At 71.3% G+C, this 109,517-nt stretch carries 111 protein-coding genes, 1 tRNA gene, 1 pseudogene and 1 riboswitch (2 of these 114 only partly in view); of the genes and pseudogenes, 65 read left to right on the plus strand and 48 right to left on the minus strand.

Features of this window, described 5'->3' with window-relative positions:
- A protein-coding gene (locus ACFQ7Q_RS04375) for a YgfZ/GcvT domain-containing protein (RefSeq protein ID WP_383549711.1) crosses the window boundary here: on the plus strand, nt 1-538 show its 3' portion. Its footprint begins 428 nt before the window's first position; only the last 538 of its 966 coding nucleotides appear in the window; its start codon lies beyond the left edge, outside the window; it ends in the stop codon at nt 536-538.
- A gap of 58 nt (nt 539-596) precedes the next feature.
- Here the strand turns inward: ACFQ7Q_RS04375 and dtd are convergent, their stop codons facing one another.
- Nucleotides 597-1,022 (minus strand): D-aminoacyl-tRNA deacylase, encoded by a 426-nt coding sequence (dtd, locus tag ACFQ7Q_RS04380; protein ID WP_383549714.1) that lies wholly within the window; start codon nt 1,020-1,022, stop codon nt 597-599.
- Between the two features lie 127 nt (nt 1,023-1,149).
- On the opposite strand from dtd, the gene ACFQ7Q_RS04385 reads away from it, so the two are divergent.
- Both ACFQ7Q_RS04385 and ACFQ7Q_RS04390 read left to right on the plus strand, forming a co-directional pair.
- Nucleotides 1,150-1,743, plus strand: a complete 594-nt coding sequence (locus ACFQ7Q_RS04385) for an ABC transporter substrate-binding protein (RefSeq protein ID WP_383549718.1) — start codon at nt 1,150-1,152, stop codon at nt 1,741-1,743.
- 204 nt (nt 1,744-1,947) lie between these two features.
- Nucleotides 1,948-3,192: a GNAT family N-acetyltransferase gene (locus ACFQ7Q_RS04390; protein WP_383549721.1), complete on the plus strand. Its 1,245-nt coding sequence runs from the start codon at nt 1,948-1,950 to the stop codon at nt 3,190-3,192.
- 24 nt (nt 3,193-3,216) lie between these two features.
- Here ACFQ7Q_RS04390 and ACFQ7Q_RS04395 read toward each other — a convergent pair whose 3' ends face one another.
- Both ACFQ7Q_RS04395 and ACFQ7Q_RS04400 read right to left on the minus strand, forming a co-directional pair.
- A complete protein-coding gene (locus tag ACFQ7Q_RS04395) occupies nt 3,217-3,972 on the minus strand; it encodes an ABC transporter permease (protein WP_383549723.1) in 756 nt (251 codons plus the stop codon).
- On the minus strand, nt 3,965-4,930 hold the full coding sequence (locus ACFQ7Q_RS04400) for an ATP-binding cassette domain-containing protein (protein ID WP_383549726.1): 966 nt from the start codon (nt 4,928-4,930) through the stop codon (nt 3,965-3,967). The genes ACFQ7Q_RS04395 and ACFQ7Q_RS04400 overlap by 8 nt, the downstream gene beginning before the upstream one ends.
- 101 nt (nt 4,931-5,031) lie before the next feature.
- Here ACFQ7Q_RS04400 and ACFQ7Q_RS04405 point away from each other — a divergent pair, with 101 nt between their 5' ends.
- The 3 genes from ACFQ7Q_RS04405 (at nt 5,032) to ACFQ7Q_RS04415 (ending at nt 8,513) form a co-directional block, all read left to right on the plus strand.
- Entirely contained in the window at nt 5,032-5,799 is a 768-nt protein-coding gene (locus tag ACFQ7Q_RS04405) for a TetR/AcrR family transcriptional regulator (protein WP_383549729.1), read from the plus strand.
- A complete protein-coding gene (locus tag ACFQ7Q_RS04410; protein ID WP_383549732.1) occupies nt 5,796-6,410 on the plus strand; it encodes a TetR/AcrR family transcriptional regulator in 615 nt (204 codons plus the stop codon). The genes ACFQ7Q_RS04405 and ACFQ7Q_RS04410 overlap by 4 nt, the downstream gene beginning before the upstream one ends.
- 102 nt (nt 6,411-6,512) lie before the next feature.
- Entirely contained in the window at nt 6,513-8,513 is a 2,001-nt protein-coding gene (locus ACFQ7Q_RS04415; protein WP_383549735.1) for a HelD family protein, read from the plus strand.
- A gap of 102 nt (nt 8,514-8,615) precedes the next feature.
- Here the strand turns inward: ACFQ7Q_RS04415 and ACFQ7Q_RS04420 are convergent, their stop codons facing one another.
- Nucleotides 8,616-9,500: a LysR family transcriptional regulator gene (locus ACFQ7Q_RS04420; protein WP_383549738.1), complete on the minus strand. Its 885-nt coding sequence runs from the start codon at nt 9,498-9,500 to the stop codon at nt 8,616-8,618.
- A gap of 72 nt (nt 9,501-9,572) precedes the next feature.
- Here ACFQ7Q_RS04420 and ACFQ7Q_RS04425 point away from each other — a divergent pair.
- Nucleotides 9,573-10,496: pseudogene (locus ACFQ7Q_RS04425) on the plus strand (DMT family transporter); the annotation flags it as partial.
- On the opposite strand, the gene ACFQ7Q_RS04430 reads toward ACFQ7Q_RS04425, so the two are convergent.
- The 7 genes from ACFQ7Q_RS04430 to ACFQ7Q_RS04460 all read right to left on the minus strand — a co-directional run bounded on the left by ACFQ7Q_RS04430 (nt 10,414) and on the right by ACFQ7Q_RS04460 (nt 17,212).
- A complete protein-coding gene (locus ACFQ7Q_RS04430; RefSeq protein ID WP_383549741.1) occupies nt 10,414-11,997 on the minus strand; it encodes an MFS transporter in 1,584 nt (527 codons plus the stop codon). The pseudogene ACFQ7Q_RS04425 and the gene ACFQ7Q_RS04430 overlap by 83 nt on opposite strands.
- Nucleotides 11,998-12,110: 113 nt before the next feature.
- A complete protein-coding gene (locus ACFQ7Q_RS04435; protein WP_383549744.1) occupies nt 12,111-12,596 on the minus strand; it encodes a MarR family winged helix-turn-helix transcriptional regulator in 486 nt (161 codons plus the stop codon).
- A gap of 130 nt (nt 12,597-12,726) precedes the next feature.
- Nucleotides 12,727-13,272 carry a hypothetical protein gene (locus ACFQ7Q_RS04440; RefSeq protein WP_383549746.1) on the minus strand — a complete coding sequence of 182 codons (546 nt, stop codon included), beginning with the start codon at nt 13,270-13,272 and terminating at the stop codon, nt 12,727-12,729.
- Nucleotides 13,269-14,729 carry a hypothetical protein gene (locus ACFQ7Q_RS04445; RefSeq protein ID WP_383549749.1) on the minus strand — a complete coding sequence of 487 codons (1,461 nt, stop codon included), beginning with the start codon at nt 14,727-14,729 and terminating at the stop codon, nt 13,269-13,271. Before ACFQ7Q_RS04445 ends, ACFQ7Q_RS04440 begins: the two co-directional genes overlap by 4 nt.
- A 16-nt stretch (nt 14,730-14,745) precedes the next feature.
- Nucleotides 14,746-15,225 carry a hypothetical protein gene (locus ACFQ7Q_RS04450; protein ID WP_383549752.1) on the minus strand — a complete coding sequence of 160 codons (480 nt, stop codon included), beginning with the start codon at nt 15,223-15,225 and terminating at the stop codon, nt 14,746-14,748.
- A 236-nt stretch (nt 15,226-15,461) separates the two neighbouring features.
- On the minus strand, nt 15,462-16,070 hold the full coding sequence (locus ACFQ7Q_RS04455; protein WP_383549756.1) for an isochorismatase family protein: 609 nt from the start codon (nt 16,068-16,070) through the stop codon (nt 15,462-15,464).
- Between the two features lie 158 nt (nt 16,071-16,228).
- The gene (locus tag ACFQ7Q_RS04460; RefSeq protein ID WP_383549758.1) at nt 16,229-17,212 is read right to left on the minus strand and encodes a GlxA family transcriptional regulator; all 984 of its coding nucleotides are present in this window, start codon (nt 17,210-17,212) and stop codon (nt 16,229-16,231) included.
- A 346-nt stretch (nt 17,213-17,558) separates the two neighbouring features.
- On the opposite strand from ACFQ7Q_RS04460, the gene ACFQ7Q_RS04465 reads away from it, so the two are divergent.
- The 4 genes from ACFQ7Q_RS04465 to ACFQ7Q_RS04480 all read left to right on the plus strand — a co-directional run bounded on the left by ACFQ7Q_RS04465 (nt 17,559) and on the right by ACFQ7Q_RS04480 (nt 19,923).
- Nucleotides 17,559-18,353: an SDR family NAD(P)-dependent oxidoreductase gene (locus ACFQ7Q_RS04465; RefSeq protein WP_383549761.1), complete on the plus strand. Its 795-nt coding sequence runs from the start codon at nt 17,559-17,561 to the stop codon at nt 18,351-18,353.
- 117 nt (nt 18,354-18,470) lie between these two features.
- Nucleotides 18,471-18,893 (plus strand): helix-turn-helix domain-containing protein, encoded by a 423-nt coding sequence (locus tag ACFQ7Q_RS04470; protein WP_383549763.1) that lies wholly within the window; start codon nt 18,471-18,473, stop codon nt 18,891-18,893.
- A 28-nt stretch (nt 18,894-18,921) separates the two neighbouring features.
- Nucleotides 18,922-19,488: a hypothetical protein gene (locus tag ACFQ7Q_RS04475; protein WP_383549765.1), complete on the plus strand. Its 567-nt coding sequence runs from the start codon at nt 18,922-18,924 to the stop codon at nt 19,486-19,488.
- A 96-nt stretch (nt 19,489-19,584) separates the two neighbouring features.
- Nucleotides 19,585-19,923, plus strand: coding sequence for a DUF2516 family protein (locus tag ACFQ7Q_RS04480; protein ID WP_383549767.1), 339 nt, complete (start codon nt 19,585-19,587; stop codon nt 19,921-19,923).
- Nucleotides 19,924-19,975: 52 nt separating this feature from the next.
- On the opposite strand, the gene ACFQ7Q_RS04485 is transcribed toward ACFQ7Q_RS04480, so the two are convergent.
- The 3 genes from ACFQ7Q_RS04485 to ACFQ7Q_RS04495 form a co-directional block, all read right to left on the minus strand.
- Nucleotides 19,976-21,247, minus strand: coding sequence for a PP2C family protein-serine/threonine phosphatase (locus ACFQ7Q_RS04485; protein WP_383549770.1), 1,272 nt, complete (start codon nt 21,245-21,247; stop codon nt 19,976-19,978).
- 430 nt (nt 21,248-21,677) lie between these two features.
- Nucleotides 21,678-22,754 carry a C40 family peptidase gene (locus tag ACFQ7Q_RS04490; protein ID WP_383549773.1) on the minus strand — a complete coding sequence of 359 codons (1,077 nt, stop codon included), beginning with the start codon at nt 22,752-22,754 and terminating at the stop codon, nt 21,678-21,680.
- A 260-nt stretch (nt 22,755-23,014) separates the two neighbouring features.
- Nucleotides 23,015-23,821 carry a class I SAM-dependent methyltransferase gene (locus ACFQ7Q_RS04495; RefSeq protein ID WP_383549776.1) on the minus strand — a complete coding sequence of 269 codons (807 nt, stop codon included), beginning with the start codon at nt 23,819-23,821 and terminating at the stop codon, nt 23,015-23,017.
- Between the two features lie 200 nt (nt 23,822-24,021).
- Here ACFQ7Q_RS04495 and mshA point away from each other — a divergent pair, with 200 nt between their 5' ends.
- The 3 genes from mshA to ACFQ7Q_RS04510 all read left to right on the plus strand — a co-directional run bounded on the left by mshA (nt 24,022) and on the right by ACFQ7Q_RS04510 (nt 27,611).
- Nucleotides 24,022-25,365, plus strand: a complete 1,344-nt coding sequence (gene mshA / locus ACFQ7Q_RS04500; RefSeq protein WP_383549779.1) for a D-inositol-3-phosphate glycosyltransferase — start codon at nt 24,022-24,024, stop codon at nt 25,363-25,365.
- Nucleotides 25,358-25,852: a YbjN domain-containing protein gene (locus tag ACFQ7Q_RS04505; RefSeq protein WP_383549782.1), complete on the plus strand. Its 495-nt coding sequence runs from the start codon at nt 25,358-25,360 to the stop codon at nt 25,850-25,852. Before mshA ends, ACFQ7Q_RS04505 begins: the two co-directional genes overlap by 8 nt.
- A gap of 121 nt (nt 25,853-25,973) precedes the next feature.
- The gene (locus ACFQ7Q_RS04510) at nt 25,974-27,611 is read left to right on the plus strand and encodes a glycosyl hydrolase family 28-related protein (protein WP_383549784.1); all 1,638 of its coding nucleotides are present in this window, start codon (nt 25,974-25,976) and stop codon (nt 27,609-27,611) included.
- Here the strand turns inward: ACFQ7Q_RS04510 and ACFQ7Q_RS04515 are convergent.
- The gene (locus ACFQ7Q_RS04515; protein WP_383549787.1) at nt 27,601-28,938 is read right to left on the minus strand and encodes an MDR family MFS transporter; all 1,338 of its coding nucleotides are present in this window, start codon (nt 28,936-28,938) and stop codon (nt 27,601-27,603) included. The two genes, ACFQ7Q_RS04510 and ACFQ7Q_RS04515, sit on opposite strands and share 11 nt — an antisense overlap.
- A 124-nt stretch (nt 28,939-29,062) precedes the next feature.
- Between ACFQ7Q_RS04515 and ACFQ7Q_RS04520 the strand changes: the two genes are divergently transcribed.
- Entirely contained in the window at nt 29,063-29,821 is a 759-nt protein-coding gene (locus ACFQ7Q_RS04520; protein ID WP_383549790.1) for a phosphoglyceromutase, read from the plus strand.
- 115 nt (nt 29,822-29,936) lie between these two features.
- Here the strand turns inward: ACFQ7Q_RS04520 and ACFQ7Q_RS04525 are convergent, their stop codons facing one another.
- Nucleotides 29,937-30,389, minus strand: coding sequence for an Lrp/AsnC family transcriptional regulator (locus ACFQ7Q_RS04525; RefSeq protein ID WP_383549793.1), 453 nt, complete (start codon nt 30,387-30,389; stop codon nt 29,937-29,939).
- Between the two features lie 106 nt (nt 30,390-30,495).
- On the opposite strand from ACFQ7Q_RS04525, the gene ACFQ7Q_RS04530 reads away from it, so the two are divergent.
- Nucleotides 30,496-31,440, plus strand: coding sequence for an SMP-30/gluconolactonase/LRE family protein (locus ACFQ7Q_RS04530; RefSeq protein ID WP_383549796.1), 945 nt, complete (start codon nt 30,496-30,498; stop codon nt 31,438-31,440).
- Between the two features lie 63 nt (nt 31,441-31,503).
- Nucleotides 31,504-31,671 (plus strand): hypothetical protein, encoded by a 168-nt coding sequence (locus tag ACFQ7Q_RS04535; RefSeq protein WP_383549798.1) that lies wholly within the window; start codon nt 31,504-31,506, stop codon nt 31,669-31,671.
- Between the two features lie 82 nt (nt 31,672-31,753).
- Here the strand turns inward: ACFQ7Q_RS04535 and ACFQ7Q_RS04540 are convergent, their stop codons facing one another.
- Complete coding sequence (locus ACFQ7Q_RS04540) at nt 31,754-32,263, minus strand: hypothetical protein (RefSeq protein WP_383549801.1); 510 nt, start codon at nt 32,261-32,263, stop codon at nt 31,754-31,756.
- 92 nt (nt 32,264-32,355) lie between these two features.
- Here ACFQ7Q_RS04540 and ACFQ7Q_RS04545 point away from each other — a divergent pair, with 92 nt between their 5' ends.
- Nucleotides 32,356-32,823 carry a GNAT family N-acetyltransferase gene (locus ACFQ7Q_RS04545; RefSeq protein WP_383549804.1) on the plus strand — a complete coding sequence of 156 codons (468 nt, stop codon included), beginning with the start codon at nt 32,356-32,358 and terminating at the stop codon, nt 32,821-32,823.
- 57 nt (nt 32,824-32,880) lie between these two features.
- Here ACFQ7Q_RS04545 and ACFQ7Q_RS04550 read toward each other — a convergent pair whose 3' ends face one another.
- Together ACFQ7Q_RS04550 and phoU are read right to left on the minus strand one after the other, a co-directional pair.
- Nucleotides 32,881-33,030: a hypothetical protein gene (locus ACFQ7Q_RS04550; protein WP_362366540.1), complete on the minus strand. Its 150-nt coding sequence runs from the start codon at nt 33,028-33,030 to the stop codon at nt 32,881-32,883.
- Nucleotides 33,031-33,653: 623 nt separating this feature from the next.
- Nucleotides 33,654-34,334: a phosphate signaling complex protein PhoU gene (gene phoU / locus ACFQ7Q_RS04555; protein WP_383549807.1), complete on the minus strand. Its 681-nt coding sequence runs from the start codon at nt 34,332-34,334 to the stop codon at nt 33,654-33,656.
- Nucleotides 34,335-34,598: 264 nt separating this feature from the next.
- Between phoU and ACFQ7Q_RS04560 the strand changes: the two genes are divergently transcribed.
- Both ACFQ7Q_RS04560 and ACFQ7Q_RS04565 read left to right on the plus strand, forming a co-directional pair.
- Nucleotides 34,599-35,828: a sensor histidine kinase gene (locus tag ACFQ7Q_RS04560; protein ID WP_383549811.1), complete on the plus strand. Its 1,230-nt coding sequence runs from the start codon at nt 34,599-34,601 to the stop codon at nt 35,826-35,828.
- On the plus strand, nt 35,825-36,505 hold the full coding sequence (locus tag ACFQ7Q_RS04565) for a response regulator transcription factor (protein ID WP_017242433.1): 681 nt from the start codon (nt 35,825-35,827) through the stop codon (nt 36,503-36,505). Before ACFQ7Q_RS04560 ends, ACFQ7Q_RS04565 begins: the two co-directional genes overlap by 4 nt.
- Before the next feature lie 178 nt (nt 36,506-36,683).
- Here the strand turns inward: ACFQ7Q_RS04565 and ACFQ7Q_RS04570 are convergent, their stop codons facing one another.
- Nucleotides 36,684-37,343: a DUF461 domain-containing protein gene (locus ACFQ7Q_RS04570; RefSeq protein ID WP_383549814.1), complete on the minus strand. Its 660-nt coding sequence runs from the start codon at nt 37,341-37,343 to the stop codon at nt 36,684-36,686.
- Nucleotides 37,344-37,982: 639 nt separating this feature from the next.
- On the opposite strand from ACFQ7Q_RS04570, the gene ACFQ7Q_RS04575 reads away from it, so the two are divergent.
- The 5 genes from ACFQ7Q_RS04575 (at nt 37,983) to rlmB (ending at nt 42,904) form a co-directional block, all read left to right on the plus strand.
- Entirely contained in the window at nt 37,983-38,465 is a 483-nt protein-coding gene (locus ACFQ7Q_RS04575) for a CarD family transcriptional regulator (protein WP_003953493.1), read from the plus strand.
- A 319-nt stretch (nt 38,466-38,784) separates the two neighbouring features.
- Entirely contained in the window at nt 38,785-39,534 is a 750-nt protein-coding gene (gene ispD, locus ACFQ7Q_RS04580) for a 2-C-methyl-D-erythritol 4-phosphate cytidylyltransferase (protein ID WP_329117905.1), read from the plus strand.
- Entirely contained in the window at nt 39,524-40,039 is a 516-nt protein-coding gene (gene ispF / locus ACFQ7Q_RS04585; RefSeq protein ID WP_383549818.1) for a 2-C-methyl-D-erythritol 2,4-cyclodiphosphate synthase, read from the plus strand. The genes ispD and ispF overlap by 11 nt, the downstream gene beginning before the upstream one ends.
- A gap of 428 nt (nt 40,040-40,467) precedes the next feature.
- Entirely contained in the window at nt 40,468-41,868 is a 1,401-nt protein-coding gene (gene cysS / locus ACFQ7Q_RS04590; RefSeq protein WP_383549821.1) for a cysteine--tRNA ligase, read from the plus strand.
- Nucleotides 41,869-41,944: 76 nt separating this feature from the next.
- A complete protein-coding gene (rlmB, locus tag ACFQ7Q_RS04595; RefSeq protein ID WP_362366517.1) occupies nt 41,945-42,904 on the plus strand; it encodes a 23S rRNA (guanosine(2251)-2'-O)-methyltransferase RlmB in 960 nt (319 codons plus the stop codon).
- Nucleotides 42,905-42,938: 34 nt separating this feature from the next.
- Here rlmB and ACFQ7Q_RS04600 read toward each other — a convergent pair whose 3' ends face one another.
- Both ACFQ7Q_RS04600 and ACFQ7Q_RS04605 read right to left on the minus strand, forming a co-directional pair.
- The gene (locus tag ACFQ7Q_RS04600) at nt 42,939-43,571 is read right to left on the minus strand and encodes an NUDIX hydrolase (RefSeq protein ID WP_383549824.1); all 633 of its coding nucleotides are present in this window, start codon (nt 43,569-43,571) and stop codon (nt 42,939-42,941) included.
- Nucleotides 43,572-43,611: 40 nt separating this feature from the next.
- Nucleotides 43,612-45,249 carry a hypothetical protein gene (locus tag ACFQ7Q_RS04605; RefSeq protein WP_383549827.1) on the minus strand — a complete coding sequence of 546 codons (1,638 nt, stop codon included), beginning with the start codon at nt 45,247-45,249 and terminating at the stop codon, nt 43,612-43,614.
- Nucleotides 45,250-45,414: 165 nt separating this feature from the next.
- Between ACFQ7Q_RS04605 and ACFQ7Q_RS04610 the strand changes: the two genes are divergently transcribed.
- Nucleotides 45,415-46,974, plus strand: a complete 1,560-nt coding sequence (locus tag ACFQ7Q_RS04610; RefSeq protein WP_383549829.1) for a DoxX family protein — start codon at nt 45,415-45,417, stop codon at nt 46,972-46,974.
- An 86-nt stretch (nt 46,975-47,060) separates the two neighbouring features.
- Here ACFQ7Q_RS04610 and ACFQ7Q_RS04615 read toward each other — a convergent pair whose 3' ends face one another.
- From ACFQ7Q_RS04615 to ACFQ7Q_RS04625, 3 genes are all read right to left on the minus strand, one after another.
- Complete coding sequence (locus ACFQ7Q_RS04615) at nt 47,061-47,777, minus strand: NDP-sugar synthase (protein ID WP_383549832.1); 717 nt, start codon at nt 47,775-47,777, stop codon at nt 47,061-47,063.
- 62 nt (nt 47,778-47,839) lie between these two features.
- Entirely contained in the window at nt 47,840-48,253 is a 414-nt protein-coding gene (locus tag ACFQ7Q_RS04620) for a hypothetical protein (RefSeq protein WP_329117893.1), read from the minus strand.
- 202 nt (nt 48,254-48,455) lie between these two features.
- Nucleotides 48,456-49,553 carry an ABC transporter ATP-binding protein gene (locus tag ACFQ7Q_RS04625; RefSeq protein WP_383549836.1) on the minus strand — a complete coding sequence of 366 codons (1,098 nt, stop codon included), beginning with the start codon at nt 49,551-49,553 and terminating at the stop codon, nt 48,456-48,458.
- 182 nt (nt 49,554-49,735) lie between these two features.
- On the opposite strand from ACFQ7Q_RS04625, the gene ACFQ7Q_RS04630 reads away from it, so the two are divergent.
- The 4 genes from ACFQ7Q_RS04630 to ACFQ7Q_RS04645 all read left to right on the plus strand — a co-directional run bounded on the left by ACFQ7Q_RS04630 (nt 49,736) and on the right by ACFQ7Q_RS04645 (nt 51,569).
- Nucleotides 49,736-49,812: transfer RNA gene (locus tag ACFQ7Q_RS04630), tRNA-Thr, on the plus strand.
- Nucleotides 49,813-50,031: 219 nt separating this feature from the next.
- Complete coding sequence (locus ACFQ7Q_RS04635) at nt 50,032-50,286, plus strand: hypothetical protein (RefSeq protein WP_383549839.1); 255 nt, start codon at nt 50,032-50,034, stop codon at nt 50,284-50,286.
- Complete coding sequence (locus tag ACFQ7Q_RS04640; protein WP_383549842.1) at nt 50,283-50,975, plus strand: HAD family hydrolase; 693 nt, start codon at nt 50,283-50,285, stop codon at nt 50,973-50,975. The genes ACFQ7Q_RS04635 and ACFQ7Q_RS04640 overlap by 4 nt, the downstream gene beginning before the upstream one ends.
- Before the next feature lie 402 nt (nt 50,976-51,377).
- The gene (locus tag ACFQ7Q_RS04645; RefSeq protein WP_383549845.1) at nt 51,378-51,569 is read left to right on the plus strand and encodes a hypothetical protein; all 192 of its coding nucleotides are present in this window, start codon (nt 51,378-51,380) and stop codon (nt 51,567-51,569) included.
- Nucleotides 51,570-51,647: 78 nt separating this feature from the next.
- Here ACFQ7Q_RS04645 and ACFQ7Q_RS04650 read toward each other — a convergent pair whose 3' ends face one another.
- The 3 genes from ACFQ7Q_RS04650 to ACFQ7Q_RS04660 form a co-directional block, all read right to left on the minus strand.
- Nucleotides 51,648-52,040: an STAS domain-containing protein gene (locus tag ACFQ7Q_RS04650; RefSeq protein WP_383549847.1), complete on the minus strand. Its 393-nt coding sequence runs from the start codon at nt 52,038-52,040 to the stop codon at nt 51,648-51,650.
- Nucleotides 52,041-53,079: 1,039 nt separating this feature from the next.
- The gene (locus ACFQ7Q_RS04655) at nt 53,080-53,628 is read right to left on the minus strand and encodes an SMI1/KNR4 family protein (RefSeq protein WP_383549850.1); all 549 of its coding nucleotides are present in this window, start codon (nt 53,626-53,628) and stop codon (nt 53,080-53,082) included.
- A gap of 266 nt (nt 53,629-53,894) precedes the next feature.
- Nucleotides 53,895-54,341 carry a hypothetical protein gene (locus ACFQ7Q_RS04660; RefSeq protein ID WP_383549852.1) on the minus strand — a complete coding sequence of 149 codons (447 nt, stop codon included), beginning with the start codon at nt 54,339-54,341 and terminating at the stop codon, nt 53,895-53,897.
- 165 nt (nt 54,342-54,506) lie between these two features.
- On the opposite strand from ACFQ7Q_RS04660, the gene ACFQ7Q_RS04665 reads away from it, so the two are divergent.
- A complete protein-coding gene (locus tag ACFQ7Q_RS04665) occupies nt 54,507-54,803 on the plus strand; it encodes a hypothetical protein (protein WP_383549855.1) in 297 nt (98 codons plus the stop codon).
- Nucleotides 54,804-55,108: 305 nt separating this feature from the next.
- Here the strand turns inward: ACFQ7Q_RS04665 and ACFQ7Q_RS04670 are convergent, their stop codons facing one another.
- On the minus strand, nt 55,109-56,509 hold the full coding sequence (locus ACFQ7Q_RS04670; protein WP_383549858.1) for an NAD(P)/FAD-dependent oxidoreductase: 1,401 nt from the start codon (nt 56,507-56,509) through the stop codon (nt 55,109-55,111).
- 368 nt (nt 56,510-56,877) lie between these two features.
- On the opposite strand from ACFQ7Q_RS04670, the gene ACFQ7Q_RS04675 reads away from it, so the two are divergent.
- From ACFQ7Q_RS04675 to ACFQ7Q_RS04685, 3 genes are all read left to right on the plus strand, one after another.
- Nucleotides 56,878-57,774 carry an aminoglycoside phosphotransferase family protein gene (locus ACFQ7Q_RS04675; RefSeq protein ID WP_383549861.1) on the plus strand — a complete coding sequence of 299 codons (897 nt, stop codon included), beginning with the start codon at nt 56,878-56,880 and terminating at the stop codon, nt 57,772-57,774.
- Between the two features lie 19 nt (nt 57,775-57,793).
- Complete coding sequence (locus ACFQ7Q_RS04680; RefSeq protein ID WP_383549863.1) at nt 57,794-58,270, plus strand: GNAT family N-acetyltransferase; 477 nt, start codon at nt 57,794-57,796, stop codon at nt 58,268-58,270.
- A gap of 118 nt (nt 58,271-58,388) precedes the next feature.
- A complete protein-coding gene (locus ACFQ7Q_RS04685; protein ID WP_383549866.1) occupies nt 58,389-58,799 on the plus strand; it encodes a RidA family protein in 411 nt (136 codons plus the stop codon).
- A 14-nt stretch (nt 58,800-58,813) separates the two neighbouring features.
- Here the strand turns inward: ACFQ7Q_RS04685 and ACFQ7Q_RS04690 are convergent, their stop codons facing one another.
- Nucleotides 58,814-59,812 carry a zinc-binding dehydrogenase gene (locus tag ACFQ7Q_RS04690; RefSeq protein ID WP_383549869.1) on the minus strand — a complete coding sequence of 333 codons (999 nt, stop codon included), beginning with the start codon at nt 59,810-59,812 and terminating at the stop codon, nt 58,814-58,816.
- 51 nt (nt 59,813-59,863) lie between these two features.
- Entirely contained in the window at nt 59,864-61,039 is a 1,176-nt protein-coding gene (locus ACFQ7Q_RS04695; RefSeq protein WP_383549872.1) for an NAD(P)-binding protein, read from the minus strand.
- A 98-nt stretch (nt 61,040-61,137) separates the two neighbouring features.
- On the opposite strand from ACFQ7Q_RS04695, the gene ACFQ7Q_RS04700 reads away from it, so the two are divergent.
- Nucleotides 61,138-61,803, plus strand: a complete 666-nt coding sequence (locus ACFQ7Q_RS04700; RefSeq protein ID WP_383549875.1) for a pentapeptide repeat-containing protein — start codon at nt 61,138-61,140, stop codon at nt 61,801-61,803.
- A gap of 14 nt (nt 61,804-61,817) precedes the next feature.
- Here the strand turns inward: ACFQ7Q_RS04700 and ACFQ7Q_RS04705 are convergent, their stop codons facing one another.
- From ACFQ7Q_RS04705 to ACFQ7Q_RS04720, 4 genes are all read right to left on the minus strand, one after another.
- Nucleotides 61,818-62,318, minus strand: a complete 501-nt coding sequence (locus ACFQ7Q_RS04705; RefSeq protein WP_376433270.1) for a hypothetical protein — start codon at nt 62,316-62,318, stop codon at nt 61,818-61,820.
- Nucleotides 62,319-62,584: 266 nt separating this feature from the next.
- Nucleotides 62,585-63,799: an FAD-dependent monooxygenase gene (locus ACFQ7Q_RS04710; RefSeq protein ID WP_383550016.1), complete on the minus strand. Its 1,215-nt coding sequence runs from the start codon at nt 63,797-63,799 to the stop codon at nt 62,585-62,587.
- A 68-nt stretch (nt 63,800-63,867) separates the two neighbouring features.
- Nucleotides 63,868-64,494, minus strand: a complete 627-nt coding sequence (locus tag ACFQ7Q_RS04715) for a response regulator (protein WP_383549879.1) — start codon at nt 64,492-64,494, stop codon at nt 63,868-63,870.
- Entirely contained in the window at nt 64,491-65,693 is a 1,203-nt protein-coding gene (locus ACFQ7Q_RS04720; protein ID WP_383550019.1) for a sensor histidine kinase, read from the minus strand. The genes ACFQ7Q_RS04715 and ACFQ7Q_RS04720 overlap by 4 nt, the downstream gene beginning before the upstream one ends.
- A gap of 234 nt (nt 65,694-65,927) precedes the next feature.
- Between ACFQ7Q_RS04720 and ACFQ7Q_RS04725 the strand changes: the two genes are divergently transcribed.
- Together ACFQ7Q_RS04725 and ACFQ7Q_RS04730 are read left to right on the plus strand one after the other, a co-directional pair.
- The gene (locus tag ACFQ7Q_RS04725) at nt 65,928-66,470 is read left to right on the plus strand and encodes a heme-binding protein (protein WP_383549882.1); all 543 of its coding nucleotides are present in this window, start codon (nt 65,928-65,930) and stop codon (nt 66,468-66,470) included.
- Nucleotides 66,471-66,626: 156 nt separating this feature from the next.
- Nucleotides 66,627-68,042 carry a M1 family metallopeptidase gene (locus ACFQ7Q_RS04730; RefSeq protein WP_383549885.1) on the plus strand — a complete coding sequence of 472 codons (1,416 nt, stop codon included), beginning with the start codon at nt 66,627-66,629 and terminating at the stop codon, nt 68,040-68,042.
- Nucleotides 68,043-68,229: 187 nt separating this feature from the next.
- Here ACFQ7Q_RS04730 and ACFQ7Q_RS04735 read toward each other — a convergent pair whose 3' ends face one another.
- A complete protein-coding gene (locus tag ACFQ7Q_RS04735; RefSeq protein WP_383549888.1) occupies nt 68,230-68,805 on the minus strand; it encodes a TerD family protein in 576 nt (191 codons plus the stop codon).
- A gap of 127 nt (nt 68,806-68,932) precedes the next feature.
- Here ACFQ7Q_RS04735 and arfB point away from each other — a divergent pair, with 127 nt between their 5' ends.
- Nucleotides 68,933-69,370: an alternative ribosome rescue aminoacyl-tRNA hydrolase ArfB gene (gene arfB, locus ACFQ7Q_RS04740; protein WP_329117857.1), complete on the plus strand. Its 438-nt coding sequence runs from the start codon at nt 68,933-68,935 to the stop codon at nt 69,368-69,370.
- Nucleotides 69,371-69,395: 25 nt separating this feature from the next.
- Here the strand turns inward: arfB and ACFQ7Q_RS04745 are convergent, their stop codons facing one another.
- On the minus strand, nt 69,396-69,995 hold the full coding sequence (locus ACFQ7Q_RS04745) for a flavin reductase family protein (RefSeq protein WP_383549891.1): 600 nt from the start codon (nt 69,993-69,995) through the stop codon (nt 69,396-69,398).
- 314 nt (nt 69,996-70,309) lie between these two features.
- Between ACFQ7Q_RS04745 and cdgB the strand changes: the two genes are divergently transcribed.
- Together cdgB and ACFQ7Q_RS04755 are read left to right on the plus strand one after the other, a co-directional pair.
- Nucleotides 70,310-71,932 (plus strand): diguanylate cyclase CdgB, encoded by a 1,623-nt coding sequence (gene cdgB / locus ACFQ7Q_RS04750; protein ID WP_383549895.1) that lies wholly within the window; start codon nt 70,310-70,312, stop codon nt 71,930-71,932.
- A gap of 153 nt (nt 71,933-72,085) precedes the next feature.
- A complete protein-coding gene (locus ACFQ7Q_RS04755; RefSeq protein WP_383549898.1) occupies nt 72,086-73,045 on the plus strand; it encodes a CBM35 domain-containing protein in 960 nt (319 codons plus the stop codon).
- A 65-nt stretch (nt 73,046-73,110) separates the two neighbouring features.
- Here the strand turns inward: ACFQ7Q_RS04755 and ACFQ7Q_RS04760 are convergent, their stop codons facing one another.
- The 3 genes from ACFQ7Q_RS04760 to ACFQ7Q_RS04770 form a co-directional block, all read right to left on the minus strand.
- Entirely contained in the window at nt 73,111-74,037 is a 927-nt protein-coding gene (locus ACFQ7Q_RS04760) for a 1-phosphofructokinase family hexose kinase (protein ID WP_383549901.1), read from the minus strand.
- Nucleotides 74,038-74,180: 143 nt separating this feature from the next.
- Nucleotides 74,181-75,326, minus strand: a complete 1,146-nt coding sequence (gene nagA / locus ACFQ7Q_RS04765) for an N-acetylglucosamine-6-phosphate deacetylase (protein WP_383549904.1) — start codon at nt 75,324-75,326, stop codon at nt 74,181-74,183.
- The gene (locus ACFQ7Q_RS04770) at nt 75,326-76,264 is read right to left on the minus strand and encodes an ROK family protein (protein ID WP_383549907.1); all 939 of its coding nucleotides are present in this window, start codon (nt 76,262-76,264) and stop codon (nt 75,326-75,328) included. The genes nagA and ACFQ7Q_RS04770 overlap by 1 nt, the downstream gene beginning before the upstream one ends.
- Nucleotides 76,265-76,505: 241 nt before the next feature.
- On the opposite strand from ACFQ7Q_RS04770, the gene ACFQ7Q_RS04775 reads away from it, so the two are divergent.
- Genes ACFQ7Q_RS04775 through otsB form a run of 3 tightly spaced genes read left to right on the plus strand, consistent with a single transcriptional unit; the run spans nt 76,506 to nt 78,908 of the window.
- Entirely contained in the window at nt 76,506-77,735 is a 1,230-nt protein-coding gene (locus ACFQ7Q_RS04775) for an ABC transporter substrate-binding protein (RefSeq protein ID WP_383549910.1), read from the plus strand.
- A 10-nt stretch (nt 77,736-77,745) separates the two neighbouring features.
- Nucleotides 77,746-78,000 carry a DUF3263 domain-containing protein gene (locus ACFQ7Q_RS04780; protein WP_383549913.1) on the plus strand — a complete coding sequence of 85 codons (255 nt, stop codon included), beginning with the start codon at nt 77,746-77,748 and terminating at the stop codon, nt 77,998-78,000.
- Nucleotides 78,001-78,023: 23 nt separating this feature from the next.
- The gene (otsB, locus tag ACFQ7Q_RS04785) at nt 78,024-78,908 is read left to right on the plus strand and encodes a trehalose-phosphatase (RefSeq protein WP_383549916.1); all 885 of its coding nucleotides are present in this window, start codon (nt 78,024-78,026) and stop codon (nt 78,906-78,908) included.
- An 81-nt stretch (nt 78,909-78,989) separates the two neighbouring features.
- Here the strand turns inward: otsB and ACFQ7Q_RS04790 are convergent, their stop codons facing one another.
- The 3 genes from ACFQ7Q_RS04790 to ACFQ7Q_RS04800 form a co-directional block, all read right to left on the minus strand.
- Complete coding sequence (locus ACFQ7Q_RS04790) at nt 78,990-80,429, minus strand: trehalose-6-phosphate synthase (protein ID WP_383549919.1); 1,440 nt, start codon at nt 80,427-80,429, stop codon at nt 78,990-78,992.
- 99 nt (nt 80,430-80,528) lie between these two features.
- A complete protein-coding gene (locus ACFQ7Q_RS04795) occupies nt 80,529-81,998 on the minus strand; it encodes a hypothetical protein (RefSeq protein WP_383549921.1) in 1,470 nt (489 codons plus the stop codon).
- A gap of 38 nt (nt 81,999-82,036) precedes the next feature.
- Complete coding sequence (locus ACFQ7Q_RS04800) at nt 82,037-82,990, minus strand: glucosyl-3-phosphoglycerate synthase (RefSeq protein WP_383549923.1); 954 nt, start codon at nt 82,988-82,990, stop codon at nt 82,037-82,039.
- Between the two features lie 121 nt (nt 82,991-83,111).
- Nucleotides 83,112-83,269, plus strand: a riboswitch (SAM riboswitch).
- Here ACFQ7Q_RS04800 and thrC point away from each other — a divergent pair.
- From thrC to ACFQ7Q_RS04840, 8 genes are all read left to right on the plus strand, one after another.
- Nucleotides 83,263-84,576, plus strand: a complete 1,314-nt coding sequence (thrC, locus tag ACFQ7Q_RS04805) for a threonine synthase (RefSeq protein WP_383550022.1) — start codon at nt 83,263-83,265, stop codon at nt 84,574-84,576. It overlaps the preceding riboswitch by 7 nt.
- A gap of 113 nt (nt 84,577-84,689) precedes the next feature.
- Entirely contained in the window at nt 84,690-84,968 is a 279-nt protein-coding gene (locus ACFQ7Q_RS04810; RefSeq protein WP_383549926.1) for a MoaD/ThiS family protein, read from the plus strand.
- Between the two features lie 455 nt (nt 84,969-85,423).
- A complete protein-coding gene (locus tag ACFQ7Q_RS04815) occupies nt 85,424-85,627 on the plus strand; it encodes a cold-shock protein (protein ID WP_005315736.1) in 204 nt (67 codons plus the stop codon).
- 335 nt (nt 85,628-85,962) lie between these two features.
- Complete coding sequence (groL, locus tag ACFQ7Q_RS04820; RefSeq protein ID WP_383549929.1) at nt 85,963-87,591, plus strand: chaperonin GroEL; 1,629 nt, start codon at nt 85,963-85,965, stop codon at nt 87,589-87,591.
- 145 nt (nt 87,592-87,736) lie between these two features.
- A complete protein-coding gene (locus tag ACFQ7Q_RS04825; protein ID WP_383549932.1) occupies nt 87,737-88,204 on the plus strand; it encodes an SRPBCC family protein in 468 nt (155 codons plus the stop codon).
- Nucleotides 88,201-88,743, plus strand: coding sequence for a GNAT family N-acetyltransferase (locus tag ACFQ7Q_RS04830; RefSeq protein WP_383549935.1), 543 nt, complete (start codon nt 88,201-88,203; stop codon nt 88,741-88,743). The genes ACFQ7Q_RS04825 and ACFQ7Q_RS04830 overlap by 4 nt, the downstream gene beginning before the upstream one ends.
- Before the next feature lie 140 nt (nt 88,744-88,883).
- The gene (locus ACFQ7Q_RS04835) at nt 88,884-90,383 is read left to right on the plus strand and encodes an alpha/beta hydrolase (protein WP_383549938.1); all 1,500 of its coding nucleotides are present in this window, start codon (nt 88,884-88,886) and stop codon (nt 90,381-90,383) included.
- Between the two features lie 177 nt (nt 90,384-90,560).
- Nucleotides 90,561-91,661 (plus strand): calcium-binding protein, encoded by a 1,101-nt coding sequence (locus tag ACFQ7Q_RS04840; RefSeq protein WP_383549941.1) that lies wholly within the window; start codon nt 90,561-90,563, stop codon nt 91,659-91,661.
- 109 nt (nt 91,662-91,770) lie between these two features.
- Here ACFQ7Q_RS04840 and murQ read toward each other — a convergent pair whose 3' ends face one another.
- Together murQ and ACFQ7Q_RS04850 are read right to left on the minus strand one after the other, a co-directional pair.
- Nucleotides 91,771-92,697 carry an N-acetylmuramic acid 6-phosphate etherase gene (murQ, locus tag ACFQ7Q_RS04845; RefSeq protein WP_383549944.1) on the minus strand — a complete coding sequence of 309 codons (927 nt, stop codon included), beginning with the start codon at nt 92,695-92,697 and terminating at the stop codon, nt 91,771-91,773.
- Between the two features lie 38 nt (nt 92,698-92,735).
- Nucleotides 92,736-93,701, minus strand: a complete 966-nt coding sequence (locus ACFQ7Q_RS04850; protein WP_383549947.1) for a MurR/RpiR family transcriptional regulator — start codon at nt 93,699-93,701, stop codon at nt 92,736-92,738.
- A 111-nt stretch (nt 93,702-93,812) separates the two neighbouring features.
- Here ACFQ7Q_RS04850 and ACFQ7Q_RS04855 point away from each other — a divergent pair, with 111 nt between their 5' ends.
- Both ACFQ7Q_RS04855 and ACFQ7Q_RS04860 read left to right on the plus strand, forming a co-directional pair.
- On the plus strand, nt 93,813-94,169 hold the full coding sequence (locus ACFQ7Q_RS04855; RefSeq protein ID WP_383549950.1) for a hypothetical protein: 357 nt from the start codon (nt 93,813-93,815) through the stop codon (nt 94,167-94,169).
- Nucleotides 94,170-94,182: 13 nt separating this feature from the next.
- Nucleotides 94,183-94,470, plus strand: coding sequence for a DUF4031 domain-containing protein (locus ACFQ7Q_RS04860; RefSeq protein WP_383549953.1), 288 nt, complete (start codon nt 94,183-94,185; stop codon nt 94,468-94,470).
- Nucleotides 94,471-94,537: 67 nt separating this feature from the next.
- Here ACFQ7Q_RS04860 and ACFQ7Q_RS04865 read toward each other — a convergent pair whose 3' ends face one another.
- The 3 genes from ACFQ7Q_RS04865 to ACFQ7Q_RS04875 form a co-directional block, all read right to left on the minus strand.
- Entirely contained in the window at nt 94,538-95,740 is a 1,203-nt protein-coding gene (locus ACFQ7Q_RS04865; RefSeq protein ID WP_383550025.1) for a Cmx/CmrA family chloramphenicol efflux MFS transporter, read from the minus strand.
- Nucleotides 95,741-95,895: 155 nt separating this feature from the next.
- Entirely contained in the window at nt 95,896-98,094 is a 2,199-nt protein-coding gene (locus ACFQ7Q_RS04870) for an FG-GAP repeat domain-containing protein (protein WP_383549955.1), read from the minus strand.
- A 106-nt stretch (nt 98,095-98,200) separates the two neighbouring features.
- Nucleotides 98,201-98,860, minus strand: coding sequence for a hypothetical protein (locus ACFQ7Q_RS04875; protein ID WP_383549958.1), 660 nt, complete (start codon nt 98,858-98,860; stop codon nt 98,201-98,203).
- Nucleotides 98,861-99,002: 142 nt separating this feature from the next.
- Here ACFQ7Q_RS04875 and ACFQ7Q_RS04880 point away from each other — a divergent pair, with 142 nt between their 5' ends.
- The 12 genes from ACFQ7Q_RS04880 to metH form a co-directional block, all read left to right on the plus strand.
- On the plus strand, nt 99,003-100,436 hold the full coding sequence (locus ACFQ7Q_RS04880; RefSeq protein WP_383549960.1) for an MFS transporter: 1,434 nt from the start codon (nt 99,003-99,005) through the stop codon (nt 100,434-100,436).
- A gap of 91 nt (nt 100,437-100,527) precedes the next feature.
- Nucleotides 100,528-101,742 carry a trans-sulfuration enzyme family protein gene (locus ACFQ7Q_RS04885; RefSeq protein WP_383549964.1) on the plus strand — a complete coding sequence of 405 codons (1,215 nt, stop codon included), beginning with the start codon at nt 100,528-100,530 and terminating at the stop codon, nt 101,740-101,742.
- Between the two features lie 83 nt (nt 101,743-101,825).
- On the plus strand, nt 101,826-102,341 hold the full coding sequence (locus tag ACFQ7Q_RS04890) for a MaoC family dehydratase (protein ID WP_383549967.1): 516 nt from the start codon (nt 101,826-101,828) through the stop codon (nt 102,339-102,341).
- A 44-nt stretch (nt 102,342-102,385) separates the two neighbouring features.
- Nucleotides 102,386-103,237, plus strand: coding sequence for a class I SAM-dependent methyltransferase (locus tag ACFQ7Q_RS04895; protein ID WP_383549970.1), 852 nt, complete (start codon nt 102,386-102,388; stop codon nt 103,235-103,237).
- A 91-nt stretch (nt 103,238-103,328) separates the two neighbouring features.
- Nucleotides 103,329-104,372 (plus strand): class I SAM-dependent methyltransferase, encoded by a 1,044-nt coding sequence (locus ACFQ7Q_RS04900; RefSeq protein WP_383549972.1) that lies wholly within the window; start codon nt 103,329-103,331, stop codon nt 104,370-104,372.
- Nucleotides 104,373-104,399: 27 nt separating this feature from the next.
- On the plus strand, nt 104,400-105,293 hold the full coding sequence (locus ACFQ7Q_RS04905) for a diiron oxygenase (RefSeq protein ID WP_383549976.1): 894 nt from the start codon (nt 104,400-104,402) through the stop codon (nt 105,291-105,293).
- A gap of 38 nt (nt 105,294-105,331) precedes the next feature.
- Nucleotides 105,332-106,237, plus strand: a complete 906-nt coding sequence (locus tag ACFQ7Q_RS04910; protein ID WP_383549979.1) for a hypothetical protein — start codon at nt 105,332-105,334, stop codon at nt 106,235-106,237.
- Nucleotide 106,238: 1 nt separating this feature from the next.
- The gene (acpS, locus tag ACFQ7Q_RS04915; protein ID WP_383549982.1) at nt 106,239-106,688 is read left to right on the plus strand and encodes a holo-ACP synthase; all 450 of its coding nucleotides are present in this window, start codon (nt 106,239-106,241) and stop codon (nt 106,686-106,688) included.
- Between the two features lie 13 nt (nt 106,689-106,701).
- The gene (locus ACFQ7Q_RS04920; RefSeq protein WP_383549985.1) at nt 106,702-106,959 is read left to right on the plus strand and encodes a phosphopantetheine-binding protein; all 258 of its coding nucleotides are present in this window, start codon (nt 106,702-106,704) and stop codon (nt 106,957-106,959) included.
- The gene (gene metK, locus ACFQ7Q_RS04925; protein ID WP_383549988.1) at nt 106,956-108,197 is read left to right on the plus strand and encodes a methionine adenosyltransferase; all 1,242 of its coding nucleotides are present in this window, start codon (nt 106,956-106,958) and stop codon (nt 108,195-108,197) included. Before ACFQ7Q_RS04920 ends, metK begins: the two co-directional genes overlap by 4 nt.
- Before the next feature lie 4 nt (nt 108,198-108,201).
- Nucleotides 108,202-109,185 (plus strand): carbohydrate kinase family protein, encoded by a 984-nt coding sequence (locus ACFQ7Q_RS04930; protein WP_383549990.1) that lies wholly within the window; start codon nt 108,202-108,204, stop codon nt 109,183-109,185.
- A protein-coding gene (gene metH / locus ACFQ7Q_RS04935; RefSeq protein ID WP_383549993.1) for a methionine synthase crosses the window boundary here: on the plus strand, nt 109,182-109,517 show its beginning. The gene runs 3,120 nt beyond the window's last position; the window shows 336 of its 3,456 coding nt (coding positions 1-336); it begins with the start codon at nt 109,182-109,184; the stop codon falls past the right edge of the window. Before ACFQ7Q_RS04930 ends, metH begins: the two co-directional genes overlap by 4 nt.

The raw sequence follows: 109,517 nt of genomic DNA on the forward strand, positions 1-109,517 counted from the left end.
CGGCTCCATCGCCGAGGTGCCTGCGGGCGCCGTCGTACAGGAGACCCCGCACGGCCGCGATCTGTTCCTGCCCCGCGCCGACCTGGAGTCCTTCGCGGCCTCCCACGGACCGGCCGCCGGGATCCTCGGGTACGAGGCGCTGCGGATCGAGGCGCACCGGCCGCGGCTCGGCTTCGAGACCGACCACCGGACGATTCCGCACGAGCTGGGCTGGATCGGCAGCGCGGTGCACCTGCAGAAGGGCTGCTACCGCGGTCAGGAGACCGTCGCCCGTGTCCACAACCTGGGGAAGCCGCCGCGGCGGCTGGTCTTCCTGCACCTGGACGGCAGCGAGGTCCATCTGCCGGGCCACGGCACCCCCATCCGGCTCGCGGCGGACGGCGGCGAGGGGCGGCAGCTCGGCTTCATCACCACCTCCGCCCGCCACCACGAGCTGGGGCCGATCGCGCTGGCGATGGTCAAGCGGAACGTGCCGGTGGACGCGGAGCTGATCGCCGGCGACACCGCCGCCGCGCAGGAGACCGTCGTCGAGCCGTAGCCCCACCGCACCACCTCGTAGCCGCCACACCTACGGGCCCGCTGCACCCACGGGCCCGCTACACCTCGACGAGCACCGTGAACGGGCCGTGATTCGTGAGCGAGACGCGCATGGCCGCTCCGAACCGGCCCGTTTCCACGCGCGCGCCCAGCGCGCGCAGCTGCGCCACCACCTCGTCGACGAGCGGTTCGGCGACGGGCCCGGGCGCCGCGGCGTTCCAGGTGGGCCGACGGCCCTTGCGGGCGTCCCCGTAGAGGGTGAACTGAGAAATCACCAACAAGGGCGCATTCACGTCCGAACAGGATTTCTCTCCCTCCAGCATCCGGACGGACCACAGCTTTCTGGCGAGCTGGGCCGCCTTCTCCGGGGTGTCGTCATGGGTGACTCCCACCAGCACACACAGTCCTTCGCCGACGATCTCGCCGACCGTCTCCCCTGCGACGACGACGCTCGCGCCGTCGACCCTCTGTACCACTGCTCGCATACGGACCAACCTACAGACCGACGCATCTGGGGCTGAACGGGTGCAGAGCGCCTGCACACACACGTGCGGGAGTGGCACCATGCGTGTCAGGCGGTGCGGCTCCGCACCGGTCGAGGGGACGATTCACATGAGTGCACCTGGCGCCGGGCAGACGCCTTCCGGTCCCGTACAACTGACCAGGGTCGGCGCGGCCGTACGACCACCCGTGCAGCGGACGGCCGAGCCCGCCCTGCCGGAACGGCCGACACCCGATCTCACCGCCCTGCGGCTGCCGGAGCTGCGCACCCTGCGCCGTGACGCCCAGGGGGACGAGGCCGATCTCAGCTACGTACGGAGGATGCTGCAGGGCCGGATCGACATCCTGCGGGCCGAGCTGGCCCGGCGTACGGATCCGGAGGCGCCGATCCTGGACCGGCTCTCGGAGATCCTCGCGGACGCGCCGTCGCGGCTGCGGACCTCGGCGCGTCACGTGACGCTGTCGACGCCCCGCAGCGAGGAGTACCGGCGGCTCGCGGCGGAGATGCTCTCGGAGGTCGAGCTGTCGGATCTCGGTGCGCGGACGGACGACGAACTGCACACGGCGATGGGGCGGCTCGCGGGGTACGAACAGCAGGTCTCGAGGCAGCGGCAGCAGCTGCAGCGGACGGCCGACGACTGCAGCGCCGAGATCGCCCGCCGCTACCGCGAGGGCGAGGCGCAGGTGGACGACCTCCTCATCTGAGGCACTCCAGCCGGACGAGGGCCGCGGGCGCGTGTGCGGTGGCGAGCGGGAGCCGGTGCGCGGGTGCGCGGTGGCTCGGCGGTTGTCGGGAGCGCTGGGTAAGGACGACGGTTGCGGGCGCTCGCGTCGGTCGGGGGTGCGCGGGGGCGGTGGCGGTGGAAAACCCGGGTGCGGGTGGCGGCGGGGGCGGCATAGCCTCGGAGGATGACTCTTGAGGTGCGCGCTGTCGGCGAGTCCGAGTACCGCGACTGGCTTCGGGCCGTCAACGCCGGGTTCCTCCGGCCGCCGGTGGTGACGGACGAGGAGGTCGCCGACCGGCTGCCGCACACCGACCTCGCCCGTGTGCTCGGTGTCTTCGACGGTGGCCGCGTGGTCGCCACCTTCCGTTCGTTCACGCAGGAGTTGAGCGCGGTCGGCGGCGGCTCCCTCGTCGCCGACGCCGTCAGTGGCGTCACCGTCTCCGCGACGCATCGCCGGCAGGGGCTGCTCAGCCGGATGATGGCGCGCGATCTCGCCGCCGCGAAGGAGCGGGGCGACGCGGTCGCCACGCTCATCGCCGCCGAGTACCCGATCTACGGCCGGTACGGCTTCGGCCCCGCGACCTGGACGGCCGAGTGGACCGTGGACGTCCGCCGCGCCGGTCTCGACCCCCGGCGCACCGGGCGGCCCGAGGACGGCGGACGGATCGAGTTCGCCGACGGCGAGGAGATCCGCAAGATCGGCCCCGGCCTGCACCGCAGGCTCGCCGGCGTCCGGGCCGGGATGGTCGAGCGGGACAGTCGCCGCTGGGACGTCGAGACCGGGCTCGCCTTCCACAACTCCCCGTGGACCGAGCCCTTCTACGTCATCTTCCGCGACGAGGACGGCGAGCCCCAGGGCTTCGCCGCCTACACCTGCGACGACACCTGGGGCGACGCCAAGCAGCCCCTCAACACGGCCAAGGTCAAGGACCTGATCGCCGTCACGCCGACGGCCGAGCGGGCGCTGTGGCGCTATCTGTGCTCGATCGACTGGGTCACCACGGTCAAGTCCGGCAACCGCGCCCCCGACGACCTCCTCCCGCTGCTGCTGCCCGACCCGCGGGCCGCCCACATCACCACGCAGGCCGACATGCTGTGGGTCCGGGTGCTGGATGTCGCCAGGGTCCTGGAGGGCCGTACGTACGGGGCCTCCGGCAGCCTGGTCCTCGACCTGCGGGACGCCGCCGGCCTGGCGGGCGGCCGCTACCGTCTGGACGCCTCCCCGGAGGGCGCCACATGTGCGCCGTCCACGGCCTCGGCCGATCTCGCCCTCGACATCGCCGAGTTGGGCACGCTCTCGCTCGGTGACGAGTCGGTGGTGCGGCTCGCGGCCCTCGGCCGGGTCGAGGAGGTCACCCCGGGGGCCGCGGCCCGCGCGGACGCCCTGCTGCGGACCTCCCGTCGGCCCTGGTGCCCGGACATCTTCTGACCGTCGGGTTCCGCCGAATGGCCGTCACGCCGTCCGGCGGCGGAAGAGCGCTCCGGACGCGGTGACCGCGAGGGCGAGCAGAGCGGCGCACCAACCCAGCGCGATCCACGGGGTGTTGCCGACCGGTTGGTCGAGGAGCAGCCCGCGCAGCGACTCGATGACCGGGGTCACCGGCTGGTGTTCGGCGAAGCCGTGCAGCCAGCCGGGCATGGTCTCGATGGGGACGAACGCGCTGCTCGGGTAGGGCAGGAACATCATGAAGAAGGTGACTCCGCCCGCCGCCTCGGGGGTGCGGGTGAGCAGTCCGACGGCCGCGGACAGCCAGGAGATCGCCGTGATGAAGGCGACGAGCAGGCCGATCGCGGCCAGCCAGCCCAGTGGTGTGGCCGAGGGGCGGAAGCCGATGGCGAAGGCGGCACCGAGGACGAGCGCGGTGGAGATGAGATTGCGGGCCACGCTGGCGCCGACATGGCCGGCGAGGATCGGCGTACCGCCGATGTCGAGCGAGCGGAACCGGTCGATGATGCCGCCCTTCATGTCCTCGCTGACGGCCACGGCGGTGCCGGCCGAGCCGAAGCCGGAGCAGAGGATGAGGACGCCGGGCACGACGTACGTCACGTACCGCGTTCCGGTGTCGATGGCTCCGCCGAAGAAGTAGACGAAGATCAGCATCAGCATGATCGGCAGCATCATCGAGGTGATGACGGCGTCGATGTTGCGGCGGCTGATGCGGATGCCCCGGCCGGTCAGGGTGCCGGTCACGGCGAGGACGTCAGACATGGGCGGTCTCCTTGTCGGTCAGGGCGAGGAAGACGTCGTCGAGGGTCGCGGTGTGGAGCGAGAAGCGGACGATGTCCGTGCGGTCCGGGTCGAGCGCGTCGAGGAGGCCCCGTACCTGGGCGGCGCTGCCGTCGGTCGGCAGGCCCAGGGTGAGGGTGTCGGGGGAGTGGTGGCTCGGGGCGGGTGTGTCGGGTGAGTGCGCGTTCGTCAGGTCCGCGAGCCGGAGGTAGGTGTCGTGGTCGCGCAGGACGAGGTCGAGGCGGTGGCCGGCGACGCGTGACTTGAGCGCGTCGGCGCTGCCCTCGGCGACGATCCGGCCGGAGTCCATGACGGCGATGCGGTCGGCGAGCCGGTCGGCCTCCTCCAGGTACTGGGTGGTGAGGAAGACGGTGGTGCCGCTGTCGGAGAGGTCGCGGACCACCTGCCAGAGCTCCATGCGGCTGCGCGGGTCGAGGCCGGTGGTCGGTTCGTCGAGGAAGATCACCGCGGTGTCCTCGGGGTCGCGGACGAGTCCGGCCGCGAGGTCGAGGCGGCGCCTCATTCCTCCCGAGTACGTCCGGGCGAGGCGTCCGCCGGCGGCGGTGAGGCCGAAGCGCTCCAGGAGTTCGGCGGCGCGCCGGTCGGCGGCCGCGCGGGAGAGGCCCGAGAGGCGGGCCATCATGCGCAGGTTCTCGGTGCCGGTCTGGGTCTCGTCGACGGCGGCGAACTGGCCGGTGAGGCTGATGGCGCGGCGGACCCGGGAGCGCTCGGTGGCGATGTCGTGCCCGGCCACGCGCGCGTGGCCGGCGTCGGGTGCGGTGAGGGTGGCGAGGATGCGGACGGTGGTGGTCTTGCCTGCGCCGTTGGGGCCGAGGAGGGCGAAGACGGTGCCCTGCTCGACGCGGAGGTCGAGGGAGTCGAGGACGGTGAGCTCTCCGTAGCCCTTGCGCAGCCCGGTGGCTTCGATGGCGGATGGCATGGCGGTTCCCCCTGGGATCACTACTGCGTATGCCTTACGCGTTACTGTGTAAGGGTTACGCATTACTAGGATGGTCGTCAAGCGGATGAAGGGCGGCTGTGGTGGCGGACGACAAGAGCGAGGGCGGCGGAGGCTTCCTGCCCGCGAGCATCGAGGCCGCCTGGGGGCTGCGCGAGCGCCCCTCCAAGGGCCCCAAGCCCGGGCTCACGCTCGACCGGATCGTGGCGGCGGCCATCGGCATCGCCTCGGCGGAGGGGCTCGACGCGGTCTCCATGGGGCGGATCGCCAAGGAGCTCGGTGTCTCGCCCATGTCCCTCTACCGGTACGTCGGCGCCAAGAGCGAGCTGTATGTCCTCATGCAGGACGTGGCCACGGGCGCCCCGCCCGCGCCGCTCCCGGCCGGCACCGGCTGGCGTGAGGGGATCGAGCACTGGTCCTGGGCGATCCGCGAGGTCTATCACCGCAACCTCTGGATGCTCCGCGTCCCGCTCTCCGGCCCGCCCGCCACGCCGAACACGGTCGCCTGGTGGGAGCGGGCGATGGAGGCCCTGGAGGGCACCGGCCTCGACGAGGGCGCCAAGATCTCGGTGATCATGCTGGTCGGCGGTTTCGTGCGCAACGAGGCGCTGATGATGGCCGACCTCGCCGCCGTCATCAGCGCGAGCGGGCAGGGCCCCGAGGAGGTGCTCGCCCGTTACGGCCAGACCCTGCGGCGCCTGGCCGATCCGGCCCGCTATCCGGCGGTGGCGCGGATGCTCGACTCGGGCGTGATGGACGAGCCGGACGAGCCGGACTACGAGTTCCGGTTCGGTCTGGAACGGATCCTCGACGGGGTCGCGCTGCTGGTGGAGCGGGAGGGCGGGAAGTGACCGGGCTTCGGGAGCGGAAGAAGGAGCGGACCCGGCAGGCCATCTCGGAGGCCGCGATCACGCTCTTCCTGGAGAAGGGCTTCGACGCGGTTCCGGTCGCCGAGGTCGCGGCCGCCGCCGAGGTCTCCAAGCCGACCCTCTTCAGATACTTCCCGACCAAGGAGGACCTGGCGCTCTACCGCTTCGCGGACCACGAGGACGAGGCCGCCCGGGTGGTGGCCGGGCGCGGCGAGGGTGTCGCGCCGCTCGACGCCCTGCGAGCGCACGTCCTCGCCGGTCTGGAGCGGCGCGAGCCGGTGACCGGGCTCTGTGATCACCCGGCCGTCCTCGCCTTCCAGCGCCTGCTGTACGGCACTCCGGCACTGGTCGCGCGGCTCCACGCGTACCAGAGCCGGTCGGAGGCCGCCCTCGCGGAAGCGCTCGACGGCGGTGGCGCCGGCCTGGACGCGCGGCTCGCGGCCGGTCAGATCGTGGCCGTCCTGCGGATCCTGGCGGAGGAGAACGTGCGCCGGATCGCGGCCGGGGAGAGCGCGGACGCGGTGTATCCGGACGCGGCGGCGGCTGCCGAAGGGGCGTTCCGCGCGCTGCGGGACGGTCTCGCGTACGGGTGACCATCTGTCCGTGGACTCGTATCCGCGACTCGCATCCGCGACTCACATCTGTGACTCGATAAGAAATTTAACTCGGTAACGTTATTCGCCTAGGCTGGGCTCATGACGTCTCTCGACCATGAACTCCTCCGGGAACGGACCCACCACGACGCCTGCCACGCCGCCCTGGCCCGGATGGCCGAGGACGTGGCCGAGCAGGTCGTCATCGGCGAGAACGCCGCCGCCTCCGGTGCCGACGCGGAGGCGCTCGGCTACCACCTGCGCACCCAGGCCAAGGAGTTCGGCGAGCAGCCACCCGGCCCCCTCTTCTTCGGCCGCCTCGACCGCGAGGACGGCCAGACCCACCACATCGGCCGCCGCCGGATCGCCGAACACCCGGCCGCCCCGCCGCTCGTCGTCGACTGGCGCGCCCCCGTCTCCCGCGCCTACTACCAGGCCGGATCCCACGACCCGCAGGGCCTGGTCCGGCGGCGCCGGTTCGGATGGGCCCCGTACAGCCCGGGCGACTCGGCCGATCTGACCGGCCTGGAGGACGAGTACCTCACCGCCGGCGAGGAGCCGGGACTCAGCCCGCTGGTGTCCGGGGAGATCGAGCGGCCCCGGGTCGGCCCGATGCGGGACATCGCCGCCACCATCCAGCCCGAACAGGACGATCTCGTACGGTCCGAGCCCACCGCCTCCGTGTGCGTGCAGGGTGCGCCCGGCACCGGCAAGACCGCCGTCGGCCTGCACCGGGCCGCGTACCTCCTCTACACCCACCCGCAGCGCGTCCGCCGCTCCGGCCTCCTCGTCCTCGGCCCCAACCGCACCTTCCTCTCCTACATCTCCGAGGTGCTGCCCGCCCTCGGCGAGACGGGGATCCGGCAGTCGACCGTCGACGAGGAGATCGCCCTCCACGAGGTCCGCGCGGTGGACGGCGAGGCCGCGGCGCGGGTCAAGCACGACGTGCGGATGGCGGAGGTGCTGCGCCGGGCCCTGTACGCGCGGGTGACCGTCCCCGAAGGGGAACTGGCCCTCGCCGACGGCCCGCTCCGGCTGCGCGTCGGGTCGGAGAAGCTCGCGGAGATCGTCACGGCGGTACGGGAGGAGGCCCCGCCCTACGCGACCGGTCGCGAACGCGTCCGCGCCCGCGTCGTCCGCGTCGTCCGCGTCCTCCGGCTCGCGGCGGAACGGCGGGCCGGGCCCCTCGGCAACGCCTGGGTGAGGAGGACCGAACGGGCCCGGCCGGTCTCGGCGTTCGTGGACGCCTGCTGGCCGAGGACGACACCCCAGGAGGTGCTCGCCGAGGTGCTGACCGATCCGCGCGACGAGGCCCTGTCGGAGGCCGAACGGGACGCGATCCGCTGGGCGAGGCCGCCCCGCTCCCACCGCTCGGCGAAGTGGAGCGCCGCCGACCTCGTCCTGCTCGACGAACTGGCCGGGCTGATCGCCCGCCCCGAGGGCTACGGCCATGTCGTCGTCGACGAGGCCCAGGACCTGTCCCCGATGCAGTGCCGGGCGATCGCCCGCCGCGCGGTCTTCGGTTCGCTGACCGTGCTCGGCGACCTGGCCCAGGGCACCACCCCGTGGGCGGCGCGCGACTGGCGCGAGCAACTGGCCCATCTGGGCAAGCCGGAGGCCGAGGTCGTGCCGCTGACCACCGGCTACCGGGTGCCGGCCGCGATCGTCGAACTCGCCAACCGGCTGCTGCCGGAGCTGGGGACGGACGTGCCGGCCGGGCGGTCGCTGCGCGCGGACGGGGAGGTCGGGGTCGCCCGGGTCGCGGAGGTGGCCGAGGGCGTCGTCGGCGCGGTCCGCGCGGCGCTGGCGAAGGAGGGCTCGGTGGGCGTGATCGCGGCGGAGGACCAGGTCGGGCCACTGACGCGGGCGTTGGAGGGGGTGCTGGAGGGGCCCGGGGGCGCGCGGCTGAGCGTGCTGCCGGCGACGGCGGCGAAGGGGCTGGAGTACGACCATGTCGTCGTCGCCGAGCCCGCCGCCATCGCGGCGGCCGAGGAGCGGGGGCTGCACCGGCTCTACGTCGTGCTCACCCGGGCCGTGTCCCGGCTGGACATCGTCCACAGCGAGCCGCTACCGGCCTGCCTGGCAGGCCCGCAGGCTTCCTGAAGCGCCGGCGCCTGGTGGGGGGCGGTCGTTCTGGGGCGCGGGCGCTGGGGTCTGGGGCGTGGGCGCCGGCGCCTGGGGCCGGTCGGTCGTTCCGAGGTGCCGTCACTGTTCTGGTCGGTCGTTCTGAAGTGCCGACAGCAGGCCGCGTACGGCGGGCAGGGCCAGGGAGGACTCCCGTACCGCCGCGTGGATCGAGCGGACCGGCTCCGGGCCGCGCACCCGGCGGACGGCCACCTGAGGATGGCGGCTGCCCAGGCCCAGCAAAGGCACCAGGCTGATGCCGAGACCGGCCGCGACGAAGCCCTGCGCGGTGGCGTACTCCTCGCACTCCACCGCGATGTCCGGGGTGAACCCGGCCGCCGCGCACGCCTCCAGGACCGCGTCGAGGCACGGGCCCGGGCGCTCGCTGCCGACCCAGGGCTCGTCGGCGAGCTCCGCCAGGTCGACGGCCCGGCGGTCCGCGAGCGGGTGACCCTTGGGCAGCACGACACGGTAGGGGTCGTCGAGGAGATGGACGAGCCGGACCCCCTCGCCGGTCGCGCCCCGGGGCCGTACGACGAGGGTGAGGTCCGCCTGCTCCTCGTCGGCCGCCGCGGACTCGCCCACCAGCCGTAGATCGACCCGTACCCCCGGGTGCTCGGCCCGGAACCGGGCCAGGGCCGGGGCGACGAGATCGGCGCCCGCCGTGGCGAAGTAGCGGACCACGATCTGCCCCGTGCGGCCCGCCCGCAGATCGGCGAGGGCCGTCTCGGCCTCCGCGACCTGACGGCCGATCACGGCCGCGTGCTCGGTGAGCAGCCGACCCGCGGCGGTCGGGCGGACGCCCCGGCCGAAGCGTTCGAGCAGGGCGATGCCGGCCTCCTTCTCCAGGACGGCGATCTGCTGGCTCACGGCGGAGGGGGTGTAGCCGAGATTCGCCGCGGCGGCGGTGACGGAGCCGCTGGTGACGACGGCCCGGAGCACCTGCATACGTCTCACATCCAGCATGTAGCACAGCTTAACGCTGGATGCATGATTCTTCGCTTGTCCTGTCGAGTCGTGGCGAGGACCGTGGAGGCCATGACATCGGCGATACGGATGGGAGTCCTGGCCCTGCTCTGGGGCTCCGGCTTCCTGTGGATCAAACTGGCCCTCGACCACGGCCTCACCCCGGGGTGGATCACCTTCGTCCGGTGCCTGCTGGGCGCCGGCGTGCTCCTCGCCCTCGCGTACGCGGCGCGGCAGCGGCTGCCCCGGGACCGGGGGACCTGGGGGCGCCTCGTCGTCGCGGCCTTCTTCTGCAACGCCCTGCCGTTCTTCCTGTTCGGTGTGGGCGAGCAGACCGTGGACAGCGGCACCGCGGGCGTCCTGAACGCCACCACTCCGCTCTGGTCCCTGCTCATCGGCCTGGCTCTCGGCACGGAGCGTCCTCTGTCGGCGGCCCGGCTCGTCGGTCTGGTCCTCGGCTTCGCCGGTGTCCTGCTGATCTTCGCCCCGTGGAGCGGGGACGGCGGTCTGATGAGTCTCGGCGCGGCGGCCCTGCTGGCGGCCTCTGCGAGTTACGCGGTGGCCTTCGCGTACATGGCCCGCCGGCTCACCGACCGGGGGACCGCGCCGCTGGCGCTCTCCGCCGCGCAGCTGCTGACGGCGACGGTCCTGAGCGTGCCCGCCCTGGCCTCCGGCGGCGAGGCCCGGCCGACGTGGACGGGGGTGCTCGCGGTCGTGGTCCTCGGGATCTTCGCGACCGGTCTCACCTTCCACCTCAACTACCGGATGATCGCGGAAGAGGGCCCGACGAGCGCCGCGACCGTCGGCTATCTGCTGCCGGTGGTGTCGGTGACGCTCGGGGCCCTCGTGCTCGGCGAAACGCTGACGGTACGGGTGGTGGCCGGGATGGCGGTCGTACTGGCGGGGGTGGCCCTCACACGGTGGAGGCTGCGACCCGGTCCCGCTGTTCCCGCGCCCCCGGCTTCGTCGTCTCCTGCCTCTCCGTCTCCTGCCCCTTCGTCGCCTGGCTCTGCGTCCCCTGCTGCTTCGCCCCCTGGCTCTGCGTCCCCTGCCCCGTCGTCTCTCCCCGGTTCGGCTGCCGCAGGACGGTGAGCGCGACCGCGAAGGCGGCGAGGATGAGGGCGGCGCCGACCGCGAAGGCCAGGCGGTAGCCGCCGGCCAGGGCCTCGGCGGCGGGGCGGCCCGCCGCGGTGAGGGACTCGGTGCGGGAGGCGGCCAGGGTGGAGAGGACCGCGATGCCGAGTGCCATGCCGATCTGCTGGGTGGTGTTGAAGAGGCCGGAGGCGAGTCCCGCGTCCTCGTCCTTCGCACCCGACATGCCGAGCGAGGTGAGGGCGGGGAGCGCGAGGCCGAAGCCGGCGGCCAGCAGCATCACGGGCAGCAGGTCGGTGACGTACGAGGCGTTCACGGGGACCCGGGTGAGCAGTCCGAGGACGCCGAAGAGGAGGACGAGGCCGGTGAGCAGGACGTTGCGCTCGCCGTAGCGGGTGATCAGCCGGGTCGAGACGCCCAGGGACACCGCGCCGATGACGGCCGCGGCCGGCAGCATCGCGAGACCGGTCTTGGCGGCGCCGTAACCGAGGACCTTCTGCATGTAGAGCGCGACGAGGATCTGGAAGGAGAAGAGCGCGGCGACCATCAGCATCTGGACGAGGTTGGCGCCCGAGACGCTGCGCGAGCGGAGGATCCGCAGCGGCATCAGGGGGTTCGCGGCCCTGGCCTGGCGGACGAGGAAGCCGGCGAGGAGGGCGAGGGAGAGCGTGGCCAGGCCGACGGTGTGGGCCGAAGTGGCGCCGTACTCCTCGATCTTGACGACGGCGTAGATCCCGACCATCAGTCCGCCGGTGACGAGCAGCGCGCCGATGACGTCCGCCCCGCCTCCGGCCTTCAGGCCGGGGCCCCTGTCGCCCGGCAGCGCGGGGAGGGCGACGAGAAGCGCCGCGATGCCGATCGGGAGGTTGATGAAGAAGATCCAGTTCCAGGTGAGCGCCTCGGTGAGGACCCCGCCGAGGACCTGACCGATCGAGGCTCCCGCCGCGCCGGTGAAGCTGAACACGGCGATGGCCTTGGCCCGTTCGCGCGGTGCGGTGAAGAGCGTGACGAGGATGCCGAGGCTCACGGCGGAGGCCATCGCGCTGCCGACGCCCTGCAGGAAGCGGGCCGCGATCAGGACGCCGGGGGAGGCGGCGACGCCGGCGAGCAGCGAGGCGGCGGTGAACACTCCCGTACCCGCGAGGAACATCCGCTTGCGGCCGATCAGGTCGCCGAGGCGGCCGGCGAGGAGGAGCAGCGAGCCGAAGGCGATGAGGTACGCGTTGACGACCCAGCTGAGTCCGACGGGGGTGAAGCCGAGGTCGCTCTGGATGGCCGGCATGGCGACCGTGACGATGCTGCCGTCGAGGATCGTCATCAGCATCCCCGTGGCCAGGACGCCGAGGGCGACCCAGCGGGAACGCGTGGGGGCGGCTGTCGCCGCGGGGGTGGAGGTGGCGGGCATGGCGGTCTCTCCTGTCGTCGGGAGCCAACAGGAAAGACCGTAGCAGATAGTTTTGTTGCAGACTATCTTTTACGGATCGAGCGCTTGGGGGTCGCGGTTCGGGCTGGTGCGGGCTATCCCTTCTGGCGTGCCCGACGGGCCGGCCTGGGGCTCTCCGCGGGCGTTTCCAGATGTCCTGTGACCAGGCGATTCAGTGCGCGCAGCAGCACCTCGCGCTCGTCGTCGGGCAGGGAGGTCAGGGCGCTCTCATGGACCCCGTCGACGATCTTCTGACTCTTGGCGGCGACCTTGGCCCCCTCCTCGGTCACCGCGATGATCCGCGCCCGCCGGTCGGTGCCGGACGGCCTGCGCTCGGCCAGCCCGGCCTTCTCCAGCGCGTCGACGGTCACCACCATCGTGGTCTTGTCCATGTCTCCGATCTCGGCGAGCTGCGCCTGAGTCCGCTCCTCCTCGAGGGCGTGGACGAGGACGCAGTGCATCCGGGGGGTGAGCCCGATCTCCCCGAGCTCGGCGCTCATCTGCGTACGCAGGACGTGGCTGGTGTGGTCGAGGAGGAAGGAGAGGTCGGGTTCGGTACGGGTGGGTGCCATGGAGGTCATGCCTGCCAGGGTAACGAAAGTCGATCCGTAGCGGATTATCGAAAAACAGACGACACGGGGCAGCGGAAGGGTGGGCGCGCGCCGCTCCTGGGCCGCGTCGGAGCCCGCTCGCCCGCGCCGCTCACCCCGGTCAGTCGACCGCGCGCAGGTACACCAGGCTGGAGTCGCCACCGTCGAGCCGGTGCACGGCGACGGTCAGCGCGTTGAGTTCGCCGCCGCACGGTGCGCAAACCTGGCCCTCGCGGACGTCACCCAGGGTCTCCGGCTCCGGCAGCCCCAAGCGGGAGAACGGCGTCGTGGGCGTAGCGACCTTCTTGCGCGGGGCGGCGCGGGCGAAGAGCTCCTCCTCGGGGTGCAGGGTCGCGACGAAGGCGTCGACGTCCGCCGTGGGCAGGTTGAAGGTCAGCAGTAGTCCGTCGTCCTGGAACCCGTGCCGGTACGCCGCGCGGGAGTCGGTGGCCCCGGCGGGGATCGCGACGCCCATCTGCTTGCTCACGCTCGCGGGTGTCGCCTTCTCGTCCCAGGACGACTCCTGCCCGCGCCCGAGATCCCGGCCGCTCCTCTCACCGCCCGAGCCACCGTCGCTGACTGAGGAGCACCCGGCCATCGCACCGCCGAGCAGAACTACCCCCAGCGCTGCCCCGACGACCGTGCGCACCACCCGCTTCGCCCTCATCGCGCGTCTCCGTTCCGCCCCAGGTCGGTGCGGGTGCCGTCCCGTCCCGGTTCGACGGGGCCGGGTGGGCCGCCGGCCGCGCCGAGATCGTGACGCTGAACCGTACCGCTGCCTCGCATGTCGAACTCCTGGGCCAGTCCCGTGGTGTGGAGGCGGGCCATGGCCGCGTCGGTCACGGTGGTCGGACCGATCGGGGTGTTCTTGCCGGGGTCCCAGTTGTACCGGTCCCAGACGTTCACCTGGTACTCGAGGCTGACCTTGGGCTTTCCGTCAGCCCCGGGCTCGACGCTGACGACACCCGTCGTGTTGGTCATGCCGCTGCCGATCGCGAGGTACCAGTTGCGGTCGGAGTGCTCGTAGCTCCGAGGCGGTGTCTCGACTGGGATGCTGACCGGCTTTCCGCCCGACTTCTCGAACGCCTCCAGAGCGTCCCGGCGCCACTTCTCCTGCCGGTCCTCGATGGCGTAGTCCGCCGTGGTCCGCAGAACCTCGTCGTCCCTCAACATGCGGTCCACGTCCAGGTCGATCGGAGTGCCCAGGCCTCGGAGGTAGTGGTCCATGTGGCGTGCGGCATCAGTGTGGCCGATGAAATCACCTGTGTTGGATATGCCGTTCGCCTGGAGCTGGATCCAGAGGTCGCGCGCGCCCGGGGACTCGACGTCGTAGCGACCCGCGCCACGGTCCGCCGAGACCTGCTTCGACTGCGGACCGAAGAGCCCGGCGGCGAGGAGGTCGTCCCGCTGCTTCGCCCACATCTGTGCGCGGGCCTCAGGGCTGAGCGATGCCCACAGCCGTCGCAGTTCGTCCCGCTGCTTTTCATTCGCGTCCTCTCCGAGGGCAGCGAGCTTCATGGTGCGGGGCAGCTGGTCCTCGTCGAGTGAGGTGTACGCGGCATGCCCGGCGTTGTGGGGGTCGCCCCCGTGACTCCGGCGCAGTGCCCGGGCGGTGGCGGCATCGACCTCGGCGGCGTGCGAGACGAGTCCGCTGAGGGTGTCGGCGTACCACTGCATCATGTCCTTGGTGCGTTGCGACGTGCCCTTCGCGTCGCATTGCAACTCGATCACCTTGACTGTGCCGTTGCCGGCATCGAGGACCAACAGGCCAGGGTCGGGCTCGGGCGTCCGGGTCGCGTTCCCGAGACGGGCATCCTCGGCGAGCTGCTTCGCGCGGCTCTGGATCTGTGCCAGCTCCTCATACGCGTCGGCCAGGACGTTGTGGATGCTGAGAGCTTCCGTGTGCAGATCGCCGAACTCTTTGGCGGTGCTGTTCACGAAGGCCTTGGTGACGCTGGCGTTGACGCCCTCCCAGCGCGCCTTGTCGGACTTGCGGACCAAGGTGTCGCCGACGTCCGCCCTGAGCCGTGCGAGGTTGCCGACTACGGACTTCCAGCTCGCGACCGCGCTGTTCAGCTTGGAGAGGTCGAGTTCGACGAGATCGGTGTAGGTAAAGGTCCCCATGGTTGTCGACCTCCCGTCATTTCACGTACGACGAGATCTCGGACACCGAGACCGCACTGCCGTCCCGGTGGCGCAGTCTGGCGGCAATGGCCGCGTCCTCCGCTGCATGGGACTTCTTCGAATAGTCCAGGTGGTTGGAGATGTGGGCACACATCTGAAGAACGGTGTCGACCTGAGAGCTCCACACCGTGAGCGTGGTGAACAGCTCTGCGCCGGTGGCCAGATTGCGGTCCGACAGCGCCTTCGCGGCTTGTGCCGTTGCGCCAGCCCCCTGCTTGTCGCTGCCGGACCCGGCTATGTCGGCGCCCTTGCGGAGTTCGTCGTGGAGCCGGAATGCCTCGTGTCCGACCGCGCCGAGGTCGTCCTGGGTGACGACGAGATCGTGGTTCGATCCGCTGCCGGCCCCCGGTGCCACCTGGTTGAGCCGCATTCCGACCGCCGCCTGGCGTCCGGCGGCCTCCGATGTGAGACGTGCCCACTCGTCGTTGAATGTCATCCTTGCCCCCTGTGTGGATGATCCGACTTGTGCAGTCAAAAGATCACATTAGCAAAGCAGTTGACGCACCATCGGTTGCACGACCCGGGGGCCCACGGCCCCCGGGTCGCCATCTCCGTTCGGCTCTGCCCTCGCTCAGCAAGGCTTGGGCTAGGCTCGGGTTCCCCATAGCGACACTCTCGTCCTCGCTCCGGCGTCAACGGAGACGTCCGAGGTCGCTCGGAGTTCATCCCGCGTCACACGGTGCCGGTGAGGTGTTCGACGGTCGGGGCCACGAGGCCGAAGAGGTCGCCGATCGTGGTCAGGCTGCCCTGCTGGAGCGTGGCGGCGGGGACCGTGACGCCGTCGGGTGCGGGCAGGGAGCGGGTGGCGGTCGCCTCGGCGACGACGGTGGGCCGGTAGCCGAGGTGGAAGGCGCCCTGGGCGGTGAAGGTGACGCACATGTGGGTCATGAACCCGGCGAGGACCAGATCGGGTCCGGCGCCCAGGTCGCGCAGGGTCTTCTCCAGGTCGGTGGCGTGGAAGGCGTTGGGGACCTGCTTGACGACGACCGGCTCGCCCTCGATCGGCGCCACCTCAAGGCTGATCGCGCCGATCTCGGCGCGGATGTCGTACGGGGTGCCCTCTCCGCCGTCGTTGACGACGTGGACCACGGGCGTGCCCGCCGCACGGGCGGCGGCGAGCAGTCGGGCCCCGGCGGCCAGGGCGGGCTCGGCGCCTTCGAGGGCCATGACGCCGGTGCGGTAGGTGTTCTGGAAGTCGATCATGATCAGGGTGGTGTCGCCGAGGCGGGGCAGCGTGTCGTCGAGGCCGATCACGCTGCGGAGGGTCGCGGAGGCGTTCATGGAGGAGACGTTCCTTTCGGGAGGGAAATCAGGCAGGCGGGGAGGAAGGCAGGGAAGCATGGCGAAGCCGCGGTCGCGGCGGCTCGCCGGGTCGGAAGAGGTGTGGGTCGGGAAGTGGTGTGGGTCAGGTAGTGGTCTGGGTCAGGCAGTGGTGCGGGTCAGGCAGTGGTGCGGAAGCGTCGGCGGTAGGAGGCCGGGGTCGTGCTGATCTGCTTGCGGAACGCGCGGTGGAGCGTCTCCACCGAGCCCATCCCGACCGCCGACGCGATCCGCTCCAGCGGCTGGTCGGTGGTCTCCAGCAGGCGCCGGGCCGCCTCGACCCGGGCCGCCTCCACGTAGGAGGCCGGGCTGGTGCCCGTCTCCTGGCGGAAGACCCGGGCGAAGTGACGCTCGCTCAGACACATGCGCTCGGCCAGCACGGGCGCCGACAGATCGGCGTCGAGGTGCTCCGTGATGAACACGCGCAGCTCGTCGATCTCCCTACGGGCCGCCACCGGCCGGCTCAGCGGCACGCTGAACTGGCTCTGGCCGCCCTGCCGTCTGAGGTACATCACCAACTGTCGGGCCACGGCCAGCGCCAACTCCTCGCCGTGGTCCTCGGCCACCAGCGCGAGCGCCAGGTCCATGCAGGTGCTGATGCCCGCCCCGGTCCACACCCGGCCGGAGCGGACGAAGATCGGGTCGGCGTCGACCCTCACCTCCGGGTGCTCGGCGGCGAGTTGCGCCGCGGTCGACCAGTGCGTGGTCGCCCGCCGTCCGTCGAGCAGTCCGGCGGCCGCGAGCAGATGCGCGCCCACGCACACCGAGGCGATGCGCCGTGCGTGCGGAGCGGTGGCCTTCACCCATTCCACGACGGTGTCGTCGACCCGGGCCACCGGACCCTCCGGACCCAGGTCCACCGCGCCGGGCACCAGCAGCGTGTCCACCGCGGCCCCCACCTCGGCGAAGGTCAGGTCCGGCACCAGGCGCACCCCGGCCGAGGTGACGACCGGTTCGGCGCCGGGACCCGCCAGCCGGACCGCGTAGCCCGCCCGGCCGCCGGTCTCCCGGTTGGCGAGGGCGAAGACCTCGGCCGGGCCGGTGACGTCGAGCAGGTCGACGTCCGGGAAGACCGCGATGACGACACGGTGTGCGGGGGACATGTGTCCATCGTGGCGACGGCGCCCGATGACCGCAATGACGGCTCTCTGTCACATCCGGCCATCGGCGCACGGCCGACCATCGGCACACATCAAGCCATCGCGCACGTCCAGCCATCGGCCGCACATCCGCCATCGGCCGCACATCCGGCCATCTGATTTGTGCCGTGGCGGCAGCCCCCCGCTGCCCCGCGCCTTGAGCGCCGCACGTCTTCGTCCGTTTCAGGGGCCGTCCGAATGCCGGGAGGGGGAACTCCCGTTGCGCCGGGCACGGACCGGGTAGGGGAACTGATCACGACTGATCGCGACTGATCCCACCCGCGAGAGAGCTCTAAGGACAGGTCCGCTCATGCGCATCGATCTGACAGGACGTACCGCGCTGGTCACCGGCTCCACCCAGGGGATCGGCGCCGCCATCGCGACCGGCCTGGCCCGGGCCGGGGCCCGGGTCGGGGTCAACGGCCGGACGGAGGAGCGGGTGGAGCGGGCCGTCGCCGACATCCGCCGCGACGCGCCCGGAGCGGAGCCCGTCGCCGTCGTCGCCGACGTCACCACCGAGGAGGGCGCGCGGCGCGCCGCCGACGTGCTGCCGCAGGTGGACATCCTGGTGAACAGCCTCGGCATCTTCGCTCCCGCCGACCCGCTGGAGATCAGCGACGACGAATGGCGACGCTACTTCGAGGTGAACGTGCTGGCCGCGGTGCGGCTGATCCGCCGGTACCTGCCCGGCATGAGCGAGCGCGGGTGGGGCCGTGTCCAGAACATCGCCAGCGACTCGGCGGTGGTCGTCCCGGCCGAGATGATCCACTACGGCATGTCCAAGACGGCGCTGCTGTCCGTCACGCGCGGGTTCGCCAAGCAGGCGGCCGGCACCGGGGTCACCGTCAACTCGGTGATCGCCGGGCCCACCCGCACCGGCGGCGTGGAGGAGTTCGTGTACGAGTTGGTCGACCGCGCGCTCCCGTGGGACGAGGCGCAGCGCGCCTTCATGCGCGAGTACCGCCCGCAGTCGCTGATCCAGCGCCTCATCGAACCCGAGGAGATCGCCAACATGGTGGTCTACCTCGCCTCCGACCAGGCTTCCGCGACCACCGGTGGCGCGTTGCGGGTGGACGGCGGGTACGTGGACTCGATCCTGCCGTAGGGCGGCTCGTCGAGGAGCCGGCCGGACCTGGCCGGCTGTCCGCGGCCCGTCGGTGAGGCGCGACACTATTGCAAGCAGGTGCTTGCAATAGTTAGCAGCCGATGGCATCGTCGGGGCATGGCATCACTCAACGTCGGCAATCTTGGCGAGTACCTCCGCGAGCAGCGGCGCACCGCGCAGCTCTCCTTGCGGCAGCTCGCGGAGGCCGCCGGGGTGTCCAATCCGTATCTGAGTCAGATCGAGCGGGGGCTGCGCAAGCCCAGCGCCGAGGTGCTCCAACAGGTCGCCAAGGCACTGCGGATCTCCGCCGAGACTCTCTACGTGCGGGCCGGGATTCTCGACGAGAAGGAGCGGGAGGAGCTGGAGACGCGCGCCGTCATCCTCGCCGATCCCTCGATCAACGAGCGGCAGAAGCAGGTGCTGCTCCAGATCTACGACTCCTTCCGCAAGGAGAACGCCGCCGAGAACGCTGCTGAGCGCGCCGCCGAGACCGTCGACGGTGACGACGCCGCTCCCGATGCCGAACGAACCGTGAGCTAGTACGTACACATCCGGGAGGACCACACCCATGGCCATCATCGAAGAACTGCGTACCCCCCTCTACTTCGCCGCCGGCACCGCCGACCTCGCCGTCCAGCAGGCCAAGAAGGTCCCTGGGCTGATCGAGCAGATCGCCGCCGAGGCGCCCGCGCGGATCGACGCCGTGCGCAAGACCGACCCGAAGGCCGTGCAGGACAAGGTGGCGGACCGGGCCAAGGAGGCCCAGGCCACCGTGCAGTCGAAGTTCGCCGAGGTCGTCGGCAACCTCGACACCGACCTGAAGAAGCTCGGCGAGACCGCCCAGGACCTCGCCCTTCGGGGCGTCGGCGTCGCCGCCGAGTACGCGGTCAAGGCGCGCGAGAAGTACGAGGAGGTCGCCGCGCACGGCGAGGAGGCCGTGAAGGCGTGGCGCGGTGAGGTGGCCGAGGAGATCACCGAGATCGCCGTCGTCGTCGAGCCCGAGCCGGTGGCCAAGCCGGCGGCGGCCGAGAGCAAGGCGGAGCAGCCGGCGGCCAAGGCCGAGGCGCCCAAGCCCACCCGCAAGACCACCGCCCGCAAGCCGGTCGCCAAGAAGACCGCCGCCGCCGAGAAGTAAGACGGGGCCGGTCGGGGCACCAATCAGGGTGCCCGGTGCGTTGTACCGGGTACCTTGGCCGCGAGGCGCTCACTACACCGACTAGGCGGTTCAGACATGTTGCGCGACGGATTCGACCTCGGTCTCTCACTGGTGACCGACCTGGTCTTCCTCGGCTTCGCCCTCGTCTCGTTCGTCTTCGCCGCCATGGCACGCGAGGACGCGTATCGCGCGGCCGACAAGCAGACCAAGAAGTTCTGGCTGATCATCCTCAGCATCAACCTCGTCCTGAACCTGGTTCTGGGCATGCTCTTCCTGCAGATCGCCGGCCTCATCGCCGCCATCGTCTTCATGGTCGACGTCCGGCCCGCGATCAAGCAGATCTCCGGCGGCGGCGGCCGACGCGGCGGCTCCAGCAGCGACGGTCCGTACGGCCCCTACAACGGCGGCCGGTAGGGACGCGGACGGTAGAGCGGCAGGACGCGCGAGCGGACCCGAGGGCCCGGGGCTATCCCCGGGCCCTCTCCAGTGCCAGGACCGCGACGTCGTCCGTCAGCTCCCCGCCGTTCAGCGAGCGCACCTCCGTCATCGCCGCCTCCAGGAGCTCCTCGCCCCGCAGGCCCTCCGCCAGCTGCCGGTTGATCATCTCGACCATCCCGTCCTGGCCGAGCCGCGGCGAGCCCGGGCCCGCCGAGCGGCCCTCGATCAGGCCGTCCGTGTACATCAGCAGGCTCCACGACCCGCCCAGCTCCACCTGGCGCCGCGGCCAGCGGGCGCGCGGCAGCAGGCCGAGGGCCGGGCCGCCGTCCTCGTACGGCAGCAGCCGTGCCGCCTTGCCCTGCCGGGCGATCAGCGGGGAGGGGTGCCCGGCCAGGCACAGACCCGCCCGGCGCCCGTCCGGGGCGATGTCGACGGTGCAGAGCGTCGCGAAGATCTCCTCGCTCTCCCGCTCGTGCTCCAGGACCTGCTGCATCGTCGAGAGCAGCTCGTCGCCGCAGAGACCGGCGAAGGTCAGCGCCCGCCACGCGATGCGCAGCTCCACGCCGAGCGCCGCCTCGTCGGGGCCGTGTCCGCAGACGTCGCCGATCATCGCGTGGACCGTGCCGTCGGGGGTGCGGACGGTGTCGTAGAAGTCCCCGCCGAGCAGGGCGCGCGAGCGGCCCGGCCGGTAGCGGGCCGCGAAGCGCAGCTCGGAGCCCTCCAGGAGGGGCGTGGGGAGCAGCCCGCGCTCCAGGCGCGCGTTCTCCTGGGCCCGCAGCCGCGACTCGGTCAGCTTCACCTGGACCGCGTCGGCCCGCTTGCGCTCCACGGCGTACCGGATCGCCCGGCTCAGCAGCCGGCCGTCGAGCTCCTCGCGGAAGAGGTGGTCCTGGGCCCCGACCCGTACGGCCTCCGCCGCCAGCTCCGCGTCGGCCGAGGCCGCGAGGGCCAGGACGGCGTGGCGCGGCGCGAGCCGCAGGACGTGCCGCAGGGGCGCCAGGGGGTCGTCACCGGCCGCGCGGGGGCCGGGCAGGGCCAGGTCGACCAGGACGCAGTGCACGTCGTCGGTGAGCAGCCGCTCGGCCTCGGTGAGGTTGCGGGCGGTGCGGATACGGACGCGGGTCCCGTCGGCGTCGAGCAGTTCGGGTACGGCGAGGGCACCCGCCGGGTCGTCCTCGACGACCAGGAGGGTGAGATCGGTGCCGGTCGCGGCCGTGGCGACCGGGGTGGTCGCGGCAGCGGTGACAGCGCCTGCGGCCGCAGCAGAGTCGTTTCTCTGTCGCGGTACGGGTACGGGCATCGGTCTTTGAATCCTTCCCTCCCCCCGAGGGCGGCAGGACGACGAACGACGTCCCGCCTGAACCGGGACCATAGCGGTACCCCGGCGGGCAACGGAATGGCGATCACGTCACGAGGGCCGACAAGCCCTTGGCATATGCCGCGCATGGGGAGGTTGTTGCCTTCGAGGCCATGATGAACATCACGCCCGATGGGGCCGGGGTGCTGGCCGCCGTGGGTGCGGAACCTCTCACTCCGGGCGGTCTTGGGTCGGAACGGCCGATTCCGTCCGGCCTTCCGTCGAACGCCCCGCTCCGGGCGGCGGCTTCCTTCCGAACGCCTCACCGCGGACGGCCTGCCGCCCGCGGACTCCCCCCGAGCTGAGGCCGCCCGCGGACTCCCTCCGGCCGGCTTCCCGCGCGCTTCGAGCCGAGGCCTCCCGACCGAACGCCTCACTCCGGGCGGACGACTCCCAGGATCTCCATCGAGCCCGCCCCCGCGAGCGTCACGTTCCGCCCCGGCCTCGGGGCGTGCACGATCGCGCCGTTGCCGACGTACATCCCGATGTGGCTCGCGTCCTTGTAGTAGACGATCAGGTCGCCGGGCCGCATGTCCTTGATGTCCACGCGCGGCAGCAGTCGCCACTGCTCCTGCGAGGTCCGCGGGATGGAGCGGCCGGCCACGTCCCAGGCCCGCTGCGTCAGCCCCGAGCAGTCGAAGGAGCCCGGGCCCTCCGCCCCCCATACGTACGGCTTGCCGATCTGCGCCGTGGCGTACTCCACCGCCTGCTTGCCCCGGGGGGTCGCCTTGGCGCTCAGGCCCTTGAGGACGCCGGTGCTCAGCCAGGCGGTCTGCGCCTTGTACTGCTCCTGCTCCTCCAGCCGCAGCAGCCGCGCCCGCTCCTCCGCCGCCAGCTCGGACTCCAACTTCTTGGCCGCGGCGATCTTGTCGTCGATGTCCTTCTTCGCCTCGGCCTGCTTGATGCGGTTGGCCTCGAGCTTGGTCCAGTTGGTGCCCGCCTCCTTGGCGTAGACGTCCAACTGGGCCTGCGTCCTATTCATTTCGCCGAGCAGGTCCTTGGTTGCCTTCTGTCCCTGCTGGAGCCGGCCGGCGTTGTCGAGGAAGAGCTGCGGATCGTCGGTGAGGACGAACTGGGCGCCTTCCGGCAGCCCGCCGTTGCGGTACTGGGCGCGGGCCGCCGCGCCCGCCTGCGCCTTGAGCGCGTCGATCTTCTCGCGGCCGGCCACGATCATCTTGGCCAGTTCCACGATCTCGGCGGACTGCTCCTTGGCCTTCTCCTCGGCGAGGTTGTACGCGTCGGTGGCGGCGGCCGCCTGCCGGTACAGGCCGTCGATCTCCTTGCGTACCTCTTCGAGGGTCTTCTTCGGCGCGGCGGGCGGCAGCGGGGCCGAGGGTGCGGCGGGCGGCCGCGGGGCGGCGGAGGCCTGGAGGGTCAACGCGGGTGAGGCCAGCACCGTCAGGGCACAGACCACGGTGATCGCGGCGGTGACGCAGCGGCGTCGGTTCACAAGCTCCCCCTCGGACGGCCCGTATGAGTCCCGCATCTGATTTACCGTCAGTAACTTCATCGTGACCTTGGCGATGGTGCCATGCGAAACGTGAAAGCAACAGGGGATACCGGCCCCTGTCGGGTCACTGTCCCCCACAGGGGACGAGAGAGAGGGGAGTTGCGTTCCCGACGTACCGTGAATTCACCGGCAGTTGGCGTGCGGATGACCTTCGGGTACGACCCGCCGACGGTCCCGGGCGGCGGCGTGCGGCCGGTGCCTCAGCGGGGCGCCAGGGCCTCCCAGCGCACCGTCACCTCGCCCTGCCGCCACCGTCGATGTCCGTCCGTCAGCGGCCAGTCCGCCGCCAGATCGTGTACGGCCCGGATCCAGCGCTGCCGCGCGCCGAGCGAGGCGAAAGGGGCGGCAGCCGCCCACGCCCGGTCGAAGTCCCGCAGGAACGCGTGGACCGGCTCGCCCGGCACGTTGCGGTGGATCAGCGCTTTGGGCAGCCGCTCGGCGAGGTCGGAGGGCCGCTCCAGCGAGCCGAGCCTGGTCGCGAAAGTGACCGTCCGCGGCCCGCTCCGGTCGAGCGCCACCCACACATGGCGCCGCCCGATCTCGTCGCAGGTCCCCTCCACCAGCAGCCCCCCGGGAGCCAGCCGGGCGCACAGCCGCGCCCACACCGCGGCGACCTCGCCCTCGCCGTACTGGCGCAGCACGTTCGCGGCCCTGATCAGCGCGACCTCGCCCGGCACCGGGACCTCGAAGCCGCCGTGCACGAAGGTGAGGCCCGCGCGCTCGTAGGGTTCGGCGGCGGCGACCCGGGCCGGCTCGATCTCGATGCCGACGACCTCGGTGCGCGGGTCGGCGGTGCGCAGCCGGGTGAGCAGCTCGACGGCGGTCCAGGGGGCCGCCCCGTAGCCCAGGTCGACGGCGACGGGCGGCTCGGCGGACCGGCGCAGGGCGGGCCCGTGGACGGCGGCGATCCAGCGGTCCATGCGGCGCAGGCGGTTGGGGTTGGTGGTCCCGCGGGTCGCCGTGCCGACGGGGCGGGATGCGGCGGGGAGGGTCGTGCGCGGGGCCATGGAACGAGCGTAAGCGGTGCACCACGCCGCACCGACACGGCAATGAATTGGCAAAACGGAAATGGATGGCGTCATTCCGGTGTTGTCCGCCTTGGAGGGCGCTGTGCGCCGTCCGTTTCGCCGTGCCCGCAGTGCCCCGCAGTTCCCGCAGTGCCCCCGCAAGGCCCGCTACGCCCCCACTCAGCGGAAGGACCGTCGACGTGAGCCAGTACGTGTCCCGGCTCGCCGGCTCCCTGGCGACGCCGCCCCGGCTCCGGCTCCCCGGACGCCCCCGGACCCCGCGCCGGGTGGCCATGCTCAGCGTCCACACCTCGCCCCTCCACCAGCCGGGCACCGGCGACGCCGGCGGCATGAACGTCTACATCGTGGAGCTGGCCAAGCGACTGGCCGCGATCAACATCGAGGTCGAGATCTTCACCCGGGCCACCACCGGCGGACTCGCCCCGGTCGTCGAGCTCGCGCCGGGCGTCCTGGTCCGGCACGTGGACGCCGGTCCGTACGAGGGGCTGGCCAAGGAGGAGCTGCCGGCCCAGCTCTGCGCCTTCACGCACGGCGTGATGCAGGCGTGGGCGGGCCACCGCCCCGGCCACTACGACCTCGTCCACTCCCACTACTGGCTCTCCGGCCATGTCGGCTGGCTCGCCGCCGAGCGGTGGGGCGTCCCGCTCGTGCATGCCATGCACACCATGGCCAAGGTCAAGAACGCGGCGCTCGCCGAGGGCGACACCCCCGAGCCCGCGGCCCGGGTGATCGGCGAGACCCAGATCGTCCGCGCCGCCGACCGGCTGATCGCCAACACCGCCGAGGAGGCCGACGAGCTCGTCCGCTTCTACGAGGCGGAGCCCGGCAAGGTCGCCGTCGTCCATCCGGGGGTCAACCTCGACCACTTCCGCCCCGCCGACGGCCGGGCGGCCGCGCGGGCCCGCCTCGGGCTGCCGCCCGACGCGTTCATCCCCGTCTTCGCGGGCCGCATCCAGCCGCTGAAGGCCCCCGACATCCTGCTGCGGGCCGCGGCCCGGCTCCTGGACCAGGACCCGTCGCTGCGTTCGCGGATGCTCGTGCCGGTCGTCGGCGGGCCGAGCGGCAGCGGTCTGGCCAAGCCGGAGGGGCTGCAGAAGCTCGCCGCCCGTCTGGGCATCGCGGACATCGTCCGCTTCCACCCGCCGGTCGGCCAGGACCGCCTCGCGGACTGGTTCCGGGCGGCGTCGGTGCTGGTCATGCCCTCGTACAGCGAGTCCTTCGGGCTCGTCGCCATCGAGGCGCAGGCGGCCGGCACCCCGGTCGTCGCGGCCGCGGTGGGCGGACTTCCGGTCGCGGTAAGGGACGGCCTCACCGGGTTCCTCGTCCCGGGGCACGACCCGGCCGACTACGCCCGCGCGCTCGGGCGGTTCGTCGCCGATCCGGCGCTGTCCGCCCGGATGGGCGCGGCGGCCGCCCGGCACGCCGAGTCCTTCGGCTGGGACACGGCCGCCTCCGGCACGGCGGACGTGTACACGGCGGCGATGCACGATCATCGCCGTCGCGTACGCTCGCACCATGGCTGAGGACGTGCGGCAGGTCATCGAGGACACCTTCAAGGACGCCGAACTGGAGTGGGAGTCACCCGAGCCGGGCTCGTACGTGGTGAAGCTCCCCGGCACGCGCAAGCTGTTCACGACGCTCTCGCTGCGCGTCGGCCGCCACTCCCTCTCGCTCAACGCCTTCGTCATCCGCCACCCCGACGAGAACGAGGCGGGCGTCCACCGCTGGATCCTCGAGCGCAATCTCAAGCTCTACGGCGTGAGTTACGCGATCGACGGCCTCGGTGACATCTATCTGGCCGGCAAGCTGCCGCTCGCCGCCGTCACCCCCGATGAGCTGGACCGGCTCCTCGGCTCCGTCCTCGAAGCGGCGGACGGGTCCTTCAACACCCTTCTGGAGCTGGGCTTCGCGAGCGCGATCCGGCGCGAGTACGAGTGGCGGGTCTCGCGGGGCGAGTCGACCCGGAACCTCGACGCGTTCAGGCATCTGACCCAGAAGCCCGCGAACTGACGGTGGCCCTTCCGGCTCCCACCGGGTAATCGCACGACCTCTTCCGTACCCCGCCCTGGCCGTGCCATGCTCGCCGCCGTCGCACATCTGAATGTCGTTCACATCCATGAAAGGCGGGCTCATGGGAATCAGCAGAAGGCAGTTCGTGGGCGGTGCGGTGGCGGTAGGGGTGGCCGCCACGACCGGCTTCCGGCCGGTGGGGTCCTCCTCGCTCTGGAGGGAGTACACGGACTCCCCGTACACCCACCCCCAGATCCCCTACGTCGGCCGCGCCGGCGCACGCGGCGGCGCCACCAGGCCGCCCCGCCCGCCGGTCGTCGCGAACGTCCTCTCCTACGGCGCCACCCCCGACGGCTCCGCCGACTCCGCGGCGGCCATCAACCGGGCGCTCGCCGAGGCGGGGGAGCGTGGCGGCGGCACCGTGCTCGTCCCGCCCGGCACATACCGCATCGACGACTTCATCCGCGTCGCCCACAGCGGTGTGGTGCTGCGCGGCGCCGGATCAGCCCGTACGAAGCTGCTCGCGACGAAGCACCTCACCGAACTCGTCGGCCCCTACGGCTCGCGCTACGGCGGCGACAAGTCCTCCTGGTCCTGGGCCGGCGGCCTCATCTGGCTCGCCCCGCACGCCCGGCATGCCTCCCTCGTCGCCGCGATCCGCGCCCGGGCCTGGCCCTTCGAGGGCTGGACCGGCGACAAGCGGGACGAATGGCGGACCCTGACCACCGTCCGCCCCGCCCGGCGCGGCGACTGGTCCGTGACCGTCGACGACCCGTCAACCCTGCGCCGGGGGCAGCTGGTTCTGCTCCGTCTGGCCGACGACGCGGACCACACCCTCCTGGAGCACATGGCGGGCGGGGGCCCGGGCCCCGAGGCGTACTTCTGGGACGACAAGACCAAGCTGACCTCGTACGTGCCGTACGAGTGGCCGGTCCGGGTGATGTCCGTACAGGGCCGGAAGGCGACCCTGGAACGTCCCCTCCCGCTGGACGTCCGCCCGGAGTGGGACCCGCGGCTGACGACCCTCGCCGAGCCGCTCACCGACGCGGGCGTCGAGGGACTGACCCTGGAAGCGGTCGAGACCCCGCAGTCCCCGCACCTCCTCGACAAGGGCTACAACGGCGTCACCTTCCAGTGCGCGTACGACTGCTGGGCCGAGGACGTCGTCGTACGCCACGTCGACAACGGCTTCGGACTCGTCGCCGCCTCCGCCTGCACGCTGCGGCGCACCCGGGTCGAGGGGCGCGGCTCCCACCACCCGTACTTCTGTCGCGAGGGCGCGCACGACAACCTCGTCGAGGACTTCCGCATCGCGGCCCGCACGGTCCCCGCCCCGGCGGGCACCCAGCTCCACGGCATCAACGTGGAGGGTCTTTCCAGCTACAACGTCTGGTCGCGCGGGGTGATGGAGATGGGCACCTTCGACACCCACCGGGGGATGCCGTTCGCCAACGTACGGACGGAGATCACGGTCGAGAACAACGGCCGGCACGGCGGAGACGCCTCGGCCGGACCGCTGTACGGCGGCCGCTTCACCCACTGGAACGTGACGGTGACGAACGGCCGGGCGGGCCTCGTCAAGATCGACACGATCGCCCCGTACAGCGCGACGGTCGGCATCAGCGAGGTGCGCGAGTTCGACCAGATCGACGTACCGGACTTCGCGGGCGAGCTCCACGCGCGCGTGGAGGCGTACGGGACTCCGGGGGCGGTCCGCCCCCGGAACCTGTACGAGGCACAGCGGATGCTCAGGCGCTGAGGGCGCCGCTGTCGCTCTTCTGCGCGAGCGGGGCGGTCGCGTCGGTCTTGGTGAGGGCTTCGGACTCATCGGTCCTCGTGGCCGGCTCGGCCTGCACCGGGGCGGGTACGGGTCCGTCGTCCAGGGCCTTGCGGAGCCGCGTGGCGTAGCCGACGGCGGCGATGCAGCCGATGACCCCGCAGGCCACCCAGAGGGTGTCGGTGCCCGGGCCGTCCACGACCCAGCCCGCGAGGATCGGGGCGAGGAAGCCGGACAGGGCCCAGGACATGCCCATGACGCCCTGGTAGCGGCCGCGCGCATGCTCGGGGGCGAGCTTGGCGGTGGCGGCGGCGTTGGTGGGGACGTGGACCATCTCGCCGATGGTCCACACGACCACGGTGGCGGCGAACACCAGCGGCGTGCCGGCCAGCGCGGTCGCGCCCGTGCCGAGCGCGAAGAGCAGCGAGGAGACGGTGAGCAGCATCGCCGGCGAGCGCTTGTCGGTGACCTTGTTGACCAGCAGCTGGAAGCCGACGATCACGACGCCGTTGGTGGCGATGACCAGGCCGTACGCGCCGGGGTTCAGGCCGGCTTCGGCCACCGTGAGGGGGAGGCCGACCCAGGGCGCGGTGAAGACGAGGCAGACGAGGAGGTTGAGGAGGACGAGGGTGCGGAAGGGGGCGTCGCGCAGGACGTCGAGGACGCTGACGCGGTCCTTCTCCACGACCTCGCCGGCGGGGTCGCGGCGCGCCTCGGGGCGGGTCTCGGGCAGCCGAAGGAAGACGATCAGGGCGCACAGGACGGTGGCCACGGCCTCGACGAGGAAGAGGGTGCGGTAGCCGAGGAAGATCGCGGCGCCACCGCCGAAGGCGGCGACGGCGAAGCCGAGGTTGAGGGCCCAGTAGTTGAGGGCGAAGGCCCGGCGGCGGTCGTGCTCGGGGACCATGTCGGCGATCGTGGCCTGGATGGACGGGCGCACGGCCTGCATCGAGACGCCCATCAGCAGCACGACGGCGGCGACGCCCCAGGCGGTGGTGACCAGAGCGAGGGCGGCGGCGCAGGAGGCCGTCGCCAGGTGCATGGTGACCATGGTGGGGCGTCGGCCCCACTTGTCGGCGAGCGTCCCGCCGAGCGGGGAACCGGCGACGCCGCCGAGGCCGTGGAGGGCGAGGACGAGTCCGGCGAACCAGGCCGAGTGCCCGAGCTCCTGGGTCAGGTAGAGGGAGAGGAAGGTGAGGACGAAGGCGCCGGTGCGGTTGACCAGAGTGGAGAGCCAGAGCCACCAGAAGCCGCCGGGGAGACCGGAGACGGTCGCGCGAGCTGATCGTCTGAGCGAGTCGATGGACATGTGTGGCCGGCCCCCGTGTCTGTAAGTCCCTCTAACGGCACCCGTAACTTACGCATCTCATACGTCGGACGCCAGCGAATTGACGGTGCACGTCAATCGTCAGGCGTCGATTAGGCTCGGACGCATGGCCGACGCACCGTACAAGCTGATCCTCCTCCGCCACGGCGAGAGCGAGTGGAACGCGAAGAACCTGTTCACCGGCTGGGTGGACGTCAACCTCACCGAGAAGGGCGAGAAGGAGGCGGTCCGCGGCGGTGAGCTGCTGAAGGACGCCGGCCTGCTGCCCGACGTACTGCACACCTCCCTCCAGAAGCGCGCCATCCGCACGGCGCAGCTGGCGCTGGAGTCCGCCGACCGCCACTGGATCCCGGTCCACCGCTCCTGGCGTCTGAACGAGCGCCACTACGGTGCGCTCCAGGGCAAGGACAAGGCGCAGACCCTCGCGGAGTTCGGCGAGGAGCAGTTCATGCTCTGGCGCCGCTCGTACGACACCCCGCCGCCGCCGCTCGAGGACGGCACGGAGTTCTCGCAGTCCGACGACCCGCGCTACGCGACGATCCCCCCGGAGCTGCGCCCGCAGACCGAGTGCCTGAAGGACGTCGTCGACCGGATGCTGCCGTACTGGTACGACGGCATCGTCCCGGACCTCCTGGACGGCAAGACGGTCCTGATCGCGGCCCACGGCAACAGCCTGCGCGCCCTGGTCAAGCACCTGGACGGCATCTCGGACGAGGCCATCGCGGGCCTGAACATCCCGACGGGCATCCCGCTGGCGTACGAGCTCGACGAGAACTTCAAGCCCCTGAAGCCGGGCGGCACGTACCTGGACCCGGACGCGGCAGCGGCGGCGATCGAGGCCGTGAAGAACCAGGGCAAGAAGTAACCCTTCGCGTGATCATGGCCCCCACCTGCGGTTTCTCCGCGAGTGGGGGCCTTGTTCTGCCTGTGGGCCGTCTGTGGGCCGTCAGAGAGGGCGGAGCGACCGATGAAGTGCTCGATCACGCCTGCTCGGTAGTCCGCGGGGAGACCGGCCGCTCGAAGAAGGTCTCAAGGACCACCGTGGCCTGCGTCCCGCTGACCCCGTCGATGGCGTAGATCCGGCGCAGCACATCCTGCAGTTGCTCGGTGGATGCGGTCCTGACTTTGACCAGCACCGAGGCGGTGCCGGCGATGACGTGTGCCTCCAGGATCTCGGGGAGCGCGGCGAAGTCCTGTGCCGCATCACCCATCCAGGAAGTCGAGTCGACCATCACATAGGCCAGGACGGCGCCGCCCAGTGCAGCCGGGTCCATCTCGACGGTAGTGCGCCGGATGACACCGCGTTCCCGCAACTTGCGCACGCGTTCGTGAGCGGCGCCGGCCGAGAGGCCGACTGCCTGGCCCAGCGCGGCGTAGGACTGAGTGGCGTTCTGCTGGAGCTGTACCAGCAGGGCGCGATCGATGTGATCCACAGCTCTCCGTTCGGAATCTCCTTGTGCTGACCATAGCTTGTCCTGCAGCCTTCGCCTTAGGCCGAATCACGTTCACTAGGCGATGCCGTAGGAAGGGAAGGGCCCCATGACCAGCGAGCGCCCAGGGCTGTACGAGATGCTCGACGACCGGTTCCGTACCGGGCGGTGCATGAACGGTGACGATGCGCTGGAGGTCCTGTACACCGGCTGCCGCTGGGCCGAGGGGCCGATCTACCTGCCTGCCTGGCGGCAAGTGGTCTGGAGCGACATCCCCAACGACCGGATGCTGCGCTGGGACGAAGAGACCGGTGCCGTCAGTGTCTTCCGCCGCTCCGCCGGTCACACCAACGGCAACACCCTCGACTGTCAGGGCCGGTTGATCACGTGCGAGCAGGGCAACCGCCGAGTGACCCGGACCGAACAAGACGGCACGATCACCGTGTTGGCGGACCGATGGAAGGGCAAGCGCCTGAACAGCCCGAACGACGCGGCCGTCAAGTCCGATGGTTCGATCTGGTTCTCCGACCCGGACTTCGGCATCACCAGCGACTACGAGGGCTATCGTGCGCAGAGCGAGATCGGCTCCAACAACGTCTACCGCATCGATCCGGCCACCGGCGACGTGCGGCTGGTCGCCGACTGTTTCGGCGCCCCGAACGGCCTGGTCTTCTCACACGACGAGCGGCAACTGTTCGTCTCCGACACCCGCGCAGGCTTCATCCGGGTCTTCGACGTACACGAGGACGGCACGCTGTCCGAGGGCAAGATCTTCGCCGAAGCGGAGGCCCGCAAGACCGCCCGCTTCGACAACCTCCGCTTCGACGACGCCGGTCGGCTCTGGGCCGCCGCGATGGGCGACGGAGTGCACTGCTACGACCCCGACGGCACGCTGATCGGGCGTCTCAACGTGCCCGAGGCGGTTGCCAACATCTCCTGGGGCGGCGCCAAGCGCAACCGCCTCTTCATCGCCGCAGAGACCAGCCTCTACTCGGTGGTCATGGGCGTCACAGGTACGCACCCGACCGGACCGGGCCGTCGGCCCTGGCTCTAAGTCGGCTCCGGAAGTCCTTCGGGGGTTGATCATGCGGTGAGGCCAGAGCCAGGATTCTTCCTCGTGATCGGTGGTATGCCGGTCGAGCCTGGCCGGCAGATCGTCCAGATCGGAGGTGGTGAACCTCCACTGGTTATCCCGATGTTCAACAACATCAGCACGAACAGCAACATCAACAGCCCCGGAGCGTCCAGCACCAGCCGGCAGACCTTCGGCCTGAACGCACCCTGACCACCCGAGTCTTCGGCGGGGGCTTCTTCGTTGCCGGGGTCGTCGGGGTGGATGTGCCGGGCACGCTCCGGGCCCGGGCGGGTCAGAAGTCGTCGCAGGCCGTCTTCCGGAAGTCCTCGATCGAGCTCGTCGTCACCGTGTCGCCGATCTCGTACCGGACCTGGCCGGGCGTCAGTTCCGCGAGGTCCGCGGGCGTGAAGGAGACCGCCGCCGCGGCCCAGGAGCTGTCGGTCGTCCAGCCGTACATGCGGTACGTCTTCTTCGGGTCCAGCGTGCCCAGGGGCTGCTCGACCGTCCAGCCGTCCGCCGCGCCGTCCGCGTCCCCGGCCAGGGGCCAGGTCGTGAAGTCGGTCAGGGGCTCGACACGACTCCAGCGGCCCGTGGTGTCCCGCGTCTCGGGATCGTCGTCGTCGGTGTGGAGGCTCGCGCCGTCGATGTGGTCGTGGCACATGAGGATCACGCCGAGCGGCTGCCCGTCCGACGTCACCGAGATACCGGTCGCCCCGGCGGAGGGAACGGTACAGCCGGCGACGGCGGGGATCGCGGCGAGAGCGGCGACGATCGCGATCGGCCGGCGGGTCCATGTCAGCACGGACACATCCTGCGGCCGGCGCCCGCGCCGTGACCAGGAGCTGGAACAAATGCGCGGGCGGAACTCACGAACGGGTCGGTAGCCTCCGGTCCATGCCTCCATCGCTCCGCCTCGCGAAGATCACCCCCGACAACGTCGACGCCGCGCTCGCGCTGCGCGTCCACCCGCACCAGGAGAAGAACGTCGCGCCGGTCGCGACCTCGCTCGCGGAGGCGTACGCGTTCGGGGAGACCGCCTGGCCCCGGCTGATCTTCGACGGGGACGAGCTCGTCGGCTTCCTCATGGCCTTCATCGACATCCGCTGGGGCAAGGAGGACGACCCGGACGCCCGCCGCAGCGGCCTGTGGCGGCTGAACATCGCGGGCGACCGGCAGGGCAAGGGGTACGGACGGTTCGCCGTCGACGCCGTCCGCGACGAGATCCGCCGGCGCGGTGCGCGTCAGTTCCACGTGACCTGGGAGCCGGGCGAGCACGGGCCCGAGGAGTTCTACCTGAAGCTGGGCTTCCGCCGGACGGGCGAGGTCAGTGGCGGGCAGATCGTCGGCGTCCTCGACGTGTGATCCGCCTACGACGAAGCCCCGCCCGGGTCTCCGGGCGGGGCCCCTCGTCGTACGCGCCTAGCCGGAGCAGCCCCCGCACTGGCACGGCCCGCCGGACTGGCAGCCGCAGCCGCAGCCCGAGCCGCACCCGCAGGCGCCGAGGACGGGCAGGAAGACCGTGTCGCGCGGCGTCTCCTGCTGGGGGTCGGTGGTGGCGGATTCAGGCATGGCGTCCCTCCTCGAAGGCGTACGTCGCCTCCCCTTCATTCCATGCCCACGTCACCAGGCGCATCAACGGCGCACAGAAGTGCGAACCCCACCCCGCGCGGAGGCACGCCTGGCTCCGCCGGCCTGCCCGGCGAGCGGCGCCCGTCCCCGGCGGGCTGCAGCGGCACAGCGAGCAGCGCCCGCGGCCGATCCGCCGAGGCGCGCGTGGCTCCGCCGGGCTGCCCGGCGAGCAGCACCCGCTGCCGGGCACCCCACTACCGATCCTCCGCCGCGCCGCAGGCGGGTGGTAACCGCCGGCGGCCCGGCGACCGGCGCTCCTCGATGGGCTGTCGCCGCGCACCGAGCAGCGCCCGCCCTCGATCCGCCGAAGCGCGCGCGTGGCTCCGCCGGGCTGCCCGGCGAGCAGCACCCGCCGCCGGGCACCCCACTACCGATCCTCCGCCGCGCCGCAGGCGGGTGGCACCCGCCGGCGACCCGGCTGCCCGGCAAGCGGCGCCCGTCCCCGGCGGGCTGCCGCCGCGCAGCGAGCAGCGCCCGCGGCCAAGCGCCCGCCCGCGATCAGCCGCCCGCGGCCAAGCGCCCGGCCCGGATCCGGCGCCTCCGATCCGCCGCCCGCCCTAGGGCTACGCGCCCTCGACCGGCGCGTCCGCCTGCTGCAGTTCGTCCGCGTGCTCGCCCGTCACCAGGTACACGACGCGCTTCGCCACCGACACCGCGTGGTCCGCGAACCGCTCGTAGTAGCGGCCCAGCAGCGTCACGTCGACCGCCGTCTCGATGCCGTGCTTCCAGCGGTCGTCCATCAGGTGCTGGAACAGCGTCCGGTGCAGCAGGTCCATCTCGTCGTCGTCCTGCTCCAGCTGGAGCGCCAGGTCGACGTCCTTCGTGATGATGACCTCCGCCGCCTTCGCCATCAGGCGCTGCGCCAGCTGACCCATCTCCAGGATCGTCGCGTGCAGGTCACGCGGCACCGCCGTGGCGGGGAAGCGCAGCCGCGCCAGCTTCGCCACGTGCTGCGCCAGGTCGCCGGAGCGCTCCAGGTCCGCGCTCATCCGCAGCGACGTCACCACGATCCGCAGGTCCGTCGCCACCGGCTGCTGCCGCGCGAGCAGCGCGATCGCCCGGGCCTCCAGGTCGTGCTGGAGGTCGTCGACCTTCTGGTCCGCCGCGATCACGCTCTCCGCGAGCTTCAGATCCGCGTCGAGCATCGCCGTCGTGGCGCGCCCGATCGCCGACCCGACAAGGCGGGCCATCTCGACCAGGCCCTCGCCGATCGAGTCAAGTTCCTCGTGGTACGCGTCCCGCATCGATGTCCCTCTCTCACAAGCGTCCGGGGTCCGGGTGGGGCTTCGGACCCCCACGCTCCCACGTTCGGCCCCCGACAAGTCAGGAGCGTCCACCCCAAGTGAATGACCCCTTTCCCCTCGGTGAACTCTGGGCGACACAGGCCACCGTCCTCAACAGTGCAAATGAACCGGCACCGTCCCCACGGTGAACTCTGGGCGACGACTGTTCGAGCAGCCACTCGGACGGCTGGGAGAGTGTCCGCGACCCCGCATAACCTGGATGGCATGGACGTGAACGCGGCGGTCGCCGCATTGGCAGCGATCGCCGGGGTGTGCACCGGCGTGATCGCCATGCTGGCGTTCCGCTGGAGCGAGCGCGACCAGGCGCGACCCACCCGGACCTCCCTGCACACGGACGCCGTGCTTCCGCCCGGCGTCGACACCGTGCTGTCGGTGCTGCGCTCATCCGCGGTCGTTCTCGACGAGAGCGACTCCGTGGTGAAGGCCAGCTCGGCGGCGTACGCCCTCGGCCTGGTCCGCGGCGGAAAGCTGGCCGTCGAGCCCATGCTCAACATGGCCCGCGACACCCGCCGCGACGGGGAGATACGGCAGGTCGAGCTCGACCTGCCCCGGCGCGGCACCGGACGTGGCGAGGCCCTCGCCGTCTCCGCCCGCGTGGCACCGCTCGGCTCCCGCCTGGTGCTGCTCCTGGTCGAGGACCTGACGGAGGCCCGCCGTATCGAAGCGGTACGGCGCGACTTCGTCGCCAACGTGAGTCATGAGCTCAAGACTCCGACAGGCGCGCTCTCCCTGCTCTCCGAGGCCGTCATGGACGCCTCGGACGACCCCGAGGCGGTCACCCGCTTCGCCGGCCGTATGCAGATCGAGGCGACCCGGCTCACCAATCTCGTACAGGAACTCATCGACCTCTCGCGGGTGCAGAACGACGACCCGCTGGAGGACTCCGAGCCCGTACGGGTGGACGAACTGGTGGCCGAGGCCATCGACCGCTCCCGGCACACCGCCTCCACCAAGCAGATCACCATGGTCTCGGGAGGAACCGCCGACCTGCACGTCTGGGGCAGCCGCGGCCAGCTCGCCGCGGCGCTCGGCAATCTCGTCGAGAACGCCGTCAACTACTCACCGGCCCGCACGCGCGTGGGCATCGCGGCCCGCCGCGTGGCCGCCCCCGGCGGCGACCTGATCGAGATAGCCGTGACCGACCAGGGCATCGGCATCTCGGAGAGGGACCGCGAGCGGGTCTTCGAACGCTTCTACCGTGTCGACCCGGCCCGCTCCCGAGCCACCGGAGGCACGGGACTCGGCCTCGCCATCGTCAAGCACGTGGCCGCCTCGCACGGCGGGGAGGTCACGGTCTGGAGCACCGAAGGCCAGGGCTCCACCTTCACCCTGCGGCTGCCCGAGGCGGGCGCCGTACGGGACCGCCGCCGGTCCGCCTCCCCCACCCCCGATCTCATGACCGAACCGCTCCCTGCCCCGGAGGTCCTTCCGTGACCCGAGTGCTCGTCGTCGAGGATGAGGAATCCTTCAGCGACGCCCTGTCGTACATGCTCCGCAAGGAAGGCTTCGAGGTCGCGGTCGCCGCGACCGGGCCCGACGGTCTCGACGAGTTCGAGCGCAACGGAGCGGATCTCGTCCTCCTCGACCTGATGCTGCCGGGGCTGCCCGGCACCGAGGTGTGCCGCCAGCTGCGCGGCCGCTCGAACGTCCCGGTCATCATGGTGACCGCCAAGGACAGCGAGATCGACAAGGTCGTCGGCCTGGAAATAGGAGCCGACGACTACGTGACGAAGCCCTTCTCCTCGCGGGAGCTGGTCGCTCGCATCCGGGCGGTCCTGCGCCGTCGCGGTGAGCCGGAGGAGGTCACCCCCGCGGCCCTGGAGGCCGGTCCGGTCCGCATGGACGTGGACCGCCACGTCGTCACGGTCTCGGGCGGCAAGGTCGACCTCCCGCTGAAGGAGTTCGACCTCCTGGAGATGCTGCTGCGGAACGCGGGCCGTGTCCTGACACGTATGCAGCTCATCGACCGGGTCTGGGGCGCGGACTACGTCGGCGACACCAAGACCCTGGACGTCCACGTCAAGCGGCTGCGGGCGAAGATCGAACCCGACCCGGGCGCCCCGCGCTACCTGGTGACGGTCCGGGGCCTGGGCTACAAGTTCGAGCCGTAAACGGTCAGCGGTCAGCGGTCAGCCGTGGGCGGTGACCTGTAAGCGGTCAGCCGTGGGCGGTGACCTGTAAGCGGGCAGCCGTGGGCGGTGAGCCGTAGGCCGTACGCATACGAAGGGGCGCCCCGCCGGAGTGATCCGGTGGGGCGCCCCTTGCGTGCGTTGCGCTGTGCGCCGTACGTCAGTGGCCCGCGGACGAGTGGCTCGCGTCGCCCGACGGGGTGGCCGTGCCCGACGGGGAGGCCGTGGAGTCGCCCTCCGCGCCGTGGCCCGCCGTCGCGGTCGCGGTCGGGGTCGCCGTCGGCGAGGCGGCCGGCGGCTTCGGGATCTCGGTCGGGCCGAAGTCCTTGAAGTAGCTGGTCGCCGGGACGACGAACGCCTCCAGGCCGACATCGCCGGTCTGGCTCAGCTTGAAGACGACCTCCTGCGCGTCGCCGTTCTTCGCGGCGAGCCGGCCGTCCTCGATCGTGGCGGTGGCGTTGCCCTCGCCGCCGATGACGACCGAGCCGCCCGCGGGGACGGTGATCGGGCCGGAGCCCTCGGCGGGCTTCAGGACCACCGTGGCGCGCGTGCCCGGCAGGGTGATCGCGTCGAGGGTCTGCTGGGTGCTGCCGTTGTTGAAGACCGTGGCCGAGACGACGGCGGGGCCCTGCACGGTGGCGTCGGGCTGGGTGATGACGAGCGCGTTCTGGATCTTGACGTCGTCCACGGTGACGGCGGCGTTGTCCGGCTTCACTCCGAGCGTCTGTGCGTTGTTGCCGGCGCCACAGGCGGACAGCGAGGCGATCGAGATCACGATGGCGGTGGCGGCGAGGGCGCCGCGTCGAAGGCTGCGGCTCACGGCGGCGGCAACTCCTAGGACGTACGGACGGGCTAAGGGCGGCCGGCTGGGGTCGGGCTCAGGACCAACCGGCTAAGGAAGAGCTAAAGGTGCGTCAGCGCGCTTAGGTTACCGAGCCGCACTCTCCGTCCCGCACCCGACCCGCCCCTTCGCGCCCCCGGGCCCTCCGGGTGCGCTCCGTGTGCCCTGCACAAGCCCTCCGTGATGGCCGGAAACACGACCCATTGACGCGCCGTTCACATAACCGCCTTGATCAATTCGTCGAGCGCGCGTGCATTCCTCCGCCCGCGCCGCGGAAAAACCCTGCCGCGATGCTCGGGTGATCAATTCGGGATTCGACGCCGGAAGCATCCGTACGAGTGACCGATCCTCGAACGGAGTACGGTGAGAGAGGCGACGCGAACCGGTCAAAACAGGACATCGTTCCTCTCTTGGAGCCCTCCGGGCGGGTGTAACGTGCGCGTTTCTCTCCGTCCGCGCAGCGGCTCCGACCTGCGAATACCGCCTTCCGCAAGCCCTCCGCAGCACGTTCGCGTCGCTGTTGTCAAGCCCCGAGATATGCCCTGACCTGCGAAAACGCCATTCAGAAGAAGCCGTATCCGTGTTACCCTGGATAGCCACGGAAGGGGTACCTGTCACATGACGTTCAAGGTTGGCGACACCGTGGTCTATCCCCATCACGGGGCCGCGCTGATCGAGGCCATCGAAACTCGCCAGATCAAAGGCGTGGACAAGACCTACTTGGTGCTCAAGGTCGCCCAGGGCGACCTGACGGTTCGTGTGCCGGCGGACAATGCGGAGTTCGTCGGTGTTCGCGATGTGGTCGGTCAGGACGGGCTGGACCGGGTCTTCGAGGTGCTGCGTGCGCCGTACGCCGAAGAGCCGACCAACTGGTCGCGCCGCTACAAGGCAAATCTCGAGAAGCTCGCCTCCGGCGATGTCATCAAGGTCGCCGAAGTAGTTCGCGACCTGTGGCGCCGGGAGCGCGAGCGCGGGCTGTCCGCAGGTGAGAAGCGCATGCTCGCCAAGGCTCGGCAGATCCTGGTCAGCGAGCTGGCCCTCGCGGAGAACACGAACGAGGACAAGGCCGAGGCTCTCCTCGACGAGGTCCTCGCGTCCTGAATGAAGCGATGCCGCGGTGCCCGTTGACGTGCTGTGAGACTCACAGCACCGTCGCCGGGCGCTGCGGCATGTTCGCGTCCTCGCGGACCCGTTCACCGCGTCGATGAATGACCGTCGTTCCGACGTCCGTCGCCTCGCGATCCGGCCGTCCACGGCGCTGCTACAACCGCCCCCCTCGCGTCCTCCTGAGCCACATCCCCTGTGCCGCGCGGTACGCCCCGACCGTCGTCACGGAAAGGGCCCGGTCAAGGCGTCGCGTCCAGCACGGTGAGGCCATACCCATGTCGGCCGAGGAAACAAACCTGCCGGAGTGCAACCGATGACAGACGAAACGCGTCCCGCGCGCACCGCCGCTGTGATCCCCGCGGCGGGCCGGGGCGTACGGCTCGGCCCGGGCGCCCCCAAGGCGCTCCGCGCGCTGAACGGCACCCCCATGCTCATCCACGCCGTCCGGGCGATGGCCGCCTCGCGCGCCGTCTCCCTCGTCGTCGTGGTCGCCCCCTCCGACGGCGCGGCCGAGGTCAAGAACCTCCTCGACGCGCACGCCCTGCCCGAGCGGACCGACTACCTCGTCGTCCCCGGCGGCGACACCCGCCAGGAATCCGTACGCCTGGGCCTCGAAGCGCTGCCCGAGGGCGTCTCCACCGTCCTCGTGCACGACGCGGCCCGCCCGCTCGTCCCCGTCGACACGGTCGACGCCGTCATCGAGGCCGTACGGGACGGGGCCGTCGCCGTCGTTCCCGCGCTCCCGGTCGCCGACACGGTCAAGGAGGTCGAGCCCGCGGAGACGAAGGGCGACCCCGAGAGCGTCGTCGCCACCCCCGAGCGCTCCCGGCTGCGCGCCGTCCAGACCCCGCAGGGCTTCGACTACGAGACCCTCGTCAACGCCCACGCGACCGTCGCCCTCACCGGTGACGGCGCAACCGACGACGCCGGCATGGTCGAGCGGCTCGGCGCGCCCGTCGTGGTCGTCCCCGGCCACGAGGAGGCGTTCAAGGTGACCCGTCCGCTCGATCTCGTACTGGCCGAGGCCGTACTCGCCCGCAGGAGGGCCAACGATGGCTTCTGACACCTCGGCAGAGGGCACCCCCACCCCCCCGATCCCGCGGACCGGTATCGGCACCGACGTCCACGCCTTCGAGAAGGGCCGCGAGCTGTGGTGCGCGGGCCTCCTGTGGGAGGACGAGGAGTACGGGCTCGCCGGGCACTCCGACGGGGACGTCGCGGCGCACGCCGCCTGCGACGCGCTCTTCTCCGCCGCCGGCATCGGCGACCTCGGCGCCCACTTCGGCACCTCCCGGCCCGAGTGGTCGGGCGCCGCCGGCGTCACCCTCCTCGCCGAGGCCGCCCGCATCGTGCGCGCCGAGGGGTACGAGATCGGCAACGTCGCCGTCCAGGTCATCGGCGTCCGCCCGAAGGTCGGCAAGCGCCGCGACGAGGCGCAGAAGGCGCTGAGCGAGGCGGTCGGCGCCCCCGTCTCCGTCTCCGGCACGACGACGGACGGCCTCGGCCTCACCGGCCGCGCGGAGGGCCTGGCCGCCCTGGCGACCGCCCTGGTCTACCGCCGCCCCTGACACCCCGCACCGCGCGGCCCGACGCACCGGGCCGCGCGGCCGGATCCACGGGGCAGCGCCGGTCCACGACAGGCCCGCGCCCGACCCACCGGCCCGGACGCACCACGCATCGCCGCCGGCCCACCGCGCCGCACCGCCGCTGACGCCCCGCACCGCGTCGCCCGACGCAACGCCCCGGACGCACCGGCCCCGCCGCACCCACCACGCCGCCCCACCCACCGACCAGGCCCAGGCCGTGGTCGGGTGTGGCGTGCCGTCGCCACGCCCGGCGCACCCGGCCGCACCGGTCCACGGCCCCGCCCGACCAGGCCGGGTCGCCGCCGGACCACGCCCCCCTACCACCCCACCTGACGCACCACCGGAAAAATCCCGCCCCGCGACCCGCAATCGGTCGCGGGGCACTACCACACGCCCACTACCCTGGAGTGGTGACTATTCGCCTGTACGACACCAGCGCCCGGCAGATCCGTGACTTCACCCCGCTCACACCGGGCTGTGTCTCGATCTACCTCTGTGGCGCCACCGTCCAGGCCGCCCCGCACATCGGCCACATCCGTTCGGGGCTGAACTTCGACATCATGCGCCGCTGGTTCGAGTACCGCGGCTACGACGTCACGTTCATCCGCAACGTCACCGACATCGACGACAAGATCATCGCCAAGGCCGCCGACCAGGGCCGCCCCTGGTGGTCCATCGGCTACGAGAACGAGCGCGCCTTCAACTCCGGTTACGACGCGCTCGGTTGCCTGCCGCCCACGTACGAGCCCCGTGCCACCGGCCATGTCACCGAGATGGTCGAGATGATGCGCGGCCTCATCGAGCGCGGGCACGCCTACGAGGCCGACGGCAGCGTCTACTTCGACGTCCGCTCGTTCCCCGGCTACCTCGCCCTGTCCAACCAGGACATCGACGACCTCCGCCAGCCCGCCGAGGAAGGCATCACCGGCAAGCGCGACCCGCGTGACTTCGCCATGTGGAAGGCCACCAAGCCCGGCGAGCCGGACTGGGAGACCCCGTGGGGCCGCGGCCGCCCCGGCTGGCACCTGGAGTGCTCGGCCATGGCGCACAAGTACCTCGGCTCCGCCTTCGACATCCACGGCGGCGGCCTCGACCTGATCTTCCCGCACCACGAGAACGAGATCGCCCAGGCCAAGGCGTTCGGCGACGACTTCGCCTCGTACTGGGTGCACAACGCCTGGGTCACCATGAGCGGCGAGAAGATGTCGAAGTCGCTCGGCAACTCGGTGCTCGTCTCCGAGATGGTCAAGCACTGGCGCCCCATCGTCCTGCGCTACTACCTCGGCACCCCGCACTACCGCTCGATGATCGAGTACAGCGAGGAGTCGCTGCGCGAGGCCGAGTCCGCGTTCGCGCGGATCGAGGGCTTCGTCCAGCGGGTCACCGAGAAGGCGGGCAAGACCGTACCGCCCGCCCCCGAGGTGCCGCCGGCCTTCGCCGAGGCGATGGACGACGACCTGGGCGTCCCGCAGGCGCTCGCGATCATCCACACCACCGTCCGCCAGGGCAACAGCGCCCTCGCGGCCGACGACAAGGACGAGGCCATCGCCCGCCTCGCCGAGGTCCGGGCCATGCTCGGCGTCCTCGGTCTGGACCCCCTCGACCCGCACTGGGCCGAGGAGACCGACCGCGGCGAGGAGCTCCACGGCGTCGTCGACACCCTCGTACGGCTCGTTCTCCAGCAGCGCGAGTCGGCCCGCGAGCGCAAGGACTGGGCGACCGCGGACGCGATCCGCGACCAGCTCGGCCAGTCCGGCCTCGCCATCGAGGACAGCCCCGACGGCCCCCGCTGGACGCTGGGCAACCGTTGATGATGTGCCGCTCGGGGAGCCGGGCGGCACACTTCACTTACAGACCTATGTACGCAACACCGAGGATTAGGTAGTCATGGCCGGGAACAGCCAGCGCAGAAACCGCCGCACGTCCAACAAGAAGGGCGCGACGGTCGGCAGCGGTGGCCAGCGGCGCAAGGGCCTCGAGGGCAAGGGCCCCACGCCGCCCGCCTCCGCCCGCAAGGGTCACAAGAAGAACCGCATCGCCAACGCCCAGGCCAAGCACGCCGCCGCCCGCCGCCCCGCCCCGCGCCGCGGCGGTCCCAAGGGCACCTCGGAGATGGTCGTCGGCCGCAACCCGGTCTTCGAGGCGCTGCGCGACGGCGTCCCCGCGACCACGCTCTACGTCCAGCAGTTCATCGACAACGACGAGCGCGTCCGTGACGTCCTCAAGCTGGCGGGCGACCGGGGCAACATCAACCTGATGGAGGCCCCGCGCCAGGAGCTCGACCGGATGACGAACGGCCTGAACCACCAGGGCCTCGTCCTCCAGGTCCCGCCCTACGAGTACGCGCACCCCGAGGACCTCACCGCGGCCGCTTACGACGCCCACGAGGACCCGCTGATCGTGGCCCTCGACGGTGTCACCGACCCGCGTAACCTCGGCGCGATCGTCCGTTCCGTCTCCGCCTTCGGCGGCCACGGCGTCGTCGTCCCCGAGCGCCGCGCGGCCGGCATGACCGCCGGCGCCTGGAAGTCCTCGGCCGGCACCGCCGCCCGCACCCCGGTCTCCCGCGTCACCAACCTGACCCGGGCGCTGGAGGGCTTCCAGAAGGAGGGCCTCACGGTCGTCGGCCTCGCCGCGGACGGCGAGCACACGGTGGAGGACCTGGAGGCGCTCGACGGCCCGGTCGTCATCGTCATCGGCAGCGAGGGCAAGGGCCTCGGCCGCCTGGTCGGCGAGACCTGCGACTACCGCGTCCGCATCTCGATGCCGGGCGGCGCCGAATCCCTGAACGCCGGCGTCGCCGCAGGCATCGTCCTCTACGAGGTCGCCCGCCGCCGCCAGGGCTGAACCGCCGGCACCGGCAACCGCACCCGCGCCCGCCTCAGGCCGTCAGGCCTGCCAGGCGGGCGCGCGTCATGGTGGCGATGGTGAAGCCGTCCGTGATCCGCCCGTCGGCGATCATGGCCTCGGCATCCGCGAACGGCAGCGTCAGCGAGCTGCGGATGCCCTCGCCCACCCCCAGCCTTCCCACCGCGCCGATCCGGGCCGCGAACAGCAGCACCCGGTCGCCCGTCACCCCCGAATCGGGATGCAGGGAGCCGAGCGGGATCAGCTCCCGCACCCGCGCCCCGATCTCCTCCCCGAGCTCCTTCGCGGCGTTCGCCTCGCCCGTCAGACCCCGAGTGCCGAACCCGCGCGGAATCTCCCACTGCCAGGACCGCGTCGCGTGCCGATAGTGCTCGATCAGCACCATCCCATCGCCCAGCAGCGGCAGGATCACGCACCCCGGCTCGGCGGCCGCGCTCACCGAGCGGATGTACGTGCCCGTACGGCCGTCGGGGAAGCGCACGGCGTCCCGTACGAGCATCACGTACGGGTCCTGGTACAGCACCCCGCCCGCTGCCTCGACGGCGGTCGGATCCGTGAGGATCTCGATGCCGCCCGGGTCGTTGCGGAACAGCTCCGGCCGCTCGCTGCGCAGCAGCTCGTACCGCCGCACCGGCTCCTTGCTCATGCTCTTCCCCTCCACGCCCGGCCGGGCCACCGGGCACGTCCTAGCCGTGCCGCCCCTGCTGGTCGGCCTGCCCGTTCCCACCGGGCGCCCGCCCGGTCTCGACGACCTGACCGCCGTACGCCCCCAGGATGGCTTCCCAGTCCTTCTTGAGGTTGCCCAGTCGAAGCGTCGGCAATGTGAGCGAGTGCCCCAGGCCCGAGCGGCGGTCCCGGGCACCGCGGTCCCAGAACTCCAGACGGACACTCAGCGCCCCGCCCACCGCCGTCAGCATCTGCAGCGAACCGGCGAGCAGCGACACCTCCTCGCCACTCGCGACCTGCAGTGCCACCCCGCCCGACTCGAGCACCAGCAAGGTGGTGATCTCCCGGGCGAACCCCTCGCGCGAACGGCTGGCCGCACGAGCCGCCTTCAGCATCCGCGCGTGGTTCCGGGCGATCGTCGCGGTCCGCTGCGAGAACTCCTCCGAACTCGGAATCCGCCCGTCCCGGAAGCTGCCGTGGATGAACGCGTCGAGCGACGTCACGTACGCCTGCCACTCACCCGTCTCGCGCAGACCGATGATGTCGGCAAGCGACAGACCGGCGTACGAGTTCGGTCCGTCGACCGCCCGGTGCAGCGAATCGGCGACCAGGTTCCGCACCAGCCGGCCGATCGCCTCCGGATCCTGCGCCTGCGCGTCGGGCGAGACCTCCTCCTGAAGCGTGCGGCGCGGGGGAGAGCCCGGCGGCGTCGCCGCGACCAGCCCGCTCGCGTCCGGCACCCCCAGGTTGTACATGAGGTCGATCAGCTGCTTCGTCGGCACGATCTCGTCGCCGTCCCGCAGCAGGTTCTCGTGCGGGGCCGTGCCGGGGCGGGTGAGGAACTGCTCGTAGAGCGCGCTGCGGCTGATGTTGCTCGTCCGGTCCTGGGAGGCCGCCCACACGAGGATGTCCTTCAGGATCCCCTCGCCCATCGCGTGGGCCAGCTCCTCCGGAATGCCGAGGTCCTTCGCGAGCTGCGGGGCGCGCAGCCACCGCAGCCCCGCCAGCTGCCGGGTGAAGCGCTGGCCTATGCGGTCGGCGCCGGCCCGGTTCGCCTCCTCGTCCCAGTCCAGACGTACGAACGCCGGGTCGGACTCCTCCGAGACCAGCCGCCGCCAGGCGCGGCCGGCGACGGCGTCGTGCGTGAAGGGAAAGTCCTCGGTGCCGTCCCGCTCCTTGTACAGGTACGGGACGATCACCCGGTCGTTCAGCAGCCGCGCGAACGCGTTGCGGTCACCCGCCTCCGCCTGCGGGACGAAGTTCGAGTACAGCGCCTCGTTGTTCACGAAGAAGGCCCGATTGACCACCAGGGTCCCGCTGTTGACCAGCGAGCGGCGCAACTCGGCGGATGCGGCCGCCACGCCTCCGGCCACCTTCCGGGGAGCCCCCGGCTCCTGCCGGCCCGCGGCCAACTCCGCCGGGAGCCACTGGTCGTCGAGCGCCTGTGCCATGACCGGGTAGTTCGTCAGATCCGAGAAGACGAGCTGGTTCTCCCGTCGCGCCGGCTCCGGCACGGGCGCGGACCGGGCGTCCGGCGTGTCCGGCGCGCGATCCGGACCGGGCAACGGGGCTCCGTCGGGAGCCCGTTGCTGCGGGACCTGCGGTGGTGCCGACGGACCGGGCTGGTCGTTCCGGCCGTGCTGAATGCGGCTGGCCATGATGTCGCTCCCCTCGACTGGCGTCCCGCGATTGTAAAGTCAACTGACGGCGCATCATGGAACAACGGCTGCCCCGGCCGTGCGCCCCCGTGACATTGATCTTGACGGGCCTCGGACATTTGCCGCCCGTCAAGGCAGTGTCCTAAACCGGCGTCACTCGGTTAGATGAGTGTGGACACCAGAACGCCCCGGCCGGGGTTCGACGATCAGCCTGCGCTGAGCATGGTCAAAGTGGATTCCGACCCCGCGCAGGTCATCGTGAACCACGCCAGCTTCCGTGTGCGGCTCGCGCCGGCCCAGCAGCCGAAGTTCGCCGCCGCCTCCCGCGGTTCGGCCCTCGCCGGAGCGGGTGCGGCCGCCGGGCGCCGGCGGCCCGTCGTGTGGACCGGAAAGTCCGCGCCCGGCGACCCGGGCGCCACCGGACTGCTCCAGGCCGTACGGGAGTCCTCGGTCTCCACCCTGGAGCCTCCGGGACCCCTTGACGCCGGCATCACCCAGGCCATCCCGCGGATCGACGACACCATGCCCACCCCCGTCGTCCCCGCCGAGCCGGCCGCCCCGCTGCTGCCGCCCATGCGGCGCGCCGAAGGCGCCTACGACGGGCCGTACGGCGGCGGCCCGCACGACGGTCCGTACGACGCGTCCTACGGGGACCGCGACGACCGGGACGCCGACGACGAGTACCGCAACCGCCCGCACCGCCACGGCGCCGACCCGGTCCGCCACGCCTACTACCCCGGGCGTCGGATGAACCTCGGCGTCGTCCTCCTCCCGCTCCGCGTCTTCCTCGGCTTCATCTCCATCTACGCGGGCATGGGCAAGCTCTGCGACCCCGTCTACTTCGACGGCGGCGAACGCGGCTCCATGGTCAAGTGGCTCAACTCGCTCAACCCCTGGGCCCTCGCCGAACCCCTCCGCGACTTCGCCCTCCAGCACCCCGTCGGCGCCGGACTCACCGTCGCCTTCCTCCAGGTCGTCGTCGGCGTCCTCACCGTCTTCGGACTCTGGCAGCGCGTCGCGGCCGTCATCGGCGCCCTGCTCTCCGCCGCGCTGATCCTCACCGTCAGCTGGAAGAGCGTCCCCGTCTACGACTCCGCCGACATCATCTTCCTCGCCGCCTGGTCCCCGCTGATCATCGCCGGAGCCCCCGTCTACTCCATCGACGGACGCCTCGCCGGCGAAGCCTGGCGCACCCTCGGACCCCGCTCCGAACTGTGGGAGCTCCGCCGTCGCGTCCTGCGCCGCGGTGCCCTCGTCGCCTCCGTCGTCGTCGGCCTCACGCTCCTCCTCGGCTCCATGCTCGGCGGCGCCGTGCGGTCCACCGAGATGGTCACCGTGCCCGGCCCCAACGACGACCCGATCAACCACCTCCCCGGCCGGTCCCTCCCGCAGGAGTCCGGCGAGCGCAGCCCCTCCCAGTCCGCCTCCACCCGCCCCAAGCCGTCCGCGACGGCCGGTGCGAGCGGAGAGCGCGAGGACGAGGAGAAGGCCGAGCCGAGCGAGACCGTACGGGAGACCGGCCGGATCTCGGAGAGCCGCCCGACCGCCACCCGCGGCACCGACAGCACCCCGAGCCACTCCAGGCCCGCGGCCCCGCCGTCCACCAGCTCCGGCCCGACCGGCTCGGGCGGTACGAGCAGCGGCGGCGGCACCGGCACCACCGACCCCACCAGCGGCGCCACCTCCGGCGGCAACCGCAACCCGATCGGCGGCCTCCTGGGCTGACGACCCGGTCCGGACGAACCCCCGCGCACGACAAGGGCGGCACCACTTCCGAGTGGTGCCGCCCTTCCCGTACGTGCGAACCGCTGTCACACCCCCTGCGCGGCCAGCTCCTTCGCAGCCTCCGTCAGGTCCTTCGCGGTGTCGATCGCCCGCCAGTACGCCCCCTGGGGCAGCGGGAAGCCCGCCAGCCGGCGCTCCCTGGCCAGCCGGGGGAACGTGGTGCGCTCGTGGTCGCCCCGCTCGGGGAGCAGCTCCGTGAACTCGGCGGAGAAGACGTACACGCCCGCGTTGATGAGGAACGGCGACGGGGGCGCCTCGATGAAGTCGGTGATGTGCCCGAAGTTGTCCGTCTCCACGGCGCCCCACGGGATCCGGGGGCGGGCGAGGGCGAGCGTGGCGGTGGCGTCCCGCTCCGCGTGGAACTCGGCCATCTCGCGCAGGGAGAAACGGGTCCAGATGTCGCCGTTCGTGGCGTACCAGGGCTGCCCGGAGTCAGGCAGGTGCGCGGCGGCGTACTTGAGGCCGCCGCCACGGCCCAGCGGCTCCGACTCGACGACGGTCGTCACGCGGAGCGGCAGATCGGCGCTCTCGAGCCACTCCTGGAGCACCTCGGCGAGATGGCCGCAGGACACGACGGCGTCCGTCACGCCCTCGGCGGCGAGCCAGGACAGCTGATGGCCGATGATCGGGGTCCCGGTTCCCGGGATCTCGACCATCGGCTTGGGGCGGTCGTCGGTGTACGGGCGCAGGCGCGAGCCCTGGCCGCCCGCCAGGACCACGGCCTGCGTCGGAGAGGTATCCATACCGGGAACGATATGCGCACCTCGTGAGGCAGCCGTTCAGCGTCGCGGGGTGGTTTCGCGACTCAGCTCGCGTACATCACGCCGGTCGCGAACGAGGTGTCGCAGACCGGGCGGGAGTAGGACTGGGCGCGGGTCGGGCCGTAGTACCGCACGGCCGCCTTGCCGAGGGCGCGGGCGATGGACATGCAGTGCTTGGCGAGGGACGGGCTGTTCTCGACCTCGCGCTGGAGGTGCGTCAACGCCGTGCCGGGGTCCTTCTCCTGAAGCTCTGCGAGCAGGCGGTCGCGCAGAATATCCTGCGGAGCACGGGACTTGGCGGGGACGGAGACGTCCTCCGAGGACGCGGTGAGCATCTGGGTCCCGGAGGCCTGGCCGGCCCACGGGACGGCGGACACCGCGAGCGTCCCGGAGAGCACCAGGACGACGGGCAGGACGAGAGCGAGAGAGCGGCCGATACGGCGGGCAGTGTGCGTCACGCAGGCGAGCGTAGCGGCCGGTAGTGATATGGCGACATTTAGTCACTCTCGCGAGGGATGGTTCGAAGCGGCTTTTCGAATCCGGTGTTGACGTCGACGCCCGAATTGACGGGTCTGCCGGGGTATTTGTCGACACGCCGGTCGTGTACGCGAACGGCCCTGTTCCCGCAAGCGGGAACAGGGCCGGACGGCACGGGGTGGATCAGCCGGAGAGGCGCTCACCCGTCGAGGTGGAGAAGACGTGCAGCTCGTCCGGGCGCGGCACGACGTGCAGCGTCGAGCCCTTCTCCGGCACGGCGCGGCCGCCGACGCGGACGACCAGGTCCTTGTCCTCGCCGCCGACGCGGGCGGAGCCGTAGACGTATCCGTCGGCGCCGAGCTCCTCGACGACGTTCACGGAGACGGCCAGGCCCTCCTTGCTCGTGGCACCCGAGACATCGAAGTGCTCGGGGCGGATGCCGACCGTGACGGTCGTGTCGCCCTTGGCGGAGGCGGCGGAGAGCGCGTCACGGGAGACCGGGACGACGCTGTTGCCGAACTTCACGCCGCCCTCGGTGATCGGCACCTCGACCAGGTTCATGGCCGGGGAGCCGATGAAGCCGGCGACGAAGAGGTTGGCGGGACGGTCGTACATGTTCCGCGGCGAGTCGACCTGCTGGAGCAGGCCGTCCTTCAGCACGGCGACCCGGTCGCCCATGGTGAGGGCCTCGACCTGGTCGTGGGTGACGTACACGGTGGTGATGCCGAGCCGGCGCTGCAGGCTGGCGATCTGCGTACGGGTCGAGACACGGAGCTTGGCGTCGAGGTTCGACAGCGGCTCGTCCATGAGGAACACCTGCGGCTCGCGCACGATCGCGCGACCCATCGCGACACGCTGCCGCTGACCACCGGAGAGCGCCTTCGGCTTGCGGTCCAGGTACGGCGTGAGGTCGAGGATCTTGGCGGCCTCTTCGACCTTGGCGCGGATCTCGCTCTTGTTGACGCCGGCGATCTTGAGCGCGAAGCCCATGTTGTCGGCGACGGTCATGTGCGGGTAGAGCGCGTAGTTCTGGAACACCATCGCGATGTCCCGGTCCTTCGGCGGCAGGTGCGTGACGTCACGGTCACCGATGCGGATGGAGCCGCCGTTGACGTCCTCGAGACCGGCGAGCATGCGCAGGGAGGTCGACTTGCCACAGCCGGACGGACCGACGAGGACGAGGAACTCGCCGTCCTCGATCTCGATCTCCAGCTGGTCGACGGCGGGCTTGTCGGAACCCGGGTAGAGCCGGGTCGCCTTGTCGAAGGTGACAGAAGCCATGGTGATGAATCCCTTCACCGGCAGGAACGTGCCGGACGATCCGAGTAAAGGAAGGATTGAGGTCTAGTCCACCGGAGCGGACTCCGGGTGACGCTACCTGGCGATTCCGGATCTGTCAGCACTCCCGAGCCGGTGAGATTTCCGACCTCGGCGGGTCGGGGGTTGGTTACACTGCACTCGCTGCCTCCTTAGCTCAGCTGGCCAGAGCACCGCTCTTGTAAAGCGGGGGTCGTCGGTTCGAACCCGACAGGGGGCTCCAGGCAAAGGGCCGGCTCACAGGATCGACTCCCGTGTGCTGGCCCTTTCGCATGATCACGGCCGTGCCACCTACGTGCCAGAAGGCCCGTCCTTACGGGCTTGGCGGATCATCTCCCCGAGCTTCCCCGCGATGTGCTGATCACGGTCACTCGTCATGTGCTGATAGATCAGCGCGGCCCGGGTCGTGCTGTGCCCCATCCGCGTCAGCACCCGCGAGCTCATGAGCGTTCACAGAGGTACGCAGTTCTTCCAGCTGTACGTGATCAACAACGAGGACGCGTTCTTCGGGCACTGCCCGATCCGACCCAACAAGGTCGTTGCCCAGAGTGAGACCATCGAGATCTACGATCTGGTCGGCAAGGACACCACGCTCTTCCATCACTCGATCAACGACGGCCAGTCCTCCAGCGGTGCAGCAGGCTCGCATGTGGTTCGACAGCGTCTGGGAGACCGTCGGAAGGGACTTCGACCTTGACGCACGATGACCAGCTCCCGGCGGTCCTGGCGAACGCGCGAGTCATCTTCTTCGACTTCGACGGACCGGTGTGCGACGTGTTCGCCGGACTGCCCGCCCACGAGGTCGCCAAGCAACTCACAGCGCTGCTCTCGTCCCGGGACGCAGCCGCGGGCGCGAAGGCCGCCGAGACCGACGACCCGATCGAGGTCCTGCGCATCGCTCACGAGGCGAACGCCGATCTCGGCCAGGAGGTCGAGCGAGCGCTGACGGCCGCCGAGGTCGAGGCTGTCGCAGTGGCCGGCCTCCCGACGCCCGGGGCAGTGGAAGCCCTCCGGGCCGCGCACGCTTCAGGAAGGGCGGTCGCGGTGGTGAGCAACAACTCTGCCGAGTGTGTTCAACGCTTCGTGGAGTTGCACGGCTTGGGGGATTACGTCGCGAAGATCGTCGGTCGCCCCACGGGGCAGCCGCACCTGATGAAGCCGAACCCGTTCCCGCTCATCACGGCGGCCGAGCGGATGCGCATGGACGTCACGAACTGCACGCTGATCGGTGACTCGCTCACGGACATCCAGGCCGCTCACGCCGCTGGGACAACGGTGATCGGCTACGCCAACAAGCCCCACAAGGCCGACCTGTTCGCGGAAGCGCAGGCCGACACGATCACCGACGACATGCAGGCCATCGCCGACGCACTCACCACGGCGTAGCCGAGGATCAACGGGGGAGCTGTTACAGGTTTCTCTACCTCATCAAGGCACCCGGCTGCGCTCCGCTCCGCCGGGCGGGCTTCCCGGCTCCGCTCGGGGCGACGCTCCTGCCTTCGGCCCGCTCCGCCCCCGCTGCGCCGACGCCCGCCCCTGCAAGTCGGGATAGGCCCAAGGGCATGAGTCGAGCCCCGAAGCCCGCGGTTCCAGCTGTCACCGACATGCCTCCGGCGGGGGCCTCAGGCTCCGGGATGGCGGGGGCGCCGCACGCGGGTGCCGGCCGGTGGGGGCTTGGGATGGGAGTAGGGGTGGGTGGTCGCGGAAGCCGACAGGTCGGGGACCTGCAGCAGCTCCAGTCCAAGCGCCACCGAACTCGATCTGCGCGCCTCGGGCTACATTCACCCGATGAGTACCGAGGAGCCAGTGAGCTGCGCGTTCTGTATGGAAACCACCGACGTCGGCCTTTCCGGTGATGGCGTCACGTTGGAGATCACGCGGGCCGGGGAACGGAGCAAACAGTTCGTCTGGGCCCACCTGAACTGCCTGGATGAGCGACTTCACGAACAGATCACTCGAGGCCCATGGCTCGACGAATAGAAGGTACTTCTCCCGTGTCCGATGCGTTCCTAGGGTTGTCGGGGGAGAACCGCCCCATTCTTGTGCGCTCGCGCCTCCCTAGGAGACTTCGTGCGGCTCTATATGGAACATGCGCAGGGCGCCCGTGAGCTGGAGGAGGCGCCGGAGCTCGGGCGGCAATGGGCCTGCGAGGATCAGGGTGCGCTCCTGGAAGTGGGCACGGATGAGTGCCTCAAGGAAGGATGAGTCGCCGAAGCCGACCTGCGAGACGTCGATGATCGTGCGGCCCGAGCGTGTCTGAGGTATCACGCGCAGGGCGTCATGGAGGCAAGAGACGGTTTCAACGTCGAATTCGCCGACGGTGCGCAGGGTGTAGTCCACCGAGTTTCCGGCATGTTCAAGTGTGACCCAAGCCGTTCCTGTGGGGGCGACGAAGCTCTTGCGCTCGGTGATCGAGGGTTCCGCAGCCCTCCGCCGTTGCCACTTAGCCATGGCGGCTCTCTTCACTGGAACCGACGGGGAGGCGGCGAGCCGCTCCATGGACCCCGCATCGAGTGCTGTGCCCTTGCCGGTGTGACCCGTGCTTGCTGCGGATGATGCCTGAACCCACCGTACGCCCGTTCCCGGCCTGGGCGCTCTGTGCCGCGACCTGGCCGCGCGGATCCTGTGCGGTAGCGGTCAGGCCGCGGAGCTCGAGACGAGCCGGCCCTCTGGTGAGAAGTCGCCCCAGGCGCATGTGAGCCCCCCGCCTGCGAATTCTGCGGCCAGGGGGCTCAGCCCTGCTGGTGAGTTCGGGTCGGGTGTCAGTTGTGTCCGCGAGGGGCGTGGCCTGCGGGGTTCTGGTTCTCGGTTTCCTGCGTCAGACCGCCACCGGTGCAGCTGGGCTGCTGGCCGCCCGGCTGCTGGCCACCGTTGTTGGTACAGGAAACGTCGGCAGGCGTGATCTTGGCTTGTGCCACGTTTGCTCCGCCGACCCCGAGTGCGAATGCTGCGGCCGCTGCGGCTATTGCTGCGCCGACCCTCTTCATTTTCATGCCGGTCATTATGACTCAGCCTCCGGAGTGTCTCGCTTTGCGGCAGAGCGAGCCGGACTGTCGCATCGATCAAGATCAAGCCTTCTCGCGTTAGCTGCGCAATGTCAAGCAAATCGAGCAATTGTAACGAAAGCTGGCGAACTTCCGTGCGGATCGCGGGTGAAAGGGTCATGCCTGTACGGGAATTCGGCACCCTTTTCAATTACACGCGCACGTAAGTAACACCACGCGTACGTAATGAATCACCCGGTTCAGGGCGGCGGGGGTGTGTTCCATTTGGCTAGCGCCGGTGGCGTCGGCGTAGCCTCGCTGAGCTGTCCTGCAGTGGACGGCGCCAGGCCAACGCGCGTGCGCCGGGCAGCTAAGGCTGTTTGGCGCACACTCGGTGCGAAGCTCCTCGGTGTGAGCGGAGGGCCGGGGGAGGCGTTTGGTGCGCTGGGCGGTGGCGCGGGCGAGGAGCCCCTCCACCGGGCTCGGCGTTCATCCTGCGGATTCGTTCACTCCGCGATCCGGGCGGCGGCGGACTCCCACGGGGTCGGCTCTGCCACGTCTTCGTCCTCATAGGCGTCTTCCCGGTACCACCCTGTGTCGGCGAGCCAGGTTTCGAGCCATTCGGTCAGACTCCCGGCGTCGACGAACCAGGCGGTGGCCCTGTCGTCCCCCATGGCGTTCGGCTCGAAGAGGAGGACCGTGGCGGTCTCGCTGTGGCAGTCCACCGCGGCGTACATGGCGCAGCCCCAGTCGAGGATCGGCAGCACGCCCGCCGGCCAGTGCGGTGTCTCCTCCTTGGCCGAGGCGGATCGTTCGCACTGGTACTCGCTCAGCGCCGTACGTCCCGACCCGATCAGCGGAAGAAGCTGGTAATCGGGCCCGAAGCCACCGTTGCCCACCTCGCGATAGAGACGCGCCAGCAGAGGTGGGAGCGCAAACCCGAGAACGGCCTCCGCCGAGGCCACCTCCTCGGCAGTGGCGACGGCGGGCAACGTCGTGGAAGTGGCCCTGGCCTTCGCCGCTACGCGGGCAACGAGATCTTCGATGGCTGTCACGTGCGCGATCTTGCCAGGCGGCTACGACACCGGGGGTCGTCCCTGTCAGCCGCAGGGACGTAGCCCGTTGCGCGGCAAGCGGTGGCCGCGGCTGGGCAGGCGCGGCCCGATGTAGCCCCAGCTACCGACGACCCAGGTGTGTCTGCTGTCCGACACTCATCGCCCAGCGAACCGGGCTCGGCCCTGCACGCTGACGGAGGGTGCTGACTTCGCTCTGAGAGCCCGTGATCGCTTGCCGTCATGCTCTTCCGCCGACCTCGGTGCCTCTAGCGGCCGTAGACGTGCGCTCTCACCAGGGGATCATTCTCCAGGATGAAGTCCGAGACGTGCCAGAACTCGTTCAGTCGCGGGTGCTGCAAAGCGGCTTCACGATCGAGCTTGAGCCCGAAGAGCGGTTCGTCCGGGTGCGCCAGGCCGGCGGTCACCAGTGTGGAGGCCGGAGAAGTCTGGCCCGCCACGGGACCGACACGGCAGGCGAAGGACACGTGGTCCGTCCACTCGTCCGGCCCGGCGCCCCACGTACCGAAGATCACGTCTATCCACGCGTCATGGTCTTGATCGGCGTGGTGGTAGCAGTTCGCGAAGTACAACGCGTGGGGAACGCCGTCGGCGTGGATGAAATCCCATGCCCGCTCGATGGGGGCGTTGCAGCAGTCGCACGTGAACTTGTGAGTCTGGCGGTCGGAACCAAAGGTCAGCAGCATGTCGGACATGATGCGCCATGGAAGTGGCGTCCCTTGCAGGCCGCCGTCGCTGGGCCAGGCAACCGGCGTGCTCCTTGCGCGCCCGGTGCCATCGGAGTGACGGGGACCCACGGGACGGGGTCTTCAAGACCAGGGCTTGTCCACCGCGCGGCATTCCGCTGACAGGATCGGCTCATGCAGGAATACGACTGGCCCACCCCTGAGCAGATCCGCCGAGCGTGGTCGGCAACCGTTTCCGCACTGCCCGTAGGGACCCGCATCACGGGTCAGGTCGTGGAATGCTGGCCCTTCGGGGTCTTCCTGCGCATCGACGGCGTGCCCCATGCGGTCGGCCTGGCGGACATCGGCTCCATGCCACACGGTGCGAGCCTTCCAGCGCTGGGAGACCAGATCAGTGGCGCAGTCGTCTGGCACACCGATCACAACCACCAGGTGAGGATCAGGTTCAGCGAGTGGATCGATCACAGCTGAGCCGGCCGGCGGTGCGCCCGGCCCCGATTGGGGTGGTACGCAAGCGCCCTGCCACAACCCTGGAACTCGTCCGATGGCTGCCCTCCGGGGCGCGGAGCGGTGGGTCCTGCCGTCGCCGGCCGATCCGGCTGGAGCTACGGATCAGCTTGGCCTGGAAGGTCGATTCGGCTGGGACGCTGCCTAGACCGCGACGCACCATCTCGGCTCCGCTCGGGAGCAAAGCGAGGGCCGTCGGTTCGAACGTGACGGGGTTCCAGCGCCAGGCCCCTGGGTGTGTGCCCAGGGGCCTTTGGGCGGGGTTGGGGTCAGCGGCCCGATAGGCGGTTGGCGAGGGTTGCGATGGGGGACGTGGTCGCCGTGTGGGTCGTGGATTCCTGGTGGTCGGCCGTGCGGTAGGCCGCGTACATCGTCTGGACGCCGAGCCAGCGGAGGGGTTCCGGTTCCCATTTGCGGACCTTGTGGTTCACCCAGGGCAGGGTGGTCAGGTCCGTGGGGCCGGACTGGCCCGAGTCCTGTTGGATCAGGTCGCGGAGGGTGCGGGCGGCGAGGTTGGTCGTGGTGACGCCCGAGCCGACGTAGCCGCCTGCCCAGCCGAGGCCGGTGGAGCGGTCGAGGGTGACGGTGGCGCACCAGTCGCGGGGGACGCCGAGGACGCCGGACCACGCGTGGGCGATGCCGAGCCCGGCGAGGGAGGGGAAGAAGCGGATGAGGATCTCGCGGAGGGCCTCGATCGTCTGGGGCTGGGTGCGGCCGTCGTTGTCCGTCCTGGAGCCGTAGCGGTAGGGGACGCCGCGGCCGCCGAGGGCGATACGGCCGTCGGCGGTGCGCTGGGCGTACATGTAGGCGTGGGCCATGTCGCCGAGGGTTTCGAGGCCGTCCCAGCCGATCGATTCCCATTGGGCGTCCGTGAGCGGCTCTGTGGCGATCATGGAGGAGTTCATCGGCAGCCACGTGCGGCGCTGGCCGGCCAGGGAGGCGGTGAAGCCTTCGGTGCAGCGGAGTACGTACGGCGCGCGGACGGTGCCGTACGGGGTGATCGCGTGCTTCGGCTTGATCTCGGTGACGGGGGTCGACTCGTGGATCGTGACGCCGAGCGCCTCGACGGCTGCCGCGAGGCCCTTGACCAGCTTCACCGGGTGGAGACGTGCGCCGTGGGGCGTCCAGCTGGAGCCGACGGCGCCGGTGACGCGGATGCGGTCGGCGGTCTCGCGGGCTCCGTACAGTTCGCGGTCCGTCTCGCCGAAGGCGACTTCGACGGTGTGGAAGTCCTTGAGGCGGGCGAGCTGGGCGGGGGAGTGGGCGATCTCGAGGACGCCGCCGCGGTGGATGTCGGCGTCGATCTTCTCGGTCTCGCAGACGCCGATGACTTCGTCGACGGTGGCGTTCATGGCCTGCTGGAGACGGACGGCCGCCTCATGGCCGTGGATCTTGGCGTAGCGGTCGCGGCCGGCGATGCCGTTGTAGAGCCAGCCGCCGTTGCGGCCTGAGGCTCCGTAGCCGCAGAACTTGGCTTCGAGGAGGGTGATGTTGAGGAACGGGACGGCCTTCTTGAGGTAGTAGGCCGTCCAGAGGCCCGTGTAGCCGCCGCCGACGATGCAGACGTCGGCCGTCGTGTCGCCGGGCAGCGGTTCGCGGGGGGCGGGGGTGCCCTCTTGCGCGTACCAGAACGAGATGCCGCCGTTGACGGTGCTGCTCCTGCTGACCATGGGCGGGAGGGTACTGGATGGATGGGGGCCTTCGGCCTTCGGATCCGGGTCTTTCGGCGGACCGGTCGGGGTGGGGGTGCGGCCTCGGTTCGAAGGTGCGGATTTCGTTGTTCCGAAAGGACCTTTTCATGCCCGTACGCAGGTCCGTTCGTGCTGTCGTGGCGTCGCCGGCGGTCGGGGTCGTGGGGCTCGCGGGGCGGGTTGTTCGTCGCCGGAGGTGCCTTCGTCGGCATCGCTCTCGCCTGCGGATTCCGCCCGGTCGGCCAACGCGTTGCGGGCGTCTGCGGAGGCGGGGAGGTTCACGGAGGCCCGCGTGCGTGGCGGTTTTTTCAGGTGTGCGGTGGGTTGTGGGTGTATAGCGTCGCCGTGTGATCGAGATTCCGGCGGAGTTGGTGGCGTCCCAGACGAAGTACAACGGTGCGGCGGGGCGGGCGTTCGTCGCGGCGTTGCCGGCGCGGGCGGAGGAGTTCCTGGACCGGTGGGGGCTGCGGGTGACCGGGCCTTCGATGTACGGGATGGCCTCGCTCGTGCTGCCGGTGACGCGGGGCGAGGACGGCGTGCGCGCGGCGCTGAAGATGCAGCTCCTGGACGAGGAGAGCGCGGGCGAGGCGGTCGGGCTGCGGGTGTGGGACGGCCGGGGAGCCGTACGTCTTCTCGCGGATGATCCGGCGACGGGGACCCTGCTGTTGGAGCGGCTGGACGAGGGCCGCCATCTGTCGGAGCTGGCCGATACGCGGGAGGCGACGCGGATCCTGGCGGATCTGCTGGCGCGGCTGGTGGCGGCCCCGGCGCCGGCGGGGCTGCGGGGGCTGGGGGACATCGCGGCCGCGATGCTGGAGGCCGTACCGGAGGCGGCGGCGCGGCTGGGGGAGTCGGACGCGCGGCTGCTGCGGGACTGTGCGGCGGCGGTGCGGGAGGTGGTGGGTGAGCCGGGGGATCGGCTGCTCCACTGGGATCTGCACGTCGACAACATCCTCGCGGGGGAGCGGGAGCCGTGGTTGGCGATCGACCCGAAGCCGTTGGCGGGGGATCCCGGGTTCGATCTGTTGCCGGCGCTGACGAGCGCGTTCGATCCGGATCCGGCGGAGACGCTGTGGCGCTTCGATCTGCTGACGGAGGTGCTGGGACTGGATCGGGGCCGGGCGGTGGCGTGGACGCTCGGGCGGGTGCTGCAGAACGGGCTGTGGGACGTGGAGGACGGGGAGCCCGAGCTGGACGAGGAACAGGTGCTCATCGCTCGGACGCTGCTGGCACGCGCGGGGTGATCCGGTGCAGGGTGGGCGCATGATTCGTACCGCCGTACCTGCCGATGTCCCTGTGATCCACGCGATGGTCCGTGAACTCGCCACGTACGAGAAGGCGCTGGACGAGGTCCGCGCGACGGAGGAGCAGCTGCGCGAGGCGCTGTTCGGGGAGCGCCCCGCGGCGTTCGCGCACATTGCGGAGACGGACGGGGGCGAGGTGGTGGGCTTCGCGCTGTGGTTCCTGAACTTCTCGACGTGGCGCGGCGTGCACGGGATCTACCTGGAGGACCTGTACGTGCGGCCGACGAGCCGCGGCGGCGGGCACGGGAAGGCGCTGCTGCGGGAGTTGGCGCGGATCTGTGTGGAGCGGGGGTACGAGCGTCTGGAGTGGTCGGTCCTGAACTGGAACACCCCGTCGATCGACTTCTACGAGTCGCTGGGGGCGAGGCCGCAGGACGAGTGGACGGTGTACCGGCTGACGGACGACGCGCTCGCGGAGCTGGGTGCGCGGGGGTGAACGGCGGTGGTGCGTGACGGGGGTGAATAACCGGAGGCGAGCGCCTCGGGGGCAGTGGCACGATGGTCGCGTTTTGTGCCGACCAGAAGGTCGGAAGTCAGAGGGGAACGTGACGACCGTGGGCCGTGCCATTACCTTGATCCGCTCCAGCTCTCTGTCCGATGTGGCCGAGTACGCGTATGCGTCGACCGCGCCCGCCGAGGCCCGGCTCGTGTTTCTCGCCGGGGCCTGTCCGTTGAACGAGGACGGGTCGACGGCCGCGGTCGGCGACTACGCGGGGCAGGCGGCGAAGGCTGTGGAGAACATGAGGGTCGCCCTCGCCGCTGCCGGGGCGTCGCTGGAGGACGTCATCAGTACGCGGGTCCTTGTGGCGTCCTCGCGGCAGAAGGACCTGGTGACCGCCTGGGAGGTCGTGCGGGACGCCTTCGGCGACCACGACGTGCCCAGCACGCTGATGGGGGTCACGGTGCTCGGCTATGACGATCAGCTCGTCGAGATCGAGGGCGTCGCCGCCGTTATCGACTCGTAGGCCCTGATGGGGTCCTAGGGGATCAGGACCACCTTGCCGATCGTGCCCCTGGTCTCCAGGGCGCGGTGGGCGGCTGCCGCGTCGGCGAGGGGGAAGCGGTGGACGGCCGGGCGGAGGGTGCCTTCGGTGGCCGCGGCGAGGGAGGCGAGTTCGAGGTTGCGGACGTCGCCGCCGGCCTTCTCGAGCATGACCGGGCCGAGGACGCTGTCCGAGGTGATGCCTCGGGCGGCGAGTTCCTCGGCGGTGAAGGTGAGCGGTTCGCCGTCGTGGACGCCCTGGCCGGACCAGCCGAAGACGAGGTGCTGCCCGCCCTTGCCGAGGAGGTCGACGGCCGCGCGGCCGGTGTCGCCGCCCACCGAGTCGAAGACGATGGTGGCGGCACGGTCGCCCAGGTACGCACGGACCTTCCGCGGCCAGTCCGGCTGCTTGTAGTCGACCGCCAGGTCCGCGCCGTTCTCCCGTACGAGGGCGACCTTCTCGGGGCCGCCGGCGAGGCCGATGACGGTGGCGCCGGCGTTCTTCGCGTACTGGACGAGGAGCGTGCCGATGCCGCCGGCGGCGGCCGGGACGACGGCGATCGAGTCGGGGCCGAGTTCGGTGAACTGGAGGATGCCCAGCGTCGTGCGGCCGGTGCCGATCATGGCGACGGCCTCGGCGTCTCCGAGCGTGTCGGCCAGGGCGTGGAGCCTGGCGGCGTCGACGACGGCGAGTTCGGCGTAGCCGCCGGGGGCCATGCCCAGATGGGCGACGACCCGCTTGCCGAGCCAGCTCGGATCGGTGCCCTCGCCGAGCGATTCCACGGTGCCGGCGACCTCGCGGCCGGGGATGGTGGGGAGCTCGGCGGGGGCGGGGAAGGGGCCGGTCTGCCCGAGGCGCAGGGCGGTGTCGAGGAGGTGGACGCCCGCCGCGGTGACCGCGATCCGCACCTGGCCGGGTCCGGGGACGGGGTCCGGGGTCTCCTCGTAGGTGAGGTTCTCTGCCGGGCCGAAGGCGTGGAGGCGGATGGCGTGCATGGTGGGCTCCCCTGGTGATGTTCTCCCGTTGACGTACGACAGCCTCTGACCTCAAGCGTGCTTGAGGTCAAGCCTCTTCGTGCGCAGCGCCAGGGACACCGCCTCGACGGCGCTCGTGAACGACACCTCGGCCAGCACTCCGGGCGCCGCGACCTGGTCTCCCGCCAGGTAGACGCCGTCGCCGCGGTCGATCGCGGGGCGGTCGCGCCAGGTGGTGCCGGGGTGGTCGACGGCTCCCGTACGGCCCGCGCAGACGGCCTCGCGGCGCCAGACCGTGCGCTCGCGCCAGCGGGGGAAGCCGAGGTCGAGCAGGCGCTCTGCGTGGGCGATGCCGTCGGCCTTGGAGCGGCCGGGGCCGATGGGGAGCTGCGCCTGGATCAGCTGCTCGCCGGCGGGGGCGAGGGAGACGTCCTGCGCGGTGAAGCGCTCGATCCAGCCGGGGGCGTCGAGGTCGGAGACGATGTACGGGTCACCCTTCCGGGTGCGCAGCGCCAGGTCGAAGAGGACGGTGCGGCCGCTCTCCCAGGTCAGGCCGGGGTCGCCGAGGAGCCGGGAGGCCGCGGCGAGGGAGGTGGCGACGACGACCGGGCCGTCGGCGAGCGGCAGTTCGTCGAGCCGGGAGGAGGTCTCGATCCGTACGCCCAGGTTCCAGGCGCGGGCCGCCATGCGGTCGATCAGCTGCCCCCAGCCGCCGCGGATGAAGCGCGCCTCGGGAGGCAGGGCGGCGGCCCGGTGCAGCCGTTCCTGTACGAAGCGGGCCGAGAGGGTGCCGGGGTCGTGGTGGAAGAGGGCGACCGCGCTGTACGCGGCGGCCTGACGGGCCGCCTCGGGGCCGGCGACGCGGGTGGCCCAGGTGAGGAAGTCGGTGTCGACGGGGGCCTCTTCGGCCGTACGGAGGGTGTGCCGGATGAAGCCGAGCGGCGGCGTGCGGCGCAGGGCCCCGGCCCGGTGGAAGCGGAAGCGGGCGCCTTCGCGCAGCGGCACGGGCGCGAGCGGGCCGAGGAGGTCGCGCTGGGTGAGCCAGGTCCAGTGGGGGCCGCCGTTGTAGATGGCGTGGGGGCCCTCGTTGGTGCGGTAGCGGCCTTCGGCGGTGCGGGCGCGGCCGCCGAGGGTGTGGTGGGCCTCGTGGAGGGTGACCTTGGCCCCGGACTCGGCGGCGGTGATCGCCGCGGTGAGTCCGGCGAATCCGCCGCCGATGACGGTGATGTGCTTCCTGTTCCGCTGCATCTCGTGCTCCCTCGTCTCGGTGTTGCACAGGGGACGGCGGGGGCCGCTCGGTTTGTGACATCGGGAGCGCTGTCAGTGGCGCACGTCACCATGGGTGCATGGCGACAGGGAAGAAGAAGGTGGCGGTCGTGCGTCGGCCGGAGGTGCGGCTGCCGCCGCTGGAGGCGTACGAAGGGCGGCTCGACCCGGACGGGGACTACGACGGCCTGGAGTTCGTGGGGCTCGATCTGGCAGGGCAGGACGGGGGAGGTGCGCGGTTCCTGGACTGCGCGCTGCGGGACTGCGCGGTGGACGAGACACGGCTGACCTCGGCGCGGGTCCTGGACTCCGTGCTGAGCGGGATCCGGGGCGTGGGCACGGATCTGGCGGGGGCGTCGCTGCGGGACGTGGAGATCGTGGACGCGCGGCTCGGCGGGACGCAGCTGCACGGGGCGGTGTTCGAGCGGGTCCTGGTGCGGGGAGGGAAGATCGACTATCTGAATCTGCGGACGGCGAAGCTGAAGGACGTCGTCTTCGACGGGTGCGTGCTGAGCGAGCCCGACTTCGGGGGCGCGGTGCTCGAACGGGTCGAGTTCCGGGACTGCGTGGTGAAGGGGGCGGACTTCAGCGGTGCGCGGATGAAGGACGTCGATCTGCGGACGGTGGAGCGTCTGGAGATCGCGCGCGGGGTGGACGCGCTGGCGGGCGCGGTGATCAGTACGGGGCAGCTGCTGGATCTGGCGCCGGTGTTCGCCGCGCAGCTGGGGGTGAGGGTGGAGGACTGAGGGGGGCTGCGGGGTTACGGGAGGCGGGGGAAGCGGGCCTGGAGGTCCCAGATCGCCGGGTTGTCGCCGAGGCCCTCGTGCATGTCGGTGAGGTCGGCGATCAGGTCGTGCAGGAAGTCGCGGGCCTCGCGGCGCAGTTCGCGGTGGTTGAAGGTGAGTGGGGGCTCGTCGCCCGGCATCCAGTCGGCCTCCACGTCCACCCAGCCGAAGCGGCGCTCGAAGAGCATCCGGTCCGAGGACTCGGTGAAGTCGAGCTCCGCGTACTGGCGCTGCGAGGACCGGCTGCCGCGGGGGTCGCGGTCGAGCTGCTCGACGATGTCGCACAGCGCCCAGGCGAAGTCGAGCACCGGCACCCATCCCCAGGCTGTGGACACCTCGCGGTCGGCCTTGGGGTCGGCGAGGTACACGTCCCCGCAGAACAGGTCGTGGCGCAGGGCGTGGACGTCCGCGCGCCGGTAGTCGGTCTGCGGGGGGTCGGGGAAGCGACGGGAGAGGGAGTAGCCGATGTCGAGCACGGGGACGATGCTCCCACGCGCCCGGCCCCGGGACGCACGCCCCGACCCCCGCCGGGGTCTCCAGCCCACGCACGAGCGCCCCACCCGGAGCCGCCGCGCCTACCGGAGCCGCCGCGCCCGTGCGCCGAGCGACTCCTGGAGCGCCGCGCCCGTGCGCCCCGCGGCTCGTCTGCCCGGAGCGCCCGGAGCCTGTACGCCGGGAGCCGCCGCGCCTACCGGAGCCGCCGCGCCCGTGCGCCCCGCCCGGAAGCCCCGTCCCCTCGTCCTCAGACGCGTGATCGGGCGTGCAGGGTGCGGGCCAGGCGGGGGCCCAGCCAGCGCTTCAGGCGGCGCAGGGGTTCCAGGCCGTCGGCCACCCGGTCGATCCGGTAGTAGAGCTGCGGCGGGACGTGCGGGAGCAGGGGCGAGTGGCGCTGGCCCAGGAGCGCGAACATCCGGCGCGGCTCCAGGCGCATGTAGCGCGGGAGGTTCTCGTACCACTGGGCGCTGTAGCGGGCCGCGCTCTGGGCCGACAGGAGCTCCGCGCGCCGCCGTCGGCCGTAGCGGGTCAGGGCGGCGTCGAGGTCCCCGGCGCCCCCGCGCAGGGCGTCCGCGAGGGCGAGGGCGTCCTCCAGGGCCAGGGTCGTGCCCGCGCCGATCGAGTAGTGCGTGGTGTGGGCGGCGTCGCCGAGCAGGACCAGGTTGCCGCGGTGCCAGGCGCGCGTGGTCAGCGTGCGGAAGTTCAGCCACTGCGCGGCGCCGTCGTCCTGCGCGCGGCCGATCAGCGGATGGCCGTCCAGGAGGTCGTGGAAGAGCTTCTCCAGCACGTTCAGGCTGTCCGCCTCGCTCATCGTGCCGAGCCCGAGTCCCGTCCAGGTCTCCGGGGAGCACTCGACGACGCACGTGGACTGCTCGCCGCTGAAGCCGTACGCGTAGCACCAGATCCAGCCGTGCTCGGTCTCCTTGAAGGCGAAGCTGAAGGAGTCGAAGACCTTGGTGGTGCCGAGCCAGACGTAGTGGTTGCGGCCGGTGGCGACCTCGGCGCCGAAGTCGGCGGCGTGGGCCTCGCGCAGCGCGCTGTTGACCCCGTCGGCCGCGACGACCAGATCGGCGTCCGCGAGCTCCGGGGCGTCGGGCCCGGTGATGCCGTGCTCGAACTCGACGCGGACGCCGAGCGATTCCGCCCGCTCGGCGAGGAGGGCGAGCATCCGGCGCCGGCCGATGCCGAAGCCCTTGTCGCCGCGGTGGACGGTCCGCTCGTCGCGGACGATGGCGACGCCGTCGGTCCAGCGGACGGAGGCCTCGTCGATGGCGCGCGCCGACTCGGGGTCGCCCGCCCGCAGCTTGTCGAGGAGCCCGGCCCAGTAGGTCACGCCCCAGCCGTAGGTGGAGCCGGCCGCGTTCCGCTCGTAGACGGTGATCTCGTGGGACGGGTCCTGCCGCTTCATCAGGATCGAGAAGTACAGGCCGGCGGGCCCACCGCCGACGCAGGCGATCTTCACATGCGCTCCCACAACGAGACGAGACGAACTGACACTCTGCGATAGAACGGCAACGCAGAGTAGCAGCGTCAAGGGAGCAGGCGCTGTTCCTTCGCCACGGCGACCGCGCCCGCACGTGTGTCCACGCCGAGCTTGGCGTAGATCCGGCCGAGGTGGGTCTTCACGGTCGCCTCGCTGATGAAGAGCGCGCGGGCGATCTCGCGATTGCCGAGGCCGTGCGCGAGCTGGCCGAGGATGTCCCGCTCGCGGTCGGTGAGGGTGGGCCCGGCCGCTCCCCGCATCCGGTCCATGACCCGGCTGGCGACCGGCGGGGAGAGCGTCGTACGGCCCTGGGCGGCGGAGTGGATCGCGGCGAACAGCTCCTCGGGGCGCTCCGCCTTCAGGAGGTAGCCGGTCGCGCCGGCCTCGATGGCGCGGGTGATGTCCGCGTCGGTGTCGTACGTGGTGAGGACCAGGACGTGGACGCCGGAGGTGGACCGCGCGATCCGGCGGGTCGCCTCCACGCCGTCGATGCCGGCGCCGAGCTGAAGGTCCATCAGGACGACGTCGGGCCGTAGCTTGGCGGCCATCGCGACCACCTCCTCGCCGCTGCCGGCCTCGCCGACGACCTCGATGTCGGGGGCGCTGCCGAGCAGGGCGAGCAGCCCGGCGCGTACGACGGCGTGGTCGTCGCAGAGCAGGATCCGTACGGTCATGCGCCGGCCTCCAAGGGCGTGGACAGGGGGATCGCGACCGAGAGCACCGTGCCCTCGCCGGGGGTGGACTCCACGGTGAGTGTGCCGCCGAGCTGCTGGGCCCGCACCCGCATCGCCGGCAGGCCGTGGCCGCGCACACCGCGTTCGCCGCTCGGGCGGCCGGCCCGGGACCCGGCGCCGGCGTCGAAGCCGCGCCCGTCGTCGGCGATGTCGAGGACGACCTGGTCGTCGAGGTAGGTCAGGGTCAGGGCGGCGGAGGTGGCGGCGGCGTGCTCGCGGACGTTGGCGAGGGCGCCCTGCGCGATGCGCACCAGCGCCGACTGCACCCGTTCGGGCAGCGCGACCGGGGCGCCGTCGACGCGGAACACGGCGGACTCGCGCCCGGCGAGCATGCGCAGCGCCTCCTCCAGGCCGCCGCCCTCGGCGAGGTCGGCCGGGGCGAGGTCGTGGACGAAGCGGCGGGCCTCGGCGAGGTTGCGCTCGGCGATCGACTCGGCGGTACGGACATGGCGGCGGGCGGTCGGCGGGTCGGTGTCCCACGTGCGCTCGGCCGCCTGGAGCAGCATCTGCTGGCTGGACAGGCCCTGGGCCAGGGTGTCGTGGATCTCCATGGAGAGCCGCTGGCGCTCGGCGAGGGTGCCCTCGCGGCGCTCGATCGCGGCCAGTTCGCGGCGGGTGCGGATCAGGTCGTCGATCAGCGCGCGCTGCCTCTCCGCCTGCCGCTGCGCGTGGACGAAGACGGCCGTCGCGATCGCGGCGACGGCCGGCGGGGCGACGATCAGGTTCGGGTCGAAGCCGCCGTTCGAGAGCTCGACCTGCGCGGTGACCACGAAGACGGTGAGGAGGGTGACCAGGACGAGGGCGGCGCGCGGCGGGAGGGTGCGAAGGCCGGTGTAGAAGAGCGGCACCGCGCACCAGGCGAAGCTCGGCGCGAGGACCACCAGGACCATCCAGACCGCGACGACCGTGAAGAGCCACGCGATCCGGCGGGGGGTGGCGCGGGTGCCGAGGACGGGGCCGAGGAGGTAGAGGGCGGCGAGGGCGCCGGAGAGGGCGACGATCCAGGGGCTGCGGTCCTCCCACGGGTGCCGGAGCAGGAAGCGGACCAGGGAGGCGCCGAGGAGGAGGAAGAAGGCGATGTGCATGACCCGCGCCAGCCAGCGGGCGTCCGGGTCCTGCTCCATCGCGTACCTCTCCATCAGCCGCCCGGTCACGGCTCTGACCTGGGTCTACGTTTCCATCCTGGCCCGGGAGGACCACAGGGGCATCAACCGATCGGCTGACACCCCCGTCGTCCATCATGCGCGACGGGGGCAGCCGGTTCGTGGACCGTACGGGCCCGGAAACGGCCGGAGGATCGATGGCAGAGCGAACGAACGACACGCCTCGATCACCTCAACGGCCTCGGCCGTCACTGCCTCAAGGAGCCCTCCATGAAGAAGAAGATCCTCTTCGGTGCCGCCACCGCTGCCGTCGTCGCCGCCGGCACCTTCGGCGCCGTCTCCGCGAACGCCTCCGCCCCGGCCGCCGCGCCGGCCGTCGCCGCCAAGGCCGACGCGTCGAACCAGAACCTGCAGCAGACCACGCACCTGACGATCGAGGCCGCCACCAAGGCCGCGCAGGCCACCCTGGACGCCGCCGAGGACGAGAACCAGCGCGTCAGCGTCGCGGTCGTCGACCGCAACGGCAACACCATCGTCACCCTGCGCGGCGACGGCGCCGGCCCGCAGTCCTACGAGTCGGCCGAGCGCAAGGCGTTCACCGCGGTCTCCTGGAACGCCCCCACCTCCGTCCTCGCGGGCCGCCTCGCCCAGGCCCCGAACCTGAAGGACATCCCCGGCACCCTGTTCCTCGGCGGCGGCGTCCCGGTCACCGCCAAGGGCGCGCCGATCGCCGGCATCGGTGTCGCCGGCGCGCCGAGCGGCGACCTGGACGAGAAGTTCGCCAAGGCGGGCGCCGAGGCGCTGAACAACTGAGCACGACGCGCCGGACCGGCGGACGGGCCCTGAGCACGGGACCCCGCCGGTCACCCTCGTGAACCACGCCCATCGGTGGCGCCCGGACCCCGTCGGGCGCCACCGATGCCGTACGCCCGCCCTCCGCCTCCGCGTACCCCTGCCTAAGATCGAACGGTGGATATACGTAGCCGGGCCGCCCTGGCCACAGCCGTGGCCGCGCTGCTCGTCCTCGCCGGCTGCACCGGCGGTGGGGACGGCGACAGCGGTGTGGACGTCGGCGGGGTGCGCGGCACGCCCGGCGCGGCGGGGCTGCGCGATCCGTACTTCCCCAAGCTCGGCAACGGCGGCTACGACGTCACGCACTACGCGCTCGACCTCGCCTACGACCCGAAGAGCGGCCGTCTCGACGGCACCGCCATGATCACGGCCCGCGCCACCCAGAACCTCAGCGCCTTCAACCTCGACCTCGCCGGGCTGACCGTCGACTCCGTCACGGTCGACGGCGACCGTGCAGCGGTCAACCGGGCCGGTGACGAGCTGACGCTGCGCCCGCGCGAGGACATCGACAAGGGCGAGGTCTTCCGCACGACGGTCGCGTACTCCGGACGGCCCGAGACGATCACCGACGCCGACGGCTCGCAGGAGGGCTGGCTGCCCACCGCGGACGGGGCGCTGGCGCTCGGCGAACCGGTCGGCTCCATGGCCTGGTTCCCCGGCAACCACCACCCGTCCGACAAGGCGACGTACGACATCACGCTGACCGTTCCGCAGGGCACGCAGGCGATCTCCAACGGCGTACGGACCTCCGAGCGGACCGCGAACGGCCGCACCACCTCCGTCTGGCACTCCGCGGAGCCGATGGCGAGCTACCTCGCGACCGTGGCCGTCGGGAAGTTCCGGACGCAGGTCTCGGCCACCCCGTCCGGGCTGCCCGTGCTCACCGCCACGGACCCGTCGGTCGCCGCGAAGAGCACCCCGCTGCTCGCCCGGATCCCCGAACTCCTCGACTGGCAGGTGGAGAACTTCGGGCCGTACCCCTTCTCCTCCACCGGCGCGATCGTCGAGCGGAACGGCGACGCGGGCTATGCGCTCGAGACCCAGACCCGGCCCGTCTTCCCGCAGGACTCCCTCACCGTCGAGATCCTGGTGCACGAGCTGGCGCACCAGTGGTTCGGCAACTCGGTCACGCCCGCCACCTGGAAGGACATGTGGCTGAACGAGGGCTTCGCGGTGTACGCGGAGTGGCTGTACGCGGAGGACTTCGAGGCCACTCCGGCGCAGGTGAACTTCGAGGCGGCCTTCGCCGCCGACGCCAACTGGGCCTTCCCGCCGTCCGATCCGCCGTCGGCGGAGAACCTCTTCGACCCGCCGGTGTACCAGCGGGGCGCGATGGTGCTGCACAAGATCCGGCAGCAGGTCGGCGACGACGCCTTCTTCGAGCTCCTGTCCGGCTGGGCGGCGGAGCACCGCCACGGGAACGCCTCCACCGACGACTTCACCGAGTACGCGGAGGAGGTGACGGGGGAGGACCTCGGCCAGGTGTGGGACGTGTGGCTGAACGGGGACGGGAAGCCGAAGAGCCCGAACTAGGGGCTGGACCGGGGGACAGAGGCGGCCGGGGCATGCGCCCTGCTCATGCGAGGCGCCCGGGTCGGACGGTCCCGCTCGGCGCGCCGCTCACGCGCCCTGCCCACGCGAGGCGCCCGGCTGGGCGGCGCCGGATGTGCCGGAGCCCCGGCGCGGGTCTCGCGCCGGGGCTCCACCGTTCTGTCGTACGTCAGAGGTTGACGCCGAAGTCGCGGGCGATGCCCTCCAGACCGGAGGCGTAGCCCTGGCCGACCGCGCGGAACTTCCACTCCGCGCCGTTGCGGTACAGCTCGCCGAAGACCATGGCGGTCTCGACGGCGGCGTCCTCGGACAGGTCGTAGCGGGCGATCTCGGCGCCGCCGGCCTGGTTGATGATGCGGATGTAGGCGTTGCGGACCTGGCCGAAGTTCTGCGAGCGGTTCACCGCGTCGTAGATGGAGACCGGGAAGACGATCTTGTCGACGTTCGGGGGCAGCGCGGCGAGGTTGACGTTGATCTGCTCGTCGTCGCCGCCACCCTCGCCGGTGCGGTTGTCACCGGTGTGGACGATCGTCTGGTCCGGCGTGGACTTGTTGTTGAAGAAGACGAAGTGCGCGTCGGACGCGACCTTGCCGACGCCGTCGACGCCGATGGCGGAGGCGTCGAGGTCGAAGTCGGTGCCGGTGGTCGTGCGGACGTCCCAGCCGAGGCCCACGGTGACGGCGGTGAGGCCCGGGGCCTCCTTGGTCAGGGAGACGTTGCCGCCCTTGGAGAGGCTTACAGCCATGGGAAGTGCCTTTCTTCGTGACCTTCGTGATGTCGTCACACGGGATAACGCGGACGACGCCCTGCCGGTTCCACGGTGCGGAATCGGTACGAAAACAGGATGACGTGCGGGAGCCGCTCCGGGGAACATGGATGACATGTCCGGTCCCTATTTCATCCGCGGCTCCGTCTCGCTTCCCGAGGCCGAGCTCATGTGGCGTTTCTCGCGGTCGTCGGGGCCGGGCGGGCAGCACGTCAACACCAGCGACTCGCAGGTGGAGCTCCGCTTCGACCTGGCGTCGACGGAGGCGCTGCCGGAGGTCTGGAAGGCACGCGCGCTCGAACGGCTCGCCTCGCGCATGGTCGGCGGGGTGGTGACGGTCCGCGCGTCGGAGCACCGCTCGCAGTGGCGCAACCGGGAGACGGCGGCGGTCCGCCTCGCCGCGCTCCTCGCGGAGGCGACGGCGCCCCCGCCGAAGCCGCGCCGGGCGACGAAGATCCCACGGGGCATCAACGAACGCAGGCTGCGGGTGAAGAAGCAGCGCTCCGAGACGAAGCGGGGCCGCCAGGGCCGCGACTGGGGCTGACGGGCCCGGGGGGCGTGAGCCGTCGTCAGGCCAGGCGGCGGTACTTGCCGCGGAAGTAGGCCAGCGGGGCGCCGTCCGAGGACGGGAAGGCCGCCGTCAGGACGCGGGCCACGACAAGGGTGTGGTCGCCGGCCACCACGCGGTTCTCCGTGCGGCACTCCAGGGTCGCCAGGGCGCCGCCCACCAGCGGGGCGCCGCTCTCCTGGCCGCGGGTGTACGGGACGTCCTCGAACAGGAGCCGGTCGCTCACCCGGCCCTTCATCGCGAAGCGGCCCGCGATGTGGCGCTGGCTCTCGGAGAGGACCGAGACCGCCCACACCGGGATCTCGTCCAGCAGGTCGTCCATGCGGGAGCCGTTGCGGAGACTGACGAGCACCAGCGGCGGGTCGAGGGAGACGGACATGAACGCCGTCGCCGTCATGCCGACGTCCTCCCCGCGCGGACCGTCGTCCGGGTCATGTGCCGTCACCAGCACCACGCCCGCCGCGAGGCGGGACATGGCCGCCCGGAACTCGTCGTTGCTCACCCCCTCAGCATGAGGGATCGCCAGATCCGAGGCGGGGGGCGGGGCGGGGGTCGTCGTCAGCACACTCCGCACGCTAGCCTCGCCCCCCGCCCCCGGCATCGGGCCCGGGGACCAGTCCGCGCCCCCTCGCCGGTCCTAGGACCCCCGGCCCGGGGCCGAGCCCGCACCGTCCGGGGCCGTACCCCCACCGCCGTACCCGCACCGTTCTCTTTGCGTTCAAGAAAGAACGGGAGCGCTTTCCGGCACCCCCTGCAACGCTTCATGACCTGGTGTGACTTGAGTCACAGAGCTCAGTATTTGTTGACCCTGTGTACCGGGTGCAACGCTCGCTGTGATTCAGTGGCAAGGACAATGCAGCACGAGTGCCGATGAGAACCCTGGAGTTGCTGTCGAGGTCTCGGGGAGAGCGAGCGATGGAGACCGAGTCGGAGCCGTACGTCCGTCTTGCGACCCTGCGGCAGCTGCATCAGGTCGTGGCCGACCTCAATACAGCCCGCAGTCTGGCGGACACCCTGCAGACCGTCGCCGACGGGATCGTCGCCGGTCTCAACTACGAGCTGGCCTGCGTCAACCTCGTACGCCCCGACGGTGACCTCGTCGTCGCCGCCTTCGCCGGCAGCCCCGCCGCCGAGGCCCTCATCACCGGCCGCGTCGGCCCCCGGGAGTCCTGGGAACGCCGCCTCTCCATGGGCGTCGCCTGGGGCGACCTGAGGTTCATCCCCCACACCGAGGGCTGGGTCCTCATCGAGGACGACGTCCCGCAGTGGCACACCGAGGGCCCCGCCCCCCGCTTCGAGGACGAGTGGCACCCGCACGACCGCCTCTACGCCCCCATGTACGCCTCCGGTTCCAAACGCGAACTGCTCGGAGTGATCTCCGTCGACCGGCCCCGCAACGGCCGCCACCCCGGGCCCTGGGGCCAGGAAGCCCTCCAGATGTACGCCTCCCAGTCGGCGATCGCGATCAGCAACGCCCGGCTGCGAGCGAACATGCAGCGCGCCCTCGTCCGCCTCGAACGCGAGCAGCAGGCCCTGCGCGCCAGTGAAGAGTCGTTCCGGCAGGCCTTCGAGTACGCCCCTTCCGGCATGGCCATCGCCGAGATGGGCGGCGACCAGCACGGCCGCCTCCTGCGCACCAACGACGCCCTCTGCCGCCTTCTCAGCCGCCCGGCCTCCGTGATGCGCCGCTACTCCTTCGCCGACCTCGTCCACCCCGAGGACATAGGGACGCTGCTCCGCACCTCCGCCGAGGGCGGCCGCGCCGAGCTCCGCCTCGGCCGCCGCGACGGCACCTACGTCTGGGTCTCCCTGCGCAACTCCGTCGTCGCCGACACCGCCGACGGCCCCCGCTTCCTCCTCACCCACGTCGAGGACATCGAGGAGCGCAAGCGTCACGAGCTCCAGCTGGCCCACCGCGCCTCGCACGACGCGCTCACCGGCCTGCCCAACAGCGCCGAACTGCGCTCCCGGCTCAGCGCCCGGATCTGCGAGCGCCCGCACGCCACACCGGAGACCCAGTACGACGCCCCCTACGGGCACGACCACAACTTCGGCTTCGACGCCGGGCCCGGCGTCGGCGGACCGTACGACCACCACGTCCACAGCGTCGCCCCCGCCGCGGGCGAGGCCGACGACGGGACGAAGGGGCTCGCCGTCCTCTTCTGCGACCTCGACGGCTTCAAGTCGATCAACGACCGCTTCGGGCACCACACCGGCGACGCCGTCCTCATCGAGGTCGCCCGGCGCCTCACCACCGGCGTACGGGACGGGGACACCGTCGCCCGCCTCGGCGGTGACGAATTCGTCGTCCTCGCCGACGGCCTCGGTGCGGCCGACGCCGCCGACCTCGCCGTACGGCTGCGCAACGCCATCATTCCGCCGATCCGGGTGGACGGACGGGCGGTCAGGGTCGGGGCGAGTTTCGGCATCGGCTGGGCCGAGTGCGGTATGACCGTCGAAGAGGTCCTGAACTCCGCCGACCAGCGGATGTACATAGAGAAGCGCTCCCGGGCGAAGATCCACCGGCGCGCCGGATAGCGCGTTTCGCCCCCGTGGCCCACCCCGCCGCGCCGCCTCCGTTACCCACGGGTCACCTGCCGCTCGGTCAAGGGACGGATCGGCGGGTGGTCCATTCGGGGTAGGCTCGGCCGGTCGGCGACGGCTGGCGAGCATGGATAGGAGTGACCAGGGATGGCTGCCGGTAACGACGGCGCGAACACGCCCGAGGACGACGATCCGTTCGGCTACCTGTACGCGGACGGCCAGGCGGCTGGTGCCCAGCCGCCGGGGCAGGCCGGTGGCTACGGCTACCCCGGTCCGGCCGCGCAGCCGGGTGTCCCCAGAACCTCGTACAACCAGGTCAGAACGGTCGGCGAGCGCCAGTACGGCGGTGGCCAGCCGCATGTGCCGCAGCAGCAGAACTACGGCGGCCAGCAGTACGGCCAGCCGAACCCGCAGTACGCCGCGCCCGAGACGTACCCCGGGGGCGAGCGGACCCGGCAGGCGCCGCTCCCGTCCCAGCGTGGCGGCGGCCGCGGACCCAACACCAAGGGGCTGCTGATCGGCGCGATCGCCGTCGTCGCGGTCGTGGTGATCGGAATCACCGCCGCCGTCATCAACAACAGCGGTGACGAGAACACCGACGGCGGCACCGCGGGCGGCAAGCCGACCGGCGGATCCACGCAGGTCCAGGAGAACCCCTCCAGCGAGCCCAGCGCCGACGACACCCCGGCCGCGCTGCCGCAGCAGGACGCGGCGACGCTCAAGCTCGGCGGCACCGCGGCCCTCGCCAAGGACATCAAGGGCGCCAAGGGCACGGACGGGCTGTACGTGACCGGGTTCAACTCGGTCGGGTCCTCCGTGACCTGGCAGACCGAGGTGCCCGAGGCCGGCACGTACAAGATGGAAGTGCGGTACGCGATCCCGGCCAAGGACGCCAACGCCACCGTGACCGTCAACGGCAAGGCGAACACGAACCCGATGAATCTGAAGAACTTCATCGGCTCGTCGGACCCGAACCTGGAGAAGAACTGGCAGACCACCTGGTCCCAGGTCTCGCTCGAGAAGGGTCAGAACACGATCATGCTGTCGTGCGGGGCGGGCAACCAGTGCGACGTGATCTTCGACTGGGTGAAGATCAGCAACCTCTGAGTGCGGCGACTCGCGAAAGGCCCCGTGGAAGCTGCTTCCGCGGGGCCTTCGTCATGCCGTGGGCATCACGCCGCCTCGGCCTGCTCCGTCACCTTCACCCGGGTGAGCAGCTCCTCGTACGCCGTCCGGTCGAACTCGCCGGCGACCGGGGAGAGCACCGTCGCCGCCGAGAGCGCGACGGCGCGGGTCAGCCGGTCCGGCCAGGGGAGTTCGTCGACGAGACCGGACAGCAGACCCGCGACGGCCGAGTCGCCGGCGCCGGTCGGGTTGCCGCGCACCGCGGCCGGCGGAGCGGCCAGCCACAGGCCGTCCGGGGTGGCGGCGAGCATCCCGTCCGGGCCGAGCGAGGAGACGACCGTGTGCGCGCCGCGGCGGCGGGCGTCGCGCGTGGCGCGATGGGGTTCGCGCGAGCCGGTGAGCTGGGCGAGCTCGTCCGCGTTGGGCTTGACGAGATCGGGGCGGGCGGCGATGCCGCGCCGCAGGGGTTCGCCGCTGGTGTCGAGCAGGACCGGGACGTCGGCGCCGCGGGCGATCCGGATCAGCTCCGCGTACGCGCCGACGTGGATGCCGGGCGGCAGGCTGCCGCACAGGGCCACGGCATCGGCGCCGGTGAGCAGTTCGGTGTAGCGATTGGTGAAGGCGGACCACTCGGCGGGGGTGAGGGTGGGACCGGGCTCGTTGAGCTGCGTGGTGTCGCCGGTCGCGGTGTCGACGACGGCGACGGTACGGCGGGTGGTCCCGGCGGTCGGGACGAGCGCGTCGGTCAGGGGCAGTTCGGCGAGGTGGGCGCGGAGGACCTCGCCGGTCGCGCCGCCCGCGAAGCCGGTGACGACGGTGTCGTAGCCGAGGGCCGCGAGCACGCGGGCGACGTTGAGGCCCTTGCCGCCGGGGCGCTCGATCACCTGGGTGACGCGGTGGGAGGCGTGCGGGGTGAGGGCGGGCACGCGATAGGTGAGGTCCAGTGCCGTGTTGAGGGTGACTGTGAGAATCACCTGCCGCAACCCCCGTACGCCGTCGATTGATCGTGGACCGGCCGGACCTGCCGGAACAGCCGTGGAACGCGCCCCGATCATGCCAAACAGAAGGCGGTTGGCCCAGTCCCCGGACCAACCGCCGTGCGCTACGGTCGGCGAAATCAGGCCACTTGGGGGGCAACCACCCAGGTGCCCTTGCGCATCACGCCCGTGACGTCGAAGTTCTCGTCGAGGACGACGAGGTCGGCGTCCTTGCCGGGCTCCAGTGAGCCGACCTTGTCGTCGATGCCGAGCAGGCGGGCCGGGTTGGCGGAGATGGCCTGCACGATCGACTCGACGGGGAGGCCGTCGATGGTCGCCGCGCGCTTGAACGCGCGGTCCAGGGTGAGGGTCGAGCCCGCGATGGAGCCGCCCTCGACGAGACGTGCGACGCCTTCCTTCACCTCGACGGCCAGCGGGCCGAGCGAGTACCGCCCGTCGCCGAAGCCCGCCGCGTCCATCGCATCGGTGATGAACGCGACCCGCCGCGGCCCCGCGTGATGGAAGGCCAGCTCCAGTGAGGCCGGGTGCAGATGCGTGCCGTCGTTGATCAGCTCGACCGTGATGCGCTCGTCCTCCAGGAGCGCGGCGATCGGCCCGGGGGTGCGGTGGCCGAGGGCGGGCATCGCGTTGTAGAGGTGGGTGGCGACGGTGGCGCCCGCGTCGATGGCCTCGACGGTCTGCTCGTACGTCGCGTCGGTGTGGCCGATCGCGGCGATCACGCCGTGCTCGGCGAGCAGGCGCACGGAGTCGATGCCGCCGGGGAGTTCGGTCGCGAGGGTGACCATCCGGGCCTGGCCGCGGGCGGCGTCGACGAGCTTGCGGACGTCGGCCGGGTCGGGGTCGCGCAGCAGCGTCTCGTCGTGGGCGCCCTTGCGGCACGGGGAGATGAACGGCCCCTCGAAGTGGATGCCGGCGATCTCGCCCTGCTCGGCCAGTTCGGAGAGCAGTCCGGCGCGCCGGCTCAGGAAGTCCATCTCGCCGGTCACGAACGAGGCGACGACCGTGGTGGTGCCGTGCAGCCGGTGGGTGTGGACGCCGGTGAGGATGTCGTCGACCGTGCCGGAGGTGAAGGAGGCGCCGCCGCCGCCGTGGTTGTGCATGTCGACGAAGCCGGGGACGACCCAGTGGCCGGTGAGGTCGAGCGTGGGCGCGTCGGCGGGCGCGGCGCCCGCGATGCGACCGCCGTCGACGATCACCCGTCCGTTCTCGACGACACCGGTGGGCAGCACCACGCGGGCTCCGGCGAGAACTGTGGAAACGGCCATCAGGCGGATACCTCCGAGTCGAGGGAGAGCAGGTCCCAGGCGAGGAGGCCCGCGCCCAGGCATCCGGCGGTGTCCCCGAGGGCCGCCGGGACGACGGCGGGCAGCTTCTGGAACGTCACGCGTTCCTCCACCGCGGCCCTCAACGGTGTGAACAAGGTTTCCCCGGCCTCGGCGAGACCGCCACCGATGATGAGCGTGCGGGGGTCCAGCAGGGTGAGCGCGGTGACCAGGCCGTCCGCGAGGGCGTCGACGGCGTCCTGCCAGACCCTGACGGCCCGGGCGTCCCCGGATTCGACGGCCTTGGCGCAGTCGGCGGCGTCGGCGTCCGGGTCGCCGGAGGCGGCGGCCCAGGCGTGGGAGACGGCGGAGGCGGAGGCGTACCGCTCCAGGCAGCCGCGCTGGCCGCAGCCGCACTCGGCGCCACCGGGGCGGACGACGATGTGGCCGATCTCGCCGGCGTAGCCGTGGGCGCCGGCCTCGATGGCTCCGCCGATGCCGATGGCGCCGGCGATCCCGGTGCCCAGGGGTACGAAGAGGAAGCGGTCGGCGCCGTTCCCGGCGCCGATGCGGCCCTCGGCGAGGCCGCCGGTGCGGACGTCGTGGCCGAGGGCGACGGGGATGCCGTCGAGGCGCTCGCTGAGCAGGGCGCGCATCGGGACGTCGCGCCAGCCGAGGTTGGCGGCGTAGACGGCGATGCCGTTCTCGGCGTCGACGATGCCGGGTACGGCGACGCCGGCGGCCGCGGCGGGCTCGCCGTACCGCTCCAGGCCGTAGGCGCGCAGCTCGGCGGCGAAGTCGAGGATCGTCTCGACGACGGCCTCGGCGCCGCGTTCGCGTCCGGTGGCGCGCCGTGCCTCGTGGAGCAGGGTGCCGTCCGTGCCTACGAGGGCGGCCTTCATGCCGGTGCCGCCCACATCGAGGGCGATGACGTGTCTCACGGGAACAGTCTCGCGCGTGAACGCCCGAAAGGTCTAGTCCACTGGCCGATATTGTTGCGCGGGCATACAAATTACCGGCGGGGTTGTACCGCGCCCGGGGGTGCGATGCGGAAGCGATACCCAAGTGGTGTAGACCTTATGCTTTTCCTCCTGTGAAAATCACAGCTCGACGACGAGCCAAAGAGGGTGGGGCAGCGCTGTGCAGCGGCGATTCCTTGGACTGACCGCGACCATAGCCGCGATGGGCCTGACCGCCGCGCTCTCCGGCTGCGGCCTCACCGGCGCCGACTCGGGCGACGTGACCCTCAAGCTGGTCGCCGCCGACTACGACCTCACGGGCGGCGACAGCACCAAGAAGTACTGGGACGAGCTCGCCGCCGCCTACGAGGCCGCGCACCCCGGCGTGAAGATCGACGTCCAGATCGAGTCCTGGAACGACGTCGACCGCAAGGTCGCGGAGATGGTCGAGGCCGACCAGGCCCCCGACATCGCGCAGATCGGCGCCTACGCCGACTACGCCGCCGCCGACGAGCTCTACTCCGCCGACGAGCTGCTCTCCATCCCCGTCCAGGCAAACTTCCTCGCGCCGCTCGTCTCCGCCGGCGAGATGAAGCGCACCCAGTACGGCCTGCCCTTCGCCGCCTCCACCCGGCTCCTCTTCTTCAACCAGGAGCTCTTCGACAAGGCGGGCATCACCAAGCCGCCGACGACCTGGGACGAGCTGGCCGCCGCCGCCGAGAAGCTGAAGGACGAGGACGTCCCCTACCCCTTCGCGCTGCCGCTCGGCCCGGAGGAGGCGCAGGCCGAGACGATGATGTGGCTGCTCAGCGGCGGCGACGGCTACACCGACGGCAGCGACCGCTACCGCATCGACTCCGACCTGAACGTCCAGACCTTCGACTGGCTGAAGAAGAACCTGGTCGAGCAGGAGCTCACCGGCCCCATAGCCCCCGGCAAGCTCAACCGTAAGGACGCCTTCGCGGCCTTCTCGCGCGGCGAGGTCGGGATGCTCAACGGCCATCCCTCGCTCATGCAGGAGGCCGAGAAGAAGGGCGTCAAGGTCGGCAAGGTCGCGCTGCCGGGCGTCAACGGCAAGGCCAAGGCGTCCATGGGCGTCGCCGACTGGATCATGGGCTTCAAGCAGAACGGCCACCGTGAGGAGATCGGCAAGTTCCTCGACTTCGTCTTCAGCGACCAGAACGTGCTGAAGTTCGCCGGCGGCAACGACCTGCTGCCGCCGACGGTCAGCGCGTACTCCCGCATGCAGAGCGACGAGGAGCACCGCAACCTCCGCGAGTTCCTCAAGGAACTGCCGAACTCCCAGCTTCCGCCGGTCGGCAAGACGTCCTGGGCCAAGGTCAGCGAGAACGTCAAGCAGAACATCGGCAAGGCCGTCGCGCCCGGGCAGAAGCCCGCCGAGGTCCTCTCCAAGCTCGCCCGCGAGGCGACGGAGGCGGAGAACGCGGAATAAGTTGGCTCGTATGACCAACGATGAGGAACCGGGAGAGCGTCGCGCCCTGGGAGATCGGGAACGCGCCGTTCTCGCCCTGGAGCGCCGCTCCTGGCCGGGCCCCGGCGCCAAGGAACGAGCCGTCCGCGAACAGCTCGGCCTCTCCGCGACCCGCTACTACCAGCTCCTCAACGCGCTCCTGGACGACCCGCGCGCCCTGGAACACGACCCGGTGACCGTCAACCGGCTGCGCCGGGTCCGTGCGGAGAAGGAGCAGCGCCGCTGAGCCCGCGTCGGTAGGGTCGTCGTATGGTCAGCAGCCTTCCGCACCCGACCACACCCGCAGGCCGCGACGGCCTGGCCGCGCTCCTCGCGCGGCCGGACAAGGCCGTCGTCGCCCTCGACTTCGACGGGACGCTCGCCGAGATCGTCCCCGACCCCGAGCAGGCCCGCGCCCACCCTGGCGCCGTCGCCGCACTCGCCGCACTCGCCCCCGAGGTCGCCTCCGTCGCGGTGGTGACCGGGCGCCCCGCCGGGGTCGCGGTCCGCTACGGCGGCTTCGCCGGCGTCCCCGGCCTGGAACACCTCGTCGTCCTCGGCCACTACGGGGCCGAACGCTGGGACGCGATCAGCGGCACCGTCCAGGCCTCCGCCGTCCATCCGGGCGTCGCCTCCGTCCGCGCCGAACTCCCCGGCTTCCTCGACAGCGAGGGCGCCTGGCCGGGCACCTGGATCGAGGAGAAGGGCCGCGCGGTCGCCGTCCACACGCGCCGCTCCACCGACCCCCAGGCCGCCTTCGAAGCCCTCAAGGCCCCTCTCGCCGACCTCGCCTCCCGACACGGCCTGGTCCTGGAACCCGGCCGCATGGTCCTCGAACTGCGCCCGCCGGGCATGGACAAGGGCGTGGCCCTGGCCGAGTACGTACGAGAGGTGGGCGCCGGATCCGTCCTCTACGCGGGCGACGACCTGGGCGATCTCCCGGCCTTCGCCGCCGTGGAGAAACTCCGCTCGAACGGCACCCCGGGCCTCCTGGTCTGCAGCGGCTCCGCCGAAGTCCCGGAACTCACCGACCGAGCCGACCTGTCGGTCCCGGGACCGGGAGCGGTGGTGGCGTTCCTCGCGGCCCTGGCGGAGAGCATCCGACCGGATTCCGGCGGCCGGGCCTCACGAGCGGTCCCGGCAGTCGGGGCCTGACGGCCGGGCCTGACGGCCGGGCCTGACGGCCGGGCCTGACGGCCGGGCCTGACGGCCGGGCCTGACGGCCGGGCCTGGGCGTCAGGTCTGGCGCAGCGCCTCCAGTTGCTTCAGGAACCACTGCTGCGGCGGCAGCGCCGTTGCCGCCGCGGCCAGGCGCTTGGTGCGGTCGGCGCGTTCGCTCGGGGGCATCGTCAGGGCGCGGTGCAGTGCCCGGGCCGTCTCGGAGACGTCGTACGGGCTGACCGTCAGCGCGTCCTCGCGCAGTTCGTCGTAGGCCCCCGCGCCCGTCGAGAGGACCAGGGCGCAGCCCGTCTCCGACACCACCGGGATCTCCTTCGCCACCAGGTTCATGCCGTCGCGGATCGGGTTGATCAGCGCCACGTCCGCCATCCGGTACGCCGCGAGGGAGCGCGGGAAGTCGTCCTTCACCGACAGCAGCACCGGCTGCCAGTCGTCCGTGCCGAACTCCGCGTTGATCTCCTCCGCCAGCTCCGCCACGGCCGCCGTGTACGCGCGGTAGACCGCCAGGTCCTGCCGGGACGGGTACGCCGAGGCCAGGTGGACGACCCGGTCGTGCCACTCGGGCCGCTCGCGCAGCAGCTCCCGGTAGGCCAGCAGGCCGCGGACCACGTTCTTCGACAGCTCCGTGCGGTCCACCCGCACGATCGTCCTGCGGTCACCGACCTCGGCCCGCAGCGCGGCGAGGCGATCGTCGACCTCCGGGCGGTGGGCGAGGGCGCGCAGCTCGTCGGCGTCCACACCCAGGGGGTAGGTGTGGACCCGGGTGCGCCGAGCCGCTCCGCCCGCTCTGTGGTGGTGCACCCCGCGCCAGGGATCTTCGGTGCGCAGAGCCCCCTCGGCCACCCCGCCCGCGCCGTCGACGTGCGCGCCGGTGATGAACGACGACGCCCACTCCCAGGTGTGGAAGCCCAGCTCGTCCGCGCCGAGCATCCCCCAGAGCAGCTCCTCGCGGATGTCCTCCGGAAGCATCCGCGCGTACTCCGGCGATGCCCACGGCGTGTGCGTGAAGTGACCGATCCGCAGATCCGGCCGCAGTTCCCGCAGCTGCCCCGGCACCAGCGCCAGGTGGTAGTCCTGCACCAGGACCGCCGCGCCCTCGGCGGCCTGGGCCGCCAGCTCCTCCGCGAACGCCCGGTTGTAGGCCCGGTACGACTCCCACCTGCGGCGGAACTCGGCGTCGAAGACAGGCTCGCCCGGGATGTCCCACAGGTGGTGGTGCAGGAACCACAGCACCGAGTTCGCGATGCCGTTGTACGCGTCGTGGTAGACCGCCGGCTCGATGGCCAGCATCCGTACGCCCGGCTCGGAGACGCCCCTGGCGACCGCCTCCCGGTCCCCGTCCGACAGTGCCGCGCACACCCACACACTGTCCTCGGAGGACACGGCACTCAGCCCGGAAACGAGACCGCCCCCGCCGCGCCGGGCACTGAGCGTGCCGTCGGCGGCGAGGGCGTACGAGACCGGACCCCGATTGGACGCCACAAGCACAGAAGCCATGTGCCGAACCTAGCCCGTCATGTAAACGCTCAAACGTACGTATACAAGTGTGGCGAATCCACGCCGCGAGGGCGCGTCAGGGCGCGCACGGTGCACCCGTCAGGGTTGGCGTCGGCTGCGCATCGCCGCCTTCGCCACCACGCCCGTCGCCGCCAGCGCGAGGGCGAGACCGCCGAGCAGCCACAGCCGCTCACCGTTGCCGCCCGTCTCGGCCATCGAGCCACCGGGCCCGTGCGCGGCGGGGCGCGCCTGGTGGGTGGTGGGGTCGGGGTCGGGGATCGGCGTGGGCGAGGTCGCGGGCTCCGTCGGTGAGGGGGACGGGGACGCAGGGGTGGGGGACGGCGACCACGAGGGAGCCACCGCGACCGTCGCGGCCCGTGTCTGCGTCGGGGTCGGGGTGGGAGTGGGGGTGGGGCTCGGTTTCGTGCTCTCCGGGTCCCGCACCGGTACGGAGAAGGCCAAGGCGGAGGCCACATACGCGTCGCCCGCCGTCCTGAACGTCAGGTCCGCCGACCTCGCGCCCTCCGGGATCGCACCTTCCGGGACGTCGAAGGCCTTCACGTCGATGCCCAGGTTGCCGACCGAGTCGGGGGAGACGGCGCCGGCGGCACCGCCGACGAAGAAGTTGTTGATGTTGCCGGTGCGGGCCTCGGTGACGTTCCTGCCGTTCACGAGGAACATGTCCCCCGGCATGTTCCAGTCGCCCTCGTACGCCGTCACGCTCGCCCGTGCGCGGCCCGCCGTCCGGTGGAAGCCGTCGACCGTGACGGTCGTCGCGGGGGAGGTGGGGTGCTGGAGCACATGGCCGCCGAAGACGGACACATGGCGGCGGTCCGGCGCATGTGTCGGCTCGGGGCCGGGGTACGAGTAGACGACCGTGAGGGACCAGCCCGCCACACAGCCCTTGCCGCTCGGAGCCCAGACGTTGCCGACCGCGACCTGTGTGGCGCCCCCGCGCACCCCAGCGAACGCGGCGGTGACGTCCGACTCGCCGGTGTAGTAGTGCGGGCCCGCGGTCTCCTCAGGGTCCGTGACCATGGAGTCGATGGAGACCTCCGTCTCCGCCCCCGAGCCGACCCGGATGCGCGGCGCGATCGTCGCCTGATCGCCGGGCGAGGGCGCCACATCGGTGCCGGAGCCGTTGCAGCGCTTGAGCTGCGCTCCGCCCGGCCCCTTGTACGTGCCGTCGTTGCCGCCCCAGAAGAGTCGGGCGTAGGCGACCTCGGCGCCCGCGGGAATCTCCACCCGGCCGGTGCTGGAGCCGTAGCCGGCGGCCATGGAGGCGGTGTCGACCCGCCGCATGGCGAAGGTGTCGTCGTTGTCGCCGCCGTGGCCGGTCGCGGCGGTGGCGCAGCGCGCGGCCAGGTCGGCGGGGGCGGTGGGGCAGCCCATGACCGTGTTGCCCACGGTCGTGAAGTCGCCGTACAGGGAGGCGTCGTACCGCTTGCCGAAAGGCTCCACCACGTCCGCCGCGGCCGGTCCGGCCGCGGCGAGGGACAGCGAGCCGAGCGCGCCGACGGCGAGACCGAGCGCCACCGGCAGTGTGTTCATCCGATTGTTGAACCGCATGAAACGGAAATTTAGTTAAAAAGCATCATCATTCGGTGTTACGCCACGCGGCGGCGGGCGTACTCCGTGATGTCGATCATCGGCGGCCGCTCCTCCGTGTCCACGGCGTACGTCCGCGGCGTAAAGCCCTTCCCCTCACCCGTCTCGTCCCGCTCGAACTGCGTCAGCAGCGGCCGCACCAGATGCCCGCGGGACAGCCGCAGCTGCGCGGTCCGGTAGATCGCCGCCGCCATCCGGCCGAGCGCCCGCCCGTCCTGGTGGCGGTGCTTGCGGACCCCGACGTCGACCTGGGCGAGGGCGTCGAGGCCGACCGTGTGCAGCGCGTCGACGAGCAGGCCCAGCTCCACTCCGTAACCGACCGGGAAGGGCAGCCGCTCCAGCAGTGAGCGCCGCGCCGCGTACTCGCCGCCGAGCGGCTGCACGAAACCGGCCAGCTGCGGCCAGTGCAGATTGAGCAGCGGCCGGGCCACCAGCTCCGTCACTCGCCCGCCCTGACCTGGTGCGTCGGCCAGCGGACGGTCGTACATCGCCTTCACGAAGTCGACGTCGGGCTCGGTGAGGAGCGGGCCGATGATGCCGGTGACGAAGTCCGCCGAGAAGTCCCGCAGATCCGCGTCGACGAAGCAGACGATGTCACCGCTGGTCACCATCAGTGACCGCCACAGCACCTCGCCCTTGCCCGGCACGGCCGGTATCCGCGGCAGGATCTCGTCACGCGCCATCACCCGCGCCCCGGCCGCCGCCGCGACCTCCGCCGTCCGGTCCGTGGAGCCGGAGTCGATCACCACGAGCTCGTCGACGAGCGGCATCGCCTCGGACATCAGCTCCCGGCGGATCACGGAGACGATGTCGCCGACCGTCGCCTCCTCGTCGAGCGCGGGCAGCACGACGCTGACCGTCGTCCCCCGCTTGGCGGTCAGCAGCTGCTCCCTCGGACGGTCTGCCACGGACCAGGACCGCCGGGCCAGCCAGCGCTCCACTTCATCCAGCAACGTGATCTCCATCTCGCGGTTCGGACGACCATCTCAAGCGTCCAGGCCTTCGGTTACAGTCTTGAACAACGCAGATGCCCGATGCATGTCGGGGTGCCACCTGCGTTCTACAACCGAATACCGCTCATCCAGAGGGGCAGAGGGAAACGGCCCGTTGAAGCCCCGGCAACCCTCCAGTCGGTCTCGTCCGCAGTCGTCAGCACTGCGACCGCGAGGCTCCCGGCTAGGGAAGGTGCCAAATCCGTCTCATGGCGACGTTCGTCATGGGAAAGATGAGGAGAAAGGGCCTCGCCTCCATGGCTGTACAGACTGTTTCCACCACCACTTCGACGGTTGACCTCGGTCCGGCTTCCGGACTCTCCTGTCGTGAATGCGGTGAGAAGTTCCCCCTCGGCCCCATTTTCGCCTGCGAGCTCTGTTTCGGCCCGCTCGAAGTCGCGTACGACCTGCCCCTCGGCGACCCGGAGGCCCTGCGCAAGCAGATCGAGGCCGGCCCCGCCAACATCTGGCGCTACGCCCCGCTGCTGCCCGTCCCCGCCGACGTCGCCGAGAAGCCGAACCTGAACCCGGGCTGGACCAAGCTCGTCCAGGCCGACAACCTCGCCCGCGAGCTGGGCGTCGAGCCGGGCAAGCTCTACGTCAAGGACGACTCCGGCAACCCGACGCACTCCTTCAAGGACCGCGTCGTCGCCCAGGCCCTCGAAGCCGCCCGCGCCTTCGGCTTCACCACCCTGTCCTGCTCCTCCACCGGCAACCTGGCCGGCGCCGTCGGCGCCGCGGCCGCCCGCGCCGGCTTCCGCTCCTGCGTGTTCATCCCGCACGACCTGGAGCAGGGCAAGGTCGTCATGGCCGCCGTCTACGGCGGTGAACTCGTCGGCATCGAGGGCAACTACGACGACGTCAACCGCTTCTGCTCCGAGCTCATCGGCGACCCGCTGGGCGAGGGCTGGGGCTTCGTCAACGTCAACCTGCGCCCGTACTACGGCGAGGGCTCGAAGACGCTCGCGTACGAGATCTGCGAGCAGCTCGGCTGGCAGCTGCCCGACCAGCTCGTCATCCCGATCGCCTCCGGCTCGCAGCTCACCAAGATCGACAAGGGTCTGCAGGAGCTCATCAAGCTCGGTCTCGTCGAGGACAAGCCGTACAAGATCTTCGGCGCCCAGGCCGAGGGCTGCTCCCCGGTGTCGACGGCCTTCAAGGCCGGCCACGACGTCGTGAGGCCCCAGAAGCCGAACACCATCGCCAAGTCGCTCGCCATCGGCAACCCGGCCGACGGCCCGTACGTCCTGGACATCGCGCGCCGCACCGGCGGTGCGGTGGAGGACGTGAACGACGAGCAGGTCGTCGACGCGATCAAGCTGCTCGCGCAGACCGAGGGCATCTTCGCCGAGACGGCGGGCGGCGTGACCGTCGGCGTGACGAAGAAGCTGATCGAGGCCGGTCTTCTCGACCCCACGCTCACCACGGTCGTGCTCAACACCGGTGACGGCCTCAAGACCCTGGACGCGGTGGCCGATACCTCGCAGGCGACCGCCACGATCCGCCCGAGCCTGGACGCGTTCCGCGAAGCCGGCCTGGCGGGCTGACGCCCGCGACCGACGGGGTGCCGGGGCCGCCCGGTGCCCCGGCGGCCCCCACCCTCTCCCAGACTCCGTCCCGGGGCCTCAGCCCCGCCCCGAAGCCCCGAAGGTGAACCACCATGAGCGTCAAGGTCCGCATCCCCACCATCCTCCGCACCTACACCGGCGGCCAGGCCGAGGTCGCCGCCGAGGGCACGACGCTCTCGGAGGTCATCGCCGACCTCGAGAAGAACCACACCGGCATCGCCGCCCGCGTCCTGGACGACCAGGGCAAGCTGCGCCGCTTCGTGAACGTGTACGTCAACGACGACGACGTCCGTTTCGAGCAGGGCCTGGAGACGGCGACGCCGGACGGCGCCGGCGTCTCGATCATCCCGGCCGTCGCCGGCGGCTGCTGAGCCCGCTCGGCGCCGAGCCGGCGCGGACGCGCCGGAGCGCGCCCCACGGGCCCCCGGAGTTACCCACGGTCACCTGAATTGCCCCTTCCGCCGGAGAAGCGGAGGGGGCAATTCTGCATGGTTGAGCGGGGTAGAGTTGGGGAAGTCCCCCTGACTTCCCTTCGCTGCTTGTGCCAGACGCATATGAGAATGCGTCCGCGCCCGACAAGAAGCAGCCAAAGTGTTCGAGTGTTGTGTACCTTCTGCGCACTTTGACGGGCCCGACTTGCCCCGGAATTCAGTGAATTCGCCTTAATTCTCCTTTCCGTCGTGCCCAGATTTCTCGTCCGATTGACCTGTTGCAGAGGGCAGTTGGACAGATACATTCAGCCGCGGTCGACGCGTTCCGGCGCAGGGTCTGACCCGGGTCCGCGAAGTGCGGTCCCGCGCAAGGGCCAGTAATAGGGGAGTTAGGCATGGCTCAGGGCACCGTCAAGTGGTTCAACGCGGAGAAGGGCTACGGCTTCATCGCGGTCGACGGTGGTGCGGATGTATTCGTCCACTACAGCGCGATCCAGATGGACGGTTACCGCACCCTTGAAGAGGGTCAGCGGGTCGAGTTCGAGATCTCGCAGGGCCAGAAGGGTCCGCAGGCGGACATGGTCAAGCTCGCCGTCTGAGCACGGCGCGATCGGCCACCACGTACGCACTCACGCGTTCTCTACGTCGAGGGGTCCGCATCCTGACCAGGATGCGGACCCCTCGCGCGTGTGCGGGAGGGGAGGGGGCGTGCGCCCCGGACGTCTCTCGATCTGTGGGAGTCGCTTGCACTCGCATGGGCCGAGTGCTAATCATTGGCGTTAGCACTCTGAAGGTGAGAGTGCTTACGAGGATCGGGCAGACGAGGTCCGCGGCCAGGTGGGGCAAGGAACCACAGGGCTCGCAGGCCGTCCGTCGCGGGCGTCGGCGCGGTCCTGGAGCGTTATCCACCCCATGTCCGGGAGGACCACTTCACATGGCCAAGATCATCGCGTTCGACGAGGAGGCACGGCGCGGTCTCGAGCGCGGGATGAACCAGCTCGCCGACGCCGTCAAGGTCACCCTTGGCCCCAAGGGCCGGAACGTCGTCCTCGAGAAGAAGTGGGGCGCCCCCACGATCACCAACGATGGTGTGTCCATCGCCAAGGAGATCGAGCTCGAGGACCCGTACGAGAAGATCGGCGCCGAGCTGGTCAAGGAAGTCGCCAAGAAGACGGACGACGTCGCCGGTGACGGTACGACCACCGCGACCGTCCTCGCCCAGGCGCTCGTCCGCGAGGGCCTGCGCAACGTGGCGGCCGGCGCCAACCCGATGGCCCTCAAGCGCGGCATCGAGAAGGCCGTCGAGGCCGTCTCCGGCGCCCTGCTCGAGCAGGCGAAGGATGTCGAGACCAAGGAGCAGATCGCTTCCACGGCCTCCATCTCCGCCGCCGACACCCAGATCGGCGAGCTCATCGCCGAGGCGATGGACAAGGTCGGCAAGGAAGGCGTCATCACCGTCGAGGAGTCCCAGACCTTCGGTCTGGAGCTGGAGCTCACCGAGGGTATGCGCTTCGACAAGGGCTACATCTCGGCGTACTTCGCCACCGACATGGAGCGTATGGAGGCGTCCCTGGACGACCCGTACATCCTCATCGTCAACTCCAAGATCTCCTCCGTGAAGGACCTGCTCCCGCTCCTGGAGAAGGTCATGCAGTCGGGCAAGCCCCTGCTGATCATCGCCGAGGACGTCGAGGGCGAGGCCCTGTCGACCCTGGTCGTCAACAAGATCCGCGGCACCTTCAAGTCCGTCGCGGTCAAGGCCCCGGGCTTCGGCGACCGCCGCAAGGCCATGCTGAACGACATCGCCATCCTCACGGGCGGCACGGTCATCTCCGAGGAGGTCGGTCTCAAGCTCGAGAACGCCGGCCTGGACCTGCTGGGCCGCGCCCGCAAGGTCGTCATCACCAAGGACGAGACCACGATCGTCGACGGCTCCGGCGAGAGCGACCAGGTTGCCGGTCGCGTCAACCAGATCCGTGCCGAGATCGAGAACTCGGACAGCGACTACGACCGCGAGAAGCTGCAGGAGCGCCTGGCGAAGCTCGCCGGCGGTGTTGCGGTCATCAAGGCCGGTGCCGCGACCGAGGTCGAGCTCAAGGAGCGCAAGCACCGCATCGAGGACGCCGTTCGCAACGCGAAGGCGGCCGTCGAGGAGGGCATCGTCGCCGGTGGTGGCGTGGCCCTGCTCCAGGCCTCCAACGTCTTCGAGAAGCTCGAGGCCGACCTCTCGGGCGACGAGGCCACCGGTGCCGCGATCGTGAAGCTGGCCCTCGAGGCCCCGCTGAAGCAGATCGCCGTCAACGCCGGCCTCGAGGGTGGCGTCGTGGCGGAGAAGGTCCGCAACCTGCCCGTCGGCCACGGCCTGAACGCCGCGACCAACGAGTACGTGGACCTCATCGCCGAGGGCATCATCGACCCGGCGAAGGTGACGCGCTCCGCGCTGCAGAACGCGGCCTCCATCGCCGCGCTCTTCCTCACCACCGAGGCTGTCATCGCGGACAAGCCGGAGAAGGCCGGCGCGGCCGCTCCGGGCGGTATGCCGGGCGGTGACATGGACTTCTGATCCTTCCGGATCGGCAGTTCCTCGCAGTACGCGACCGAGGGCGGCACTCCCTGCTGGGGGTGCCGCCCTCGGGCGTTCGGGGTGATGCTGGTGGGAGGACCCCTGACGGTCCCCACGGCCGGATCCCCCACGGCGGGAGCGTTCCATGATCACGCTGCTGACGACACCCACCGACCGCGAGCTGGTCATCACCCGAACCTTCGACGCCCCGCCCGCCCGCGTCTGGGAGGCGTGGACGAAGCCCGAGCACGTCCGCCAGTGGTACGGGATCGCCGCGCTGACCACGACGGTCGCCGACATCGATCTCAAGGTCGGCGGAGCCTGGCGCTGGGGCCAGCAGGCGCCGGACGGACAGGAGATCGTCTTCTCGGGGACGTACGAGGAGATCGTCCGGAACGAGCGCCTCGTCTACACCGAGAACTTCGAGCTGATGCCCGGCCCGCCCGTGCTGGTGACCCTCACCTTCGACGACACCCCGGACGGCGGCACGGCCCTCACCAGCACGTCGCTGTGGCCCTCCACGGAGATCCGGGACCAGGCGCTGGCCACCGGGATGGAGGACGGGGTGAAAGAGGAGTACGACCGCCTGGCCGCGTACCTTCGGACGATGTGAGCCTCATCGTTCCCCGGCTGGCGGCCGGGGCCTTCGAACTGCGCCGCTGGGAGCGGGCCGACCTGCCGCTCCTGGAGGAGGCGTCGACGGACCCGTACATCCCCCTGGTCACCACCGTCCCGCCGGTGTACTCGGAGACGGAGGGCGAGGCGTTCGTCCGCCGCCAATGGGCCCGCGCGGAGAACGCGATCGGCTACCCCTTCGTCATCGTCCGCCGCCGGGACGCGCGGGCCGTGGGCATGATCGGCCTCTGGCTGCGCGAACTCCCCGAGGGCCGCGCGACCCTCGGATACTGGATCGCCCCGTCCTGCCGCGGCGAGGGCGCGGCCGGGGCGGCGCTGGCGGCGGTGACCGAGTGGGCCTTCGGTGAACTGGGCATCCCGCGCCTCCAGTTGCTCGCGGAGCCCTGGAACGAGGCCTCGATCCGGACGGCGGAACGGGCGGGGTACGTACGGGAGGGGGTGCTGCGGTCCTGGCAGGAAGTGGGCGGGGAGCGGCGGGACATGGTGATGTACGGGCGAGTGCGGCCGCCCGGTTGACGGCTGTCGCCGATGCGGGTGCGGGGCCGTGCGGGGTCGTGTCGTGGGGGGCGCGGGAGGGGCGGCAGGGGGGTAGCCCCACGTCGTACCGGCCCGGCTGCCGGATGTGATCCTGAAGGGCCGTCAACAAAGCTTGGCGCATGACCACTTACAAGATCGCCGCTCTCGCTCTCTCCGCCGCCACGGTCGCCGTCACCCTCTCCGCGACCCCCCTGACCACCACCGCCCGCGCCGCGTCCGCCGCTTCCCCCGGCCTCACGTGGACGAACTGCGCCCAGAAGGGCGGGCCCACCACCCAGGAGTGCGCCACGCTCACCGTGCCCGTGGACTACAGCGACCCCCGCGGGCCGCAGCTCGACCTCGCCGTGTCGCGGATCCGCAGCGAGCGGCCCGAGGAGAGGCGCGGGACGTTGGCCGTGATTCCGGGTGGGCCGGGCAGTTCGGGTGTGCAGCGGCTGACGACGAAGGGTGACGCCCTGCGCAGAGAGCTGGGCGGGACGTACGACCTGGTGGCGCTCGATCCGCGTGGGGTGGGCGGGAGCGCGAAGGCGAGGTGCGGGCTGGACGAGGCCGACCGGTGGATGGTGACCCTGCGGTCCTGGCCCGCGGCGGACGGCTCGATCGACGAGAACGTCGAGCGGTCCCGGCGTACCGCCGAGGCGTGCGCGCGCAACGGGGGCGACGTGCTGCGGAGCATGACCTCGGCGAACCAGGCGCGGGACCTGGACCGGTTCCGGCAGGCGCTCGGGGAGGAGAAGCTGTCGGCGTGGGGTGTCTCGTACGGGACGTACGTCGGCGCCGTGTACGCGCAGAAGTTCCCGCACCGGACCGATCGTTGGGTGCTCGACAGCAGCAACGACCCGGACCCGGGCCGGGTGGCGCGGGGCTGGCTCGCGTACATGGGCGAGGGTGCGGAGGACCGGTTCCCCGACTTCGCGGCCTGGGCGGCGCATCCGGACCGGGCGAAGGAGGGACTGCGGCTGGCGGAGCGGCCGGAGGACGTACGTCCGTTGGTGATCGCGCTGGCGGAGCGGTTGGACCGCGAGCCGCGGGAGTCGGCCAAGGCGGGCGTACCGCTGACCGGGAACGTGCTGCGGCAGGCACTCCAGAACGCGCTCTACAGCGACGGGGCCTTCGCGGGCTTCGCCCGTCTGGTGGTGGACGCCCAGGTCCCCGACCGCAAGCCCACGCTTCCGCCGCAGCTCTCCGACGCGCTGTCCGACGAGGACGCGGCGATCATGGTCGGCGTCATCTGCAACGACGTGAAGTGGCCGCGCTCCGTCCCGGCGCACCAGCGGGCCGTCACGGCCGACCGGGCCCGCCACCCTCTCACGGCCGGCCTTCCGGCGAACATCACGCCCTGCTCCTTCTGGAAGGCTCCCTCCGAGAAGCCGACCCGCATCACCGACCGGGGGCCCTCCAACATCCTGATGATCCAGAGCCTGCGTGACCCGTCCACGCCGTACGTCGCCGGGCTGAAGATGCGCCGGGCCCTCGGCGACCGCGCCCGACTGGTGAGCGTCGACCACGGCGGGCACGGGATGTACCTGGGGAACGGGAACGCGTGCGGGGACCGGGCCGTCACCACGTTCCTGCGGACGGGCGAGCGGCCGGCCTCCGACACGTACTGCGCGAACTGAGCGGCGGCCTCGTGCGGCCGAGGGGTGGCTCCGTGCGGCCGAGGGGTGGCGGCTCACCCGAATGCGATCAGCCCGGTCGCAGGGCGACACGCGGTGTCATACGTTCCGTGACATATCGCCCCGTTTGTGATCACTGCATGTGACCGCAGGTGGAGCGCCCCCGCACTGGAGGTTCGTATGTCCCCACCCCACCGCATGGGCCCGACCGTACTGACCCTGGGCGCGCTCCTCGCGCTCGGTCTACCGGCGGGCGCCGCGTCCGCGGCCCCGCCGACCTGCTTCGGAGTCCCGGCGACCATCACCGGCTCGGGCACCGTCCTGGGCACGGCCGGAAGCGATGTGATCGTCGGCTCCGAGGTCGCCGACGTCATCGACGGACTGGGCGGCAACGACCTGATCTGCGCCCTGGGAGGGAACGACACGGTCGCCGGAGGGCTGGGCGACGACCAGGTCGACGGCGGGGCGGGCGGCGACAACGTACGTGGCGATGTGCTCGCCCTGACCGGCGACGCCGAAGGCGGCGGCAACGACCGGGTCTTCGGCGGCCCGGGCGAGGACCGGCTCGGCGGGGACAGCTTCGCTCCCGCCGGCAGGGCCACCGGTGGCGGGAACGACCAGATCTTCGGTGGCCCCGGGAACGACGTCGCGGCCGGTGACAGCCGAGGTACCAGCGCCTCCGGCGGGGGCAACGACCTGATGGACGGCGGGGAGGGCGACGACGACATGAACGGGGACTCCGCCGCCACCGTCACCGACGCCTCCGGTGCCGGGGACGACGTCATGCGCGGCGGACCCGGCGTCGACATTCTCATCGGCGACGGCAACGCGCAGGGCAACGCCACCGGCAACGGCGGCGACGACGTCCTGGACCTGGGCGCCGACGGCGGGTTCTTCGCCATCGGCGACCACAACGCGGCGGCGGGAACGTCCACGGGCTCCGGGAACGACCGGATCGTCGGAGGCAGCGCGAACGAGATCCTCCTGGGCGACAGCTCCGTGAACACCACTCCGCCCGACAGCGCCGGCAACGACATCCTGGAGGGCAGGGGCGGCGAAGACCGGATCCTCGGCGACAACGCCGACTTCTTCATCGAGTCCACGGTCGGCACGGTGGGCGGGCGCGACATCCTCAGGGGCGGCGGCGACGCGGACCGGCTCCTCGCGGGTCCGAACCGCGACGTCCTGGACGGGGGCGCCGGAACTCCCGACACCTGCGACGGCGAGGCGGGCACGGACGTCGCGACGCCGTCCTGCGAGACGACGCCGAACGTCCCCTGACGGCCGAAACGGACGACGTGACGACGAGGGCGGCCCCCCGGCACGGGGGAGCCGCCCTCGCGTCACGGCGCGTCGCGCGGTGTCAGACCTTCACCGGCTCCGGCTTCTTTCAGGGCTGCGCGTGCAGGGCGGCGCGCAGATGGCCCTGGGAGTCGGTGAGGCGCTGGTCGGCGCTCTTGGCGTCGATGTCGGCGAGGATCATCAGGATCGCGGTCTTCACCTCGCCGTCGGCGGCGGCGAGGGAGGTCTCGATCTGCTCGTCCGGTGCGCCGGTGGCGAGTGCGACGATCCGCCGCGACCTGGCCTGGAGCTTCTCGTTGGAGGCGCGGACGTCGACCATCAGGTTTCCGTACGTCTTGCCGAGCCGGATCATCGTGATCGTCGAGATCATGTTGAGGACGAGCTTCTGGGCCGTGCCCGCCTTCAGCCTGGTGGATCCGGTGAGGAGTTCGGGGCCGGTGACGACCTCGATGCCGTGTTCGGCGGCGGCGGCCAGCTCGCTGTCCGCGTTGCAGGACAGGCCGATCGTCAACGCGCCTGCCGCGCGGGCGTGTTCGACGGCGCCGATGGCATACGGGGTGCGGCCGGAGGCGGAGATGCCGACCACCGTGTCGTTCGCGGTGAGGTTCAGTGCGTCGAGGTCGGCGGCGGCGAGTTCGCGGGAGTCCTCCGCGCCTTCCACGGCCTTCACCATGGCCGTGGGGCCGCCCGCGATCAGGCCGACGACCTCGCTCGGGTCGGTGTTGAAGGTGGGCGGGCACTCGCTGGCGTCGAGGACGCCGAGCCGGCCGGCCGTGCCGGCGCCGGCGTAGATCAGCCGGCCGCCGCGCGCCATGCGGGCGGCCGTGGCGTCGATGGCGGCGGCGATCGCCGGCAGCCGCTCGGCGACGGCGGCCGGGACGGTCTGGTCCTCGGTGTTCATGGTGCGGGCGATGTCGAGGGTCGGGAGCTGGTCGATCTCCGCGAGCTCGGGCCGGAACGCCTCGGTGGTGAGTGTGGCCAGTTGCGCCTGAAGCTCGGAGTACGTAGAGGACACGTGCGGCTCTTTCGGTGCGTGGACGTCGTCGTTGACGTTCAGCGGGTGCGGGGGGAGTGGCGGTGGGCGAGGGCTTCGTACGAGGCCGCGAGGGCAGGGGCCGCCGTCTCGTACGTACGTTGGGTGACGCAGGTGAACAGGCAGTCCACGACCAGGAGTTGGCTGGTACGGGACGACATGGCCGCGGGGCGCAGCTCGCTCTCGCGGGCGGTGGAGGTGGTGAGGATGTGGTCGGCGTACTGCGTCACGGGCCCGTCCGGGCGGCCGGTGATCGCGACGGTGGTGGCGCCGTGGTCGAAGGCGACGCGGAGGGGTTCTATGACGTCGCCGGTCGAGCCGGAGTGGGTGATGGCGATGGCGACGTCGCCGGAGCGGAGCTGCACGGCGTTGGTCACGGCGAGGTGCGGGTCGCTGTGCGCATGGGCGAGGAGGCCGATGCGGAGCAGCTTCTGCCCGAGGTCCTGCGCGACGAGGCCGGAGGCGCCGACGCCGTAGATGTCGATGCGGCGGGCTGCGGCGAGGGCGGCGACGGCGGCGCCGAGCTGGACGGTGTCGAGTCCGGCGGCGGTGTCGGCGAGGGTCTGCTGCTCGTCGTAGGCGAGCTTGGCGACCACGTCGGCGATCGGGTCGTCGACGGCGATGTCGGCGGTGACGGAGGGCGCGCGGCCGGACTGCTGCTGGGCGGCGAGGCCGGCGAGAGCGAGACGGAGGTCGCGGTAGCCGGGGTATCCGAGGAGGCGGGCGGTGCGGACGACGGTCGCCTCGCTGGTGCCGGTGAGCTCGGCGAGGCCGGTGACCGTGAGGGCGGCGCAGCCGGCCGGGTCCCCGGCGACGGCTTCGGCGACCCGCTGCATGGAGCGGGTCATGGACGGCGCGAGGGTGCGTACCTTGGCCGCGAGGGCGGCCGGCGCGGGTGGGGCGTCCTGGGCGGGTCCGGGGGTGGGCCCGCCGGGCCGGCCGACCACCCGGCCGCCGCTGAAACTTTCCTTCACGTCATTGGTCACACCTGAAAGATATTTTCGGCGACTGGGGGCGTCAAGACCCCTTCGGTCCCGGATGGTCCCGGATGCGGCCGGGACCTTCGTCCCGGAGGCTTGCCGGGTGACAATGTGTGCATGGACGACATCGACCCCCTGGAGCAGGCGCTGCATGCCGCCCGCGCCCTTGTCCTCGCCGACCTGGCGGCGCGCGACGTGGCCGCGGCCGAGGTCGTGTCGATGGTCGAGGACGCCGTCACCCATCGCCGGTGGTGGGTGGAGCAGTGGCCCGAGGGCATCACGTACGTCGCCGGGCTCGTCGCCCAGGACGTGCAGGACGCGCTCCTGGAGCGCCACGGCCGCTGGCCCATCTGCCCGGTCTGTTCCTCCGGCGACCCGCACGCCCTGGACGTCGAACCCGAGCTCGGCCCGGACCCGCACTGGGTCTGCGGCAAGGCGGGCGTGGTCGTCGCCCCGGTCGGAGGTCTGACGTGACGGCGGCCCTCAGGTGACCCTCTTCATCGACCCGCCGACCTGGCCCGGCCACGGACGCATGTGGTCGCACCTCGTCAGCGACGTCTCGCACGAGGAGCTCCACGCCTTCGCCGCGAGGATCGGCGCCCCGCAGCGCGCCTTCGAGCGCGACCACTACGACATCCCGTCGGACCGCTACGCGGACGCGGTGGCGGCCGGCGCGGTCGAGATCGGCTCGAAGGAACTCGTACGGCGGATCACGGAGGCGGGGCTGCGGCGGCCCAAGTTCCCGCGGCGGGAGACGGAGTCCGACCCGCTGTAGCCGACGGGCCCCGGTGGGCCCGCCCGGGTGGCCTTGGTGGGCTCACCCGGTGGCCCCGACCGGTTGTTCAGCCGGCCGATACGGCCTTCTCCCGCTGCGGCGTGGAGGTGGCCACCACGCGCGAGCGGGACCTGTGCAGCCGCAGCGAGAGCGCGACCGTCCCCAGCGCCACCACCGTCATGGCCGCTCCGGCCCACGCGGTCGCGGCGAAGCCGAAGTCCGCGTCGATGACCGTGCCGCCGAACCAGGGCCCCGCGGTGTTGCCGAGGTTGAAGGCGGCGGTGGTCGTGGCGCCCGCGAGGGTCGGAGCGGCGCCGGCCACGTTGAACATGCGGGCGTTGAGGGCGGGCGCGGTGTAGAAGGCCGAGACGCCGAGGAGGAAGGACAGGGCGATCACGGCGACCGGGCTGGAGGCGAAGAGGGCCAGGGCGACCAGGAAGACCGTCGAGGCCGTGATGCCGGTGAGCAGGACCCCGAAGAGGTGGGCATCGGCGACCCGGCCGCCGATCGTCGTACCGATCAGCGCGCCGATGCCGAAGAGGCCGAGGATCGCGGAGACCCAGCGGGTGTCGATGCCGGCGACGTCGGTGATGACCGGGGCGAGGTACGAGAACGCGCAGAAGACGCCGCCCGCGGCGAGCGCGGTGATCACGATCGAGAGCAGCACCTGGCGGTCGCGGTAGATCACCAGCTCGCGCTTGAGGCGGGGCCTGGTCTCCGGGAGAGGGATGTGCGGGATCCGGGTCGCCACGCCGACGAGCGCGATGGCGGAGGCCACACCGACGGCCCAGAACGCGGAGCGCCAGCCGAGGTGCTCGCCGAGGAAGGCGCCGGCGGGGACGCCGAGGACGTTGGCGATCGACAGGCCGCCGATCATGACCGCCATGGCGCGGGCGCGCGAGCCGACGGGGACCATCGCGATGGCGACGGCGGCGCCGACCGCCCAGAAGCCGGCGCAGGCGAGCGCGCTGACGATCCGGGAGGCGAAGAGGACCGCGTAGTTGGGTGCGAGGGCGCCGGCGATCTGGCCGAGGCCGAAGACGGTGATCAGGGTCACCAGGGTCGTCTTGCGGGGGAGCCGGAGGGTCGCGACGGCGAGCAGCGGGGCGCCGACGACCATGCCGATGGCGAAGGCCGAGATGAGGAGACCGGCACGGGGGATGGAGACGTTCATGTCGTCGGCGATCGGTGGGAGAAGGCCGGACAGCATGAATTCGCTCGTGCCGAGCGCGAAGACGGAGAGGCCGAGGATGTAGACGGCCAGGGGCATACGGGGGGCGGTCGGGGGTGCGGTGCGCTCGGCAGAGGTTGACGGCATGACATGCGTCAACCTGTGGTTTGTGCCTGACATTCCCCCGGTGCGGGGTGTCTCAGGATGCGGACGCCGGTCCGCCCCGCGGTGAAGCGGACCGGCGTCGGGTGCCGTCAGGCGACGTGGTTGCCCGCGTCGCCGACGTACGGCAGGGAAGCGAGCTGCCGGCCGCCCAGCGGGGCGCGCCAGTTGCCCGTGCCCTGGTAGAAGTACTGGCCCTTCGGGCCGACGGCGACCAGATCGGCGCGGCCGTCCCGGTTGCCGTCGCCGATGCCGACGAGGTGCGTGTACTCGCCCCAGCCGGAGCCGATCTGCACCCGGGTGGCGAAGGTGCCGTCCCCGTTGCCGAGGTAGAGCCAGAGGACGCCCGAGGGGTCGCGGGCGACGAGGTCTCCGGCGGCGCCTCCGGCGATGTCGCCGGTGGCGGTGATCTGGTTGTAGCCGTTCCAGCCGGTGCTGATCTTGACGCGGCTCTCGAAGGGGGCGCGCCAGTCGCCGGTGCCCTTGTGGAGCCACATGGCGCCGGTGGAGTCGGTGGCGACGAGGTCGGCCTTGCCGTCGCCGTTCAGGTCGCTTCCGGCGGCGATCTTGTTGTAGTTCCAGGCCGAGCCGACCTTGTACCGGGTGGCGAAGGTGCCGTCGCCGTTGCCGAGGTAGAGCCACAGGACTCCGGCCGTGTCACGGCCGACGATGTCCGCGTGGGCGGCTCCGCCGAGGTTGCCGGCGGCCTCGATCAGGGTGTGGCCGTTCCAGCCGGTGCCGACCGACGTGCGCTCCGTGGACGTCAGCTGGCCGATGTCCTCGTGGAAGTAGGTGTCGCTCCGCCACAGCGTGCCGGAGGCGTCCCGGGAGAGCATGTCCGGGGAGCCGTTGTCGTCGTAGTCGTGCGGCGCGGCCTTGCGGGTGACCTTGAACGTGCCGGAGGCGCTGGTGGCCGGGCCGATCCCGTTGAGCGGCCGCGCGGTCATCTGCCAGGTGTAGTCGCCGTTGTAGGCGCTGGTGAAGTCGGGCCCGATCTGGCCGTTCCAGTCGACCGTCACGCTCGGGGTGTACGGGTGGCTCCGGACGAACTCGCGGGTCAGCCCGGTGCGGACGTGGCGCAGGGTGATGTTCACCTCGACGCTGGTCCGGGAGACCGCCCAGGTGAAGCTTGCCTTCCCGCCGTTCTGGTCGAGGTCGACGGTGGCGGGGATGTCGTTGGCGCCGATGACGACGTGCGTGGGCTCGCCCGTGGTCGCCACCAGGCCGACGGCGGGAGCCCCGTCCGCACCGGTCGTGATCTTGTAGAGGCCCTCGCCCTGGGCGACGCTGCCGCCGCGCACGTACAGGCCGTCGGGGGCGGCGGCGGACGAGGTCAGGTGGTCGAGGAGCTTGACCTTCGCGCCGGTCGCCGGGTCGTACGCGGTGAGGGCGTACAGCGGGTTGACGTCGCCGTTGGAGATTCCGCCCGCCTCGCCGTACACGACCCAGCCGCCGACCAGGCCGATCTGGAGGTCGCTCGTCCAGGCTGTGTCGATCGGGATCACCTGGACCTTGTCCGTGGCGCGGTCCAGGAGGAACACCATCGGGAGTCCGGTTTCATCGCCCTCGGTCCAGGCGACGTGCTTCTCGGAGACGGCGATGTCGCCACCCGCCGAGCCCGCGGTCCGGTCGTGGATCTCGTCGAGGGCGCCGGTGGCGAGGTCGAGCAGGCCCCACTTCTTCGCCGTGCCGTCGGTGAAGGTGACGAGCGCGTCCTCGGGCGTGCCGGGAGCGACGTAGATGCTGGTCGCGTCGGCCGGGAGGCCGGTCACGTCCACCGTGCCGCCCTCCGTGTCGAGCCGGTGCATCCGGAGGTTCGTGCCCTTCGCGGACTTGGTGAAGGCCGCGTGCCCGGCCGAGCCGGCGTACATGATGCCGTCGGCTTCGAGCCCCACGCGGATCTTGAGCGTGGCGTCGGTACTCAGGTTCTTGAGCGTGACCAGCCTCTGCTCGTCGGAGACCAGGTAGTCCGTGGTCCGCGAGGAGCGCAGGTAGTTCCACCATCCGAGGCCCCGCGAGGAACCGTCCGCGAAGTGCGTCCAGCGCTGGTCGGACGTCCCATTGGCGCGCGAGAAGAAGCCGGTCAGCCCGGCCTCCGTCAGCCTGGCGTCCTTCGGGAACGGGATCGGCGCGGCGGCGTTCGTGGCGTCCGTCCGCGAAGCCGTCCCACCGGTCGCCGTATCGGCGGCGCTCGCGGGGAGGGTGGTCAGTGTGCCCGCCCCGAGCGTGACGGCCAGGACGGTGGTGGCGGCGGCCAGGAGCCGACGCCGGGTCGAGCGTGCGTGAGGCACGTGAGGTTCCCCCTCAGATGAAACAGAAGTATGCGGGCGCACCAGGCGCCACCCGAGGAGACTCACGAAACGGCGGAAAGTTGTACGAAGATCGGGCGGGTTTTCGTCAGGGCTCCAGGCCCGCCAGCTCCCGCTCCATGTTCCGGCGGGCCCGCGACTCCCAGGCCGCCGCGCCGTAGGGGGTGCGGAACAGGCGTGGCAGGGCGAGGAGTTGGCGCAGGACCGCCGCTCGGCCCTGGCGGAACGCGTCCTCCGGGACGAAGTCGTACTCCTCGCGGACCGCCTGCACATACCCCCCGTATGTATCCTCGTCCGTCGCCAGGATCGCCAGGTCCGCGTCGCAGAGGGCCTCGCCGTTGATGTCGCCGTCCGCCGGGTCGTGGGTGACCGTCAGGCGGACCAGGCGGGCCACCTCCGCCACCTCGTGGGGGGTGAGCCCCACTTCCGTGAGGGCCTTTTCGGCCAGCACCGCAGAGCGCTCCTCGTTCTCCGAGCGCTCCGGCCGGTAGACCGCGTCGTGGAACCAGGCGGCCAGCCGGACCAGCTCCAACTCCCCGCCCTCGCCGCCCTGATCGGCGAGTTCGTCGATGCGGTCGAGGACCGCCCGCAGATGGTCCACGGTGTGGTACCTGCGCTGCGGCTCGGCCCAGCGGGCCAGCAGATTCCGGCCGTACGGGGTGGGGTCCGGGCCCTCGTGGCCGGTGCGGGCGGCGCGCAGGGTGGCGTTCCAGCGCTGGAGCAGGGCGGGATCCGGGGCTTCGGTCATGGCTGCATTCTGCCGCCCCGCGGCCCTGGAAGCTCGCGTTCCAACTCCCCCTTCATCACGGCCTTACATACCCCCCATGGGTATGCTACGGTGCTCCGCGAAGGTACCCCCTAGGGGTATGTGCGAGAGAAGGAGCAGGGCAATGTCAACCGTCAATCCCCGGCGCTGGTGGGCACTTGTCGTGCTCGCCGCCGCCCAGTTCATGGTCATCATGGACACCTCGATCATCGGCGTGGCGCTCCCCGAGATGCAGAAGGACCTGGGCTTCTCGCAGAGCGAGCTCCAGTGGATCTTCAACGCCTACGTCATCGTCTTCGGCGGGCTCCTGCTCCTCGGCGGCCGCCTCTCCGACCTCGTCGGCGCCCGCAAGATCTTCGTCTCCGGCTGGGCGGTCATGATCGCCGGCTCGGTCGTCGCCGCCGCCGCGCAGACCGCCTGGGTCGAGATCGTCGGCCGCGCCGTCCAGGGCGTCGGCGGTGCGCTCATCGCGCCGTCCGCCATGACCCTGCTGATGATGCTCTTCATGCACGACCCGAAGGAGCTCGGCAAGGCGATGGCGCTCTACGGCGCCGCCGCCCCCGCCGGCGGCACCGCGGGCGTCTTCCTCGGCGGTGTCTTCACCGAGTGGATGAGCTGGCAGTGGGTCTTCATCATCTACATCCCGATCGGTCTGGCCACCCTCGCCGCCACCAAGCTGCTCCCGGCCGTCGAGTCCCGCCGCGGCTCCGTCGACATCCTGGGCGCCGTCGCCGTCACCGCCGGTCTCGCGCTCGCCGTGTTCGCCGTCGTCCGCGCCCCCGAGGTCGGCTGGGGCGCCACCGCGACCGTCCTGGAACTGGTCGGCGCCGCCGCCCTGCTGGTCCTCTTCTTCGTGATCCAGAAGTCGGTCCGCGAGCCGCTCATGCCGCTCAGCGTGTGGCGCGTCCCGCGCCTCGGCTCGGCCAACCTGGCGATGACGCTGCTCGGCGCCGCGTGGATCCCGATGTGGTACTTCCTCAACCTCTACCTCCAGCAGGTCCTCGGCTACGGCGCCTTCGCCTCCGGTGCCGCTCTGCTCCCGATGACCGTCCTGTTGATGATCTTCATGACGGCCATCACCGCCCGCCTCATGGGCAGGTTCGGTGCCAAGCCGCTGATCGCCGGCGGTCTGCTGGTCCTCGCGGCCGGGCTCGTCTGGCTGGCGGCCGTCCCGCCGACCGGCAGCTTCCTCGTCGACGTCCTGCCCGCCTCGCTGGTCGCCGCGCTCGGCATGTCCCTCGCCTACATCCCCGCGATGATCGCCGCGATGGCCGGCGCCCCGCAGGAGCAGGCCGGTCTCGCGTCCGGCATCGTCAACACCACCTACAACGTGGGCTCCGCCCTCGGCCTGGCCGCCCTGACCGCCGTCGCCATGTCCCAGGGCGCCGACAGGATCGGCAACCTGCCCGCCCTCACCGACGGCTTCTCGGCGGCCTTCATCGGCGCCGCGATCATCGCCGCCGTCGGCGGTGTGATCACGCTCCTCGTCATGAAGAGCGACAAGTCCCTCGCCGCCGAGCCCGCCCCCGCCCCGCAGGGGGAGAAGGTCTCCGCGTGAGGCGCGCCCGCGCCGACCGAGGGGCCGCCCGATGTCCGTCCACAGGACATCGGGCGGCCCCTTTTCTCGTATGCGAGAGAGGAAGCGATCCATGGACATCCGTACCCGAGCCGTCCACGTCGTCAACGAGCCGCCCGAGGAGGGCAGTCGGCCGCTCTCCGTGCCGCTCGTGCAGTCCTCCGCCTTCGCCTTCACCTCGGCCGACGCGCTCGCCGAGGCCATGGCGGGCCCCGACGGCCCGTACGTCTACGGCAGGCGCGGCAATCCCACCGTACGGGCCCTGGAGCAGACCCTCGCCGGGCTCGAAGGCGGTGCGTCCGCCCTTGCCTTCGCCTCCGGCATGGGCGCCATCAGCGGTGTCCTGCTCGCCCTGCTGCGGCCCGGCGACCGCGTGGTGGCGCAGCGGTGCCTGTACGGGGGGACGTACGCCGTCCTGTCGGATCTCGCCGAGCGGTACGGGATCGAGGTCGTCTTCGTCTCGGGCGACGACGTCGCCGAGTTCGAGGAGGCGGCCGCGGGCGGGGCCCGGCTGCTCGTCCTGGAGACCATCGCCAATCCGACCGGACAAGTCCCGGAGCTACCCGGTCTGTTGACGGCCGCCCGGCGCCTCGGCGTGACCTCCCTCGTCGACAACTCGCTCGCCTCGCCCGTCCTGTGCCGCCCTCTGGAGCTCGGCGCGGACATCGTCGTGCACTCCACCACCAAGTACCTCTCCGGGCACTCCGACGTCCTCGGCGGCGCCGCGGTCTTCGCCGACGAAGGGCTGCGGCGCGCGGTGTGGCCGCGGACGGTCGAACTGGGCGCCTGCGCCGACCCGTTCGCCGCCTGGCTGACCCTGCGCGGGCTCCAGACGCTGCCGCTGCGGATGCGGGAGCACTGCGCGAACGCCGCCGCCCTCGCCGAGCGGCTCGCGGCCCGCCCGGACGTGACGGCCGTCCATCATCCGTGGCTCGCGGGCCACCCCTCGTACGACACGGCCCGCAAGGTGCTCTCCGGGGGTGGCGGGCTGCTCTCCTTCGAGCTGGCGGGCGGCCGGGAGGCGGGCCGGGCGTTCATCGAGCGGGTACGGATCGCCCGGCTCGCGCTCTCCCTGGGGGGCGTCGAGACGCTCGTGACCCATCCCGCGTCCACCTCCCACCGGGAGTTCGACGCCGAGGCGCTGAAGGCGGCCGGCATAGGCGCCGGTCTGGTGCGGATGTCCGTCGGCATCGAGGACGTCGAGGACCTGTGGGGGGACGTCGAGCAGGCGCTCGGCGGAGGTGAAGGCCCGGGCGGCTGGGGGCACATGAGTCTTCTTTTGGGTTGACAAAATAAATGAGCCATTCGTAGATTGGGTGATGCCAGAGAACGTCAGGGAACGACCATCCTTTAGGTCAAGGGGGGCGCGGGATGCGCTACTTCGAGGACTTCCGGCCGGGCGACGTCCATGAACTGGGCACCGTCACCGTCACCACGGAGGAGGTGCTGGAGTTCGGCAGGCGCTTCGATCCGCAGCCCTTCCACACGGACCCCGAGCTCGCCACGCGCTCGCAGTTCGGCGGGCTGATCGCGAGCGGCTTCCACACCCAGGCCCTGTTCATGCGGCGCTATGTGGACGGGCTGCTCGCCTACAGCGCCTGCATGGGATCGCCCGGAATCGACGAGGTGCGCTACGTGCGTCCCGTACGGCCCGGGGACGTCCTGACCGCCCGCGTGGAGATCCTCGGCTCCACCCCGTCGCCGTTCAATCCTGCCACCGGCACCGTCAAGCCGCGGTGCACGCTCGTGGCCGCCGACGGGACGGCCGTGTTCAGCATGATCCTGCACAGCATCTTCCGGCGCCGTCCCGCCGGGTCCGGGGCCGCACATCTGTCGTCGATGCCCGCGGCCGAGGACCCCGTCGCCTGTGCGCGCGTGAGTGCCTGAACACGGCCGTCCGCATCTCTCCATCACATGAAGGGGGACCTCCTGTGGAGGCCGTATCCCGCACCGCCCAGTGGACCGCCGCAGCGCGCGCCCTGGAGACCGAGCGCGAGGACCGGCTGTTCGCCGATCCCTACGCGCGCACCGTCGCCGACGAGATCGGCTTCGAGCTGCTCGAGCGCTACGCAGGGGCCGGCACCGTGCCGTTCCTCGCCATCCGCACCACCTATCTGGACCGGGCCATCGTGCGCGCGGTCGAGGAGCGCGGCATCCGCCAGGTCGTCTTCCTCGCCGCCGGGATGGACACCCGCTTCTTCCGCCTGCCCTGGCCCGACGGCGTCACCGTCTACGAGCTCGACCGCCCGGCGCTCCTGCAGGCCAAGGCGAAGATGCTCGCCGACGAGCCCCTGCCGGCCGGCCGCACCCGGATCACCGTCCCGGTCGACCTGACCCAGGACTGGACCGGCCCCCTGAAGGAGGCCGGCTGGAAGAGCGACGAGCCCGTCCTGTGGGTGGTCGAGGGCCTGCTGTTCTTCCTGCCCGAAGAGGCCGTACGGACCCTCATCTCGACGCTCTCCGCCCACGCCGCACCCGGCTCCGTGCTCCTCGGCGACGTCATCTCCCGGGCCGCCCTGGAGAACCCGCTGTCGCGCCCGTTCCTCAGCGCGCTGCGGGAGGACGGCAATCCGTGGCTCTTCGGCACCGAGGAGCCCGAGGCCCTGCTCGTCGCCTGCGGCTGGGACGTACGCGAGGTCAGGCAGCCCGGTGAGGACGGCGCCGACTTCGACCGCTGGCCCTACCCGGTCCCGCCGCGCAACGTCCCGCGCGTGCCGCGGTCCTTCCTGTTCACCTGCGACCTGCCGGGAGCCTCCGGCACCGGCTCGGGGCTCGTCGCGTGACCGCCGCGATCCGCCCGGCGGCGGGCCCTTCGGACCACCACGGCGTCCGAGGCGCGACCGGCCGCCCCCCGACCCGAGAGGAGACTCCCGCATGAGCGCCCACGAGTTCCACCAGAAGGTCATCACCGACGCCGGTGCCGCGGTCCGCGGTCTGACCGTCGCCCTCGGCGAGCGGCTCGGCCTCTACAGGGCGCTGGCCGAGTCCGGCCCGCTCACCTCCGTCCAGCTCGCCGAGAAGACCGGCACGAACCCCCGCTACATCGAGGAGTGGCTGCACGCCCAGCTCTCCGCCGGATACGTCGAGCGCCACCCGAGCGCCGCCACGTACACGCTCCCCGCCGACCACGTCGAGGTCCTCGCCGACCCGAAGGCCGTCACCTTCGCCGCCGGGTTCTTCACCGCCCTCAAGGCGCTGTACGCCACCGAGGACCTGCTCGTCGAGGCGTACCGCACCGGCGACGGAGTCGGCTGGGCCGAGCACGACGCCGCGCTCGACACCGGCATGGGCTCGTTCTTCCAGCCCACGTACGAGCACAAGCTCGTACCGGACTGGCTGCCGGCCCTGCACCAGGTCACGGAGAAGCTCGCCGCCGGCGGGACGGTCGCCGACGTCGGCTGCGGTGTCGGCCACACCACCCTGCTGATCGCCGAGGCGTTCCCCGAGGCCACCATCCACGGCTTCGACTACTCCGAAGAGGCCATCTCCATCGCCCGCCGGCTCGCCGAGGAGGCGGGCCTGTCCGACCGGGTCGTCTTCGAGGTCGCATCCGCCGACGACTACCCGGGCTCCGGCTACGACCTGGTCTGCTTCTTCAACGCCCTGCACGACATGGGCGACCCGGTCGCGGCGGCCCGGCACGTCCACAAGTCCCTGGACGCGGACGGTACCTGGATGCTCGTCGAGTCGAACGTCTCGCCCGCCGACATCGACACCAACACCCCCGCCGCGCGCATGTTCATGGCCCTGTCCGCCGTGATGTGCCTGCCCGTCGCGGTCGCCCAGCGCGGCCCGCACGCGCTCGGCAACCACTCCGGTGAGAAGGCCTTCCGCGCCATCGCCGAGGAGGCCGGCTTCACCCGCTGGCGCCGCGCCACCGAGACCCCGGTCAACGCGGTCTACGAAGTCCGGCCGTAGTCAGCTTCCCCGTCCTTAGGAGTTCTCATGGGCGTCAGCGCCCCCCTGCCCGTCACCGACCGGTTCATGGAGGTCCTGGAGCGGCTCAGCTCCCGTTCCATCGAGGAGTACTACAACCCCTACCAGCAGTTCGACTGGCCCGACCGGCTGGAGGAGAACCAGCTGTGGATGACGCCGGAGCTCCTCACCGTCCACGGCACCCCGTACTACGACGAGCTCGGTGAGGAGACGATCCAGAAGCTGTCGAAGTGGGAGTCGATCAACTTCTACAGCCTCAACGTGCACGGCATCCGCGAGCTCCTCATCGAGGTCGTCGGCCGCATCCACATGCCCGGCTTCGAGGTCCCCTCGGACTTCTTCCACCACTTCATCGGCGAAGAGAACGAACACATGTGGTTCTTCGCCGAGTTCTGCCGCCGCTACGGCAACAAGATCTACGGCTCCACCGCGATGCGCGCCGACTCCGCCTGGGAGCCGGAGGTGGAGAACTTCCTGGTCTTCGCCCGCATCCTGTTCTTCGAGGAGCTGGTCGACCACTACAACATGCGGATGGCGCAGGACGACTCCCTGTGCCGCACCATCCGCGAGGTCAACCGCATCCACCACCAGGACGAGTCCCGCCACATCGCCTTCGGCCGCGAGCTCGTCTCGCTGCTCTTCAGCCGGATGCGCGAGGCGGTCCCCGCCGCGCGGGTCGCCGAGGTCGAGGCGTATCTGAAGCGGTACGTCGTCTACAGCATCAACTCCCTCTACAACCCGCACGTCTACCGCGACGCCGGCGTCGCCGACCCCCTGGCCCTGCGCAACGCGCTGGTCGCCGACGAGCGCCGCCGCCCGTACGAGCGCAAGGCGATCCGCAAGCCGCTCGCCTTCTTCCTGAAGACCGGGATCTTCTCCGACGACACCCTGCCCGTCGTCTGACGGCCGCCGGACCGTCGCACCCGAGAGGTGAATCCACCATGACCGTGACGACCCCCGCGAGCGTCGGGGCCCCCGGGGAGACCAGGGGACTGCCGTCCCTGGGCCCCGAGGCGACCGCGCTGCTGCGGCTGCTCGACGACACCTTCGAGAGCTGGGGAGTGACCGCGGGCGCGCGCCCGATGACCATGCCCCCGCTGCTGCCGGCCGCCGACCTGGCCCGGCTCGACTACTACGACAACTTCCCCCACCAGGCCGTCGTCGCCGCCCCGCTCGACCTGGAGCGCCGCGAGACCTCCGCCTTCTGTTCCGACACCGGCTGCTTTCCGTGCGACGCGCTCGAACCCGCCGCGCTCGGACTGCCCTCGGCGTCCTGCTACGCCGTCTACCTCGACCACCAGGGCCGGCAGGTCGCCGACGACACGCTGGTGACCATCTGCTCCTGGTGCTTCCGCAAGGAGACCCACTACGAGGGGATGCGGCGCCAACTCGGCTTCCGTATGCGGGAGATCGTCGCCATCGGCGGGCGGGAGCACGCCGAGACGCATCTCGCCGACTTCACCGACCGCATCCACTCCTTCGCCGCGGCACTCGACCTGCCGCTGCGCCGCGAGGCCGCGTGCGACCCCTTCTTCGACAAGGGCGGATCCAAGGCGGTGCTCCAGCGCCTCACCCCGGTGAAGCACGAGTTCCTGTACGAGGACCTGGCGATCGCCTCGGTCAACACGCACCGCAACTTCTTCGGCGAGCGCTGCGGCATCACGCTGGCGTCGACCGGCGGCCCGGCGTTCACCAGCTGTGTCGCCTTCGGCCTGGAGCGCTGGCTGTCGGCGCTGACGCGGCGCCACGGCGGCTGGGAAGCGGCCACCCGGGCGGTCCTCGACGCGAACGCCCGGATGCCGGCCGACGCGAGTGACGTCAGCGTGGCGGCCGGGCCGGTGATCTGACGTGCCGGCCCGACCTGCCGCCCCGCCGGCGGGCGGCCTGGGCTGGGCGAACCTCGGCATGGACATCGTGTCCGTCAACCGTGTCCGCCGGCTTCTCGCCGACTACGGCGAGACGTTCTTCGAGCGGATGCTCACCCCCGGCGAACTCGCCGACTGCCGCACCTCCACCGGGCTGGACGTCCTGAGCCTGTGCGGACGGATCGCGGCCAAGGAAGCGGCCTTCAAGACCCTCCGGGTCAGGGGCAGGTTCCTGCCCTGGCCGGACATCGTCGTACGGCGCTCCGAAGGCGGCTGGCCGCTGGTGGAGCTGCACCGGAGCGCGGCCGACATGGCCGCCGAGTCCGGCATCACCGAGATCACCGTGTCCATCAGCCACGACGTGGACTACGCGGTGGCGGTCGCCGCTCCGATCATCGTCGCGCCCCCCACCCCTTCCGTACCCCGTAGTTAAAAGGAGAGCAACCATGGCCGACGGCCTGCAGCAGGTGAAGAACTGGATCCTCGAGCGTCACCCCGAGCGCGAGGACATCGCCCCCGACCTCGACCTGATCGAGAACCGTCTCATCGACTCGCTGTCCTTCGTCGAGTTCGTCTTCCTGCTGGAGCAGGAGAGCGGCCGGTCGATCCGGATGGAGACCCTGGAGGTCGACGAGATCCGGACCCTCGCCGCCATCGGGACCCACTTCTTCGCGGACACGCGCCAGGAGGTGGGCCAGGCATGAGCAGCCGGCGCCTGTTCACCTCGGAGTCGGTGACCGAGGGACATCCCGACAAGATCGCCGACCGGATCAGCGACACCATCCTCGACGCGCTGCTCACCGACGACCCCGGCGCGCGGGTCGCGGTGGAGACGCTGCTGACCACCGGGCTCGTGCACATCGCGGGCGAGGTGACCACCACCGCGTACGCGCCGATCGCGAAGCTGGTGCGCGAGGCGATCCTCGACATCGGCTACGACTCCTCCGTCAAGGGCTTCGACGGTGCCTCCTGCGGGGTGTCGGTCTCCATCGGCGCGCAGTCGCCGGACATCGCCCGGGGTGTGGACACGGCGTACGAGAGCCGGGTCGAGGGCGGCTCCCCGGGCGCGCTCGACGCGCAGGGCGCCGGCGACCAGGGCCTGATGTTCGGCTACGCCTGCGACGACACGGCCGAGCTGATGCCGCTGCCGATCGCGCTGGCGCACCGGCTGGCGCGCCGGCTGACGGAGGTCCGCAAGAACGGGACCGTCCCGTATCTGCGGCCCGATGGCAAGACCCAGGTCACCATCGAGTACGACGGCGACCGGCCCGTACGACTGGACACGGTGGTGGTGTCGTCGCAGCACGCGTCCGACATCAGCGTCGAGGGGCTGCTGACCCCGGACATCCGGGAGTTCGTCGTCGAGGCGGAGCTCAAGGCGCTCGCCGAGGAGGGCGTCAACCTGGAGTCCGACGGCTACCGGCTGCTCGTGAACCCGACCGGGCGCTTCGAGGTCGGCGGTCCGATGGGCGACGCCGGCCTGACCGGCCGGAAGATCATCATCGACACGTACGGCGGCATGGCCCGGCACGGCGGCGGCGCGTTCTCCGGCAAGGACCCGTCGAAGGTGGACCGGAGCGCGGCCTACGCGATGCGCTGGGTCGCGAAGAACGTCGTCGCGGCGGGCCTCGCGCGGCGCTGCGAGGTGCAGGTCGCGTACGCGATCGGCAAGGCGGAGCCGGTGGGCCTGTTCGTGGAGACCTTCGGTACGGGCACGCTGCCGGACGAGGCGATCCAGTCCGCCGTCAGCAGGGTCTTCGACCTGCGGCCGGCCGCGATCATCCGCGACCTGGACCTGAAGCGCCCCATCTACTCCCAGACCTCGGCGTACGGCCACTTCGGCCGCGAACTGCCGGACTTCACCTGGGAGCGGACGGACAGGGTGGACGCACTCAGGACGGCCGCGAGCGCTCCGGAGCCGAGCAAGGCCGAAGGAGTCTGAGGAAATGCGCATCGCTGTCACGGGATCCATCGCGACCGACCATCTGATGACCTTCCCCGGCTGGTTCAGCGAGCAGCTGCTCGCCGACCGGCTCGACCGGGTCTCCCTGTCGTTCCTCGCCGACAACCTGGAGGTCAGGCGCGGCGGAGTGGCAGCGAACATCGCCTTCGGGCTCGGGGTCCTCGGACTGCGCCCGGTCCTCGTGGGCGCGGTCGGCGCCGACTTCGAGCCGTACCGGATCTGGCTGAAGGACCACGGTGTGGACACCGACTCGGTGCGCGTCAGCGCGTCGCTCCACACCGCCCGGTTCGTCTGTACCACCGACCGGGCGCAGAACCAGATCGCCACCTTCTACGCCGGAGCGATGGCCGAGGCCCGCGAGATCGATCTGCGGGAGGTCGTCGCCCGGACGGGGCGTCTGGATCTGGTCCTGGTCTCCCCGGACGACCCCGAGGCCATGCTCCGGCACACCCGCACCTGCCGCGAGCTCGGGATCCCGTTCGCCGCCGACCCGTCGCAGCAGCTGGCGCGGCTCGGCCGGGACGAGGTGCGGGAACTGGTGGACGGTGCGCGGTGGCTGTTCTCCAACGAGTACGAGACGGCCCTTCTCGGCGAGAAGTCGGGCTGGTCGGAGGCGGAGGTCCTGCGCCGGGTCGGCGCCTGGGTCACCACGCACGGCGAGGCCGGTGTCCGCATCCGCGGCGAGGGCCGGGAGACCCTGGCCGTGCCGGCGGTGCCGGCGCCCGGGGTCGTCGATCCGACCGGTGTCGGGGACGCCTTCCGCGCCGGGTTCCTCGCCGGTACGGCGTGGGGCGTGCCGGAGCGGTGCGCGGCGCGGCTCGGCTGCGCGGTCGCCGCCACCGTCCTCGACTACATGGGGACGCAGGAGTACCGGCTGCACCGCGAACCGCTCCTGGACCGGATCAGGACGACGTACGGCATGGGCTGCACGGCCGAACTGCTCGTTCATCTCAGGGGGTTGTCATGAGGAGGTCGCTGCGGGACGAGTTCGCGACCCGGGTCGTCGTCGCCGACGGCGCGATGGGCACCATGCTCCAGGCCGCCGACCCGACGATGGACGACTTCCAGGACCTGGAGGGCTGCAACGAGATCCTGAACGTGACGCGGCCGGACGTCGTCGCCTCCGTCCACGACGCCTACTTCTCCGTCGGTGTGGACTGCGTCGAGACCAACACCTTCGGCGCGAACCTGGCCGCCCTCGCCGAGTACGGCATCGAGGACCGGGTCTACGAGCTGTCCGAGGCCGGCGCCCGGATCGCCCGTACCACCGCCGACGCCCACACGGCCCGCGACGGCCGG

It is taken from the genome of Streptomyces sp. NPDC056527, from assembly GCF_042794475.1.
Lineage (GTDB): Bacteria > Actinomycetota > Actinomycetes > Streptomycetales > Streptomycetaceae > Streptomyces.

Coding starts and splice junctions, on each gene's coding strand:
- ACFQ7Q_RS04795 (WP_383549921.1), bottom strand. CDS start 81,998: ATGCGGTTCAACAATCGGATGAACACACTGCCGGTGGCGCTCGGTCTC.
- ACFQ7Q_RS04885 (WP_383549964.1), top strand. CDS start 100,528: ATGGACATCCGTACCCGAGCCGTCCACGTCGTCAACGAGCCGCCCGAG.
- otsB (WP_383549916.1), top strand. CDS start 78,024: ATGGTCAGCAGCCTTCCGCACCCGACCACACCCGCAGGCCGCGACGGC.
- ACFQ7Q_RS04600 (WP_383549824.1), bottom strand. CDS start 43,571: ATGAGCAAGGAGCCGGTGCGGCGGTACGAGCTGCTGCGCAGCGAGCGG.
- thrC (WP_383550022.1), top strand. CDS start 83,263: ATGAGGAGAAAGGGCCTCGCCTCCATGGCTGTACAGACTGTTTCCACC.
- ACFQ7Q_RS04470 (WP_383549763.1), top strand. CDS start 18,471: ATGGCATCACTCAACGTCGGCAATCTTGGCGAGTACCTCCGCGAGCAG.
- ACFQ7Q_RS04690 (WP_383549869.1), bottom strand. CDS start 59,812: ATGCACGCCATCCGCCTCCACGCCTTCGGCCCGGCAGAGAACCTCACC.
- ACFQ7Q_RS04545 (WP_383549804.1), top strand. CDS start 32,356: ATGCCTCCATCGCTCCGCCTCGCGAAGATCACCCCCGACAACGTCGAC.
- ACFQ7Q_RS04390 (WP_383549721.1), top strand. CDS start 1,948: ATGACTCTTGAGGTGCGCGCTGTCGGCGAGTCCGAGTACCGCGACTGG.
- ACFQ7Q_RS04680 (WP_383549863.1), top strand. CDS start 57,794: ATGATTCGTACCGCCGTACCTGCCGATGTCCCTGTGATCCACGCGATG.
- ACFQ7Q_RS04560 (WP_383549811.1), top strand. CDS start 34,599: ATGGACGTGAACGCGGCGGTCGCCGCATTGGCAGCGATCGCCGGGGTG.
- ACFQ7Q_RS04875 (WP_383549958.1), bottom strand. CDS start 98,860: ATGACCGAAGCCCCGGATCCCGCCCTGCTCCAGCGCTGGAACGCCACC.
- ACFQ7Q_RS04495 (WP_383549776.1), bottom strand. CDS start 23,821: ATGGCCCCGCGCACGACCCTCCCCGCCGCATCCCGCCCCGTCGGCACG.
- arfB (WP_329117857.1), top strand. CDS start 68,933: ATGGATGACATGTCCGGTCCCTATTTCATCCGCGGCTCCGTCTCGCTT.
- ACFQ7Q_RS04810 (WP_383549926.1), top strand. CDS start 84,690: ATGAGCGTCAAGGTCCGCATCCCCACCATCCTCCGCACCTACACCGGC.
- ispF (WP_383549818.1), top strand. CDS start 39,524: ATGGCTTCTGACACCTCGGCAGAGGGCACCCCCACCCCCCCGATCCCG.
- ACFQ7Q_RS04900 (WP_383549972.1), top strand. CDS start 103,329: ATGAGCGCCCACGAGTTCCACCAGAAGGTCATCACCGACGCCGGTGCC.
- ACFQ7Q_RS04670 (WP_383549858.1), bottom strand. CDS start 56,509: ATGGTCAGCAGGAGCAGCACCGTCAACGGCGGCATCTCGTTCTGGTAC.
- ACFQ7Q_RS04840 (WP_383549941.1), top strand. CDS start 90,561: ATGTCCCCACCCCACCGCATGGGCCCGACCGTACTGACCCTGGGCGCG.
- ACFQ7Q_RS04920 (WP_383549985.1), top strand. CDS start 106,702: ATGGCCGACGGCCTGCAGCAGGTGAAGAACTGGATCCTCGAGCGTCAC.
- ACFQ7Q_RS04440 (WP_383549746.1), bottom strand. CDS start 13,272: ATGAGGGCGAAGCGGGTGGTGCGCACGGTCGTCGGGGCAGCGCTGGGG.
- ispD (WP_329117905.1), top strand. CDS start 38,785: ATGACAGACGAAACGCGTCCCGCGCGCACCGCCGCTGTGATCCCCGCG.
- ACFQ7Q_RS04615 (WP_383549832.1), bottom strand. CDS start 47,777: ATGGATACCTCTCCGACGCAGGCCGTGGTCCTGGCGGGCGGCCAGGGC.
- ACFQ7Q_RS04625 (WP_383549836.1), bottom strand. CDS start 49,553: ATGGCTTCTGTCACCTTCGACAAGGCGACCCGGCTCTACCCGGGTTCC.
- ACFQ7Q_RS04735 (WP_383549888.1), bottom strand. CDS start 68,805: ATGGCTGTAAGCCTCTCCAAGGGCGGCAACGTCTCCCTGACCAAGGAG.
- ACFQ7Q_RS04905 (WP_383549976.1), top strand. CDS start 104,400: ATGGGCGTCAGCGCCCCCCTGCCCGTCACCGACCGGTTCATGGAGGTC.
- ACFQ7Q_RS04825 (WP_383549932.1), top strand. CDS start 87,737: ATGATCACGCTGCTGACGACACCCACCGACCGCGAGCTGGTCATCACC.
- dtd (WP_383549714.1), bottom strand. CDS start 1,022: ATGCGAGCAGTGGTACAGAGGGTCGACGGCGCGAGCGTCGTCGTCGCA.
- ACFQ7Q_RS04430 (WP_383549741.1), bottom strand. CDS start 11,997: ATGCCCGCCACCTCCACCCCCGCGGCGACAGCCGCCCCCACGCGTTCC.
- groL (WP_383549929.1), top strand. CDS start 85,963: ATGGCCAAGATCATCGCGTTCGACGAGGAGGCACGGCGCGGTCTCGAG.
- ACFQ7Q_RS04775 (WP_383549910.1), top strand. CDS start 76,506: ATGGGCCTGACCGCCGCGCTCTCCGGCTGCGGCCTCACCGGCGCCGAC.
- ACFQ7Q_RS04610 (WP_383549829.1), top strand. CDS start 45,415: ATGAGTGTGGACACCAGAACGCCCCGGCCGGGGTTCGACGATCAGCCT.
- ACFQ7Q_RS04790 (WP_383549919.1), bottom strand. CDS start 80,429: ATGGCTTCTGTGCTTGTGGCGTCCAATCGGGGTCCGGTCTCGTACGCC.
- ACFQ7Q_RS04865 (WP_383550025.1), bottom strand. CDS start 95,740: ATGCCCCTGGCCGTCTACATCCTCGGCCTCTCCGTCTTCGCGCTCGGC.
- cdgB (WP_383549895.1), top strand. CDS start 70,310: ATGGAGACCGAGTCGGAGCCGTACGTCCGTCTTGCGACCCTGCGGCAG.
- ACFQ7Q_RS04755 (WP_383549898.1), top strand. CDS start 72,086: ATGGCTGCCGGTAACGACGGCGCGAACACGCCCGAGGACGACGATCCG.
- ACFQ7Q_RS04420 (WP_383549738.1), bottom strand. CDS start 9,500: ATGCTGGATGTGAGACGTATGCAGGTGCTCCGGGCCGTCGTCACCAGC.
- ACFQ7Q_RS04445 (WP_383549749.1), bottom strand. CDS start 14,729: ATGGGGACCTTTACCTACACCGATCTCGTCGAACTCGACCTCTCCAAG.
- ACFQ7Q_RS04515 (WP_383549787.1), bottom strand. CDS start 28,938: ATGTCCATCGACTCGCTCAGACGATCAGCTCGCGCGACCGTCTCCGGT.
- ACFQ7Q_RS04645 (WP_383549845.1), top strand. CDS start 51,378: ATGAGTACCGAGGAGCCAGTGAGCTGCGCGTTCTGTATGGAAACCACC.
- ACFQ7Q_RS04385 (WP_383549718.1), top strand. CDS start 1,150: ATGAGTGCACCTGGCGCCGGGCAGACGCCTTCCGGTCCCGTACAACTG.
- ACFQ7Q_RS04695 (WP_383549872.1), bottom strand. CDS start 61,039: ATGCAGCGGAACAGGAAGCACATCACCGTCATCGGCGGCGGATTCGCC.
- ACFQ7Q_RS04635 (WP_383549839.1), top strand. CDS start 50,032: ATGAGCGTTCACAGAGGTACGCAGTTCTTCCAGCTGTACGTGATCAAC.
- ACFQ7Q_RS04930 (WP_383549990.1), top strand. CDS start 108,202: ATGCGCATCGCTGTCACGGGATCCATCGCGACCGACCATCTGATGACC.
- ACFQ7Q_RS04650 (WP_383549847.1), bottom strand. CDS start 52,040: ATGGCTAAGTGGCAACGGCGGAGGGCTGCGGAACCCTCGATCACCGAG.
- ACFQ7Q_RS04460 (WP_383549758.1), bottom strand. CDS start 17,212: ATGTCCCCCGCACACCGTGTCGTCATCGCGGTCTTCCCGGACGTCGAC.
- ACFQ7Q_RS04435 (WP_383549744.1), bottom strand. CDS start 12,596: ATGACCTCCATGGCACCCACCCGTACCGAACCCGACCTCTCCTTCCTC.
- ACFQ7Q_RS04480 (WP_383549767.1), top strand. CDS start 19,585: ATGTTGCGCGACGGATTCGACCTCGGTCTCTCACTGGTGACCGACCTG.
- ACFQ7Q_RS04780 (WP_383549913.1), top strand. CDS start 77,746: ATGACCAACGATGAGGAACCGGGAGAGCGTCGCGCCCTGGGAGATCGG.
- nagA (WP_383549904.1), bottom strand. CDS start 75,326: ATGGCCGTTTCCACAGTTCTCGCCGGAGCCCGCGTGGTGCTGCCCACC.
- ACFQ7Q_RS04400 (WP_383549726.1), bottom strand. CDS start 4,930: ATGCCATCCGCCATCGAAGCCACCGGGCTGCGCAAGGGCTACGGAGAG.
- ACFQ7Q_RS04530 (WP_383549796.1), top strand. CDS start 30,496: ATGACCAGCGAGCGCCCAGGGCTGTACGAGATGCTCGACGACCGGTTC.
- ACFQ7Q_RS04815 (WP_005315736.1), top strand. CDS start 85,424: ATGGCTCAGGGCACCGTCAAGTGGTTCAACGCGGAGAAGGGCTACGGC.
- ACFQ7Q_RS04835 (WP_383549938.1), top strand. CDS start 88,884: ATGACCACTTACAAGATCGCCGCTCTCGCTCTCTCCGCCGCCACGGTC.
- ACFQ7Q_RS04660 (WP_383549852.1), bottom strand. CDS start 54,341: ATGTCCGACATGCTGCTGACCTTTGGTTCCGACCGCCAGACTCACAAG.
- ACFQ7Q_RS04745 (WP_383549891.1), bottom strand. CDS start 69,995: ATGCCGGGGGCGGGGGGCGAGGCTAGCGTGCGGAGTGTGCTGACGACG.
- ACFQ7Q_RS04605 (WP_383549827.1), bottom strand. CDS start 45,249: ATGGCCAGCCGCATTCAGCACGGCCGGAACGACCAGCCCGGTCCGTCG.
- ACFQ7Q_RS04475 (WP_383549765.1), top strand. CDS start 18,922: ATGGCCATCATCGAAGAACTGCGTACCCCCCTCTACTTCGCCGCCGGC.
- ACFQ7Q_RS04485 (WP_383549770.1), bottom strand. CDS start 21,247: ATGCCCGTACCCGTACCGCGACAGAGAAACGACTCTGCTGCGGCCGCA.
- ACFQ7Q_RS04725 (WP_383549882.1), top strand. CDS start 65,928: ATGAAGAAGAAGATCCTCTTCGGTGCCGCCACCGCTGCCGTCGTCGCC.
- ACFQ7Q_RS04550 (WP_362366540.1), bottom strand. CDS start 33,030: ATGCCTGAATCCGCCACCACCGACCCCCAGCAGGAGACGCCGCGCGAC.
- ACFQ7Q_RS04665 (WP_383549855.1), top strand. CDS start 54,507: ATGCAGGAATACGACTGGCCCACCCCTGAGCAGATCCGCCGAGCGTGG.
- ACFQ7Q_RS04575 (WP_003953493.1), top strand. CDS start 37,983: ATGACGTTCAAGGTTGGCGACACCGTGGTCTATCCCCATCACGGGGCC.
- phoU (WP_383549807.1), bottom strand. CDS start 34,334: ATGCGGGACGCGTACCACGAGGAACTTGACTCGATCGGCGAGGGCCTG.
- metK (WP_383549988.1), top strand. CDS start 106,956: ATGAGCAGCCGGCGCCTGTTCACCTCGGAGTCGGTGACCGAGGGACAT.
- ACFQ7Q_RS04910 (WP_383549979.1), top strand. CDS start 105,332: ATGACCGTGACGACCCCCGCGAGCGTCGGGGCCCCCGGGGAGACCAGG.
- ACFQ7Q_RS04510 (WP_383549784.1), top strand. CDS start 25,974: ATGGGAATCAGCAGAAGGCAGTTCGTGGGCGGTGCGGTGGCGGTAGGG.
- ACFQ7Q_RS04855 (WP_383549950.1), top strand. CDS start 93,813: ATGGACGACATCGACCCCCTGGAGCAGGCGCTGCATGCCGCCCGCGCC.
- rlmB (WP_362366517.1), top strand. CDS start 41,945: ATGGCCGGGAACAGCCAGCGCAGAAACCGCCGCACGTCCAACAAGAAG.
- ACFQ7Q_RS04465 (WP_383549761.1), top strand. CDS start 17,559: ATGCGCATCGATCTGACAGGACGTACCGCGCTGGTCACCGGCTCCACC.
- ACFQ7Q_RS04715 (WP_383549879.1), bottom strand. CDS start 64,494: ATGACCGTACGGATCCTGCTCTGCGACGACCACGCCGTCGTACGCGCC.
- ACFQ7Q_RS04880 (WP_383549960.1), top strand. CDS start 99,003: ATGTCAACCGTCAATCCCCGGCGCTGGTGGGCACTTGTCGTGCTCGCC.
- ACFQ7Q_RS04455 (WP_383549756.1), bottom strand. CDS start 16,070: ATGAACGCCTCCGCGACCCTCCGCAGCGTGATCGGCCTCGACGACACG.
- ACFQ7Q_RS04415 (WP_383549735.1), top strand. CDS start 6,513: ATGACGTCTCTCGACCATGAACTCCTCCGGGAACGGACCCACCACGAC.
- ACFQ7Q_RS04720 (WP_383550019.1), bottom strand. CDS start 65,693: ATGGAGAGGTACGCGATGGAGCAGGACCCGGACGCCCGCTGGCTGGCG.
- ACFQ7Q_RS04890 (WP_383549967.1), top strand. CDS start 101,826: ATGCGCTACTTCGAGGACTTCCGGCCGGGCGACGTCCATGAACTGGGC.
- ACFQ7Q_RS04450 (WP_383549752.1), bottom strand. CDS start 15,225: ATGACATTCAACGACGAGTGGGCACGTCTCACATCGGAGGCCGCCGGA.
- ACFQ7Q_RS04505 (WP_383549782.1), top strand. CDS start 25,358: ATGGCTGAGGACGTGCGGCAGGTCATCGAGGACACCTTCAAGGACGCC.
- ACFQ7Q_RS04395 (WP_383549723.1), bottom strand. CDS start 3,972: ATGTCTGACGTCCTCGCCGTGACCGGCACCCTGACCGGCCGGGGCATC.
- ACFQ7Q_RS04700 (WP_383549875.1), top strand. CDS start 61,138: ATGGCGACAGGGAAGAAGAAGGTGGCGGTCGTGCGTCGGCCGGAGGTG.
- ACFQ7Q_RS04520 (WP_383549790.1), top strand. CDS start 29,063: ATGGCCGACGCACCGTACAAGCTGATCCTCCTCCGCCACGGCGAGAGC.